The 115,343-nt window shown below is 61.2% G+C and carries 101 protein-coding genes and 1 riboswitch (1 of these 102 running past the window's edge); of the genes, 46 read left to right on the top strand and 55 right to left on the bottom strand.

From position 1 onward, the window contains the following. From C0V73_RS20290 to C0V73_RS20260, 7 genes are all read left to right on the top strand, one after another. Positions 1–995, top strand: partial view of a LacI family DNA-binding transcriptional regulator gene (locus C0V73_RS20290; protein ID WP_102021836.1) — the 3' portion only. Its footprint begins 76 nt before the window's first position; 995 of the gene's 1,071 nt are visible here — the last part of the coding sequence; the start codon falls outside the window, past its left edge; it ends in the stop codon at positions 993–995. Positions 996–1,150: 155 nt separating this feature from the next. Beyond that, a complete protein-coding gene (locus C0V73_RS20285) occupies positions 1,151–2,419 on the top strand; it encodes an extracellular solute-binding protein (RefSeq protein ID WP_102021835.1) in 1,269 nt (422 codons plus the stop codon). A gap of 130 nt (positions 2,420–2,549) precedes the next feature. Beyond that, on the top strand, positions 2,550–3,446 hold the full coding sequence (locus C0V73_RS20280) for a sugar ABC transporter permease (protein WP_102021834.1): 897 nt from the start codon (positions 2,550–2,552) through the stop codon (positions 3,444–3,446). Beyond that, complete coding sequence (locus C0V73_RS20275; protein ID WP_172450247.1) at positions 3,443–4,264, top strand: carbohydrate ABC transporter permease; 822 nt, start codon at positions 3,443–3,445, stop codon at positions 4,262–4,264. Before C0V73_RS20280 ends, C0V73_RS20275 begins: the two co-directional genes overlap by 4 nt. Before the next feature lie 9 nt (positions 4,265–4,273). Beyond that, on the top strand, positions 4,274–6,517 hold the full coding sequence (locus C0V73_RS20270) for a glycoside hydrolase family 2 TIM barrel-domain containing protein (protein ID WP_102021833.1): 2,244 nt from the start codon (positions 4,274–4,276) through the stop codon (positions 6,515–6,517). 11 nt (positions 6,518–6,528) lie between these two features. Further along, complete coding sequence (gene ugpC / locus C0V73_RS20265; RefSeq protein ID WP_102021832.1) at positions 6,529–7,620, top strand: sn-glycerol-3-phosphate ABC transporter ATP-binding protein UgpC; 1,092 nt, start codon at positions 6,529–6,531, stop codon at positions 7,618–7,620. An 89-nt stretch (positions 7,621–7,709) separates the two neighbouring features. Beyond that, positions 7,710–8,099 carry a RidA family protein gene (locus C0V73_RS20260; protein WP_102021831.1) on the top strand — a complete coding sequence of 130 codons (390 nt, stop codon included), beginning with the start codon at positions 7,710–7,712 and terminating at the stop codon, positions 8,097–8,099. A gap of 15 nt (positions 8,100–8,114) precedes the next feature. Here the strand turns inward: C0V73_RS20260 and C0V73_RS20255 are convergent, their stop codons facing one another. The 6 genes from C0V73_RS20255 to C0V73_RS20230 form a co-directional block, all read right to left on the bottom strand. Continuing rightward, entirely contained in the window at positions 8,115–8,696 is a 582-nt protein-coding gene (locus tag C0V73_RS20255) for an NAD(P)H-dependent oxidoreductase (protein ID WP_102021988.1), read from the bottom strand. 239 nt (positions 8,697–8,935) lie between these two features. Next, on the bottom strand, positions 8,936–10,345 hold the full coding sequence (locus C0V73_RS20250; RefSeq protein WP_102021830.1) for an FAD-binding oxidoreductase: 1,410 nt from the start codon (positions 10,343–10,345) through the stop codon (positions 8,936–8,938). Between the two features lie 2 nt (positions 10,346–10,347). Beyond that, positions 10,348–11,661 (bottom strand): cytosine deaminase, encoded by a 1,314-nt coding sequence (locus C0V73_RS20245; protein ID WP_102021829.1) that lies wholly within the window; start codon positions 11,659–11,661, stop codon positions 10,348–10,350. Then, the gene (locus tag C0V73_RS20240) at positions 11,661–12,455 is read right to left on the bottom strand and encodes an ABC transporter permease (protein ID WP_102021828.1); all 795 of its coding nucleotides are present in this window, start codon (positions 12,453–12,455) and stop codon (positions 11,661–11,663) included. The genes C0V73_RS20245 and C0V73_RS20240 overlap by 1 nt, the downstream gene beginning before the upstream one ends. Then, a complete protein-coding gene (locus tag C0V73_RS20235) occupies positions 12,455–13,285 on the bottom strand; it encodes an ABC transporter ATP-binding protein (RefSeq protein WP_102021827.1) in 831 nt (276 codons plus the stop codon). Before C0V73_RS20235 ends, C0V73_RS20240 begins: the two co-directional genes overlap by 1 nt. A 252-nt stretch (positions 13,286–13,537) precedes the next feature. Beyond that, positions 13,538–14,554, bottom strand: a complete 1,017-nt coding sequence (locus tag C0V73_RS20230; RefSeq protein ID WP_102021826.1) for an ABC transporter substrate-binding protein — start codon at positions 14,552–14,554, stop codon at positions 13,538–13,540. A 179-nt stretch (positions 14,555–14,733) separates the two neighbouring features. On the opposite strand from C0V73_RS20230, the gene C0V73_RS20225 reads away from it, so the two are divergent. Beyond that, positions 14,734–15,687, top strand: a complete 954-nt coding sequence (locus C0V73_RS20225) for a LysR family transcriptional regulator (protein ID WP_102021825.1) — start codon at positions 14,734–14,736, stop codon at positions 15,685–15,687. Between the two features lie 7 nt (positions 15,688–15,694). On the opposite strand, the gene C0V73_RS20220 is transcribed toward C0V73_RS20225, so the two are convergent. After that, the gene (locus C0V73_RS20220) at positions 15,695–16,495 is read right to left on the bottom strand and encodes a creatininase family protein (protein WP_102021824.1); all 801 of its coding nucleotides are present in this window, start codon (positions 16,493–16,495) and stop codon (positions 15,695–15,697) included. 249 nt (positions 16,496–16,744) lie between these two features. Between C0V73_RS20220 and C0V73_RS20215 the strand changes: the two genes are divergently transcribed. The 10 genes from C0V73_RS20215 to C0V73_RS23145 all read left to right on the top strand — a co-directional run bounded on the left by C0V73_RS20215 (position 16,745) and on the right by C0V73_RS23145 (position 27,570). Further along, positions 16,745–17,092, top strand: coding sequence for a DUF393 domain-containing protein (locus C0V73_RS20215; RefSeq protein WP_102021823.1), 348 nt, complete (start codon positions 16,745–16,747; stop codon positions 17,090–17,092). A 408-nt stretch (positions 17,093–17,500) separates the two neighbouring features. Continuing rightward, complete coding sequence (locus C0V73_RS20210) at positions 17,501–17,761, top strand: DUF4212 domain-containing protein (RefSeq protein ID WP_102021822.1); 261 nt, start codon at positions 17,501–17,503, stop codon at positions 17,759–17,761. Between the two features lie 12 nt (positions 17,762–17,773). Beyond that, a complete protein-coding gene (locus tag C0V73_RS20205) occupies positions 17,774–19,540 on the top strand; it encodes a sodium:solute symporter family protein (protein ID WP_102021821.1) in 1,767 nt (588 codons plus the stop codon). Between the two features lie 86 nt (positions 19,541–19,626). Next, the gene (locus C0V73_RS20200) at positions 19,627–21,453 is read left to right on the top strand and encodes a DUF294 nucleotidyltransferase-like domain-containing protein (RefSeq protein WP_102021820.1); all 1,827 of its coding nucleotides are present in this window, start codon (positions 19,627–19,629) and stop codon (positions 21,451–21,453) included. A gap of 11 nt (positions 21,454–21,464) precedes the next feature. After that, a complete protein-coding gene (locus C0V73_RS20195) occupies positions 21,465–21,986 on the top strand; it encodes a hypothetical protein (protein WP_102021819.1) in 522 nt (173 codons plus the stop codon). Positions 21,987–21,990: 4 nt separating this feature from the next. After that, positions 21,991–24,066 carry an exonuclease domain-containing protein gene (locus C0V73_RS20190; RefSeq protein WP_102021818.1) on the top strand — a complete coding sequence of 692 codons (2,076 nt, stop codon included), beginning with the start codon at positions 21,991–21,993 and terminating at the stop codon, positions 24,064–24,066. A 234-nt stretch (positions 24,067–24,300) separates the two neighbouring features. Then, positions 24,301–25,245, top strand: coding sequence for a tripartite tricarboxylate transporter substrate binding protein (locus C0V73_RS20185; protein ID WP_102021817.1), 945 nt, complete (start codon positions 24,301–24,303; stop codon positions 25,243–25,245). After that, positions 25,242–25,736, top strand: a complete 495-nt coding sequence (locus tag C0V73_RS20180; protein ID WP_102021816.1) for a tripartite tricarboxylate transporter TctB family protein — start codon at positions 25,242–25,244, stop codon at positions 25,734–25,736. Before C0V73_RS20185 ends, C0V73_RS20180 begins: the two co-directional genes overlap by 4 nt. Positions 25,737–25,746: 10 nt before the next feature. Beyond that, the gene (locus C0V73_RS20175; RefSeq protein WP_102021815.1) at positions 25,747–27,264 is read left to right on the top strand and encodes a tripartite tricarboxylate transporter permease; all 1,518 of its coding nucleotides are present in this window, start codon (positions 25,747–25,749) and stop codon (positions 27,262–27,264) included. 141 nt (positions 27,265–27,405) lie between these two features. Continuing rightward, on the top strand, positions 27,406–27,570 hold the full coding sequence (locus C0V73_RS23145) for a hypothetical protein (protein WP_172450246.1): 165 nt from the start codon (positions 27,406–27,408) through the stop codon (positions 27,568–27,570). A gap of 143 nt (positions 27,571–27,713) precedes the next feature. Here the strand turns inward: C0V73_RS23145 and C0V73_RS20170 are convergent, their stop codons facing one another. After that, a complete protein-coding gene (locus C0V73_RS20170; RefSeq protein ID WP_245408046.1) occupies positions 27,714–29,588 on the bottom strand; it encodes a PAS domain S-box protein in 1,875 nt (624 codons plus the stop codon). Positions 29,589–29,799: 211 nt separating this feature from the next. Between C0V73_RS20170 and C0V73_RS20165 the strand changes: the two genes are divergently transcribed. Both C0V73_RS20165 and C0V73_RS20160 read left to right on the top strand, forming a co-directional pair. After that, positions 29,800–30,927 carry a PAS domain-containing protein gene (locus tag C0V73_RS20165; RefSeq protein WP_102021814.1) on the top strand — a complete coding sequence of 376 codons (1,128 nt, stop codon included), beginning with the start codon at positions 29,800–29,802 and terminating at the stop codon, positions 30,925–30,927. Continuing rightward, complete coding sequence (locus C0V73_RS20160; RefSeq protein WP_102021813.1) at positions 30,924–31,322, top strand: response regulator; 399 nt, start codon at positions 30,924–30,926, stop codon at positions 31,320–31,322. The genes C0V73_RS20165 and C0V73_RS20160 overlap by 4 nt, the downstream gene beginning before the upstream one ends. A gap of 11 nt (positions 31,323–31,333) precedes the next feature. Here the strand turns inward: C0V73_RS20160 and C0V73_RS20155 are convergent, their stop codons facing one another. The 4 genes from C0V73_RS20155 to denD form a co-directional block, all read right to left on the bottom strand. Next, complete coding sequence (locus C0V73_RS20155) at positions 31,334–32,008, bottom strand: BA14K family protein (RefSeq protein WP_172450245.1); 675 nt, start codon at positions 32,006–32,008, stop codon at positions 31,334–31,336. 129 nt (positions 32,009–32,137) lie between these two features. Further along, positions 32,138–33,922, bottom strand: coding sequence for an IlvD/Edd family dehydratase (locus tag C0V73_RS20150; RefSeq protein ID WP_102021811.1), 1,785 nt, complete (start codon positions 33,920–33,922; stop codon positions 32,138–32,140). Next, entirely contained in the window at positions 33,915–34,817 is a 903-nt protein-coding gene (locus C0V73_RS20145; RefSeq protein WP_172450244.1) for an NAD(P)-dependent oxidoreductase, read from the bottom strand. Before C0V73_RS20145 ends, C0V73_RS20150 begins: the two co-directional genes overlap by 8 nt. After that, complete coding sequence (denD, locus tag C0V73_RS20140; protein WP_102021810.1) at positions 34,814–35,797, bottom strand: D-erythronate dehydrogenase; 984 nt, start codon at positions 35,795–35,797, stop codon at positions 34,814–34,816. Before denD ends, C0V73_RS20145 begins: the two co-directional genes overlap by 4 nt. 216 nt (positions 35,798–36,013) lie before the next feature. Between denD and C0V73_RS20135 the strand changes: the two genes are divergently transcribed. From C0V73_RS20135 to C0V73_RS20110, 6 genes are all read left to right on the top strand, one after another. Beyond that, positions 36,014–37,417 carry an FAD-binding oxidoreductase gene (locus C0V73_RS20135; protein ID WP_245408044.1) on the top strand — a complete coding sequence of 468 codons (1,404 nt, stop codon included), beginning with the start codon at positions 36,014–36,016 and terminating at the stop codon, positions 37,415–37,417. 33 nt (positions 37,418–37,450) lie between these two features. Further along, positions 37,451–38,179, top strand: coding sequence for a FadR/GntR family transcriptional regulator (locus C0V73_RS20130; protein ID WP_102021808.1), 729 nt, complete (start codon positions 37,451–37,453; stop codon positions 38,177–38,179). Positions 38,180–38,337: 158 nt separating this feature from the next. Then, the gene (locus C0V73_RS20125; protein ID WP_102021807.1) at positions 38,338–39,507 is read left to right on the top strand and encodes a fumarylacetoacetate hydrolase family protein; all 1,170 of its coding nucleotides are present in this window, start codon (positions 38,338–38,340) and stop codon (positions 39,505–39,507) included. Positions 39,508–39,511: 4 nt separating this feature from the next. After that, complete coding sequence (locus C0V73_RS20120; RefSeq protein WP_102021806.1) at positions 39,512–40,045, top strand: TRAP transporter small permease; 534 nt, start codon at positions 39,512–39,514, stop codon at positions 40,043–40,045. Further along, the gene (locus C0V73_RS20115; RefSeq protein ID WP_102021805.1) at positions 40,045–41,322 is read left to right on the top strand and encodes a TRAP transporter large permease subunit; all 1,278 of its coding nucleotides are present in this window, start codon (positions 40,045–40,047) and stop codon (positions 41,320–41,322) included. The genes C0V73_RS20120 and C0V73_RS20115 overlap by 1 nt, the downstream gene beginning before the upstream one ends. A 46-nt stretch (positions 41,323–41,368) precedes the next feature. Then, on the top strand, positions 41,369–42,373 hold the full coding sequence (locus tag C0V73_RS20110; protein ID WP_102021804.1) for a TRAP transporter substrate-binding protein: 1,005 nt from the start codon (positions 41,369–41,371) through the stop codon (positions 42,371–42,373). A 73-nt stretch (positions 42,374–42,446) separates the two neighbouring features. On the opposite strand, the gene C0V73_RS20105 is transcribed toward C0V73_RS20110, so the two are convergent. After that, on the bottom strand, positions 42,447–43,322 hold the full coding sequence (locus C0V73_RS20105; protein WP_102021986.1) for a DMT family transporter: 876 nt from the start codon (positions 43,320–43,322) through the stop codon (positions 42,447–42,449). Positions 43,323–43,698: 376 nt separating this feature from the next. Between C0V73_RS20105 and C0V73_RS23415 the strand changes: the two genes are divergently transcribed. After that, positions 43,699–43,833 (top strand): hypothetical protein, encoded by a 135-nt coding sequence (locus C0V73_RS23415; RefSeq protein WP_280951016.1) that lies wholly within the window; start codon positions 43,699–43,701, stop codon positions 43,831–43,833. Positions 43,834–43,892: 59 nt separating this feature from the next. Here C0V73_RS23415 and C0V73_RS20100 read toward each other — a convergent pair whose 3' ends face one another. From C0V73_RS20100 to C0V73_RS20070, 7 genes are read right to left on the bottom strand one after another with little or no spacing between them, the layout of a single operon-like run. Further along, positions 43,893–45,266, bottom strand: coding sequence for an FGGY-family carbohydrate kinase (locus tag C0V73_RS20100; protein WP_102021803.1), 1,374 nt, complete (start codon positions 45,264–45,266; stop codon positions 43,893–43,895). Beyond that, positions 45,263–45,586 (bottom strand): L-rhamnose mutarotase, encoded by a 324-nt coding sequence (gene rhaM / locus C0V73_RS20095; RefSeq protein ID WP_102021802.1) that lies wholly within the window; start codon positions 45,584–45,586, stop codon positions 45,263–45,265. Before rhaM ends, C0V73_RS20100 begins: the two co-directional genes overlap by 4 nt. Then, entirely contained in the window at positions 45,586–46,599 is a 1,014-nt protein-coding gene (locus C0V73_RS20090) for an ABC transporter permease (RefSeq protein WP_102021801.1), read from the bottom strand. Before C0V73_RS20090 ends, rhaM begins: the two co-directional genes overlap by 1 nt. Next, positions 46,596–47,588, bottom strand: coding sequence for an ABC transporter permease (locus C0V73_RS20085; RefSeq protein ID WP_102021800.1), 993 nt, complete (start codon positions 47,586–47,588; stop codon positions 46,596–46,598). Before C0V73_RS20085 ends, C0V73_RS20090 begins: the two co-directional genes overlap by 4 nt. Positions 47,589–47,597: 9 nt before the next feature. Beyond that, positions 47,598–49,133, bottom strand: coding sequence for a sugar ABC transporter ATP-binding protein (locus C0V73_RS20080; RefSeq protein WP_102021799.1), 1,536 nt, complete (start codon positions 49,131–49,133; stop codon positions 47,598–47,600). Between the two features lie 59 nt (positions 49,134–49,192). Continuing rightward, positions 49,193–50,188 (bottom strand): rhamnose ABC transporter substrate-binding protein, encoded by a 996-nt coding sequence (gene rhaS / locus C0V73_RS20075; RefSeq protein WP_102021798.1) that lies wholly within the window; start codon positions 50,186–50,188, stop codon positions 49,193–49,195. Positions 50,189–50,240: 52 nt separating this feature from the next. Next, positions 50,241–51,053, bottom strand: a complete 813-nt coding sequence (locus tag C0V73_RS20070; RefSeq protein ID WP_102021797.1) for a DeoR/GlpR family DNA-binding transcription regulator — start codon at positions 51,051–51,053, stop codon at positions 50,241–50,243. Between the two features lie 200 nt (positions 51,054–51,253). On the opposite strand from C0V73_RS20070, the gene C0V73_RS20065 reads away from it, so the two are divergent. Next, on the top strand, positions 51,254–53,350 hold the full coding sequence (locus tag C0V73_RS20065; protein WP_102021796.1) for a bifunctional rhamnulose-1-phosphate aldolase/short-chain dehydrogenase: 2,097 nt from the start codon (positions 51,254–51,256) through the stop codon (positions 53,348–53,350). A 39-nt stretch (positions 53,351–53,389) separates the two neighbouring features. Here C0V73_RS20065 and C0V73_RS20060 read toward each other — a convergent pair whose 3' ends face one another. After that, positions 53,390–53,548 (bottom strand): YqaE/Pmp3 family membrane protein, encoded by a 159-nt coding sequence (locus tag C0V73_RS20060; protein ID WP_006728180.1) that lies wholly within the window; start codon positions 53,546–53,548, stop codon positions 53,390–53,392. 76 nt (positions 53,549–53,624) lie between these two features. Between C0V73_RS20060 and rhaI the strand changes: the two genes are divergently transcribed. Then, positions 53,625–54,917: an L-rhamnose catabolism isomerase gene (gene rhaI, locus C0V73_RS20055; protein ID WP_102021795.1), complete on the top strand. Its 1,293-nt coding sequence runs from the start codon at positions 53,625–53,627 to the stop codon at positions 54,915–54,917. 85 nt (positions 54,918–55,002) lie between these two features. On the opposite strand, the gene C0V73_RS20050 is transcribed toward rhaI, so the two are convergent. From C0V73_RS20050 to C0V73_RS20035, 4 genes are all read right to left on the bottom strand, one after another. Then, a complete protein-coding gene (locus tag C0V73_RS20050) occupies positions 55,003–55,722 on the bottom strand; it encodes a Bax inhibitor-1/YccA family protein (protein WP_102021794.1) in 720 nt (239 codons plus the stop codon). A 20-nt stretch (positions 55,723–55,742) separates the two neighbouring features. Beyond that, the gene (locus C0V73_RS20045; protein ID WP_102021793.1) at positions 55,743–56,516 is read right to left on the bottom strand and encodes an anti-sigma factor; all 774 of its coding nucleotides are present in this window, start codon (positions 56,514–56,516) and stop codon (positions 55,743–55,745) included. Beyond that, on the bottom strand, positions 56,503–57,048 hold the full coding sequence (locus C0V73_RS20040) for a sigma-70 family RNA polymerase sigma factor (RefSeq protein ID WP_102021792.1): 546 nt from the start codon (positions 57,046–57,048) through the stop codon (positions 56,503–56,505). Before C0V73_RS20040 ends, C0V73_RS20045 begins: the two co-directional genes overlap by 14 nt. Before the next feature lie 66 nt (positions 57,049–57,114). Continuing rightward, on the bottom strand, positions 57,115–57,753 hold the full coding sequence (locus C0V73_RS20035; RefSeq protein WP_102021791.1) for an exopolysaccharide biosynthesis protein: 639 nt from the start codon (positions 57,751–57,753) through the stop codon (positions 57,115–57,117). A gap of 192 nt (positions 57,754–57,945) precedes the next feature. Between C0V73_RS20035 and C0V73_RS20030 the strand changes: the two genes are divergently transcribed. Continuing rightward, positions 57,946–58,125: a hypothetical protein gene (locus C0V73_RS20030; protein WP_102021790.1), complete on the top strand. Its 180-nt coding sequence runs from the start codon at positions 57,946–57,948 to the stop codon at positions 58,123–58,125. A 71-nt stretch (positions 58,126–58,196) separates the two neighbouring features. On the opposite strand, the gene C0V73_RS20025 is transcribed toward C0V73_RS20030, so the two are convergent. From C0V73_RS20025 to C0V73_RS19995, 6 genes are all read right to left on the bottom strand, one after another. Beyond that, entirely contained in the window at positions 58,197–59,300 is a 1,104-nt protein-coding gene (locus C0V73_RS20025) for a DUF475 domain-containing protein (RefSeq protein ID WP_102021789.1), read from the bottom strand. 391 nt (positions 59,301–59,691) lie between these two features. Next, positions 59,692–60,108: an OsmC family protein gene (locus tag C0V73_RS20015; RefSeq protein ID WP_102021788.1), complete on the bottom strand. Its 417-nt coding sequence runs from the start codon at positions 60,106–60,108 to the stop codon at positions 59,692–59,694. 61 nt (positions 60,109–60,169) lie between these two features. Next, positions 60,170–60,571 (bottom strand): hypothetical protein, encoded by a 402-nt coding sequence (locus C0V73_RS20010; RefSeq protein WP_102021985.1) that lies wholly within the window; start codon positions 60,569–60,571, stop codon positions 60,170–60,172. Between the two features lie 87 nt (positions 60,572–60,658). Then, positions 60,659–62,746, bottom strand: a complete 2,088-nt coding sequence (pbpC, locus tag C0V73_RS20005) for a penicillin-binding protein 1C (RefSeq protein ID WP_102021787.1) — start codon at positions 62,744–62,746, stop codon at positions 60,659–60,661. Continuing rightward, positions 62,746–68,190, bottom strand: coding sequence for an alpha-2-macroglobulin family protein (locus C0V73_RS20000; protein ID WP_102021786.1), 5,445 nt, complete (start codon positions 68,188–68,190; stop codon positions 62,746–62,748). The genes pbpC and C0V73_RS20000 overlap by 1 nt, the downstream gene beginning before the upstream one ends. Before the next feature lie 106 nt (positions 68,191–68,296). After that, on the bottom strand, positions 68,297–69,217 hold the full coding sequence (locus C0V73_RS19995) for a LysR family transcriptional regulator (RefSeq protein WP_102021785.1): 921 nt from the start codon (positions 69,215–69,217) through the stop codon (positions 68,297–68,299). A 97-nt stretch (positions 69,218–69,314) separates the two neighbouring features. On the opposite strand from C0V73_RS19995, the gene C0V73_RS19990 reads away from it, so the two are divergent. Then, the gene (locus tag C0V73_RS19990) at positions 69,315–70,502 is read left to right on the top strand and encodes an acyl-CoA dehydrogenase (RefSeq protein WP_102021784.1); all 1,188 of its coding nucleotides are present in this window, start codon (positions 69,315–69,317) and stop codon (positions 70,500–70,502) included. A 242-nt stretch (positions 70,503–70,744) separates the two neighbouring features. Further along, a complete protein-coding gene (locus C0V73_RS19985; protein WP_102021783.1) occupies positions 70,745–71,743 on the top strand; it encodes a PAS domain-containing protein in 999 nt (332 codons plus the stop codon). Between the two features lie 18 nt (positions 71,744–71,761). On the opposite strand, the gene glgX is transcribed toward C0V73_RS19985, so the two are convergent. After that, a complete protein-coding gene (gene glgX / locus C0V73_RS19980) occupies positions 71,762–73,840 on the bottom strand; it encodes a glycogen debranching protein GlgX (protein WP_102021782.1) in 2,079 nt (692 codons plus the stop codon). 145 nt (positions 73,841–73,985) lie between these two features. Here glgX and C0V73_RS19975 point away from each other — a divergent pair, with 145 nt between their 5' ends. Next, positions 73,986–74,177 (top strand): DUF3008 family protein, encoded by a 192-nt coding sequence (locus tag C0V73_RS19975; RefSeq protein WP_102021781.1) that lies wholly within the window; start codon positions 73,986–73,988, stop codon positions 74,175–74,177. Beyond that, positions 74,174–74,962: an SDR family NAD(P)-dependent oxidoreductase gene (locus tag C0V73_RS19970; RefSeq protein WP_102021780.1), complete on the top strand. Its 789-nt coding sequence runs from the start codon at positions 74,174–74,176 to the stop codon at positions 74,960–74,962. Before C0V73_RS19975 ends, C0V73_RS19970 begins: the two co-directional genes overlap by 4 nt. Positions 74,963–75,205: 243 nt before the next feature. Here C0V73_RS19970 and C0V73_RS19965 read toward each other — a convergent pair whose 3' ends face one another. Continuing rightward, on the bottom strand, positions 75,206–75,592 hold the full coding sequence (locus C0V73_RS19965; protein ID WP_102021779.1) for a hypothetical protein: 387 nt from the start codon (positions 75,590–75,592) through the stop codon (positions 75,206–75,208). Positions 75,593–75,817: 225 nt separating this feature from the next. Here C0V73_RS19965 and C0V73_RS19960 point away from each other — a divergent pair, with 225 nt between their 5' ends. Further along, a complete protein-coding gene (locus C0V73_RS19960) occupies positions 75,818–76,210 on the top strand; it encodes a response regulator (protein WP_102021778.1) in 393 nt (130 codons plus the stop codon). Between the two features lie 13 nt (positions 76,211–76,223). Here C0V73_RS19960 and C0V73_RS19955 read toward each other — a convergent pair whose 3' ends face one another. Beyond that, on the bottom strand, positions 76,224–76,844 hold the full coding sequence (locus C0V73_RS19955; protein WP_102021777.1) for a riboflavin synthase subunit alpha: 621 nt from the start codon (positions 76,842–76,844) through the stop codon (positions 76,224–76,226). 236 nt (positions 76,845–77,080) lie between these two features. On the opposite strand from C0V73_RS19955, the gene C0V73_RS19950 reads away from it, so the two are divergent. The 4 genes from C0V73_RS19950 to C0V73_RS19935 all read left to right on the top strand — a co-directional run bounded on the left by C0V73_RS19950 (position 77,081) and on the right by C0V73_RS19935 (position 80,753). Further along, positions 77,081–78,010 (top strand): 1-phosphofructokinase family hexose kinase, encoded by a 930-nt coding sequence (locus C0V73_RS19950; protein WP_102021776.1) that lies wholly within the window; start codon positions 77,081–77,083, stop codon positions 78,008–78,010. 148 nt (positions 78,011–78,158) lie between these two features. Continuing rightward, on the top strand, positions 78,159–79,337 hold the full coding sequence (gene exbB / locus C0V73_RS19945; RefSeq protein ID WP_102021775.1) for a tonB-system energizer ExbB: 1,179 nt from the start codon (positions 78,159–78,161) through the stop codon (positions 79,335–79,337). A gap of 4 nt (positions 79,338–79,341) precedes the next feature. After that, positions 79,342–79,827, top strand: coding sequence for a TonB system transport protein ExbD (gene exbD / locus C0V73_RS19940; protein WP_102021774.1), 486 nt, complete (start codon positions 79,342–79,344; stop codon positions 79,825–79,827). Then, positions 79,824–80,753 carry an energy transducer TonB gene (locus C0V73_RS19935; RefSeq protein ID WP_102021773.1) on the top strand — a complete coding sequence of 310 codons (930 nt, stop codon included), beginning with the start codon at positions 79,824–79,826 and terminating at the stop codon, positions 80,751–80,753. Before exbD ends, C0V73_RS19935 begins: the two co-directional genes overlap by 4 nt. A 55-nt stretch (positions 80,754–80,808) precedes the next feature. Here C0V73_RS19935 and C0V73_RS19930 read toward each other — a convergent pair whose 3' ends face one another. Further along, on the bottom strand, positions 80,809–82,350 hold the full coding sequence (locus C0V73_RS19930; protein ID WP_102021772.1) for an aldehyde dehydrogenase family protein: 1,542 nt from the start codon (positions 82,348–82,350) through the stop codon (positions 80,809–80,811). Between the two features lie 38 nt (positions 82,351–82,388). Continuing rightward, positions 82,389–83,672 (bottom strand): FAD-binding oxidoreductase, encoded by a 1,284-nt coding sequence (locus C0V73_RS19925; protein ID WP_102021771.1) that lies wholly within the window; start codon positions 83,670–83,672, stop codon positions 82,389–82,391. 159 nt (positions 83,673–83,831) lie between these two features. Between C0V73_RS19925 and C0V73_RS19920 the strand changes: the two genes are divergently transcribed. Next, entirely contained in the window at positions 83,832–84,725 is an 894-nt protein-coding gene (locus C0V73_RS19920; protein WP_102021770.1) for a LysR family transcriptional regulator, read from the top strand. A 10-nt stretch (positions 84,726–84,735) separates the two neighbouring features. Here C0V73_RS19920 and C0V73_RS19915 read toward each other — a convergent pair whose 3' ends face one another. The 3 genes from C0V73_RS19915 to purU all read right to left on the bottom strand — a co-directional run bounded on the left by C0V73_RS19915 (position 84,736) and on the right by purU (position 89,232). Next, positions 84,736–85,143 carry a DUF3307 domain-containing protein gene (locus C0V73_RS19915; RefSeq protein ID WP_102021769.1) on the bottom strand — a complete coding sequence of 136 codons (408 nt, stop codon included), beginning with the start codon at positions 85,141–85,143 and terminating at the stop codon, positions 84,736–84,738. Positions 85,144–85,303: 160 nt separating this feature from the next. Continuing rightward, entirely contained in the window at positions 85,304–88,231 is a 2,928-nt protein-coding gene (locus C0V73_RS19910) for an aminotransferase (RefSeq protein ID WP_102021768.1), read from the bottom strand. Between the two features lie 116 nt (positions 88,232–88,347). Continuing rightward, positions 88,348–89,232, bottom strand: a complete 885-nt coding sequence (purU, locus tag C0V73_RS19905) for a formyltetrahydrofolate deformylase (protein WP_102021767.1) — start codon at positions 89,230–89,232, stop codon at positions 88,348–88,350. Positions 89,233–89,577: 345 nt separating this feature from the next. Between purU and C0V73_RS19900 the strand changes: the two genes are divergently transcribed. Then, positions 89,578–90,762, top strand: coding sequence for a glycosyltransferase family 4 protein (locus tag C0V73_RS19900; protein ID WP_102021766.1), 1,185 nt, complete (start codon positions 89,578–89,580; stop codon positions 90,760–90,762). Then, complete coding sequence (locus C0V73_RS19895) at positions 90,762–91,883, top strand: hypothetical protein (RefSeq protein ID WP_102021765.1); 1,122 nt, start codon at positions 90,762–90,764, stop codon at positions 91,881–91,883. Before C0V73_RS19900 ends, C0V73_RS19895 begins: the two co-directional genes overlap by 1 nt. 33 nt (positions 91,884–91,916) lie before the next feature. Here the strand turns inward: C0V73_RS19895 and C0V73_RS19890 are convergent, their stop codons facing one another. The 7 genes from C0V73_RS19890 to epmA form a co-directional block, all read right to left on the bottom strand. Beyond that, on the bottom strand, positions 91,917–94,385 hold the full coding sequence (locus C0V73_RS19890; RefSeq protein WP_102021764.1) for a glycoside hydrolase family 2 protein: 2,469 nt from the start codon (positions 94,383–94,385) through the stop codon (positions 91,917–91,919). Between the two features lie 10 nt (positions 94,386–94,395). Beyond that, a complete protein-coding gene (locus C0V73_RS19885; protein ID WP_102021763.1) occupies positions 94,396–95,361 on the bottom strand; it encodes a DUF1839 family protein in 966 nt (321 codons plus the stop codon). Between the two features lie 7 nt (positions 95,362–95,368). After that, positions 95,369–96,277, bottom strand: a complete 909-nt coding sequence (locus tag C0V73_RS19880; protein ID WP_102021762.1) for an amino acid--[acyl-carrier-protein] ligase — start codon at positions 96,275–96,277, stop codon at positions 95,369–95,371. Between the two features lie 4 nt (positions 96,278–96,281). Then, on the bottom strand, positions 96,282–97,463 hold the full coding sequence (locus tag C0V73_RS19875) for an acyl-CoA dehydrogenase family protein (protein WP_102021761.1): 1,182 nt from the start codon (positions 97,461–97,463) through the stop codon (positions 96,282–96,284). Beyond that, positions 97,463–97,714 carry an acyl carrier protein gene (locus tag C0V73_RS19870; protein WP_102021760.1) on the bottom strand — a complete coding sequence of 84 codons (252 nt, stop codon included), beginning with the start codon at positions 97,712–97,714 and terminating at the stop codon, positions 97,463–97,465. Before C0V73_RS19870 ends, C0V73_RS19875 begins: the two co-directional genes overlap by 1 nt. Before the next feature lie 160 nt (positions 97,715–97,874). Continuing rightward, the gene (locus tag C0V73_RS19865; RefSeq protein WP_102021759.1) at positions 97,875–98,921 is read right to left on the bottom strand and encodes a lysine-2,3-aminomutase-like protein; all 1,047 of its coding nucleotides are present in this window, start codon (positions 98,919–98,921) and stop codon (positions 97,875–97,877) included. Further along, positions 98,914–99,981: an EF-P lysine aminoacylase EpmA gene (gene epmA / locus C0V73_RS19860; RefSeq protein WP_102021984.1), complete on the bottom strand. Its 1,068-nt coding sequence runs from the start codon at positions 99,979–99,981 to the stop codon at positions 98,914–98,916. Before epmA ends, C0V73_RS19865 begins: the two co-directional genes overlap by 8 nt. Before the next feature lie 137 nt (positions 99,982–100,118). On the opposite strand from epmA, the gene efp reads away from it, so the two are divergent. Then, positions 100,119–100,688 (top strand): elongation factor P, encoded by a 570-nt coding sequence (efp, locus tag C0V73_RS19855; RefSeq protein WP_054148625.1) that lies wholly within the window; start codon positions 100,119–100,121, stop codon positions 100,686–100,688. 152 nt (positions 100,689–100,840) lie between these two features. On the opposite strand, the gene C0V73_RS19850 is transcribed toward efp, so the two are convergent. After that, positions 100,841–101,071, bottom strand: a complete 231-nt coding sequence (locus tag C0V73_RS19850) for a YdcH family protein (RefSeq protein ID WP_102021758.1) — start codon at positions 101,069–101,071, stop codon at positions 100,841–100,843. Positions 101,072–101,172: 101 nt separating this feature from the next. On the opposite strand from C0V73_RS19850, the gene C0V73_RS19845 reads away from it, so the two are divergent. Then, positions 101,173–102,099 (top strand): hydrogen peroxide-inducible genes activator, encoded by a 927-nt coding sequence (locus C0V73_RS19845; RefSeq protein WP_102021757.1) that lies wholly within the window; start codon positions 101,173–101,175, stop codon positions 102,097–102,099. 36 nt (positions 102,100–102,135) lie between these two features. On the opposite strand, the gene C0V73_RS19840 is transcribed toward C0V73_RS19845, so the two are convergent. Next, positions 102,136–103,620: an NAD-dependent succinate-semialdehyde dehydrogenase gene (locus C0V73_RS19840; RefSeq protein ID WP_102021756.1), complete on the bottom strand. Its 1,485-nt coding sequence runs from the start codon at positions 103,618–103,620 to the stop codon at positions 102,136–102,138. Between the two features lie 3 nt (positions 103,621–103,623). After that, positions 103,624–104,904, bottom strand: a complete 1,281-nt coding sequence (locus C0V73_RS19835) for a 4-aminobutyrate--2-oxoglutarate transaminase (RefSeq protein WP_102021755.1) — start codon at positions 104,902–104,904, stop codon at positions 103,624–103,626. 146 nt (positions 104,905–105,050) lie between these two features. On the opposite strand from C0V73_RS19835, the gene C0V73_RS19830 reads away from it, so the two are divergent. Further along, positions 105,051–105,869, top strand: coding sequence for a MerR family transcriptional regulator (locus C0V73_RS19830; protein WP_102021754.1), 819 nt, complete (start codon positions 105,051–105,053; stop codon positions 105,867–105,869). Between the two features lie 67 nt (positions 105,870–105,936). Here C0V73_RS19830 and C0V73_RS19825 read toward each other — a convergent pair whose 3' ends face one another. From C0V73_RS19825 to C0V73_RS19800, 6 genes are all read right to left on the bottom strand, one after another. Beyond that, the gene (locus C0V73_RS19825; protein WP_102021753.1) at positions 105,937–107,361 is read right to left on the bottom strand and encodes an efflux transporter outer membrane subunit; all 1,425 of its coding nucleotides are present in this window, start codon (positions 107,359–107,361) and stop codon (positions 105,937–105,939) included. A gap of 127 nt (positions 107,362–107,488) precedes the next feature. Next, on the bottom strand, positions 107,489–110,608 hold the full coding sequence (locus tag C0V73_RS19820) for an efflux RND transporter permease subunit (RefSeq protein WP_102021752.1): 3,120 nt from the start codon (positions 110,606–110,608) through the stop codon (positions 107,489–107,491). Positions 110,609–110,649: 41 nt separating this feature from the next. After that, complete coding sequence (locus C0V73_RS19815) at positions 110,650–111,861, bottom strand: efflux RND transporter periplasmic adaptor subunit (protein ID WP_102021751.1); 1,212 nt, start codon at positions 111,859–111,861, stop codon at positions 110,650–110,652. Between the two features lie 138 nt (positions 111,862–111,999). Next, the gene (locus C0V73_RS19810) at positions 112,000–112,662 is read right to left on the bottom strand and encodes a TetR family transcriptional regulator (RefSeq protein WP_102021750.1); all 663 of its coding nucleotides are present in this window, start codon (positions 112,660–112,662) and stop codon (positions 112,000–112,002) included. 17 nt (positions 112,663–112,679) lie between these two features. Further along, complete coding sequence (locus C0V73_RS19805; RefSeq protein ID WP_102021749.1) at positions 112,680–113,624, bottom strand: phosphoribosylaminoimidazolesuccinocarboxamide synthase; 945 nt, start codon at positions 113,622–113,624, stop codon at positions 112,680–112,682. A gap of 135 nt (positions 113,625–113,759) precedes the next feature. After that, positions 113,760–114,443, bottom strand: coding sequence for an energy-coupling factor ABC transporter permease (locus C0V73_RS19800; protein ID WP_102021748.1), 684 nt, complete (start codon positions 114,441–114,443; stop codon positions 113,760–113,762). A 49-nt stretch (positions 114,444–114,492) separates the two neighbouring features. Then, positions 114,493–114,708: riboswitch (cobalamin riboswitch) on the bottom strand. 153 nt (positions 114,709–114,861) lie between these two features. On the opposite strand from C0V73_RS19800, the gene C0V73_RS19795 reads away from it, so the two are divergent. After that, a complete protein-coding gene (locus tag C0V73_RS19795) occupies positions 114,862–115,074 on the top strand; it encodes a hypothetical protein (RefSeq protein ID WP_102021747.1) in 213 nt (70 codons plus the stop codon). Positions 115,075–115,343 lie beyond the last annotated feature (269 nt).

The raw sequence follows: 115,343 nt of genomic DNA, 5'->3' as shown, positions 1-115,343 counted from the left end.
AGACGCTGTCCATCTCCGAGATCAAGCGGCAGGCGATCATCGAGACAGCCGAAGCGCTGAACTATGCGACCCCGCGGGCGCGCAAGAATGCGCTTTCGCCGCCCTTTTCCATTCCCATGGGCATGCATTCGGAGGTTTCCGCCAATATTGCGGTCATCCATTTTCTGGCGCCCAATGAGGAACTCGTCGACCCCTATTATGTCGGCGTGCGGCTCGGGATCGAGGCACGCTGCCGCGCCTACAAGATCGAGATCGCGCGGGTGTTCAACCCCGATGTTCCCGTGGATCTTGCGATGTTGACCGGCATATCCGCAGCCATTGTGGTCGGGCATCATCCCAAGGCCGAGATCGAAGCGATGGCCAAGGTTTGCCCGCAGTTGGTCATGGCCGACTACAATCCGCGCATGCCGCAGTTCGATTGCGTGCGGGCGGATCTGGGCGAGGCAACGGTGACGATCCTCGACAGTCTCGATAGCGCGGGATACCAGCGGATCGGCTTTGTCGGCGGCTACGAGTTGATGGACAATGATGCGCTGATGCATGGCGAGCAGCGCTGCAAGGCCTTCATCGAATGGCACGAGGCGCGCGGGCGCTACCAGCCCGAGCTTCTGGCGCTCGGGCGGAGCGAGCGTTTCGGCCAGAATCTGAGGCTCGAGACGGGGTATCAGCAGGCAAAATCGCTGCTGGCGCTCGAGACCCGACCCGATGCGATCGTGGCCGCGAATGACAACATGGCCATCGGCACCTACCGCGCGATCCAGGAGGCGGGCCTGTCGATCCCCGATGATATCGCAGTTGTCGCGTTCAACGATATTCCGGTGGCGCAGTTTCTGACGCCGCCGCTTTCGACCATGCGCATTCCGGGCGAACTCATCGGTGAGGCGGCGGTCGATCTGCTCGTCGAGCGTTTGAATGGACGCGACTACTCCAAGCACGTGACGCTGCCGACCGAGATGGTGTGGCGGGGCAGTGCGAAGAAGCCATCGCTCAGCTGACTGTTTTCGAGGAAAGGTTGTGGAATCCACAGTACTTACCGCAGCGCACAAAATATTTAGTAAAAATTTTCTTGGCTGTCCTCCGATTTTCGGAAATAGTGGCGATGAGGCAGGGGATGAGGCTGCCGCGTTCAACGTCATAATGGGAGGAACACATGGTTTATTCTCGCGTGCTCAAGCGCTCCGTTTCGGCAGCGCTGACGGGTGCCGCACTTCTTTGCAGCACGGCCGCCTTTGCCGGCGAAGTCACCATCTGGTGCTGGGACCCGAACTTCAACGTCGCGATCATGAAGGAAGCCGCTGCGCGTTACACCGCGAAGCATCCTGACACGACCTTCAACATCGTCGATTTCGCCAAGGCCGATGTCGAGCAGAAGCTCCAGACAGGTCTTGCCTCCGGCATGACGGATACGCTGCCGGATATCGTATTGATCGAGGACTACGGCGCGCAGAAATACCTGCAGTCCTTCCCGGGCTCTTTCGCCGCGCTGACCGACAAGATCGATTATTCCGGCTTCGCCAAATACAAGGTCGACCTGATGACGCTGGAAGGCCAGGTCTATGGCGTTCCCTTCGATTCCGGCGTCACCGGCCTCTACTATCGCACTGACTATCTCGAGCAGGCTGGCTTCAAGCCTGAGGATATGCAGAACCTCACCTGGGACCGATTCATCGAAATCGGCAAGGAAGTGAAGGCCAAGACCGGTCACGAGATGATGGCGCTGGATAGCAATGACGGCGGTCTGATCCGCATCATGATGCAGTCCGGCGGTCAGTGGTATTTCAACGAAGACGGCAGCCTCAACATCACCGGTAATGCCGCGCTGAAGGCAGCGCTCGAAACCCAGGCGCGCATCGTCAACGAGGGAGTCGCCAAGCCAACCAGTGGCTGGAACGATGGTATCAGCGCGCTGACCTCGGGTGATGTCGCTTCCGTCCTGATGGGCGTGTGGATCACCGGCACTGTCAAGTCGCAGGCCGACCAGGCCGGCAAATGGGCACTGACCGCCATTCCGAAGCTGGGTATCGATGGCGCGACCGCAGCCTCCAACCTGGGCGGCTCCAGCTGGTATGTTCTCGAGGCTTCTGCGGAGAAGGACGAAGTGATCGACTTCCTCAATGAAGTCTATGCGAAGGATCTCGACTTCTATCAGAAGATCCTGACCGAGCGCGGCGCTGTCGGCTCGCTGCTCGCCGCCCGCACGGGTGAAGCCTATCAGAAGCCCGATGACTTCTTCGGTGGTCAGACCGTCTGGCAGAACTTCGCGGATTGGCTCGTCCAGGTGCCTGCCGTCAATTACGGCATCTTCACCAACGAGCTCGACACGGCTGTCACGGCGAACTTCCCGGCCCTGGTCAAGGGGACGCCAGTCGATGAGGTCCTGAAGGCGATCGAAGATCAGGCTGCCGGCCAGATCCAGTAAACCCATCCCACAGGGGCTTGGCCTTCGGGTCTGGCCCCTGTCCTCCCGGAGACGTGCGGCGGAAACGCCGCGCGGCTTCCCTTCCGCATACAAATGTTCAGTGACCACTGATCGGGTTCGGGGACACCGCATGGCCACCACATCCAGATCCAGCTTGAAGCGCTATTACGACGTCAACGGATGGCTGTTCGTGGCGCCCGCGATCGCGCTGATTTCCGTCTTCATGCTCTACCCGATCCTGCGGTCGCTCGTCCTGTCGCTCTATACCGGTCGCGGCATGATGCTGAAGTTTTCCGGCACGGGAAACCTCGTGCGTCTGTGGAACGACCCGGTCTTCTGGCAGGCGTTGCAGAATACCGTCATCTTCTTCGTCGTGCAGGTGCCGATCATGATCACCATGGCGCTGATCCTGGCGGCCATGCTGAACAATCCGAAGCTGCGCTATTCCGGCCTCTTCCGGACGATGATCTTCCTGCCATGCGTTTCCTCGCTGGTCGCCTATTCCATCCTGTTCAAGAGCATGTTCTCGCTCGACGGGGTGGTGAACAATACGCTGCTGGCGATCGGCATCATCGGCGAGCCGATCGGCTGGCTGACCGATCCCTTCTGGGCCAAAGTCCTGATCATCATCGCCATTACTTGGCGCTGGACCGGCTACAACATGATCTTCTATCTGGCCGCACTCCAGAACATCGATCGCTCGATTTACGAAGCGGCGAAGATCGACGGCGTGCCGTCCTGGGGGCGCTTCGCCTTCCTGACCATTCCGATGCTGAAACCGGTGATCCTGTTCACCACCATCACCTCGACGATCGGCACTCTGCAGCTGTTCGACGAAGTCTATAACTTCACTGAGGGTACGGGCGGCCCAGCCAACTCGACGCTGACGCTGTCGCTGTACATCTACAACCTGACCTTCCGCTTCATGCCGAGCTTTGGTTATGCGGCGACGGTCTCCTATGTGATTGTGCTGATGGTGGCGGTTCTCTCCTTCCTGCAATTCTATGCCGCGAGGGAACGCAAATGATGACTACGCTTCGTCGCCGCCTGCCTGACATCGTGCAGTATAGCGTGTTGTCGCTTGCCGCCTTTCTCTCGATCTTCCCCTTCATCTGGATGGTGATCGGGGCGACCAATTCGACGAGCCAGATCATCCGCGGAAAGGTCACTTTCGGTACGGCACTCTTCGACAACATCGCGTCCTTCTTCGCGCAGGTGGATGTGCCGCTGGTGTTCTGGAACTCCGTCAAGATCGCGCTGGTCGGCACAGCGCTGACGCTGCTCGTCTCTTCGCTTGCTGGCTACGGTTTCGAGATGTTCCGCTCGAAGCTGCGGGAGCGGGTCTATACGGTCATCCTGCTCACGCTGATGGTGCCGTTTGCGGCCTTGATGATCCCGCTCTTCATGCTGATGGGGCAGGCGGGGCTGCTGAATACGCATATCGCGATCATGCTGCCGATGATCGCATCCGCCTTCATCATCTTCTATTTCCGCCAGGCCTCGAAGGCCTTCCCGACCGAGCTTCGCGATGCGGCCAAGGTGGACGGGCTGAAGGAGTGGCAGATCTTCTTCTACATCTACGTGCCGGTGATGCGCTCCACCTATGCGGCGGCCTTCGTCATCGTCTTCATGCTGAACTGGAACAACTATCTCTGGCCGCTGATTGTGCTGCAGTCGAACGACACGAAGACGATCACGCTGGTCGTCTCCTCGCTCGCGTCTGCCTATTCGCCTGAATACGGCACCGTGATGATCGGTACGATCCTCGCCACCCTTCCCACTCTTCTCGTCTTCTTCGCCATGCAACGGCAATTCGTGCAGGGCATGCTCGGCTCCGTGAAATAGGACTTTGAAATGCGCATTATCGAGAATTTCAACCGAGACTGGACTTTTCGCGCCGGATTCGAACCGGCTTTCGCCTCGGCTTCGCAGCCCGGCGAGACGGTTCAGCTCCCCCATACGGCGGTCGAGCTGCCTTACAACTATTTCGACGAAAAGAGCTATCAGAAGGCCTTTACCTACCAGAAGGTCATTGCCTGGGATCCGCGTTTCGAGGGTCGCGAAGTGTCGCTGGTGTTTGATGCCGCCATGGCCGACAGCGTGGTCTATCTGAATGGTGCTGAGATCACCGCACACAAGGATGGCTACACGCCGTTCGAAGCCCGGCTCACGCCGCATCTGAAAGCCGGCGACAACCTGCTGACAGTCAAGATCGACGGTTCGGAGAACCCCGAGATCCCGCCTTTCGGTGGCGTGATCGACTATCTCACCTATGCCGGCATCTATCGCGACGTCTGGCTCAAGATCACCGCGCCCGTCTCGATCAAGAACGTCAAGATCGAGACGCCTGATGTTCTGGCTAGCACCAAGCAGGTGACGGCGAAGGTCTGGATTTCCAATCCGACGGATCTGGCGCTGTCCGGCAATGTCACGGCTGTTCTGAAAGATGGCGCGGGTCAGGAGATCGCGCGGACCGAGGCGACCGTATCGGGCGCAGAGGTTTCGCTTAGCCTTTCCGGGCTTCAGGGCATCACGCTCTGGGATATCGACAATCCCGCCCTCTATCACCTTACGGTGGCGCTGGAGACTGCAGCCGGTGCCGACGCCGTGACCAGCCGTTTCGGCTTCCGCTCTGCCGAATACACGATCGAGGGCTTCAAGCTGAATGGACGCGTCGTCAAGCTGCGCGGCCTCAACCGCCATCAGGCCTGGCCGCATCTCGGCTATGCCATGGGAAGGCGCGGTCAGGAGAAGGATGCCGACATCCTGAAATACGATCTCGCCTGCAACATAGCTCGCACCTCGCATTATCCGCAGTCGAAATACTTCCTCGATCGTTGCGACGAGATCGGTCTGCTGGTCTTCGAAGAAATCCCTGGCTGGCAGCATATCGGCGGTGATGCCTGGAAGGCAGAGAGCGTTCAGAACGTGCGCCGGATGATCGAGCGCGACTGGAACCACCCGTCGATCATTATCTGGGGCGTGCGCATCAACGAGAGCCAAGATTCTCACGACTTCTATGTCGAGACGAATGCCATGGCCCGTTCGCTCGACACCACCCGCCAGACAGGCGGCGTGCGCTACATCACCGACAGCGAGTTGCTCGAAGACGTCTACACAATGAACGACTTTATCCTTGGGATGGACGAGCTGCCGGGCCATAATCGCGAGCGGCTGGTGCTGCGCGATCAGCGCGAGGTAACCGGGCTCGACCGTAAGGTGCCCTATATGATCACCGAATATGGCGGGCACATGTATCCGACCAAGCGCTTCGACCAGGAGCAGCGGCAGGCGGAGCATGTCGGCCGTCACCTGGCGATTCTGAATGCGGCCGCTGGCGACCCGTCGATCTCAGGCTCCACCGGCTGGTGCATGTTCGATTACAACACGCACAAGGATTTCGGCTCCGGCGACCGCATCTGCTATCACGGCGTGACCGACATGTATCGCGAGCCGAAATTCGCCGGTTACGCCTATGCCTCGCAGGGCGATCCGAAGGATGGGGTCGTGCTGCAGCCGGTCAGCTTCTGGGCGCGCGGCGAGCGCAATATCGGCGGCGTTCTGCCGCTGATCGTGCTCACCAATTGCGACTATGTCGAAATCCGCATGGGCCATATCGTCAAGCGGATCGAACCCGATACCAAGACCTATCCGCATCTGCCGCATCCGCCTTGCATCCTCGACCACAGCATGGTGACGCCGGAGGAATTCGGCGAATGGGGCATGACCTGGCGGGATGGCGAACTCGTCGGCTTTATCAATGGCGAGGAAGTGGTTCGCCGCCATCTGCCGGCCGATCCGCTGCCGACGACACTCGAGATTGCGGCCGATGATACAGAGCTCAGGGCTGGCGAGAAGGACACGGTTCGCGTGATCCTGCGTGCGCTCGATCAGGGCGGCAATGTCCTGAGCTTCTTTGATGATCCGGTCGAGGTCAGCTTGCAAGGCCCGGGCCGTATCGTCGGCCCCTCGCTTCTCTCCTTCAAGGGTGGCGCCGTCGGCGTCTATGTCGAAGCCGGAAACGAAGCCGGTCACTTGACGCTGACTGCGACTTGCCGTCCCTTCGGGACCCAGCGCATCACCTTTAACGTCACCTGAGCGAGGCTTAAATGGCAGAGGTCCGGCTCACCGATATCCGCAAGTCCTACGGCTCGCTCGAGGTCATCAAGGGGGTTAATCTCGAGGTTTCCTCAGGCGAGTTCGTCGTCTTCGTCGGTCCCTCCGGCTGCGGCAAGTCCACGTTGCTGCGGATGATCGCGGGGCTTGAGGATATCTCCTCCGGCGAGCTGACCATCGGCGGCACCTTGATGAACGATGTCGATCCGTCCAAGCGCGGGATTGCCATGGTGTTCCAGACCTATGCGCTCTATCCGCACATGACCGTGCGCGAGAACATGGGATTTGCCCTGCGCTTTGCCGGTATGGCGAAGGACGAGATCGAGCGGCGGGTCAATGCGGCCGCGAAGATCCTCGAACTCGACGCGCTGATGGATCGTAAGCCCAAGGCGCTCTCCGGCGGCCAGCGCCAGCGCGTCGCCATCGGCCGTGCCATCGTGCGTCAACCTGACGTCTTCCTGTTCGATGAACCGCTCTCCAACCTTGATGCGGAGCTGCGCGTGCATATGCGCGTCGAGATCGCCCGGCTGCACAAGGAGCTCAACGCCACGATCGTCTATGTCACGCATGACCAGGTGGAGGCGATGACGCTGGCCGACAAGATCGTCGTGATGCGCGGCGGCATTGTCGAGCAGGTTGGTGCGCCGCTTGCACTCTACGACGATCCCGACAACATGTTTGTTGCCGGCTTTATCGGCTCGCCGCGGATGAATTTTCTGCCAGCCACGGTCGTCGCTCAGGCGGAGGGTCGTCAGGTCACCGTTGCGCTCAAGGCGCGGCCGGATACGCAGCTGACGGTTGCCTGCGCGACCGCGCCAAAGGTCGGTGATGCCGTGACGGTCGGGGTGCGCCCCGAGCATTTCCTGCCCGCAGGCAGTGGCGATACGCAGCTGACGGCGCACGTTGATGTCGTCGAACATCTCGGCAATACCAGCTATGTTTACGCCCATACGGTGCCCGGCGAGCAGATCATCATCGAGCAGGAAGAGCGCCGCCATGCGGGGCGCTACGGCGACGAGATCGCGGTGGGGCTTGCTGCGAAGACCAGCTTTCTCTTCGATGCTTCGGGGCGACGTATTCGTTAGCCGACAGGCCCGGATTTGTAAGGTCAAAAGGGGTGCGGAAGCACCCTTTTCCCTTTCGCCCAGGTCCTCGCCGCGCTAGGCTCAAGGCCATGAAAAAGGTCTTCAATCCCCCCTCCGTCCGCCGTCCTTTCGGGCATTACAATCATGGTCTGATCGTGCCCCCGGGTGCGAGCCTGCTCGTTACGTCCGGCCAGCTCGGCATCCGCCCGGATGATACGATCCCGCCTGATGTGACCGGCCAGGCTGAGCTGTGCTTCGAGGCGATCAAGGCCATTCTTGAAGAGGCCGACATGACGTTCGCGGATGTGATCCGTGTCTCCGGCTTCGTGACGCGGCGGGAGGATTTTCCGGACTATATGGCGGTGCGCGATCGCTATACGCTCGATCCCAAACCGGTCTCGACGCTGCTCGTCGTAGGCGGCTTTACGCGGCCGGAATTCCTGGTCGAAGTCGAGGTGACGGCGGCCAAGGTCGTCTGACCGCCGGCTTACACTTCAGAAGTTTTCCATCTCGCGGCGCACCTTGGCCATGAAGGCAGCGCGGGTTTCTTCCGTGCAGTTGTTCATGTCGTAATGGGCGAGATATTTCACCGGTGCACCGATCTTGATCTGGGCGCGGAGTACCCGGTTGACGATCTTCTTTGGCGGGTTGCCAACAAGGAAGGCGCGCAACGGAGTAGCGCCATAGGTCATCACGGCTGCGAGCTTTTTGATGTGACGGAGCGTGGGCGTCAGCTTGCCGTCCACCAGATCGAAGGATACGCCGGGCAGCCAGACGCGGTCGAAATAGCCCTTCAGCATGGCCGGGAAGCCGAAGTTCCAGACGGGTGTGACGATGACAAGGCCTTCCGCCTTTTTCAGGCGGTCGACATAGGGTTGTACCAGCGAAAGATTGTCGGGAATGTCGTGATAGACGCGGCGGTCATGGGCCGAGAGCACCGGGTCGAAGCCCTCTTCGTAGAGATTGCAGCCATCGACTTCGTGGCCGGCCTTTTCCAGGCTCTCACAGGTGAGCTTGTAAAGCGCCCGGCCGAAGCTTTCATCAAGGGGGTGGGAGTGAAGGACGAGTACGCGCATGTCAAAAAGCTCCAAGTCGTTGCCCACCGCTTTCGCAGTCGGGGTCCAGTTGAAAACTTCCGCGCCGTTTGTCCCAGCATCCCCATCCTTCGCCGCCTGATGCCGAGGGATGGGGGGATGCCATGTCGTGGAGAGCATGGACCGGAGTGATCCGGCCGGGAGTACCTTCGGAATAAGTTCGTTCCGGCGGTTCTTCGTTGCGGCTCCGGAACGGGGAGCCGCAACGCATCTGATGGGCCTTATGAGGCTTCGGAAAACACCTCCAGGCCGGGGAAAAGGTAGTTCTTGCCGGCGGAGAAATCGAAGTCCGGGTTTTCCCAAGCGATCATCTTGCCGGGATTGAGCAGGCCCTTCGGATCGGTTTCCTTCTTGAAGGCAAGCTGCACCTGGTCGGTCTGCTTCATGCCGCCTTCTTCCAGCGTGTAGCGGTGCGGGTTGAAGATCGGGCAGCCATTTTCCTCGTGGATGCGGATGATCTCTTCCAGCCGCTCCTTGGTGGTGTAGCGCACCAGTGGCAGGCCGGCGCACTGGATCTGGCCGTCGAACTTGATGAATTCGAGATGGCCGATGACCTCGTCGGGGAAGAGCTCGGTCATGACGCGGACCTTCTCGACATGATCGGGGCCGGGATACTGGACCTGGAGATAGGTGATGTTGGTGTCGAGCTTCAGGGCGCGCAGCGTCGTGTGGTTCCAGGTCAGCTCATAGGCATGCGGGATGCCCTTCATGCTTTCGACCGTGTCGGAGCGGAAGCGCACATCGCCTTTCATCCGCTCGGCGAGCGCCAGGAAGGGTTCCATCGAATGCGGCGCCACCATCAGCACGACGACCGACTGGCCTTCCTTTAGCCAGGGCTTGTGGCGGGTGAAATAGTCGAATGGAATGGGGGCTGCGATCGGGGCGACTTCCTTCAGGAGGATGCCGTTTTTGTGGGAGAGCGCATCGGCGAATTTCACCGCGTCCATGAACTCGTCATAGCCGACGATGACATCGACCCAGTCGTAAGCCGGTGCCAGCGGCATCTCGACTTCGGTGATGATGCCGTTGGTGCCATAGGCATGGGAAACCTTCTGCAGGTCCCAGGCGGAAAGTTCGAGCACGCGGGGCTCGGCTTCCATGGTGACGACGCGCAGGCGCAAGATGTTGCCGAGGTCGCGCAGGCCGCCCCAGGTGATCGAGCCGACGCCGCCGGAGCCGCCGGCGATGAAACCTGCGATTGAGGCTGTCTGCTTGGTCGAGGGGTGGAAGCGCAGTTCCTGGCCGGAATGTTCCTTGGTCTGGCGGTCAAGCTCGGAGATGATGATGCCCGGCTCGCAGATGACGCGACCGGGCAGGATCTCCTTCACCTTGTTCATGTTGATGAGGTTCAACACGATGCCGCCCGAGAGCGGCATGGCCTGGCCGTAATTGCCCGTGCCGCCGCCACGCGGGGTGACCGGCACGCCATGCGCATAGGCCACTTTCAGCGTTCGGATGACCTCTTCTTCCGTCGTCGGGGAAACGACGAGGTCACCGACGACATTGTCGAGTTCCTCCTTCAGGATCGGCGAATACCAGTAGAAATCGCGGCTCTTCTGTTTGACCAGAGCCGGATTGTCCTCGACGGCGATGCCTTCCAGCTCTTCGATGATTTTGGCGTAGTCGGCCATGTCTAAACTCCAAGCAACGGGTCAAGTTCGCGGTAATCCGGCAGGCTGCGGTCGATGCCCATGCCATTCCGCATCACGATGCGGTCGGCCTGCGGACGGGAAAGGAATTCGCTCCAGCGGCGGGCGCTGAAGAGGACGAGATCCGCCTTGCCACCCACGGCGACGCGGCCATGGTCGGGGCGCTTCAGGATGTCGGCGGGCGTGCGGGTGACGACGCGGGCGGCGGTGTCCAGCGGATGGTCGAGATGGATGATACGCACGGCTTCGCGGAAGACCTCGACGGGATCGAGATCGCCATAGGCATAGAAGGGATCGCGCGTGTTGTCGGAAGAGACGGCGGTGGCGACGCCGGCGGCTGACAGTTCGTGGAAGAGAGTGACGCCGCGCTGGCGGGGCGTGCGGCCCGGATGACGGTCCTGCAGATACATGTTGCACATCGGCAGCGAGACGACCGAGAGGCCTGCCTCGGCCACCAGATCGATGGTGCGTTTTGCAAGATCATCGTCCTGACGGGCGAGCGAGCAGCAATGGCCGACGGTGACAGAGCCCTCGTATCCATTGCGGATCTTGGCTTCTGCAATGGTCTTGAGCGTCAGGGTTTCCTTGTCCTGCGTCTCGTCGACATGCAGGTCGATGTCGAGGCCGTTCTCGCTCGCCGTGCGGAAGAGGATGTCGAGCTTCTCATCGAGCTCCGGCATCAGATAGGTGACGCCGCCGAGCAGGCCTTTGTGGGCGACGATGACCTCGACCAGATCCTTGAAGAAGGTCAGTTCAGTGATCTGGTCGAAGGGGAAGAGGGCGGCGGCCTGCAGGTCGACCTTGCCCGCCCAGGCGTCACGGACTTCGGCAAAGACCTCGAACGAGATGCGGTGCTGGGGCGCCAGGCTGTCGAGATGGGTGCGGATAAGGCTGGTGCCATGGGCATAGGCCGTCTTCAGCGAGAATTCCATGCGGGCTTGGACATCTTCAGCCGACCAGCGGGCCTCGCGATCGGTTTTCACGGCTTCGAGCGCGCCCATGAAATCGCCTGAGGGGTTTGGGCGGCGGTCCCAGATATGGCCCTTGTCGAGATGGGTATGCATGTCGACGAAGGTCGGCCAGACCATGCCGTTGCGAAGATCCGTCGAGGGGAGACCTGATGGGGCGGTGCCAGGCTTCAGAATTGCCTCGACCTTGCCATCGGCGACGACGATGTCGGCGCTGATCAGGCCCTCGCAGGCGGGGGCCTCGATACCATCGACGCAGATCTCGGGGAGCGTCGCATTGGCGATGACAAAGCGCTTGGCAGCGGGGAGGTTGGCAATCGGGTTCGACATCAATTTTCTCGTTTCAGGCTGCTCTCATGCCAGCGATGCAGGGCCAGCCAGGAGATGAAGGAGGTGATCGCGAAGATCACCACACCGAGGCAAGAGAGCAGGAAGAGGGCAGCGAAGAGGCGCGGAATGTTCAGACGGAACTGGGCCTCAAGCAGGCGGAAGGCAAGGCCCGATCCGGCGCCGGCGGACCCAGCGGCAAATTCGGCAACGACGGCTGCAATCAGCGCGAGGCCGCCACCGATCCGAAGACCGGTCATGAAATACGGAAGCGAGGCCGGCAGTTTGAGATAGAGCAGGGTCTGCCAGCGCGAGGCGCCGTAGAGGTCGAAGAGGTTCAGCAGATTATGATCGACGCTCTTCAGGCCCTGGACCATGTTGGACAGGATCGGAAAGAAGGCGACGAGGAAGGCGCAGATCAGGAGCGCAACTTGCGTCGAGGGCGAATAGATCAGGATCAGTGGCGCAATGGCGACGATCGGGGTGACCTGCAGGATGACGGTGATCGGGTAGAAGGCGATCTCGATCCATTTGGACTGGACGAGAGCAACGGCGATCCCGACGCCGCCGAGAAGCGCCAAGCCCAGCGACATCAGCGTGATCTTGGTGGTGACCCAGAGGGCAGGCGATAGCGTGCCCCAGTCCTTGAACAGGGCGCCGGCGACCGCGATCGGGCCGGGCAGGATGTATTGCGGGACACCGGAAACCCAGACGCCGACCTGCCAGACAATGATCAATAGACAGACGACGAGGATAGGAACGAGGATTTTTGCAAGCGTTTCGGACGGTCCGGTCATCAGTGATGCTCCCCGCCCATGGCTTCGATCAGTGTCTTGGAGACGGTTTCACAGGCCTGCCGATACTCCTCGGACGTGCGGTATAGGGCGTCGCGGTCGAGGCTGGTCTGTAGCGGGAAATCGGCATGCACCCGGCCGGGGCGCGCCTTCATCACGACGATCCGGCTTGAGAGGTAGGCGCTTTCGAAGACGGAATGGGTGACGAAGATGACCGTGATGCCGGTCTCCTTCCAAAGGGCCAGTACATCGTCGTTCAGCTTCTGCCGGGTGATTTCGTCCAGCGCCGCGAAGGGTTCGTCCATCAACAGCAGCTTCGGCTTGGTGACCAGCGCGCGTGCGATCGAGACGCGCATCTTCATGCCGCCAGAGAGTTCGCGGGGATATGCGTCGGTGAAATCCTTGAGACCGACGCGGTCGAGGGCGGCGACGATATCGGCCCTGGCGGCCGACTTGGAGATGCCGCGCAGTTTCAAAGGCAGGTAGACATTGCCGAAGACGGTCGCCCAGGGCATCAGCGTCGGCTCCTGGAAGACGAAGGAGATGTCGCCTTCGGGCAGGCCCTTGGAATTAATCCGCGAGCTGGGCCAGTCGATGGTGCCGGTGGTGGTGTCGCCCAAGCCGGCGATGATGCGCAGCGCCGTCGACTTGCCGCAGCCGGAGGGGCCGAGGAGGGAAACGAACTCGCCGCCGTTGACGGTGAGCGACATGCCGGTCAGCGCCACCGTGCCGCTGGAGAAGACCTTGGATACGTCCTTCATTACCACAAGCGCCCGGCGCTGTTCGGGAGGGGGCGGGATGATGGGGTCTTCTGTGGCTGGCGAACTGGTCATTCTGTCTCGCGATACATCCGCGTTGCATTCTGGTGTTGCGGCAGGGGTGGCGTTGCGAGGAGGGGTACCCACCTCTGTCCTGCGGACATCTCCCCCTCAAGGGGGAGATCGGATCGTGGTGGGCGTCTTCCCTCCCCGTGAGTGGAAGGGTCGGCACGCAGTGCCGGGGTGGGGTGATTCCAGCGGAAGACGGCCGATCACCCCCACCGCAGCTTCGCTGCGACCTCGCCCCTCAAAGGGGGGAGGTGGAGATTACTTCTTCAGCGCCATGCCGACGCCCTTGCAGACGAACTGGGTGGTGTAGGCCTTCTTGTAATCGAGGTCGGCCGGCTGGACGCTGATCTGGACCATGGCGTCGAAGAAGGCCTTGTACTTTTCGTCGGTCATGCAGCCGATGCCCTTGTCCATCGCTTCGGCGGATTCGACGATGCCGTATTCCTTCATCTTGGCGATCGAGTATTCGATCTGGCCATCCGTCATTTCCGGATTGTCCTTCTTGATGAGGTCGTTGGCGGCCTTGTTGTCGCCGTAGAGGTAGTTGTACCAGCCCTCGATCGAAGCATCGACGAAGCGCTGCACGACATCAGGCTTGCTCTCGACCATGGTCGTCGTGGTCGTGATCATCGTCGAATAGGGATTGTAGCCGTTGTCGGCGAGAAGGAAGACTTTCGGTGCCCAGCCGGCCTGCTTCTCGATCTCATAGGGTTCCGAGGTCAGGTAGCCCTGCTGGGCTGACTTCGGATCGGCGATGAAGGGAGCCGGGTTGAAGGTGTAGGGCTTGTACTTCTCGTCGGTGAAGCCCTCGAAGTTCTTCTTCATCCACTCGTAATAGGTGACGTAGCCGTCCTTGCCCATGAAGATGCTGTCGAGCTTGGCGAGGTCGGCGAAGGTCTCGATGCCTTGGTCGGGATGGGCGAGCAGGACCTGCGGGTCCTTCTGGAAGATGGCGGCAACGTCGATCAGCGGGATGCCTTCCTTGACGGCGTCCATTTCGCCGAGCGGGCTGCCCATGTAGAAATCGACCTTGCCGGCGATCAGCAGCGCACGGTTGGCGGCCTGCGGGCCGCCCTGGATCACCGTGACCTTGAGGCCATATTTCTCATAGGTGCCGTCGGCCACGGCCTGGTAGAAGCCGCCATGTTCGGCCTGGGCCAGCCAGTTCGTGCCGTAGCTGACCTCATCGAGGGCGAGGGCAGCGGAGGTGGAAGCCAGCGAAGCTGCAAGGCCCATCAGGGCAAAGAGGCTGGTCTTGGTGAGCGTGTCGCGCATTGATCGTTCCCCTGTTCGTTCCAAGGGCCCGTTTTCGGGCTCCCCTTTCCAGCATTTGATCGGCTGGCATGCGTCTTGAAAAGCATCAAAATTCGTCCGCATCGATGCTTTTTTTGCACTGCTCTCAGGATTGATGCATAGTGATGCGGCATGACTAATTTTTGCGCAGCGGAGGCCTCGTGCTGCATTCCCGAAAGCTCGTCTATATCAACGAAATCGTTCGCTGCGGGTCGATCCGAAAAGCCGCGGCCCGGCTGAATGTTGCATCTTCCGCAGTGAACCGCCAGATCCTCGCGCTGGAGGAGGAGCTCGGCGCGCCGATTTTCGAGCGGCTGCCGAAAGGGCTTCGATTGACAGCGGCTGGTGAGCTCTGTGTTGAGCACATCCGCGATGTTCTGAAGAATTACGAGCGCCTGGAAGGCCGGATCCGTGGCCTGAAGACCCCGCAGGCCGGCAAAGTGTCGCTGGTCACCACGGTCGGTCTCGCCTCAGGCCCGCTGCCGGAAATCCTTGCAGGTTTCGTTGCCGCGCATCCCCGCGTGCAGATCAAACTGCGCAACGATGGCGGGTCCACCACCATCAACCCTGTGCTCACGGGTGAGGTGGATCTCGGCCTCGGATTCAACATCCCGGCGACACCCGGCATCCGAACGCTCGCAAATTTCGACGTACCCGTTGGCGTGGTGTTGCCGCCGGGGCATCGGCTGGCCGGTGAGGCGGGGCCGGTCGATCTGGTCGAGGTGGTGCAGGAGCCGCTGATCCTGGCGCAATCGGGCACCAGTCTGCGCAACATCATCGATCTCGCGCTTGCGCCTCTGCCCCTGTTGGTCGAGCCTGTCGTCGAGACCAATTCTTCCGAGCTGATGAAACAGCTGGTCAAGGCCGGCACGGGGCTCACCATGCTCAATCCGCTGGATGCTGTTGCCGAATGTCGGCGCGGCGAGCTGATCTTCCGGCCCCTGACCGAGGCGCATGTCCGTCATCAGCCGATGAAGCTGTTTGCCCGGGCGCGGGCGCCGCTCGATTCAGCGACGAGCCTCTTCGTCGAATACCTGATGCAGGAGATGTTGCTGCTGGTTCAGGATCTGAAGGCGCGTGGGCACATCCCCGAGACCATACGCGGCCAGGCGTGAGCCGCTGTCAGCCGGGTGTGTAGAGGTTCGACAGCGGGTAGGCCGCAACGTCACGCAGCAGCTCGATGAAGCCGGCGACCTGATGCCGGCAGATCTCAGCACCCTTTTCCGCGGTGCCCTTCGACGCATCGCCGACCACGCCATGTGGGTTGAGGTCGTGGGCGATCCAGGCGAGGGAATGCGGCGGGAGCGGCGTCAGGAACTTCGAATTCGACCGCATCTCTTCCGCCCTCGAGACGAAATTCTGAGCCTTGTCCATCCGGACCAGCTCGGGCCGGAAATGCAGCATCAGCGAGGTCTCAACTTCGCCGCCATGGATGCCATAACGGCTTTCGTTTTCCGAAATCATCCCGTCCGGATTGCCGAAGCGGCCCCATTGGGTGGAGACGACAACCATCTGGTGGCGGACGCGCAGTTCCCGTGCGACGATGCTCATGACATCGACATTGCCGCCGTGTGAATTGACGATGACGAGCTTGCGGATGCCGGCTTCGGCGACCTTGGTGCCGATTGCGGTCCATGCGGGAATCAGGATCTCCGGGCCGAAGGAGAGGCTGCCGGGGCCATAGACATGCTCGTTGGCCTTGCCGATTTCCTGGGTAGGCAGAACGAGAAAGTCGAGATCGTCGGGGCGCTGGACCTTCAGTTCTGCCAGCATGCCGTTTGCGATGGCGACATCGGTTGCGATCGGCAGATGGGGGCCGTGCTGTTCCGTGGACGCGATCGGCAGGATGGCGATCGTATTGTCTGGCGACAGGCCGGCAAAATCCGTTGTCGTCAACTCGTTCCAGAAGAATGGTCTGGTCATCACCGCACGTCCCGATTTTTTGTCTATTCCCGTTCGATAAGACAAAAGTGCAGGACCCGAAAAGCACCATATTGCGCTCGCGGCGATGCCAAATTGCGCTCGCCCGTGTCTGAGAAGTCCGCTCGGTCCAGGATCGGATGCGGCACGACTGATTTGCCAGCACTTTTGGCCAGCGGCGTCCGGACGCATTGCCGGAATGCATGTCGAGGCCCAAATTGATCGGACGACGTCCTTTGGTAAAGTGGTCCCATGTCTCCGCAAGTCACCGTTTGGTTTGATAGCAGTTGTCCGCTCTGCCTGCGGGAGATTGCGCTGATGCGCCGTCTCGATCGACGCGGGGCAATCCACTTTGTCGATGCCTGCGATCCGAGCGGCTCCTGCCCCATCGATCGCGCCGAGCTGCTTTCGCGGTTTCATGCCGAAGAAGGCGGGACGCTGCTTTCGGGCGCTCAGGCCTTTGCCGCCATGTGGCGGGCCATTCCGCTGCTGCGTCCTCTCGGCCTTCTTGCCGGCTGGGCGCCGGCGACCCCGATCTTTGAGGCCGCCTATCGTCGTTTCCTGCGCATCCGGCCACGCCTGCAGCGACTGTTTCGCTGAAGGGCCTGTGGCCCCGCGAGGCGCAGCTTGGGTATTTGCTCATTATAGGCGCGAACATCGGAATGGCACGTCCTGTACGCAGCCGCGCTAAGTCGCTGGAATGACTTGGTGGGCTGACATGCCTAGTCATCATATCGCTTTGGCGGACGCGGACATTTCCAAACTTCGCAAACCAACATGGTTGCTCAACGGTTAATCTTCCCTGCTCCGGATCAGTCTCAATCGGCCACGGCGCCACCCAATCCTGCGATCGGTCCGTCCTGCGACTAACGGAGAATGTACGTTCTCCAGCGGATTCGTTACTCCTAGACAATTGTCTATTCCGCCTTGGGACAAGGATTGGCGGAATTGACGTGGAGGCAAGGGGCGTCCCGGGGGACGTCTCATCGAGGAAAGGGAGGAGTACTCGTGACGGATAAATCTTCGTCTAACGCTTACTGGTCTGCAAACGTTCGCGTCATCTACATCTGCCTGGCGATCTGGGCCGTCGTATCCTACGGATTCGGCATCCTGCTTCGCCCCGCTCTGTCGGGTATTGCCGTCGGTGGAAGTGATCTTGGCTTCTGGTTCGCCCAGCAAGGCTCGATCGTGGTCTTCATCATCCTGATTTTCGGCTACTCGGTTTACATGAACAAGATCGACCGTGAATTCGGCGTCGACGAGCAGTAAGGCGGACCCACAATGGATCAGTATACACTCAATCTGATTATCGTAGGCGCGTCCTTCGCGCTCTACATCGGCATCGCCATCTGGGCGCGTGCTGGAACCACGGCCGAGTTCTACGCCGCCAACCGTGGCGTTAACCCGGTCATGAACGGCATGGCGACCGCAGCCGACTGGATGTCTGCGGCTTCCTTCATCTCGATGGCCGGCCTGATTGCCACTGTCGGCTACGGCAACTCCACCTACCTCATGGGCTGGACCGGCGGCTACGTGCTGCTCGCGCTCCTGCTTGCTCCCTACCTGCGCAAGTTCGGCAAATACACCGTCCCGCAGTTCATCGGTGACCGCTTCTACAGCCAGGGTGCTCGCCTGACGGCTGTCGTCTGCCTGATCATCATCTCGGTGACTTACGTCATCGGCCAGATGACCGGTGCCGGCGTCGCCTTCTCGCGCTTCCTCGAAGTCGAGGTCTCGACCGGTCTCTGGATCGCTGCTGCCGTCGTCTTCTGCTACGCGGTTCTCGGCGGTATGAAGGGGATCACCTACACGCAGGTCGCCCAGTACATCGTTCTGATTATCGCCTACACCATCCCGGCGATCTTCATCTCGCTGCAGCTGACCGGCAACCCGATCCCGTGGTTCGGCCTCTTTGGCACGCACACGGAATCTGCACTGCCGCTCCTGCAGAAGCTTGACCAGGTTGTCACCGACCTTGGCTTCAATGCCTACACCGCTCAGGGCTCCATGCTGAATATGACCCTGTTCACGTTGTCGCTGATGATCGGTACGGCAGGTCTGCCGCACGTTATCATTCGCTTCTTCACCGTTCCCAAGGTCGCGGATGCTCGTTGGTCGGCTGGTTGGGCGCTGATTTTCATCGCGTTGCTCTATCTGACGGCTCCGGCTGTTGGCGCCATGGCACGCCTGAACATCATCGACACCATCTATCCCAATGGCTCGCAGCAGGAAGCGGTTCTCTACGAAGAGCGTCCTGACTGGATGCGCAACTGGGAAGTCACAGGCCTTCTGAAGTTCGAAGACAAGAATGGCGATGGCCGCATTCAGTATTACAACGATGCTGCCGCAGGCTTCACCGAAACCGCCACGCAGCGCGGCTGGACGGGCAACGAGCTGACGATCAACAACGACATCCTCGTTCTCGCCAATCCGGAAATCGCACAGCTTCCGGGCTGGGTAATCGGCCTCATCGCTGCCGGTGGTCTCGCAGCCGCTCTGTCGACTGCAGCTGGTCTGTTGCTTGCGATCTCGTCTGCAATCAGCCACGATCTGATCAAGGACTTCCTGAAGCCGGACATCTCTGAAAAGGGCGAGCTCATGGCCGCTCGTATCTCGATGGCAGGCGCGATCCTGGTCGCAACGCTCTTGGGGATCAACCCTCCGGGCTTCGCCGCTCAGACCGTCGCACTCGCTTTCGGTCTTGCCGCTGCAACGATCTTCCCGGCTCTGATGATGGGCATCTTCTCGAAGCGCATCAACTCGGTCGGTGCCACGCTCGGCATGATCGTCGGCCTCGTCGTTACCTGCTTGTACCTGTTCACCTATCTGGGCTGGTTCTTCATCGCAGGTACCAACATGGTCGAAAACGTTCCGGCCAACTACATCTTCGGCATCCCGCCGACGGCGTTCGGCCCGATCGGTGCAGTACTCAACTTCGCCACGGCCTATATCGTGTCGATGATGACCCAGGCTCCGCCGAAGCATGTCCAGGATCTCGTCGAATCCATCCGCGTTCCGCGCGGTGCGGGTCAGGCGACCGGTCACTGATAGAGACAATCGGGAGGGGCGGCCGTGTCGCCCCTCCTGTCCCTCAGTCATTCGCGGCTCGATAGCGCCAAATGAGGGCAAACAGGATGTCACAGGCACAATCCGACGTGCTGATGTTTCTCGAGACCGTCCATCCGTATGACAGTCTTCCGAGAGACGAAATCGAGCGGGTATCCACCCGGTTCGCACCCCTTACCTTTTCCGCAGGATCCGAAATCTATCATCGCGGCAACGTATTGCCGGGCATCTATCTCATCATGGATGGTGCCGTAGAGATCCTCGATGCCGCCAGCACGGTGGTCTCCGAACTTGCCGCTCGAAACTCCTTCGGCGAACGCGGCCTGTTGTCCGACGGTTTTGCAGCGACCACTGCAATTGCCCGCTCCGACTGCACTCTGCTCATGTTGCCGAAGGACGAGTTCCATCGGTTGATGCAGGAGCAGGCGGTCTTTTCCCGCTTCTTCACCCGCGGGCGTTTTGCCGATACCCGGCGCGGCGATATGGCGATCCAGAAGGTCAGCGAACTCATGTCGCGACCTCCGATCGTTTGTGCCCCATCCGATACGGTCCGTTCTGCCGCCACCCTTATGCGTGAACGGCACGTCTCCAGTCTCGGTGTCGTCGACGCCGGGCGCTTTCTCGGTATCCTCACGACCCGCGACCTGACAGGGCGCGTGCTTGCGGAGGGCTTGAACCCCGATACGACCCCGGTTTCTGCGGTGATGACGCCGGATCCGGTCGGGCTGCCAGGCGAGGCTCTGGGCTCTGACATCCTGCATCTGATGCTGGAACGCCGTGTCGGTCATCTTCCGGTCGTTGAAGGCGACAGGCTGGTAGGGATGATCACCCAGACGGATCTCATTCGCTTCCACGCAATCAGCTCGGCGCAGTTGATCCGTGACATCGCCTCGGCCGAACGGGCGGAGGATATGCGCGCGATCACGGCGCGCATACCGCAATTGCTCGTGCAGCTCGTCGGTAGCAACAATGCCCATGAGGTCGTCACCCGCCTCATCACCGACATCGCCGACAGCGTGACCCGCCGCTTGATCATGCTCGCCGAGCGTGAGCTTGGGCCGCCGCCGGTGCCCTATGTCTGGCTTGCCTGCGGCAGCCAGGGACGGCAGGAGCAGAGCAGCGTCAGCGATCAGGATAACTGCATCTTCATCGAAGATGGGGTGGAGCCGGAGGAGATGCCCTGGTTCCAGCAGCTCGCCGCGAAGGTGAGCCGGGGCCTCGACATCTGCGGCTATTTCTACTGCCCGGGCGACATGATGGCGACCAATCCGCGCTGGTGCCAGCCGGTTTCCGTCTGGCGCAGCTATTTCCGGGACTGGATCTACAAGGCGGATCCGACGGCGCAGATGCTGGCCAGCGTGATGTTCGACCTCAGGCCGATCTGCGGTGCCTCTTCGCTCTATCAGGATCTCCAGGCCGAGATCCTTGAAGAGGCGAGCCGCAACTCGATCTTCACGGCTCATATGATCAGCAATTCGCTGAAGCATGCTCCGCCTCTGGGGCTTCTTCGCGGCTTTGCCACCATCCGCAGTGGCGAGCATCGCAACCAGATCGACATGAAGCACAACGGCGTGGTTCCCGTGGTCGACCTCGGGCGGGTCTATGCCCTGATGGGACGGCTTTCACCGGTCAACACGCGCGCGCGGCTGCTGGCTGCCGAGGAGGCGGGCATCATTTCCGGCGCCGGTGCACGCGATCTGATCGCGGCTTACGACCTGATCGCCGATATGCGGCTGCGTAATCAGGTGAGGCAGGTGCGGGACGGTCGAAAGCCGGATAACTTCCTCGCACCGTATGATTTCGGAGACTTCGAACGGTCCCATTTGCGCGACGCCTTTGTCGTCGTGCGCACCATGCAATCGGCGCTCGCCAATGGCGGTCGGGCGCCCGTCTGAAGGAATGAAGAATGCTGTTTGAGTTGATCGCTGCGGTCGTCGCCGGTGTTGCTCTGGCCGGTGTCGCGATGTTGCTGCGCTGGTTGAGCCGTGGGTTGCTGCCGAAATGGATCGTCCCAACGATGGCTGGTCTCGGAATGCTGGGGTACTCGATCTGGAGCGAATACAGCTGGTTCGACCGGATGAATCTTGCGCTGCCGGGTATCGAGGTGTCCTGGAAGAATTCGCAGACGGCCTTCTGGCGTCCATGGTCGTATATCGAGCCCGTCACCACCCGCTTCAGCGCGGTCGACATGAAGACCGCGAGACGTCATCCGAACCAGCCGGGTCTCGTCATGGTCGATATCCTGCTCCTGGCGCGCTGGCAGCCGGTCAAGCCGGTGAAGGTGGTCTACGACTGCCCGAACATGCAGCGGGCGGATCTGGTCGATACCAATGTCAGCATCGCCGACGACGGAAGTCTGGTTGGCGCCGACTGGGTCAAGCTCGATGCTGAGGACGCGGCGATGAAGATCGCGTGTACGACAAGGTGAGGATATGCTGATCAAGATCGGGCTGCGCGCACGCATCCTTCTGTTCTTCGTAGCACTGGCTGCCGGCGCTGTTGCGGCGCTCGCGGTTGGGCTGTGGTTCGGTTACCACCGCGAAGGCAGCCCCGATATGTTTGACGCCTTCATGCAAGGGGCGATCGCTGCCGGTTTCCTGATCCTGGCACTCATCACCTGGATCTGGTTTCTCTTCGATACGCATGTCGCCCGCCCCATAGACAAGGTTGCATCTGCCATGCGTGCCCGGGCGCATGCAGATGTCGCTCACGAGCTCCCGACAGATGACGCGCGCTATCTCGGGGATCTCGCAGCCGCAGCCTCGGCAACAGCCGCGACGCTTGCCCAGACCCGCGGTGCCCTTGCAGAGTCCGTCCAGCGCGAGACATCGCGCCTTGCCGCGGACAAGAACAAGCTCGAGCAGTTGCTTGCCGATGTGCCGCCCGCGGTTCTGCTCTGCACCGGTCGCCATCACCTGGTGTTCTACAACGGCGTGGCGAAACAGTTCCTTGCCGGTTCGCAGCGACCCGTCTGTCTCGACCGCAACGTCTTCGACTATCTGAGCGAAGGCCCGATCCGGGATGCACATCACAGACTCATGGAGAGTGCGGATCCCGATGCCGTCGTGGAGTTCATCTGTCTCAGCCCTTGTGGCGAGCGCCGACTTGCTGGCCGCATGCGGCTTGCGAGTGACAATGGCGGCGATGGCGGGGCCTATGTGATGACCTTGCGCGATGTCACCACCGAGGTCGCTGCCTACGGGAGGCGGGATGTGCTTCTGGGGGACGTCTTCCTGCAAATTCGCCCGGCCGTCTCGGAGCTCCGGCGACGTGCTGCGGAGCAGTCAGGTGGGCCGCGCCAAGATGGTGATATCCGCCCGCAGATCGAGGCGCTCGACACGATGCTGGATGCGCTCGAAGGTCGCTTCGAGAGCTGTCGTTCCGATGGCTGGCCGATGGCACCCACCGATGCGCGCGAGCTTGGCAGCCAGTTGCGGCGCGAGTTGGAGGGGCTCGGATTGTCGCTCGAGATTGACGCAGACGAGGTTGCCGTCCGCTGCAATGCCTTCGACATCGTGAGCCTTCTGGGACATATTGCATCGCGGGTAAACGGCACGACGTCCGCTGGGCAATTCCGGTTGGCGATCTCGGCCGTCGGTGATGCGGCTGAGCTCGCCGTCTCGTGGTCCGGCGGATCGATCACGCAGGAGGCGCTGCAGGGCTGGCTCGGGGAACCTGTCTTTGAGGGCGGCGTGACATGCGAGACGATCCTTCGTGCGCATGGCAACACACTTTTGGTCGGTTTTGCCGGTGACCGTCCGGCTATCCTGACGCGGTTGCGCCCGATCGAGCGCCTTCGGCCCGTGGGAGCGGACCTGTCTCGCCACGTTGTCTATGATTTCGACCTTCTGTCCCGGATGCATTACGACAAGATCTCCGACGCCCGTCTCGATGCGCTGACCTATGTCGTCTTCGATACCGAGACCACGGGGCTTCTGCCCGAGCAAGGCGACGAGATCGTGCAGATCGCGGCTGTGCGGATCGTCAACGGCAAGCGGGTGAAGAGCGAGGTTTTCAACCTGCTGGTCAATCCGGGACGTCCGATCCCGGCCTCTGCCACGGCAATCCACGGTGTCAGCGATGCGATGGTCGCCGATGCCGTGAGCGTCCAGGAGGCCGTGCGCCAATTCCATCGTTTCGCCGAGGGCGCAGTGCTCGTGGCGCACAATGCGCCCTTCGACATGGAGTTTCTGTATCGGCGCGAGAAGGAGGTGGGGCTGCGGTTCCTGCATCCCATTCTCGATACGGTGCTTGTCTCGGCGACTGCCTTCGGGAGAGCAGAAACTCATACGCTCGATGCGCTTGCGACGCGGTTGGGCGTGCATATCGAGGAGGCGGACAGGCACACCGCATTGGGTGATGCGATCGCCACGGCTGACGTCTTCATCAAGCTCAAGGACATGCTCGCAGGCCAGGGCCTCGTGCGGTTCGGCGAGGTGCTCTCCAGCGTGCGCACGCATCAGCGGCTCGTTCGTGATCTGAACGACCATCAGGTGCAGGCCTCTTGAGCTCTCGCTTTACTCTATCGCCGGGTTCTCCAGCATGTCTGTCACGGCGGTGACAGGTGCGTGACAGGTTATGCTGTTAGGCCTATGGTCACATCGTCCCGTGGAGGCGGGGCAGATGGGACATGGGAGGAGCAGGCATTGCCTGGAACGGTTCGCGCCGTATGGCGGGCACCCGCATTCTCCCCACAGATCAGTTGAAAGCGGCAAGAGCCGCGTTGATGGTGGAGGACTATCTTGAAGCACTTTTTCCTGGCATCTTTTCTCGCAGGCGCCCTGGCCCTTCCGGCCGTTGCTGCCGACTACACGATCATGGCTCCGGCAGCGCCTGGCGGCGGCTGGGACCAGACGGCCCGCTCGCTGCAGGCCGTGATGCAGTCTGAAGGCATTTCCGGCAATGTTCAGGTCGTGAACGTACCGGGCGCCGGTGGCACCATCGGTCTCGCCCAGTTCGCCAGCCAGCAGAAGGGCAATCCGAACGCCCTGATCGTCGGCGGCTACGTCATGGTTGGCGCTATCCTCACCAACCAGTCGCCGGTGACCCTGGCTGACGTCACGCCAATCGCACGCCTGACCGGTGAATACGAAGCCATCGTCGTTCCTGCCAATTCCGAGATCCAGAACATCGGCCAGCTCGTCGAAAAGCTGAAGGCTGATCCGGGTTCTGTTTCCTGGGCTGGTGGCTCGGCAGGCGGCACCGACCATATCGGCGCTGGTCTAATCGCCAAGGCTGCTGGCGTTGATCCGACCAAGATCAATTACATCGCCTATTCTGGTGGTGGTGAAGCACTTGCAGCCATCCTCGGTGGCCAGGTCACTGTCGGCATCTCCAGCTATGGCGAATTCCAGGCACAGGTTGCTGCCGGCACGCTGCGTCTGCTCGCCGTCTCCAGCGCCGAACGCATCGCCGGTGCAGATGCCCCGACGCTGAAGGAAAGCGGTCTTGACGTTGTGCTGCAGAACTGGCGCATGGTTGCTGCTGCTCCAGGCCTGACCGACGAACAGAAGGCTGCTGTTACGGCTGACGTCGAAAAGCTCGCGAAGTCTGCCGGCTGGCAGGAAACGCTGAAGACCAAGAACTGGCAGGACACCTATCTCGTCGGTGCGGCCTTCGAAGAGCAGCTCGCCAAGGATATCGCTGCCACCGAAGCCATCCTCAAAGACATCGGTCTCGTGAAATGAGCATGGAAGAGCATTCTTCCGGACAACGCACGCGCCGCCCTGATTGGGCGGCGCTGGCCATCGCGGTGGTGATGTTCGCGATTGCCGGCCTGATCTTCTACGATGTCGCACGTCTGCAAGGCGGAAACCTCTATTCCGGTATTGGTCCCGCAACCGTGCCGAAAGGCATCGCCATCGGTCTGATCGGACTGGGCATCTGGACGGTCTTCGCTGCGCTGCGCCGCGATTTTCCTGAGCGGGAGCACCAGGAGCTTTCCCCCGTTTTGTTCATCGTCGCGGGACTTGCCGCGCAGATGCTGCTTTTGAAGACTGCCGGTTTCTCGATTGCCACCGGTATTCTGTTTGCCATGACCGCTGCCGGATTCGGCAAGAGAAAGTTCTGGATTTCGCTGCCTGCGGGCATCGCACTCTCCTTCGTCGTGTGGATCATTTTCGCGCGCTTCCTGCAACTGTCCTTGCCGGCGGGTCCACTCGAGCGGCTGTTCTTCTGAGGGGAACCCCGTGAATACGTTTGATTTCCTTCTCCAGGGGCTGGCGATCGCCGCTCAGCCGGTCAACCTGTTCTACGCGCTGATCGGCGTGACGCTCGGCACGCTCGTCGGCGTCCTGCCGGGTATCGGTCCGGCGCTTACCGTGGCGCTGCTGTTGCCGGTTACCTACCAACTCGATCCTGCCGGCTCGCTGATCATGTTCGCCGGCATCTATTATGGCGGCATGTATGGCGGCTCTACGACGTCGATCCTGCTGAATACACCCGGTGAAAGCGCCTCGATCGTCACGGCGCTCGAGGGCAACAAGATGGCCCGGGCCGGACGTGGTGGACCAGCACTTGCCACGGCCGCCATCGGCTCGTTCGTCGCGGGTCTGCTGGCGACGATCTCGCTTGCCTTCATTGCTCCGTTTGTCGTCAAATTCGCGCTGTCTTTCGGGCCGCGTGAGTATTTCGCGCTCATGGTGCTCGCGTTCGTGACTGTCTCGGCCGCTTTTGGCGATTCTACGTTGCGCGGTCTCACTGCCCTCTTCATCGGCCTTGCGTTTTCGATCGTCGGCATCGATCAGCTCACCGGTCAGACCCGTCTGAGCTTCGGCGTGCCGGATCTGTTGGACGGCCTTGAAGTGACCACGCTCGCGGTTGCTATGTTCGCCATCGGTGAGACGCTTTATGTGGCCGCACAAGGCTCACGTGCTCCGGAAAAGGTCGAGGCGGTCCGCGGTTCGCTCTGGATGAACAAATCCGACTGGAAGCGTTCGTGGAAACCATGGCTGCGCGGCACGGCGATCGGGTTCCCGATCGGGGCCATGCCGGCCGGCGGCGCTGATGTCTCAAGCTTCCTGTCCTATTCGGCAGAGAAGAATTTCTCGAAGCATCCCGAGGAATTCGGTCACGGTGCCATCGAAGGTGTTGCCGGTCCGGAAGCCGCAAACAATGCCTCGGCTGCCGGCACGTTGGTACCGCTGCTGACGCTCGGTCTGCCGACTACGGCCACTGCCGCGATCATGCTTGCCGGCTTCCAGCAGTTCGGCTTGCAGCCGGGACCGCTTCTGTTTGCGACCAATCCACAGCTGGTCTGGGGTCTGATTGCTTCGCTTCTGATCGCCAACTTCATGCTGCTGGTGTTGAACCTGCCGCTTATCGGTCTGTGGGTCCGTCTGCTGACAATCCCGAAGCCCTGGCTCTATTCCGGCATCCTGGTCTTCGCGACACTGGGCACGATCGGCGCCAATCCGTCGGTGTTCGAACTTGGCCTTCTGCTGACCTTCGGCGTACTGGGTTATATCATGCGTGTCTTCGGCTATCCGATCGCGCCTGTGATCGTCGGCCTGATCCTCGGGCCCATGGCCGAGCAGCAGTTGCGTCGTGCCCTGTCTATCAGCCAGGGGGATGCAACCGTGCTCGTCACATCGCCGATTGCTGCCATTCTGCTTGCGCTTGCAGCCATTGCGCTCTTCGTTCCGATGTTCCTTCGGGCGCGGGGCAAGGGGCAGGTGCTGGCCCAGGTTGCGGGTAGCGAAGACTAAAGCCTAAATTACCATGTGCCGATGCAGGATCTGATTAACTCGGCCTGCATCGGCTGCATGGCTGGCGTGACTTTCCGTCCATTGTAATCTGACCGTCGGAGTATCATCTTCTGCTTGCAAACGAAGAAAGCGAGCAAAGAAATGTCTAGCCTCCGCAAGTCCATCCAGCAGGGTTTCCTCGGTCGTGCGATCGCCGTTATCGGCGCAGCAAGCTCCGCAGCGGCCGCTGTCGAGGGACATCGTCGTCCGAAGGATCATCACCTGAAGACGCTCGGTATCAACCCGGCCGATTTCCCGCGCTACTGATCCCGATAGAAATGATGACGTGCACTCATCGAGTGCCCGGATAGCTGGTCTCAAGGCCGGTCCTATAAGACAACACGAGCGCTCACTTCGGGCGCTCTTTTTGTTTCAGCCAGACAGGCGATCATCTCGCCCCACGCTGAGCTTTACTTGCTCAGTCGATCCGTCGCTGCCGTCAGGGCGATGTTGACTCCGCCTGGAAGCCATTCGAAGTCGATGCTGCCGCCGAGCTGATGGGTCGCGCTGGTGCGCGCCAGCTTGCTGCCGAAGCCTTCCTGCTTCGGTGCCCTGATTTCCGAACGTGACACCGTTTCCCGCCATTCCAGGCTAAGCGACGAACCCTGCATCTGCCAGCGCACGTCGAGGCGGCCGACGGGTTCGCGGAACGGGCCGTATTTTGCGGCATTCGTCGCAAGCTCGTGAAAGATCAAAGCGAAGCTGGTCGAAGCATTCGGTCCCAGCCTGAGCTCAGGCCCAGTCAGTGATACCTGGCTCTGTCTATCGGACAGATGTGGCGAGAGGATTTCTTCCAGAAGCGCATGAAATGCCACGGACTCCGTGCCATGTAGTCCGTGGGTGATGGCTGGCTGGATCAGATGATGCGCCTTCGCCAGCGCCTGAAGGCGTCCGTGTAGTGCTTCCGCCATTGCGCCGACAGAGGCCGAGGAGCGGGCTGTCATGTTGATCATGCCGGCGGTGATGGCAAAGAGGTTCTTGACCCGGTGGTTGAGCTCGCTCAACAGAAGCTGGCGGGCCTCTTCGGCCACCTTGAGATCGTGGATGTCAGTGCAGGTGCCATACCAGCGAATGATCTCGCCGCTCTCGTCACGCACGCACTGGGCGCGACCAATGACCCATCGATAGTTGCCTGATCGATGTCGGAGCCGATACTCCACATGGTAAGGCTCGCCCGTAGCGAGGCTTTTTTGCCAAAGTGCCCAAGCTTCTGCCCGGTCGTCAGGGTGAAAGACCCTCTCCCAATCCGTACCGTCGGTGACGCCTTCCGGGACGCCTGTGTATTCGTACCAACGCTGGTTGAAGTAGTCGTGATACCCATCAGGTCGTGTCGACCAGATCATCTGGTCGATGGAATTGACGATCGCCTCGAAACGCTGCTCGCTCTCCAGCAGTGCGGCCATGGCAGTTGTTGCCTCGGTCACATCCGAAGCCTGAATGAATATGCCGGCGCTCTGTCCAGCTTGGTCCGTAATGGGCTGGAAAACGAAGTCCACATAGCGCAGTTGCCGCTCGCCATTTGGAGTTATGAACTCGACAGCCACTGCGGTGCCTTTGTAGGGCTCGTTGGATAGATAGACCGTGTCCAGAAGCCGCACAAATCCCTGATCTTCTACCTCAGGCAGGGCCTCCGCCACTGGCTTACCAACCAGATCAGAGCGCTGAACCAGTGCCTCATAGGCGGGGTTCACCAGCTTGAAGACGTGCGAAGGGCCTTCCGTAATGGCGATTGCTGCGGGTGCTTGCGCGAAGAGGCGCCCGAGTCGGTTGATCTCTTCCTGTGCCTGCCGGCGTGCCAGCACTGCAGCCGTTGTCTCGTTGCCCTGATTGTAGACGCCGACGATATTGCCATGCTCGTCGCGGATGCTCGAGAGGCTGTAGTTCCAGTAGCCTTCCGTCGGAATGCCGTTGCGGTCCATTACCAACAGCTGGTCGTAGGTGGTCACACCCTCGCCAGTGGCCATCACCTGATGAAACTGCGGTCCGACGACGTCCCAGATGTCCGACCATACTTCAGCTGCTGGTCGCCCGAGTGCCCAAGGGTGGCGTTCGCCCGGAATATGAGACCAGCTGTCATTGTACAGCAAGCGAAGCTCAGGTCCCCAGTAAATGGCGGTCGGGAAGCTTGAATTCAGGCAAATGGAAAGAGCCGAGCGGAGTGCCGCCGGCCAAGTCTCAATGGGGCCGAGGCCATCTGACCAGTCCCGCTCAAGGATAAGGTCGGCCATGAAGCCGCCATTCTTCAGGAAACCGGGCCTTGCGTTCTGGTGCTCGTCGATCGACATCAATGCTGCTGCCTTGAGCTGCGCGTTTTAGGCTCTTACTAGTCAGATAGGCTAAACGCCTTTGCATGTCTATTGTCTCGCTTCGCCCCGATTTGGGGGAGGGGCGCTTGGAGGTCAAATTTTTGACCCCTCCAAAATTTTGTTCTGGCAGCGGAACTTTTCCCAGAATGCACCATTGTGTTGAGCAGCCTGCTTCAGGACGATGGTGTGAATGTCTGATCAAAATTCCTCGCGGCGCGACGCACGGGACGCCGGCGACCGTCTCTTAGCTTCCCATCCCTCGGAAGATCCCTTTGCCGCGGCCTTCAAGGCGACGCGCATGCCGATGCTGATCACGGATCCGCAGCAACATGACAACCCAATTATCTTTTGCAATCAGGCCTTTGCTACACTGACAGGTTACAGCGTTGACGAACTCGTCGGACGCAACTGCCGACTCCTGCAAGGGCCAGAAACCGATCGTCAAGCGATCGCCGAGTTGCGTGACGCTATTGCGGCTGAACGCGATATCTCCATCGACATTCTCAATTATCGCAAGGATGGTAGCTCCTTCTGGAACGCGCTTTTTGTCAGCCCGGTCCGCGATGCTGCGGGTGACGTCATCTACTTCTTTGCCTCTCAGCTCGATTTCACGACGATCAAGAGCAAGGAGCAGGAACTTGCCGAGGCGCGCAAGTCAGCGGAGCGCGAGGTTGCACGCCGCACGAGCGACCTGTCGGATGCACTCAAGGCGCAGACGCTTCTTGTCCATGAAGTCGATCACCGCGTTAAGAACAATCTCCTGACGATCGCTTCGATCGTGAAGCTTCAGGCGCGTATGTCGGAAACCGACCTTGTGAAGCGGACACTGTTTTCCGTGCTCAACCGCGTTGAGGCTCTGAGCACCGTACAACGGAAGCTCTTTACGAGTGCCGATCTCGGGCGCTTCGACGTTTCGGATTTCGCCAAGGATCTGATCGAGGATCTCGTAGGGGCCCTGAAACGGGACGATATCCGCGTGATCGTCGATATCTCTCCCGTTTTCGTTCCGGCGGTAAAGGCGTCCGCGCTCGCCCTGATCATCAACGAGCTGGTGCTGGATGCCGTCCGTCGCGGGTTGAGTGACGGCGGCGGCGATATTCATTTGCAGGTCAAACGGACCAATGGACATTTCCTGATCCGGGTCACCGATACGACCACGCCGGTCTCCGTCAATCCCGAAGAGGAGGCTTTCGGCAAACTGATGCTTGAGACCTGTGCGAAGCAGCTCGGCGCCAAGATCAAGCGCGAAATTGATGGCCACCGGACTGACGTTTTGGTCACGATGCTGGTTGAAGAAACGAAGGATGCGGACGATTGAAGATCATGATTGTCGAGGATGAGGCGCTGCTTGCCCTCGAACTGGAGTTTGAGGTCGAGGCTGCCGGTCACGTCGTTGTCGGGACTGCGGCTTCGCGGAAGGCCGCCTTTGACATTCTCGAACAGAGCAAGCCCGATTTCGCCTTTGTGGATGTGCATCTGAGCGATGGTCCCACAGGCATCGATATCGGTCGGAGACTGGCCGAAAAGGACGTTCCCTTCGTCTTCGTCACCGGAAATATCAAGCGGATCCCCGAGGATTTTGTCGGGGCGATCGGCGCGATCGAGAAGCCTTATACGATGAATGGGCTGCAGAACGCCCTGACCTATATCTCGGCAGCCGTTGCGGGAGGCGACAGTGTCACCCCGCCACCGGGTCTTATCCTCGCAAGCTGATTTTACTGGCCTCAGAACGAGGCCAGTTCACACGGCTGCCGCGGGCCACCGCCATAGGGCTGGTAGGTGTTGTCGGAAGCGCGGTAGGAACGATAGCGTTCCATACAGCTTACAACATGATCATCCTGCAGCGAGTAACCGTCGGAAGATGAAGACTCGCTGCTCACGGTCATTACCTCGGCATCACCTTCCCCATACTCTGCCGGCGCTTCAATCTCATACGGTGACACGCAATCGCGCAATTCGCCGTTGAAGGTACGATAGGTGTTATCGAGCGAATCATAGGAACGGTACCGCTGTGAGCACCACCCGATGTGTTGTGGTGACAGGGTATCCAGGGATGCCTCCGAGGACTCAGCGTAAACCGCGCCGGTCGACGCCAGATCGATCTGTGCGATTCTTGAGCCGAGATCCTCCTGAGCCGAATTTGCCGCGGTTTCCTGGACCTTAGGTGCCGGTTCACTCATGACCACGTGGCTGGCATAACGGGGCGGCAGTCGTTCCAGGTTTTGTGCCGCACGATCGATGCGCACGGGTTTGGCCGTCCAGAGGTCCCGGATATCAAGGCCTGTGAATTGGTGTGTTTCTTCTTCAGGCGAAAGGGCAGCGGAGGCGATGACCACGCCGCCGATCACCATGCCTGCCGACAGGGCGGATGCGGCGAGCAGTTGCAGGACGGTTTTCATCGGGATCTCCATTTTCGTCAGGTGACAGAAGAATGAAGTTGTCCGAAGACGGTTCCCGATGAAGTTGTTTTATCCCCTGATTTTGCAGTGGTATTTCGAAAGGCGAAGCATACCTGCCACGCCTTCCGGTCAGTGGTTGTGACGGGGCGGCGTTTTCGAGATCTGACGGAAGTCTTCCGCGTCGCGAATGGTGGCGCCATCGGCGAGCTGGGTAACCGTCTGGCGATAAAGACGCTGCCACGGGGTCGCATCCCTCGGTACCGCAGGTATGCCGTCCGCCTGGCGTTTCGCAATCTCGCTTTCGTCGACCAGCATGTCGCAGCGCCCTTGGTTGAGGTCGATCCGGATCGTGTCGCCGGTCCGCACCCAGGCAAGGCCACCACCTGCTGCACTTTCCGGCGAAGCGTTCAGGATCGACGGGCTGTCGGCAGTGCCGGACTGCCGTCCATCGCCGATCGTCGGCAGGCTGAGGATGCCCTGCTTGATCAGATGATCCGGTGGCTGCATGTTGACCACTTCCGCTGAGCCCGGCCAGCCAAGGGGGCCGGCACCTCGAATCACCAAGACGCAATTCTCATCAATCTCAAGGGCTGGATCGTTGATCCGCCGGTGATAGTCCTCGGACCCGTCGAACACGATGGCTCGACCCTCGAAGATCCCTTCGCGTCCCTTTTCCTGAAGATAACGCTGGCGGAAGCCCTCTGAAATCACGCTTGTCTTCATGATCGCGAAGTCGAAGAGATTGCCTTTCAACACGATGAAGCCGGCGCGCTCCCGCATCGGCTCATCGTAAGGCTTGATCACCTCGCGATCCGTCGCCTCCCTGCCTTGCAGGTTGTCGGCCATGGTGCGTCCGGTGACGGTGCGACAGGTTCCGTCGATCTTGCCGGCCTGCATCAGCTCCCACATGATGGCGGGCACGCCACCGGCGCGGTGAAAGCGTTCGCCGAGATAGGCGCCGGCGGGCTGGACATTGGCAAGAAGCGGGATGTCGTAGCCGTGAACCTGCCAGTCTTCGGGCAGAAGTTCGACGCCGGCATGCTTGGCCATGGCCATCAGATGCGGCTGTGCATTGGTCGATCCGCCGATTGCGGAGTTGACGCGGATGGCATTGAGGAAGGCGTCGCGTGTCAGGATGTCTGACGGGCGAATGTCCTCAAGCACTAGTTCGACGGCCCGCTTTCCCGTGCGATAAGCCATCTGGCCACGCTCGCGATAGGCGGCGGGAATGGCAGCGCAGCCTGTGAGTGACATGCCGAGCGTTTCTGCAATGGCGTTCATGGTCGAGGCCGTGCCCATGGTGTTGCAGTGACCAACGGAGGGGGCAGAATCGAGTGCCCGCTCGAGGAATTCCTCCTTGGTGATTTCGCCTGCCGCATATTTGCGCCGGGAACGCCAGATGACCGTGCCGGAACCCACCAGTTCGCCATCATGCCAGCCGTCGAGCATCGGGCCGCCTGAGAAAACGATGGCCGGGATGTCGACCGTGGACGCCGCCATCAGGGCCGAGGGTGTGGTCTTGTCGCAGCCTGTCGTCAGCACCACGCCATCGAAGGGGTAGCCGTAGAGCAGTTCGACAAGGCCGAGATAGGCGAGGTTGCGGTCGAGGGCTGCCGTCGGGCGCTTGCAGTTTTCGAAGAGCGGATGCGACGGGAATTCGATGGGGATGCCGCCGGCATCGCGGATGCCGTCGCGTACGCGTTTGGCGAGGTCGAGGTGATGGCGGTTGCAGGGGTTGATGTCCGAGCCCGACTGGGCAATGCCGATGATCGGCTTGCCGGAACGCAGCTCTTCCGGGGTAGTGCCGTAGTTCATGAAGCGCTCCAGATAGAGCGCGGTCATGTCGAGATGGTCGGGGTTGTCGAACCAGTCCTGCGAACGAAGGCGGCGTTTCGGCTTTTCAGTTTCAGTCATCGGCTGCACCTTTGCGGTGATTGTGCTTTTCCAGGTGAAGGAGAAGGGCGCTGTGATCGAGGTCGCCGTTTCCGTCTGCCACGAAGCCGTCGAAGGCCTGGCGAATGTCTGCCGTCAGCGGGAGTGTCAGGCCGTAGGTTTCAGCCATGGCGGCCACGGCATTCAAATCCTTCAATTGCAGGCGGGATGGGCCGCCGGGCTCGAAACGCCGGTCCACCATGCGCTGGCCGTGCAGGTCCAGGATCCGGCTTTCGGCGAAGCCGCCGCGGATTGCCTCGCGAAACTTCTGACGCGATGCACCGCCCGCTTCCACCAACATCATGGCTTCTGCCACGGCGCCGATGGTGATTGCGACGATCTGCTGGTTGGCGAGCTTGCAGATCTGGCCAGCGCCTGACGGGCCGACATGGGTGACGCGGCCGAGCGGGGCGAAGACCTCCGCGAGGCTTTCGACAATGTACGCGTCGCCGCCGGCCATGATCGCCAGCGTTCCCGCTTCAGCGCCCACGACGCCACCCGAGACAGGTGCGTCGATGTGGGCGATGCCGACTTGGGCAAGCCTTGCCGCGTGGTCTCTCGCGATCGGTGGCGCGATCGAGGAGGTGTCGATGACGACGGCGCCCTTCTTCAGAGCGTCTGCTGCGCCTTTGGCGAAGAGAACATCCTCGACAGCGGGCCCGTCCGACAACATGGTCAAGACCACGTCGGCATCTTCTGCGGCCTCTGCTGGACTGTTCGCCAGCCGCGCCCCGGCTGCTGCCAGTGGTTCGGCCTTGCTCACATCGCGGTTCCAAACCGTCACGGCAAAGCCTGCGGCGAGCAGACGGCGCGTCATTGGAGCGCCCATTAGCCCAGTTCCTAAAAAGGCGAGCTGCCTCGTGGCTTTTTCCGTCACAGTTTCCCTCCCAGTTCGTCCTCGATATGCACCCGGATGATTTCGTCAAAGGTGCTTTCCGCCGTGAAGCCAAGCGCGCGGGCGCGTGTTGCCTCGAAACCGGGTGCCCATCCGGCGCAGATGCGCATGATCATCTCGTCGGGTTCATGACGGATCAGCTTGACGGCCTTTTCGCCCGCCGTACGGCGCAGTGCTTCGATCTGTTCTCCGACGGTCGCGCTAAGGCCTGGCATCGAAAGGTTGCGCCGTGGGCCGACGGTTTCCAGATCGATCGTAGCGCCGTGAATCAGGAAGCCGACGGCGGAGCGGGGCGAGGCGTGCCAATGGCGGACGTCCTCACTCACGGGCAGAACTGCTTCCTGGCCGACCAGCGGTTCCCGCAAGATGTTGGAGAAGAAGCCGGAGGCGGCCTTGTTCGGCTTGCCCGGGCGAATGCAGATGGTCGGAAGGCGAATGCCGATGCCGTCGAGATAGCCCTTGCGGGAATAGTCCGACAGCAGCAGCTCGCAGATTGCCTTCTGTGTGCCATAGCTGGTGAGCGGCGTCGTGTGGAAATCGTCCGGGATCGGATAGGGGAGCGGCGCTCCGACGACCGCAATCGACGATGTGAAGACGACCCGCGGTCGGTATTCATCGGCCATATGGGCAAGGCGGATCGCTTCAAAGAGATAGCGGGTTCCGTCCATATTGATCTGGTAGCCCTTCTCAAAATCGAGCTCTGCTTCCCCGGAGACGATTGCGGCGAGGTGGAAGATCACATCCGGACGGGCGGCGATCAGGCGTTCTGCTGCTGCGGGTTCTGAGAGGTCGACGGTCTCGATCGTCACTTTCCCACCGAAGCCTGAAGGCGCCTCGGCTGCGATGACATCGGCGAGAGTCATCGCCGTGATCTGTCGTCCCTGCAGCTCGCCGTCGCGCGTTAGTCTCAGCGCGAGCTTGCGGCCGACCATGCCGGCTGCACCAATGATCAGAATATGCATGAAATCGTTTCCTCCCGTGTCATTGTTCGACCCAGCGCCTCTCGACACAAGGGCCATTTGCAAAAACAATTTGTAAGGTTGTCTGATAACCTTATATCATCCGGTTGAAAACCGAATTCTTGGCTCACAGGTCGTGAGCCGTCTGGGGGACTGCAGATGGCCGTGGAAAGCCCGATACAACGAGACGAATTCAGCTCGAACACTGAGGATGCCGCTTTGGCACTGGTTCGTCTGCTTGGCACCGATCTGGTGTTGTGCGGCCCGGAGGTCGAGCGCTACTGCCGTGACTGGCATGGGGATGTCACGACGGGTGCGGTTGCGGTTGTTCGTCCGCGCAGCACATTGGAAGTTTCCGAAGCCGTGCGCGCCATCAGGTCGCTTGGCCTCCAGATTGTGCCGCAGGGTGGCAATACCGGTCTTGTTCTTGGGGGCACGCCGGACCAGCCGGCCAGCCAGGTGGTTGTCAGCCTGGAGCGCATGACGGCGATCCGGCGCATCGATGCGGATGATTTCTCGGCGGTGGTCGAGGCGGGTGTCATCCTGTCCGAATTCAAGGACAGGGTAGAGGAGGCCGGCCTTTACTTCCCTCTCGCCCTCGGCGCGCAGGGGTCGTGCCGGATTGGCGGCAATGTCTCGACCAATGCCGGGGGGATCAATGTGCTCCGCTACGGCATGACGCGGGAACTCGTGCTTGGCCTGGAAGTGGTTCTTCCCGATGGTTCGATCTTCGAGGGATTGTCGACCCTTCGGAAGGACAATCGCGGGATCGATCTGAAGCAGTTGTTCATCGGGGCCGAAGGCACACTCGGCATCATCACGGCTGTTGCATTCAAGCTGGCGCCACCGGCTGAAAAGGTAGCGACGGCTCTGCTGGGGCTCGGGGCTCTATCGGATGCGATCACGCTTTATCGAAGGGCGAGACGCGACTGCTGCGATCTCATGTCCGCCTTCGAATTCATGCCGCCGGTCGCCTTTACCCTTGCCCAGGAAGCCATGCCGGATCTGAGCCTGCCGATGAGCGGTGACTATCCGGCCTATGTGCTGATGGAAATCTCCGGCTCGGGTCTCGTCGATATCGATGACCTGATGCAGCGTTTCCTTGAGGGTGTTATGGAGGACGGTCTGGTGCTGGATGGCGTGATTGCGTCCTCGCGCAGTCAGGCCAAGGGCCTCTGGCTGTTCCGGGAAGGCATGAATGAGGGGCAGGCCAAGCGTGGCGCGCATCTGCGAACGGATGTCTCTGTGCCGTTGTCGCGTCTTCCTGAATTCGTCGAGAAGGCGGAGGCTGAAATCGCAGCGCGGCTGCCCGATTGCCTCTGCGTGTCCTATGGTCATGTGGGTGACGGCAATGTCCATCTCAACGTGCTCCCGCCGGGCGGGCTGACACGCGAAGACGTCGCGCAGCGGATTTACACGGCCAAAGGGATCGTCAATGCGGTACTCGACGGGTTCGGCGGCTCGATCAGCGCCGAGCATGGGATTGGTCGTTTGAAGAAGCCGGACTTTCTGGCGCGCGTGCCGCCCACGCAATTGCAACTGCTGACAGCGATCAAGCAGGCGATTGATCCCGCGGGGATCATGAACCCCGGTTGCCAATTGAATTCTGGTGCGGATTCATGAAATACCGGAGCGGTGGCAAGGAGACCAGCAGGCATGTCGATCGACCTCGGGCAGATCAGTTTTGGACAAATCAGGCGCAGTGAACACTTGCCTGCCCGGATCGCCGTGCAACTGGCCGAGGAGATCAGCCAGGGGCGATTAAAGCCCGGCGAGCGTTTGCCGACGGAGCATGTGCTTGCCAAGACCCTCGGGGTCAGCCGTTCTGTCGTGCGCGAGGCCATCGCACAGTTGCGCAATGAAGGCCTTGTGGAAACGCGGCAGGGCGTGGGCGCCTTCGTCAGCGAGCCCTCGGCACGGCCGATCCGCATCAAGGACGGCGAGCTTTCCACACCGCAGAGTTTTCGCGCCCTGTTCCAGTTGCGCGTTCCGCTGGAGATCGAGGCTGCGGGCTTGGCGGCGGTCCATCACACGCCTGACGATCTTGCGAAGATCGACGACGCCCTGTCGCGGATGACCGGTGCCGAAAAGTGGACGGAGCAGGGGATCGTCGCCGATCTCGCCTTTCACCGTGCGGTGGCCGAGGCGACCCATAATGAGTATTTTGCACTTTTCATCGGTTTCATTGCCGAGCGCATCAGTCTTGCCATCGATGCCGCTCGCTCGCGTGCCGTTCTGGAGGAGATCGTCGAGGTGACGATCGCAGAACATGTGCGGCTCAGAGATGCCATTGCCAAGCGCGACCCTGTCGCTGCTCGTGAGGCGATGCGTGGCCATTTGCATGGGGCTGCCAGCCGCATCGATCTTAGCCTTGAGCAATTCTGATACGGGACGACCGTTGGCCGGTTGTCCACAAGGATGCCTTTCGGGCTAGACAGCCGGAATTTCTGACCATATGAATGCAGGTCAACAGTTGTCAGACATCCTGACAATATGGCAGGGCGATAGGAGCGCCGTGCCGTAGGACATGGAGGAGGTCCATCTTGCTGCGTCGAGAACGTCTGGAGTCCGTCTATATTTTGCCCTCGGATGCGTCCGATGCGGTGCTGGTCGGGCGTGTCTGGTCCAATGCGGCCGGCGGGCCATGCCCGGTGCTGATCCGCGACGGAAAGGTCCTCGACCTCACGGCGCTTTCGCCGACCGTTTCAGGCCTCTTCGAAATTGAAGATCTTGCCGAGCGCCTGGCGACCCAGGACGGCCTGACGGATCTTGGCGCGCTGGACCAGTATCTCTCCGGCGACGCAGGTCATCTGCTCGCGCCGATCGACCTTCAGGCCGTCAAGGCTGCGGGCGTCACCTTTGCCGACAGCATGCTCGAGCGAGTGATCGAAGAGCTGGCGAAGGGTGATGCGGGCCGGGCGCAGGCGATCCGGGAAAAGCTGGCACCTGTGTTGGGCGACAGTCTGCGTGGCCTCGTTGCAGGCTCCGAGCAGGCCGCCAAAGTGAAGGCCCTGCTGCAGGATATGGGGCTGTGGTCTCAGTATCTCGAAGTCGGCATCGGTCCGGACGCCGAGATCTTCACCAAGGCGCAGCCGATGTCTTCGGTCACGTGTGGTGACGCGGTCGGTATCCATCCGATCTCGCAGTGGAACAATCCGGAGCCTGAAATCGTTCTTGCCGTTCGTTCCGACGGCAAGGTCATCGGTGCGACGCTCGGCAACGACGTCAACCTACGGGATGTCGAAGGTCGGTCGGCGCTGCTGCTCGGCAAGGCAAAGGACAACAATGCGTCCTGCTCGATTGGGCCCTTCGTCAGGCTCTTCCATGGTGGCTTCACGATGGATGTTCTGCGGACGGTTCGCGTTTCCCTGCTCGTGCGGGGGGAGGACGGTTTCGAGATGACGGGGGAAAGTCCGATGGAAGCGATCAGCCGCACGCCGGAAAACCTGGCCTCGCAATTGCGGAACCGCAATCATCAATATCCCGACGGCGCAGTCCTCTTTCTCGGCACCATGTTTGCTCCGGTCAAGGATAGGCGTGGTGCAGGCCTCGGCTTCACCCACGAAGTTGGCGACCGGGTCGAAATTGCAACGCCGAAGCTCGGCCGCCTGGTGAATTGGGTCGATCGGACCGATGCCTGCCCGGAATGGACTTTCGGTACGCGGGCTCTCTTCGAGAACCTTGCCCGTCGCGGCCTGCTGCAAGGGAGCTGAGGGCATGTCCAAGGCGGTCAACCTGTTTTACCGATTTCTCGAATTGCTGCTGATCCTGCTGCTGAGCGGCATGGCGATCATGGTCTTCGTCAATGTCGTATTGCGCTATGCGTTCAACTCAGGCCTCACGGTCTCGGATGAAATGGCGCGCTATTTCTTCGTCTGGCTGACCTTCATCGGCGCCGTCGTCGGGTTTCGCGAGCATGGCCATCTCGGGGTGGAATCCCTCGTTGCGATGTTCGGGAAACGCGGCCGGGTCATCTGCATGATCCTGAGCAATATCCTTATCTTCGGCGTTTCATTGCTGTTCTTCTGGGGCACATGGAAGCAGTTGCCGATCAATGCCAGCATGAGTGCGCCGGTTACGGGGCTTTCCATGGGCTGGGTCTATGGCATCGGTTTCTTCACCGGCGCAGGCTGCGCTCTGATCGCACTCGAGCGTCTCTTCCGCCTGTTCACGGGGCGGGTCACCGACAGTGAAATCGCAGCTTTCGCCGGCGAACACCAAGGTGTCGAGAAGCTGGTGGAGCGCGCCTGATGACCCTTATCGTCTTTATCGTCTCGCTGCTCGGTTCCATGGCCATTGGCGTACCGGTGGCATTTTCGCTGATGTTCTGTGGCGTTGCCCTCATGTTTTACATGGGCATGTTCAACAGCCAGATCATCGCCCAGAACATGATCGCGGGCGCTGACACATTTACCTTGCTGGCGATCCCCTTCTTCGTTCTGGCCGGCGAGTTGATGAATTCCGGCGGCCTTTCCAAGCGCATCATCGAGTTCGCGATTGCCTGTGTCGGCCATATCAGGGGCGGCCTCGGCATTGTCGCCATCATGGCAGCCGTCATCATGGCCAGCATCTCCGGATCAGCCGCTGCCGATACGGCAGCGCTTGCCGCGATCCTCATTCCGATGATGGCAAAGGCGGGTTACAACGTGCCGCGATCCGCCGGGCTTATCGCCTCCGGGGGCATTATCGCCCCGGTCATCCCACCCTCCATGGCATTCATCGTCTTCGGCGTTGCTGCGAATGTCTCGATTACCCAGCTCTTCATGGCAGGGATCGTGCCTGGCATCTTGATGGGTCTCGCGCTTGTCGTGGCCTGGCAGATCGTGGTCCGCAAAGACAACGTCCAGCCTCTGCCCAAAGCCCCTGCCAAGGAGCGGCTGCGGGTTACTGGACGTGCTGCCTGGGCGCTTGGCATGCCCGTCATCATCCTCGGCGGCATCAAGGCTGGCGTGGTCACGCCCACGGAGGCCGCCGTCATTGCCGCTGCCTATGCCATGTTTGTGGGCATGGTGATCTATCGCGAACTGAAACCTAAGGATTTGCCGAAGGTCATCCTTCAAGCGGCCAAGACAACCTCGATCATCATGTTCCTGGTCTGCGCTGCTCTTGTCTCCGCCTGGCTGATTACCGCTGCCAACATTCCCGGCGAAATCACGGGTTACATCGAGCCCCTCATCGATCGCCCCATCTTGCTGATGTTCGTCATCATGCTGCTGGTGCTCGTCGTTGGAACAGCGCTGGACCTCACGCCAACCATCCTGATCCTGACCCCCGTCCTGATGCCGATCATCAAGCAGGCGGGCATCGATCCGGTGTATTTCGGCGTCATGTTCATCATGAACTGCTGCATCGGCTTGATCACCCCGCCGGTCGGCGTCGTGCTCAACGTCGTCAGTGGCGTCGGGCGTGTGCCGCTCGGGAAGGTGATTACGGGCGTCACGCCGTTCCTGTTGGCGCAGGTGCTAGTGCTCCTACTGCTCGTCTTGTTTCCCGACATCGTCATCGTGCCGGCCCAGTGGCTGCGGTGAAGACTGCGACTAAACCAACTCATTTCAATCCAAGGGAGGATACATCATGAGGAAAATACTACTCGCGACGACAGCAATGGCATTCGCCATCTCCGGAGCAGCTCCGGCATTTGCTGAATTCAACGAACGGACCATCCGCGTTTCGAACGGCATCAATGCTGACCATCCGGTCGGCAACGGCATCGAGGCCATGCAGAAGTGCCTGGACGACAAGTCCGGCGGCAAGCTGAAACTTCAGGCCTTCTGGGGCGGCGCGCTCGGCGGCGACCTTCAGGCCACGCAGGCCCTGCGCTCCGGCGTCCAGGAAGCCGTCGTCACGTCGTCCTCGCCGCTCGTCGGCATTGAGCCGGCACTCGGCGTCTTCGACCTTCCGTTCCTGTTCGGCTCGGCTGACGAAGCCTACAAGGTTCTCGACGGCAAGTTCGGCGAGATGATGAACGAGAAGCTCGCAGCCGTTGGCCTCGTCAATCTCGGCTATTGGGAGAACGGTTTCCGCAACCTCTCGAACTCGGTACGTCCGGTCACGAAGTGGGAGGACTTCGAGGGGATGAAGGTTCGCGTCATGCAGAACAACATCTTCCTCGACACCTTCCAGAACCTCGGCGCCAACGCAACGCCGATGGCTTTCGGTGAGGTGTTCTCGGCTCTCGAAACGAAGACGATCGACGCCCAGGAAAACCCCTATGTGACGATCGACACCTCGAAGTTCTTCGAAGTTCAGAAGTACGTCACCGAGACCAACCACGCCTATACGCCGTTCCTCTTCCTGTTCTCGAAGGCAATCTTCGATACCTACACACCGGAAGAGCAGGCAGCTCTGCGCGAATGCGCGACCGTCGGTCGTGATGTCGAGCGTTCGGTCATTGCCGATCTCAACAAGCAGTCGCTGGAGAAGATCAAGGCTGCCGGCCTGGAAGTGAACGTGCTGTCGCCGGAAGAGCAGCAGCGCATTCGTGAGAAGTCTGCCGTGGTCTATGAGAAGCACAAGGGCACCATCGGTGCCGACGTCGTAGACGCAATCATGGCGGAGCTCGCCGAACTCCGCAAATAACCTCCCTGGTCGTGGCCCTCAGGGGCCGCACCAGAAGAAGCCCGCAGCGGGAGACCGCTGCGGGCTTTTTGCATTACTCGGGAACGGATGGCAGGACCTTGTCCTGCTTTTTCAACTGCTGCTCGCGGAAGAAGATGAAAAGGCCCGAGCCGACGATCAGCGTTGCGCCGATGATCATCGGCATTCTCGGCACTTCATCGAAGAAGAAGTAACCGAAGACGACAGCCCAGAGGAGCAAGGTGTATTGCAGCGGCGCCACCGTCGCGGCGTCGGAGATCTTCAGGGCGCGGTTGACCAGCATATGGGCGCTCATGGCCACGATGCCGAGCAGTCCAAGTAGAAGGACCTCTGAAACGGAAGTGAGCGGCGTCCAGCCGAAGGGAGCTGCAACCAGGCCGACAACGGCGGCGCCACCGGTCTGGAACAGCACCAGCGTCTTGTCGGGCGTGCCTCTCAAGCTGCGTCCGGAAAGCATCATGAAGGCGAAGGCAGCGGTGCCGACGATCGAGATGAGTGCGGGAGCCGTAAACATCGCGCTTGAGGGCTCAAGCGTGATGATCACCCCGATGAAGCCCACGCCAATTGCGGTCCAGCGTCTCCAGCCAACCTTTTCTCCGAGCAGAAAGGGCGCGGCAGCTGCGACGTAGATAGGTGCGGCGAGCCAATAGGTCATGACATCCGCCAGCGGCAGGTACATTACTGCATAGTAGAAACAGAAGAGCTCGAGCGTCGACAAAACCACGCGTGTAAACTGCAACCACGGTCGTTCGGCCTCGACGATCGGCTTCAGGCCGGCGGCCCACAGGAAAGGGGCGAGGATCAGAAGTGCGGCAATGCTGCGGATCAGGATCACCTGGCCAAGGCCGTAATTCGCTACAAGCCATTTGCCCATGGCGTCGTTCATTGCAAAGAGCAGCATTCCGAGAAGCATGACCGCTGGTCCAGCCATGCCTGCGATGCCGGGCAATCTGCTGGAGGTGTTATCCGTTGCCTGCGTTGTCATGGTTCCTCCTCAAAAGACCATAGGATCGAATCTGCTCTGTCATGTTGTCTGACAATTCCGTATTCCTCATGTCCGATGGGGACCGTATTGGCAAGCCTTGTAAGGCCTCACCACGGGGCGGACAATCTAATGGGATATCGTGTCCAGGTGCCATGCGGATGGTGTCACTCGACATGGCCGTCTGAAATAGAGAGTCATTTTTCGAACCTCCCTATCTTTAGAATACCAATCTAGTCGTGATTATTGACCCGGGGCTGATTATGACGAAAATATGTCAATATCAGCCGGGGCCAATGAGTGGCTCCGTTCGTAGGAGACTGCCATGTCACATGCGATCGCGAAGCTTTTTGGTGAACCCAGGTCTTGGCGCTCGGCCGAGGCCTGCAGACAGCGGGTTGCTACGGCTGCCGCCATGCTGTCGATCGCTTTCCTCGCGGTGTTGATTGTCACGCTCTAAGCGTCACCGACGTGCTCTCGGCCTGAGAGAACAGGCGGCTGGCTAGCCAGCTGTAAGCCTCAATTCCTGCCCGATATCGCGTGCCATTCTCCGGCATATTCATCAAGGCCTTTTATGCAGCGCGTGATGCGCTGCATGGGTACATCGAGCTTGATCCCGCTGAGCAGAGCTGCGCCAATGGCTGTGCCGGTCGTTGCCTCGGAGGCGTAGACCGGGCGCTTCATCAGGGTGTGAAGGGCTTCGAGATAAAGCCGGTTTGCGGCGAAGGGGCCTTCGACCACGATTGGACCTTCAGAGGCGATCAGATCAAGGCATGTCTGCGTCATCATGGCTTCGTAGAGGCTGGCACTTGCCCGGCGCTCCGCAGCGAGGTGCGGTTCGGCCTGCCAGCGGGACCGTGAATCCGGGAAGGGGCCGGTGCCCATCACCACGCTGGGCAGGATCATCGCGCGAGCCTTGATCACCGCAGAGGCTGCGTCGAGTTCCTCTTGTTCGGCAACGGGTGCGAGATCGCGGGTGAGGAGGTCCCATTCCCGACCGCCCATGAACCGGGCTGAGGGAACGGCGGCACCATTCGCATCGACATTGACCAGCGTGTCGCGGGAGGGATCGAGCCGTTGCGGCTTTGCGCCGACGGCGAAACTGATGACCCAGGTGCCGGTGGAGACGACTGTGCAGGGGCTGCCGAAACCGACGAGGTGTGGCAGCAGCGAAGCGTTGGAATCGTGGATGCCGCAATAGACCGGGACAGGGGACAATAGGCCTATCTCAGCAGCGATTTCTGGTCTGATGGGGCCGAGTGCATCGAAGGCGGATCGCAAAGGCGCCATCTGCTCGCGGATTTCCAGAGAGTCGACCAGATCCGAATATCGCTCCTCGAAGGGGAGCCAAAGATCCGTGTGGCAGCCGAGCGATGTGCGCTCGTTGGCGGCTATCCCGGTCAGCCGGTGCGCCCAGTATTGCGGATAGGTGAGGATGGTCGCGACCTTGCTGAAGAGCTCGGGGAAGGCCGTCTTCTGATAATGCAGTTGCGCGCCGAGGTTCAGTCCACCTGTGAGGCAGGGTGAGAAGGTCTGCGAGAAGTCCGGTCTCAGCCTCTGATAGGCGTCGACTATGGCGTCGGGATAAAGATGCTCGTAGTCGAGGACCGGCATCGCCAGATGACCCTGGTTATCGAGCAGCGCGGCCGACGCGCCATGGGTGGTGATCGACAGGGCATCAAAGCCGGGGCCGGCTGCGAAGTGCTTCAAGGTTGCCAGCAGGAAGCGCCAGAGGGCCTCGACGTCGAAATGTGGGTAGGGTGGGCCCTGCAGAACGCTGTTTGCGGTCTTGCGAACCGCAATCTCCGCGCCAGTTTTTGCGTCGACAAGAACCACCTTGGCGTTGGTCTTGCCAATGTCGATCACGGCTATGCGTTGGAAGGATCCTGTCATGGCATGTGGAAGACGGGCTTCAGATCGACGGCCCAGGGGGAGTTGTCAGGATTCGTTGCCATGATGTCGGCCATATGCGCCCACCACCGTTTCATGACGGGGCGAGAGGGCAGGTCCGCCATACCATGGATCTTGGTGCGGGTGAGCACCCCAATCAGCAGGTTGGTCTCCGCATCGAGATGGATCGTATAGTCGCTGACGCCGGCTTCGTGAAGCAGGTCAACGAGTTCCGGCCAGATCTCGTCATGGCGCTTGCGGTATTCCGCTTCCATGCCCGGATTGAGCTTCATCTTGAAGACGTGGCGTTCGGTCTCGCTCATCAGGCGTTCCTCGCATGCTTGATGCGCCGCGCGACGATTGGGAGCGCGATGGTGATGATCAGGAGCAGGCCAATGAAGATCGACATGACGATGCCGGGCACGTTGAGGAGGCCCAGGCCGAATGTGACGAGGCCCATGACAAAGGCTGCGATGACGACGCCGGCAATCGTGCCGGAACCGCCGAGGATGGAGACACCGCCAAGCACGACCATGGTGACGACTTCGAGTTCCCACCCTTGAGCGATCGAGGGGCGGGTCGAGCCGAGGCGGGAGGTGAGGCAGACCGCTGCGATGCCGCTCATCAAGCCGGTCAGCAGGAAGAGGATGAATTTCACGCGTTCGACCGGGATGCCGGAGAAGCGGGCCGCCAGCGGATTGTTGCCGATGACATAGACATGGCGGCCGAAATTGGTCCGGTGCAGGAGGATGGCGAAGAGCAGTGCCATGACCAGGAAGAGCACGAATTCGAAGGAGATCACCCAGAAGACGTAGCCCTGGCCGAAGAAAGCGAAGTCCGCGGGATATTTGCCGAAAGCCTGGTCACCTAGGACGAGATAGGAGATGCCGCGGAAGAGGCTCATCGTGCCGATGGTCACGACGATCGAGGGCAGCTTCAGGCCGGCGACCAGTAGGCCGTTGAAGGCGCCACAGGCAAGGCCGGTCGAGATGCCGATTGCCACGAGACCAGGGGCGCCTATGCCGTACTGCGCGGCATAACCCATGGCGGTCGAGGCGAGTGCGATGATGGCGGCCACGGAGAGGTCGATCTCGCCAGCGATGATCAGGAGCGCCATGGCAAAGGCGATCAAAGCCTTTTCCGTGAAGTTGAAGGTGGCGTCCGACAGGTTCCAGGCATTCAGGAAGTAGGGCGAGGCCAGCGAGTTCGCGATGAAGATCAGAACCGCGACGGCAAAGAGGAGAACCTCCCAGCTACCGAGCAGGCGTCGGAAGGGTGTCTGCAGGCGGTCGGGAATCACGCGGGGGCTGTTCATCTGTTCGTTTGCGGTGTTCATGCCGTCGCCTCCTTTCCTGCTGCGCGATCGCGCAGGATGATACGGCCCTTCTTGCGCTCGGCGCGGGCGTTGAAGACAACCGCGAGCACGATGACGATGCCGGAGATTGCCATCTGGGCAAAGGGCGAGATGCCGATGACCGGGAGCGCGTTCTTGATGACGCCGAGGAAGAGGGCACCGAGGACCGTTCCGATCACCGTGCCGATGCCGCCCGCAATCGAGATGCCGCCGATGACGCAGGCAGCGACGCTGTCGAGTTCGAAGCCAGCTGCGATGTCCACATAGGCGACGGCGTAGCGCGAGACCCAGAGATAGCCCGCGAGGCCGGCAAGCGCGCCCGAGAGCACGAAGGCGAGGAAACGAGCGCGACCGACATCAATGCCGGCATAGATGGCGGCGACCGGATTGCCACCGGCAGCGTAGGCCGAGCGACCGAAGGGGGTACGGGCGAGGATGAAGCCGATCAGCAGGATGACTGCGATCGCGACCCAGGAGAGGATCGGCAAACCCAGCACCGGCAGGCGCGGCACGCCCAGAAAGTCCGGCTGCATCTGATGCGCATTCACCCAGGCGCCGCCCGAGAGCACGAAGCTCATGCCGCGATAGATGGTGAGCGTGCCGAGTGTCACGACGATCGGCGGGATCTGCAGGGCCCAGACGAGGAAACCGTTGATCGCGCCGAGTGCTGCGCCGATGCCGATTGCAACAAGCACGAGGAGGGCGAGTGGCAGGCCCGGATAGGCGCTGTCGAGAATTGCGACCGCCATGCCGGTAAACGCGAGATTGGCGGCGACCGACAGGTCGATCGACTTGGTCAGGATCACGACCATCTGGCCGAGTGCCAGGATGATCAGGATCGAGGTGTCGTTGAAGATGTTCGCCAGGTTTTCAGGCGAGGCGAAATTGGGTGCGCGCGTGGTGAAGCTCAGGATCATGCCGATGATGATCAGGCCCAGCAGCATTTCCCGGTTCTTGAAGAGGTTCTGCATTGTCATTCCTCACGCATTGCCGGTTGCGGCGCGCACGAGCGTCTCGGCCGTCAGGCCTTCGCGCTCGAAGATGCCGGCCTGCAGGCCCTCGCGCATGACCATGACACGGTCCGACATGCCGAGGATTTCGGCCAGTTCCGACGAGATCATGATGATCGAGAGGCCTTCGGAGGCAAGCTCGGAGATGAAGCCGTGGACGGCGGCCTTGGAGCCGATGTCGATGCCTTTGGTCGGTTCATCGAGAATGATGACCTTGGGCGAGGTGGCGAGCCACTTGCCGATCACGACCTTCTGCTGGTTGCCGCCGGACAGCGTGCCGACCGGAACCGACAGAGCGGCTGCCCGCAGGTCGAGCCGTTCGGCGAAGCGGCGCGCCAGCTTCAATTCGTTGGCCGCCTTCAGGAAACCTGAGACGGAGGTCCGGATCAGGGACGGCAGGGACATGTTCTGGTAGATCGGCAGTTCGAGCGCCAAACCATGGCGGCCACGTTCCTCTGGCACGTAGACGATGCCGGCGGTGATCGCGTCCGCGGTGTCTCGGATGGTTATGTCCTTGCCATCAAGCTGGAGTGCACCGGATTTCGGGCGGGTGATGCCGAAGATCGATTGGCAGAGTTCGGAGCGGCCGGCACCGATCAGGCCGTAGACGCCGAGGATCTCGCCTTTGCGCAGATCGAAACTGATGTCGCGGAATTCGGTTTCGTGGCTGTAGCCTCGGACGCTCAGGACCGGCGCGCCGATGACGGCTTCGACCTTCGGGAAGACATCGTGCACGTCGCGGCCGACCATCTGCCGTACGATCTCGTCCTGAGGCGTGTCCTTGAGAACGCCGGAGCCGACCATGCGGCCATCGCGGAAGACGGCATAGTTGTCGGCGATCTCGTAGAGTTCGTCGAACTTGTGGCTGATGAAGAGGATCGCTTTGCCCTGACGCTTCAGGCCCTCGACGATGCGGAAGAGATCGTCGATCTCCTTGCGGGAAAGGGCGGCTGTGGGCTCGTCCATGATGACGATGCGCGCGTCGACCGATAACGCCCTGGCAATGGCCACGAGGTGGCGCTGAGCGATCGAAAAGTCCTTGAGTTTCGTCGTCGGATCGATGTCGCTTTCCAGCGCCTCCATGAGGTCGCGGGAGCGTTCGTTGATGGTGCGCCAGTCGATCAGGCCGAAGCGCGTGCGAGGTGCGTGGCCTAGAAAGATGTTCTCACCGACGGTCAACTCATCGAAAAGCACTGTCTCCTGATGGATGGCTGTCACACCTGCGTCGATCGCCTCTTGGGCGTTGGAGAAGGTGGTCGGCTTGCCGTCGATCAGGATCTCGCCCTCGTTCGGGCGATAGATGCCGGTGAGGATCTTGACCAGTGTCGACTTGCCGGCACCGTTCTCGCCGATCAGCGCGGTGACTTTACCCGGATAGAGGGCGATATCGACCCGATCCAGGGCCTTTACGCCCGGGAAGATCTGGGAAATGCCCCGCATTTCGAGAATGGGCTCGCCAGCCGGGATCGCGCCCGCCGCGAGCTTGGCAGATTGAACGGTCATCATGTGCTTACCGAATGAGTGAAATCCCGGCGGCTTGAGCCGCCGGGTCTGGTCCGCCGAGATCAGAAGATCTTGGAGAATTCCTCGATGTTCGAGGCGTCGTAGACGAAGGGATCGGCCATGGCGGCTTCGCCACCGTCACCAACCTTGATCTTGCCCATGCGGCCGGCTTCGATTTCCGAACCCGGAGCCGCATCGGTTTCGCCCTTGGCGAGACGATAGGCGATCTGGGTGGCGGAGTAGCCGAGGTCGATCGGGTTCCAGATGGCGAATTCCTTCGTGGCGCCCGACTGGATGGCGCCCGCCATTTCGGAGGGGAGGCCGAGGCCGGTAACATAGACGTCGCCGATCTTGCCGGCATCCTTGACGGCTTGCGAGGCGGCGAGAACGCCAACGGTGGTCGGAGCAACGATGACCTTGACGTTGGTCTGTGAGGTCAGGAGGCCGTTTGCTTCGCGGTAGCTCTTGTCGGCGAGGTCGTCACCGTAAACGGTAGTCACGAGGTTCAGGCCAGGGAAGTCCTTCAGCTGTGCCTTCATTTCCTCGATCCAGATGTTCTGATTCGTGGAGGTGGTGGTCGCCGAGAGGATTGCAAAGTCACCCTTGCCATCAGGCAGGTGGTTGGCGGCGAGCTGCAGGCACATCTTGCCAATCAGCGCGTTGGACGACGGGTTCAAGTGCATGATGCGGCCTTCAGGCGCTACGCCGGAATCCCACGAGATGACCTTGATGCCGCGGTCCATAGCCTTCTTGAGGGCCGGGACGACTGCGTCCGGGTCGTTTGCCGAGATCGCGATGGCATCGACGCCCTGGGCGATCAGCGAGTTGATGACTTCGATCTGGCCTTCAGCCGTCGTCGATGTCGGGCCGGTGTAGATCACTTCAACGCCACCCAGTTCCTTGGCTGCTTCCTGTGCACCCTTGTTGGCGGCTTCAAAGAAGCCGATGCCGAGCGACTTGACCACAAGTGCGATCTTCATGTCGGCTGCCTGTGCGGCAGAGCCCATGGTGGCGAGTGCAATGGCTGCACCGGCCAGCAAGATTTTCGTCAGTTTCATGTTTTCCTCCCAGGTTGATGAACTGCTTACCCCTTCCTCCCGGCCGCTTCCTCTAGGCGACCGATGAGGTATCCTCCCTTGCCGATGAAGCCATGGGCTTCACGGTCATGAGCCTTACGCCGGCGTCGGTGACCATGGCGGCCGCCTCGTCGGAAATTCCATCGTCGGTGATGATCGTCGAGACCGTGTCGAGCGAGCATAGGATCAGGCTCGAGCGCTTGGCGAACTTGCTGGAGTCGACCATGACGATCAGCTCTTCGGCCTGTCGAACCAGCTTCTGTTCGCTCTGGATGACCAGTGCATCCGATTCCATCACGCCGAGTGCATTGATGCCCTGCGCGCCAATGAAGATGCGGCGGGCATAGAAGTTGCGGATCGCATCATTCTCGAAAGGCGAGAGGATCAGGCTCTGGTCGCGATAGATCGCGCCGCCCGGAACCGAGACCGTGCATTTCGAATGCTTCACCAGATGTTCCGCGATCGCGAAAGAGTTGGTCATCACCTGCAGGCGGCGGGCCGACATGAAATGCACCATCTGGAAGGTGGTGGTGCCACCGTTAATGATGATCGAATCACCTTCTTCGCAGAGATCGACGGCTGCGCGCGCAATTGCGCGTTTCTTGTCGATATTGACCGATTCGGAAACGCGGAACGGGCGTGCTGCGAGATTTCCAAGCTGCGGCGGGTGCACGGCTTCTGCGCCGCCACGGACGCGTCTCAGCTTTCCCTGCACATGAAGAGACGCGATATCCCGGCGGATCGTGGCTTCTGAAGCCTCGGTCAGCTCGGCAATGTCCTGCACCGTGATCACAGGCTTCTCCTGGATCGCGCTCAGAATAATGCGATGGCGTTCGCGTTCGTGCATGGGGTCCTCCTGACGGTGATTTATTCGCAATGTTTTTATGCTGTCAATCAGAAACGATCAAAAATAATAATACCGCAGCGCACAATGAAAAGAAATGATCGAAACTGATTGACAATCGGTCGAGGGCTGCGCGATATCTGCGAACAAGATGGAGATGAACCGGCATTGCCGGCTCATGAGATAATTGCAGGGAGGATGTCATGACGGGCCAAACCCGCCTTCTCGAAAATCGTTGGGATGATGCTTATGCCGCCACGCTCGATGAGCCCGGCAAGCTTCTGTATCGATCCAACCTGCTGGGTGCCGACAAGCGCATCACCAATTACGGGGGCGGCAACACCTCTGCCAAGGTGATGGAAATCGATCCGCTGACGGGGCAAACGGTCAAGGTTCTCTGGGTCAAGGGATCCGGCGGCGACGTCGGCACGATCAAGCTCGATGGTTTCGCGACGCTTTACCAGGACAAGCTGGAAGCGTTGAAGGGCATCTACAAGGGGGTGCACGACGAAGACCGGATGGTCGGTTTCCTGCCGCATTGCACTTTCAACCTCAATCCACGCGCAGCATCCATCGATACGCCGCTGCATGGTTTCGTGCCGTTCACGCATGTCGATCACATGCATCCGGACGCGATCATCGCGATTGCAGCCTCGAAGAATTCGAAGGAATTGACGCAGAAGGTCTTTGGCTCGGAGATCGGCTGGCTGCCCTGGCGCCGTCCGGGTTTCCAGCTCGGCCTCGACCTTGAAGCCTTCGTAAAGGCCAACCCGACCGCCAAGGGCGTCGTTCTTGAAAGCCATGGCCTGTTCACCTGGGCCGATGATGCCAAGGATTGCTACCTGCTGACGCTTGAGATCATCAACAAGGCGATCGAGTGGTTTGCCAAGGAAACCGAGGGCAAGACGATCTTCGGCGGTGCAGTGTCGAAGAGCCTGCCGGCAGAGGAACGCCGCGCGATTGCCGCGCGCCTGATGCCGGAGATCCGCGGCCGTATCGGCAAGGGCGAGCGCAAGCTCGGCCATTTCGACGATCAGGATGCCGTGCTTGAATTTGTCAATTCCAGCCATCTGCAGCCGCTCGGCGCGCTGGGCACATCCTGCCCTGACCATTTCCTGCGCACCAAGATCCGACCGCTGATCGTCGATTTCGATCCGGCAAAGCCGGATGTCGATGCAGTTCTTGCAGGTCTAGACAAGGCGCTCGAAGCGTATCGCGCCGACTACACCCGCTATTACGAGACCTGCAAACACGACAATTCGCCTGCGATCCGCGATCCGAACCCGGTCATCTTCCTGGTTCCCGGTGTTGGCATGCTGTCCTTTGCCAAGGACAAGGCGACGGCCCGCATTGCTGGTGAGTTCTATGTGAATGCGATCAACGTGATGCGTGGTGCCTCGACGGTCTCTGAGTATCAGGGGCTGCCTGAGCAGGAAGCCTTCGACATCGAATACTGGCTGCTCGAAGAAGCAAAGCTGCAGCGCATGCCGAAGCCGAAGAGCCTCGCGGGCCGTGTTGCCTTCGTCACCGGTGGTGCCGGTGGTATTGGCCGGGCAACGGCAGACCGTCTGATGGCGGAGGGCGCCTGCGTGGTTCTGGCCGATATCGATGCGGCAGCACTCGACCAGACAGTCGCGGATTTCTCCAAGCGGCATGGTGCGGATGTTGTGCGCTCGGCACAGCTCGACGTGACCCGCGAGGACGCGGTTATCCGGGCCTTTGCAGAGGCCTGTGTGGAATTCGGCGGTGTCGACATTCTCGTGTCGAATGCCGGGATCGCCTCGTCGGCGCCGGTCGAAGACACGACGCTTGCGATGTGGGACAAGAACATCAGCATCCTGGCCACCGGGTATTTCCTCGTGTCGCGCGAAGCCTTCCGTCTGTTCCGGCGTCAGAACCTCGGTGGCAACGTTGTCTTCGTTGCCTCGAAGAATGGTCTTGCCTCATCGCCGAACGCTTCCGCCTATTGCACCGCAAAGGCAGCCGAGATCCATCTCGCCCGCTGCTTGGCGCTTGAAGGCGCAGATGCCGGCATCCGGGTGAACACGGTCAATCCGGATGCGGTTCTGCGCGGGTCGAAGATCTGGAATGGCGAATGGCGCGAGCAGCGTGCGGCCTCCTCGAAGATCGAAGTTACCGATCTTGAGGAGCACTACCGTAACCGCTCGATGCTGAAGCTGAATGTCTTCCCGGAAGACATTGCGGAGGCGATCTACTTCCTCGCCTCCGATCTCTCGGCGAAATCCACCGGCAACATCATCAATGTCGATGCCGGCAATGCGCAGAGCTTCCCGCGCTGATCTCCCAAGCCGTCGCGGCGCATGCGCCGCGGCGGGATCCTACTTGCGGATGATCACCCAGATGGCATGGATGATGCCCGGGATATAGCCGAAGAGCGTGAGCAGGATGTTCAGCCAGAAATGCAGGCCAATGCCGACCTGGAGGAAAACGCCGAGTGGCGGCAGGAGGATGGCAAGCAGAATGCGAAGAACGTCCATGATGGCTCCGATTTTCATTTGAGACTGCAGATAAACGCGCTTCGATGACAATCGTTCGCGCGAGGTGGAGGAAAGAATGAGCGAAATCCGAATTCCCGTCGATATCGTCGCGGCGGAAAACGAGCGGCGCGAGGCGGCTCACCGCAGCGACTTTCAGGCGCTGGGCGAGAAACTCGCGCGCAACTCCATCGATATCGAGAGCGTGACCGCGAAGGTCGCGGATTTCTTTGTCGCCGTACCCTCCTGGGGCGTCGGTACCGGCGGCACGCGTTTTGCCCGCTTTCCGGGACAGGGAGAACCGCGGCACATCTTCGACAAGCTCGATGATTGCGGCGTCATCCAGCAGTTGACGCGGGCGACGCCGACCGTCTCGCTGCATATCCCCTGGGACAAGGCGGATCCGAAGGAGCTGAAGGCCAAGGCGAATGCTTTGGGACTGGGCTTTGATGCGATGAATTCGAACACCTTCTCCGACAGCCCTGACCAGCCGCATTCCTACAAATATGGTTCCCTCAGCCACGTTGACGCTGCGACCCGCCGTCAGGCCGTCGAGCACAACATCGAATGCATCGAACTGGGTGCCGCACTCGGCTCCAAGGCGCTGACGGTCTGGATCGGTGATGGATCCAACTTCCCCGGGCAGAGCAACTTCACCCGCCAGTTCGAGCGTTATCTCGACGCGATGCGCGACATCTACAAGGCACTTCCGGACGACTGGCGATTGTTCTCCGAACACAAGATGTACGAGCCGGCCTTCTATTCGACCGTGGTGCAGGACTGGGGCACGAACTATCTTATCGCGCAGACGCTGGGAGAGAAGGCCCATTGCCTGGTCGACCTCGGGCATCATGCGCCAAACACCAATATCGAGATGATCGTTGCGCGGCTTATCCAGTTCGGCAAGCTCGGTGGCTTCCACTTCAACGACTCGAAGTATGGCGATGACGATCTGGATGCCGGGTCGGTCGAACCCTACCGTCTGTTCCTCGTCTTCAACGAGTTGGTCGATGCGGAGCATCGGGGTGTGAAGGGTTTCCACCCAGCGCATATGATCGACCAAAGCCACAACGTGACAGACCCGATCGAGAGCCTGATTTCCAGCGCCAACGAGATCCGCCGTGCCTATGCGCAGGCGCTTCTGGTCGATCGCGCAGCGCTTGAGGGCTACCAGACCGATAACGACGCGCTGATGGCATCCGAAACACTGAAGCGGGCTTATCGCACCGATGTCGAGCCAATCCTCGCCGAGGCAAGACGGAGGTCCGGCGGGGCGATCGATCCGGTCGCGACCTACCGGGCCAGCGGCTACCGGGGCCGTGTTGCGGCCGAGCGTCCGGCGGTCAAGGGCGGCTCCGGCGGTATCGTCTGAACTGGATCTCATTCTCATCTCGTGAAAACGCCCGGGCAAAACCCGGGCGTTTCTTGTTGAAGCGTTCTCCCGACGCGTTTTTATCTTATTCTTCGCGCTGGCCAGTGAGGCTCAGCAGCAGCTGAAACAGGTTGACGAAGTTGAGGTAGAGCGACAGGGCGCCGAAGACGGCGAGCTTCTGCTGGCTCTCCTGGTCGTAGTTTTCGGCATACTGTTCCTTGATGTTCTGCGTGTCCCAGGCGGTCAGGCCGACGAAGACGACAACGCCGATGACCGAGATCGCGAACTGCAGGGCGCTCGAGCCGAGGAAGATGTTGACGATCGAGGCGATGACGACACCGATCAGACCCATCATCAGGAACGAGCCGAACTTCGACAGGTCACGCTTGGTCGTGTAGCCGTAGAGGCTCATCGCACCGAACATGGTCGCGGTGATGAAGAAGGTACGTGCGATCGAGGTTCCGGTGAAGACCAGGAAGACCGAGGCCAGCGACAGACCCATCACGGCTGCGAAGGCCCAGAAGGCCATTTGCGCGGTTGCGGCCGACATCGCGTGGATGCGGAACGAGAAGAAGAAGACGAAGGCGAGTGGTGCCAGCATCACGACCCACTTCAGCGGGGTGGAGAAGATCGGCACGTAGAGCGCCGGCGTCTGGCTAACCACGAAGGCGACGATGCCGGTGATGACCAGACCGAGGCCCATGTAGTTGTAGACGCGCAGCATATGCTTGCGCAGACCTTCGTCGAAGATTGCTGCGGACTGGGCCTGAGCGCCGTAGCCGAAGCGGTTCTGGATAGGATCCATAGTCAGTTACCTCCTTGGGATCAGTAAAGGGTACGGGCAAGCTTGCGGGCCTGTTCGGCCAGCTCGTCCGCATTTTCGGATTCGGAGATCAGCGCGTAGGCAACCTCGCCGATCTGCCAGTAGGCGGCGTTGGTCTGGCCTTCCTGCTTCAGCAGCACCTGCTGAACAGAGAAATTGCCAGGCCGGACGGCGAAGAGGGACAGCCTCTCGCCGGATTGGGGCTCCACTTCGAGCTCGACGCTCGGGCCGTAGGTGGAGGGGAAAACCTGTGCGTCGCGCACGGACCATTCTGCCGGCATCGTGGGCAGCACGATCGCTGTCGCCGAACGGATCTCAGCCGGGTCAAAACGGCTCACTTCCGTCTGGGACGACATCTGCTCGCGCAGCTCTGCCGTCTGATGGGCGCGCATGGCTTCCTCGACGAATTGCGGCGGCGGCACGGAGGCCACCACTTCGCCGATGCTGCCGGGCGCGATCCAGGCATGGGCAATCCAGCCGGCGCCGATTAACAGCGCAACCGACGCTGCGCGCCGCATCACGTCGAAGGTGCGAGGGCGGTTCAAGGCGCTTTCCAGGACCCGTGCTGCCTCGCGTGTCTCCTGACGGACGCCTGTCGGCATGCCGGCCAGCGCCAGCCGCAACTCATCGCGCACCCGCAGATCCGCCATCACCTTGGCGGCAATCGTCGGGTTCTCCGACAGATAGGCCTCAACCTCGATACGGCGGCCGACATCCAGCTGGTCGTCGACATAGGCGTGCAAGTCAGCCTCGATCACGGGATCATTGCTGGTCATCGGGGTTTCCTCCAACGATTCTGAGGTGTGGCACAGCGCTCGTCTCTTCGCCGCCTTCCATCGCCCGAAGACGGGCGCGGGCGCGAGAGACGCGGGACATCAGTGTGCCTACGGGAATGTTCAGGACATCGGCGGCCTCCTGATAGGAGAGCTCCTCGATGGCCACGAGATGCAAGGCTTCGCGCTGGTCTTCCGGCAAGGACAGAAAGGCGTCCCGCACCTGGGCGAGCCTCACCGAATGTTCCTGTCCTGCCGGTGCTACCGTTTCGGACAGTTCCATGGCTGCGTTGTGACGGCGATTGGCCGCACGGTTGCGGCGGAGCCGGTCGATATGGGTGTTGTGCAGGATCGACATCAGCCAGTTGCGGATGCTGCCGCTGCTGCGAAACGTCGACTTGCGCTCCAGCGCGCGGACAAGAGCATCATGGACGAGGTCTTCGGCCTCGTCGGGATTCCTGACGAGCGAACGGGCGTAGCGTCGCAGGGCTGCGAGCTGGCCAATCACATTGAACGGGTTCGAGTTCGTCGTCATGCCCCAGTATACGGAGCTGAACGTGATCCTATTCCACCATCAGCCAAAAATATTTCGGATATGGTTTCAGGGGCCGATTGCCCACCCCAAGCCACGGGCTGCGGCATAGACCAGACCACCGGATGCGCCGAGTGCGATTACGCCCATGGCAACACCGAGGATCGCGACAAGTCCGTCACGCTCCATGAGGCCAAGTGCGATCATGACCAATGCCGCCACGGGCAGGAAATTGCCAAAGGGGATAGGCAGAGCCACCGCGATGGCGAGGAGCAACACGGGCACACCGAGGAAGGCCTGTGCGCGAGGACCCGCGAGATGGCGCATGCGGTTCTTGCGCAGCAGCGTTTCCACGCGGGCGACCAAAGGGGCGGTGTATCGGACCATCACGTCGATCACGCCGCTGGAGACCTGACGGCGGCCGAGGAATTTTGGCAACCAGATGCGGCGAAAGCCGGCAATGATCTGGATCGAGACAATGGCCAGACAGCTGCCGAAGACCATACCGAAGGGGCCGGGGATCGGGGTGAGGGCCGGCAGAGACAGGATGAGGATTGCAAATGCAATGCTGCTGCGGCCCATGGCCGACATCAGCTCGTCCAGGCTCACCGATCCCGCTTCTGCCGCATGGGCCTGAAGGCGGGCAAGCCTTCTGGATGCCACCCCGCCCTCGGGAGCCGCGCTGTCTGGTGGCTCTGAACTGTTCATCGTCTTATGTATCTCCTGGCGTTTGAGGAGATGTAGGAGAGCTTTGTCGCGACACAAGGCCGGTCTGGATTGCTGCGCCATATCTCCGAGCATCCGCAACGGTCTCTACGGATTTCCAGAGCTCACGTCGGATTGTCTGGAACCTCGCTGGGTCGCCGGCTGTTTCTTGTGCCCATACACAGGAGACTTGCGATGACCGATCACGCTGATACAGCCGACAAGCAACAGACCGAAAAGGGCAAAACAACTGCAGACGAGATGCCTGCGGCGGGGCCGCACGACAAGCCGGAATTGCAGGATCCGATGAAGACGCCGGGAACGGGCTCTCTGCCGAAGGTCGGATCTCAAGGATCGGATGTCGGGCCGGACTGAGCATCCGGTCTCTAAAATGGCAAAGGCCGGCGAAAACGCCGGCCTTTTCTCATTGTTCGCGAAGCATTCGCTCAGATGTTCTCGGCCACGGCTTCGTGGGCGAGGCGTTCCTCTTCCGCCCGTTCTTCGCGGTTGTACTTGATGGACGACCAAAGCGAGATACCGATCAGGGCTGCGCCACCGAGACCGGTGATCACTTCCGGGATATGGAACAGCGTCTGCACATACATGATCACCGAGAGGATCAGGATGGCGTAGAAGGCGCCGTGTTCCAGATAACGATATTCCGCCAGCGTGCCCTTCTCGACCAGCATGATGGTCATCGAGCGGACATACATGGCGCCGATGCCAAGACCGATGGCGATGATGAAGAGGTTCTGCGTGAGCGCGAAGGCGCCGATAACGCCGTCGAAGGAGAAGCTGGCGTCGAGCACTTCGAGATAGATGAAGGCGCCGAGGCCGCCCTTGGCCGCTTCGCTCATGGTCTTCTGCGAGGCATCCAGCAATCCACCCAGCACTTCGACGGCCAGGAAGGTGACTAGGCCGTAGATGGCAGAATAAACGAAGGTCGTCGATTCCTCGCCTTCGAGCAGGTTCGAGAACAGCAGGATCAGCAGCAAGACGAGCGCGATCTCGATGCCCTTGATGGAGGCCGAGCGCGCCATGTGCTTCTCGAGCCACACGATCCAGTGCACGTCCTTCTCATTGTTGAAGAAGTAGGTGAGGCCGACCATCATCAGGAAGGTGCCGCCGAACGCCGCGATCGGAAGATGCGCGTCGTTCATGATGCGGGCATATTCTGCCGGCTCGCGCGCTGCCAGGATGATCGCTTCGATTGGCCCGATCTGGGCGGCGATGACCACGATGAGAAGCGGGAACACGATGCGCATGCCGAAGACGGCGATGATGATGCCCCAGGTCAGGAAGCGCTGCTGCCAGACGGGGGTCATGTCCTTCAGCTTGTTGGCGTTGACGATCGCGTTGTCGAAGGACAGCGAGATTTCAAGGACCGCCAGAACTGCGCAGATGAAAAAGACGGTTGCCATGCCGGCGATCGTGCCGGTCGACTGCCAGCCGAGAACGCCGCCGAGGATGAGGCCGATCGCCGTGACGATGAAGGCCCAGCGGAAATAGCCGAGGGTGGAGCTTCCACCGGTTGCTGCTGCCGTGCTCACGTGCGTTCCTCCTGGCTGGAGGACAGAGACAGAGTGGAGATGCGAAGCGCCCTGCACGCCTTCGCATGAAGCATGATCGAATTGTTCATTTTTATAGAATCCGCCGGCTCAAATTGCTGGCGGTACCGACATCACGAGAGCGCCGTAAACTCTCGCCAGAGGGGCCCGGCACCAGGTTCAGACGCGGTGATGCTGAAATCACGGCGCCTCACGTTCTTGTTAACGAACATTGCTCAAACGTCAAGATTTAAGGCAGGCGGGGCGCCATAGTTGATCGTATTGCGAAAAGGCGGTGCATCCGAAAATGGCGCCGTCGCAATCGTGTCCGAAGGGAAACGAATACCGCGGCGATATCTCATGACGCCTCAAGATTGCGGGTTCGTGGTTGCTGCTAGGCTTTGCCGATCACCAAGGTCGGACGCACGGCAAGACTGTTGCTGACGGTGCAGATTTCTTCTGCGCGGTGGGCGATCGCCTGTTGCTGCTCCAGATCGAGTGCGCCTTGGAAGACGAATTCTACCGTGAAGCCGATAAAGCGGGATGGCTCGTTGGCGGCCTTTTCACCGCTGACCGCCACGACCACGCCTTGGAAGCTGTGCGCAAGGCCGATTTCGCGGGCGGCGATGCGGGCGCTCATGCTCATGCAGGCGGCGAGCGAGGCTAGGAGCAAGTCGAGCGGATTGAAGCCCGGCTGAGTGGGCCCCGTGACGATTTCCAGTTCGCCGCCGGTCATCGAGCGAATGGCCGGATAGCCGGTTTTGCCGAGACTGGCGGTCGCGCCGATCGGTCGGTCCTTCAAGTCTGCCATCTGGGTCCCCAATCTCCAATTCGGACAGAATAGGGATCCGTAGCATGAGCGGCAAGCAGTGTCAGATGCTGCTGCCGATGCGGGCCGTGCCGGTTTCGCCGTTGTCGCGGATCCACTTCAGGCGCTTGTCACCGGTGCGGATCAGCTCGAAGCACATCGGTGCACCCTTGTACCAGCTGGTGAACTGCTGGCACAGGCGGTCGCCCTTGATCCACCATTTGCCCTTGTCGTTCGGCTTGGCAAAACGGCCGAGGCCGAGGGCTTCACCTGATCCGTCGACCTGGCCATCAAGGCGGTAATTGAGCGGGAATTCACCGCCGAAGGGAACGGCGAGGTAAATGCGTTTGCCGATGATCTCGCCCTTGATGTCATTGGCTGTGAAGCGCTCGTTGGCCATTGCCGAGGGAATGGCGAAGGCGAGCGTCAGGAGCGTGATCAATCCGGCGCGCAAGCTGCTGGTCATAATGAAGATCTCCCGTTCGAATTGGTTGACGGAGATTTCTACGGCGCGGGAGCACGACTGGATCACGGGCGTGATGCTCGAGGCCCATCAGTTCCGGATGAAGACGTTTACAGAGGCTGCTCTTCCTTCGGCGTCAATGACCGTCAGCGTCGATTGCCCTGAGCCCTCCGGGTGCCACTCGCCGGTTCGTCGACGGGTGTTGTCGCTCATCGGCTTGCCGTCGACCAGCCAGCGGAATGGCGCCCGACCGGCCTGCATTTTCATGACGACGGGCAAGGCTTCTCCGTCCGGCCCTTTGCCGAGCTCCAGCACCGAACCTTCGAGCGGATAGACGATCTGCGGCGGGCGCTCACGGGCCGAGACGGAGATGAGGCCGTTCGGGTCAACGGAGAAACGGCGCAGGGACTGCGGCAGCTCGGAAGCGGCGATGCGGATGGCGCCTGTCGGCGCACGGGGCAGGGCCGTGCCCGCAAGCCCCGACTTGGCGAAGGCCTCGAAGAGGATCGGCGCGGCGGTCTGATAGCCCGAGATGCCGGGGACGGCAGCGTTGTCCGGGCGGCCGATCCAGACGCCGAGGACATAGCGACCGTCATAGCCGACCGACCAGGCGTCACGGTAGCCGTAGCTCGTGCCGGTCTTGTAGGCGATGCCGGCGGGCGGGCTGCCGGTTGGCGGCAGGACGTCGCCGAGCACGTCGGCCACCGTCCAGGCGGCTGAGGGTTCGAAGAGGGGCTGTTCGTCGATCAGTTCGGCCTTGTCGCGGATGCCGTCTCCGAGCCGCACCGGCTGCTCGCGATTGGCGAGCCCTGCATAAAGCTGAACAAGATCCTTTAGCGTGATGCCCGCACCGCCAAGCGCAATCGCCAGCCCTGGAGCCTCGTTCGGCGGGAGTTTCAGCGTTACACCAGCGCGGCGCAGGCGCACCGTCAGGCGTGAGGGGCCGACGGCATCGAGCAGGCGAACGGCTGGCACATTGAGCGACAGCTGCAGCGCCTGGCGAATGCTGACATCGCCCTGGTAGTGCATGTCGAAATTCTTCGGGCGGTAGCCAAAGAAGTCGGCCGGACGATCTTCGACAATCGTTTCCTGTGCCACCAGCCCCTGCTCGAAGGCAAGCCCGTAGATGAACGGCTTCAGCGCCGAGCCGGGCGAGCGCTCGGCACGCGTCATGTCGATCCAGCCGGAGCGGGATGCGTCGAAATAATCGGCGGCGCCGACTTCGGCGACGATTTCGCCGGTCGTGGCATCGGCCATCAGCAAGGCAAGCGAGACCTTGGGGTCGAGCTTGCGGACCGCTTCGAGCGCCACCTTTTCCAGGGTCTCCTGTACCGGTCGCAGGATGGTGGTCTGGTGGGTGCTGGCCTCGGGTGCCTTGCGGCGTGCGGCTTCGGCGAGATGTGGCGCTAGCGCCGGTAATTGACGCCGCACGGTCGGGAGCGACGCGTTCAGCGCCAGCTCGACCTCCGTCTCATCAACGACTTCGGCCTCTCGCGCTCGTTCCAGAACCCGTTTGCGGGCTTCGAACGCATTGTCGCGGTAGCGGTCCGGGCGACGCTTTTCCGGCAGCTGGGGCAGCGCGACGAGGAGAGCTGCCTCCGCTGTCGACAGGCGTTTGGGTTCCTTGCCGAACCAGGCGAGGCTTGCCGCGCGCACACCTTCGAGATTGCCGCCATAGGGGGCGTGGGTGAGATAGAGGTTGAGGATTTCCGTCTTCGACAGGCGTCGCTCGATCTGGATCGCGCGGGCGATCTGGATGAGCTTTGCCGTCAGCGAGCGTTCCCGGCGCGGCTCGATCAGGCGTGCGACCTGCATGGAAAGCGTCGAGGCGCCGGAGACAATGCGGCCGTTGGCGGCAAGCTGCCAGGCGGCGCGACCAAGCGCCAGAACATCGACGCCGGAATGGTTTTCGTAACGCCGATCCTCATAGGCGACCAGTATGCGAAGCAGGGCCGGGTCCACGTCATCGACAGTGGTTTCGAGCCGCCAGAGACCCTCCCGGGTCGCGAAGGCGCGCAACAGTTGGCCATCGCGATCGAGGATTTCGGTCGACACCTCCCGCGCCGCGTCCAGCGGGGGAGGGTAGTTTCTGTCTGCCCAATCGAGCCCAGCGAGCGAAGCGGTGGCCGCGATGGCGACCGCCCCGATGCTGATCCCGATGCGCCTCGCCCGACCCATCAGGGTGCGGTCGAGACCGTCATCGCACCCGCTGCCGTGCGCGCCGACAGCTGCGGGCGATACATGTCTTCGACGCTCGCTGCCGGCAGGTCATATGTGCCCGGCGTGACCGCGCGGACGACATAGGCCAGAGTGATCGTGCCGTTCTCGCCTTCGCCGCGATTGATCGCTGCCACGAAACGGTCGCTGCGGAACTCAAGATGGGCGGTTTCGGTCTGGCCGATCCAGTCGAAGTTCGCCAAGGCGGCGCTGTCGACCAGGCCCGGATTGTCGATTTCGAACCCCGCCGGAAGCAGATCGGTCACCAGCAGCTGCGCCGGCCACTCGTCTTCCTCGGTCACTTCCAGCACCACAACATAACGTTCGTTCTGGATCGCTTCGGTGACGTTGGCCTCCTCGCCGTCGAGACCGTAATAGGTCTTGGTGATCTCGAAGCCTTCGCCACCGGCTGCGGGCGGTTCGACCGGGGCTGCTACCGTCGTGATCGCCGCACTGACCGGATCAAGCCCGGTATTGGTGAGCGTCATCGGCGCCTGCAGCAGGGCGTCGCCTGGGATGGTGGCTGCATAGGCGCCGGTCTTTTCGGCGCCGTTCACATCGAGCTTCAGACCGTTGTCGTCCTGCTGGAGCGCGCGGGCGGCGAGCAGCATCCAGGTCTGTTCCTGAGTGCTGAGCGTCTGCTTCGCCTTCCATTCGTCGGCCACGACCTTTGCCAGGATCGGCACGACAGGCGGAACCGGTCGGCTTTCGGCGGCAAGGGCCAGGACACCGGCTGCATCACGCAATGCCGAGCCATAGTCGGAGCGGGAGAAGCTGACCGGCGTCAGGCGGGCCTGCTCACTCATGCCGGCTGCATCGAGGAAGACGCCGTTTGCCCGTTCGCTGTCGCCATAGAGCGACAATGCCGCTGCCAGATGCGCCTTGGAGAGGGGTGTGGGGAAATCACCCAGCATCGTATCGGCGTAGTAGCGCAGATCGCTCAGCGAAGCCTTGCGGCTGCGGGCGAGCACGTAGAGGGCATAGGCAATCTCGTTGCCGCGCGTGCGGATGTCGTTGTCATAGGCGATGCGGTTCTGCAGGTTCTGCAGCGCCTGGACCAAGGCTTCCTCCGGCACGTCGTACTTCTGTTCGCGGGCACGGGTCAGGAAGTCGGTGACATAGGCGTCGAGCCAGAGGCTTTCAGAACCCGGTGCCCAGAGGCCGAAGGAGCCGCTTGACGACTGATAGGCGAGTACACGCAGGATGCCATCCTGAACGCGCTTGTTGATCGCCTCGTCTTCCGGCAGGCCGGAGAGCTTGGCCAGTTCATCGAAGTAGAGAAGCGGCAGCGCGCGGCTGGTGGTCTGTTCGGCGCAGCCATAGGGGTAGCGGTCGAGCGCCATCAACAGGCCGGGAACGTCGAGCCCGTCTGCGCGGGCAACATTGAGGCTGACCGAGGCACCCTGCAGCAGGCTGTCGGCGAGCAGGTCGCCGTCGACAGTCAGGCTCTTGCCCGGTGCGAGCGCAATGACCTGCCGCTCGGTGATCGGCAGGGTTGCCGGGCGCACGGGGAGATCGAGAGACTGACCGACGGCGATGCCATCGGCGCCGGACAGGGCAATGTCGATTGCGCCATCGCCGGGTGTGTTGGCGGTGAGCGGCAGTGTGACGGTGGTGGTCTCACCTGCGGTCAGCGCAACTTCCTGGCTTTCCGCGCCGCCGACACTGACCGAACCGTTGCCGGTGACGGCGAGCGTGTAGGTTCCTGATGGCGCGTCTGTCGCCGCGATATCAAGGCGCAGGGTGCTCTGGTCTTCTGGGGCGAGGAACTTCGGCAGGCTTGCCGTCACGACGACCGGATCGCGGATGATCACGTCCGTCTCGCCATGGCCGACGCCGGTCTTCGACCAGGCCCATGCCATGACACGCGCGGTGCCATTGAACTGCGGGATATCGAAGGAGACGGTTGCCTTGCCATCTGCATCGAGCTTCACGGGTCCGGAGAAGAAGGCCACGAGCTTTTCGCGCGGCGGATTGCCCTGCAGCGCAACCTGGCCGCCGTCACCACCGGTGCGCAGACGTCCGGTTGCGCCCAGCGAGCCATCGATCAGGCGGCCATAGAGGTCGCGCAATTCAAGACCCAGGCGGCGCTGGCCGAAGTAGTAGCCTTCCGGATCGGGTGTCTCGTACCGGGTGAGGTTGAGGATGCCGACGTCGACGGCGGCGACCATCACATAGGCTTCCTCGCCGATGCCAGCCCCGGTGACTTCCACCGGGATTTCGAGCGGCTGGCGGGGCAGCGTCTTTTCCGGCGGTGAAAGCTTGATCGCAAGCTTGTCGGCGCCCGGATCGACGGCGAGCCAGGCAATGCCGATCGCACGCGCCGGCATGCGGCTTTCCTCGGCATCACCCGGACGGAAAAGTGTCGCGGTCACATAGGCGCCGGCGCCGAAATCCGCAGTCACGGGTATCTCGATTTCCGCGCCTGTGGCCGGCACATCGGCAACCTGGGTGGAAATCAGAGCATCCGTGCCGGAGGTTACGATCACCTGGCCGGCAAAGCGCGGTGAGATCTTCAGCTTTGCGGTGTCGCCGACCTGATAGGAGGGCTTGTCGAGGCCGATTTCCAAGGCATCCGGCGTCTCGGTGGAGCTTGCGGTGACGAACCAGCCGGCATCGAAATCGACGCTGGTGACCGCGCCGCCCTGTTCGACCTCCAGACGGTGGCTGCCCCATGTGACGGGTACCGAGAGCGGCGTGCCATCGGCAGCAATGTCTGTGGTGCCATCGGCCACCAGCTTGGTCGTGGTGATCGGTTCGTAACGCCAGGACGAGCCGTCGCGGTACCACTGGTAGTTCCGCTCCAGCTTGATCAGCTTCCAGCGTGCAGCCGGCAGCGCCTGGCGCTCACCCTCGGGGCCAAGGGCGATCAGGTTGAAGCCGGCATTGGTGTTTTCGGCGAGATCGCCCTCGAATTCCGGCTTGATGCCAATCATAGGGCCTTCCGGCGTGACCGGCAGGCTCAGTTTGCGCTCAACAGCGCGGCCACCGCCTTCGCGCAGACGCAGCACCACGTCGGCATTCAGGAGCCGCGTTGTCGAAGGCAGGTCGGTCAGGGAGACGTCGATGCTGGCGAGACCGTCGCCATCCAGTGCTTCAAGGCCTTCGAGCGGGACACGCATATCCTCGATGCCTTCTTCGTCCGCCAGGCCGAAGCTGTAGCGATCAAAGTCAGGATGGCTTGTTGTCGGGCGAATGACGACTTCGCCTTCGAGCGTAAGGCCTGCTGCCGGTGCGCCGTAAAGGTAACGACCATCGGCGGACACCGTCACGGGTGCCTCAGGCGAGATCGCCTTTGCTTCGCTGGACAGTTTGAGATCGAGTCGATCCGGTACGAAGTCATCGACGAGGAAGGTCGACTGGGCGATCGCCGGCTTCTTGGGGTCGGTGTGGATTGCGACTGTCCAGGTGCCGCGCATGGCATTGGCCAGGACGGGCAGATCGACGGCATAACCACCGAGTGTCTCGCTTGATACCGCCATGCGGCGGAACTCGACACCATCCGGTCGCGAGAAGAGGAAAGTCAGCGGCAGGCCGGAAATGGCATCGGCATTGGTGTCGCGGGTCAGAGCTGCCGCATGCACGGTTTCGCCAGGGCGGTAAATGCCACGCTCGGTCCAGGCGAGGATATCGACCGGGCCCGGTGCCGGGCGACCGGTGACGCCACGGTCGGAGAGGTCAAAGCCAGCGCGGGTCATGTCGAGGAAGACGTTGTCGTCGGCACCGCTGCGGGCTGCGATGACGGCCGGTGCCAATGCCGCGCCGCCGCGGACGAGACCGGCATCGAAGCGGGCGCGGCCGTCTGCGTCAGTCGTGGCGGTTGCCAGGATCTCGTTGTTTTTGGCAATCAGCTGCAGCTCGATATCGGCAAGCGGGCTAGCCGATGCGAGCGAACGGGCAAAGACATGCAGCCCGTCGCTGCCGGCAAAGGTCGAGAGGCCGATGTCGGAGACGACGAACCATTGCGTTGCGCGGCTGTCCCAGTTCTCGTTCACGGAAGTCGGCGAGACGGCGGTCATCACATAGATGCCGGGCTTGCGGGTGGGCAGCGCTTCCTGCAGCGGAATGCTGGTGACGACTTCCTTGTTCTGTTCGTTGGCGATCTCGACCGAGCCCTGCCAGACAAGTTCGCCGATCTCGTCCTTGACGCGCCCGGCAGTGTAGCCGTCCATCTGGGTCAGGAACTGCGAGGCGGCCAGAAGCGGAGCGATGTTGCGGTCGCCTATCCGGTAGAGTTCGAGATTGGCGCTTTCGCTGTTGATCGAGACCAGCGGAATGCCCTGGCGCGCGGAGGAGGGAAGAACGAAGGCGTCGCCGGTGAAGCGCACCGTAGAACTGCGATCGCGGACGTAAAGCTCAAGCTCGGCCGGGGCTTCCAGATTTTCGTCAACCGACGAGGGCAGGCCGGCGCGCAGTGCGAGGCGGTAGCGACCGCCATGCTCCAGGCCTTCGACGCAGATCTGGTTGTTCTTCGCTTCGAGCGCCTTCGGCGTCTTGCCGTCGAGGGTGACAAAGGACGAGTAGTCGACGCCGCGCTTGACCAGCGGTTCGGAGAATTCGACGCAGGCGCGCGGCGAGGCGCTGTCGGAATCGACCGTGTTGTTGACGACGCGGAAGCCCTGGCGGGAGCGAAGGTCTTCGAAGGCGGCGCGCACTTCGGCGTTCGACGCGAGTTCGAGGCTTGCCTTGTAGGCACTCAGGGCCGGACGCCAGTTCTCGCTGTTTTCCAGTGACTTGGCGAGCGTGGCCAAGGCGTCGGCGCGGGTCGTGGCGCCACGGGTCAGCAGATAGCCGTTGATCGAGGCCATCGCCCCTTCATTGGCCATGGAATAATTGCCGGTCACGGTGTTTGCCATGCGGGCCAGTTCAAGCCACAAGGCCTGATCATCGGGATCGGCCGACAGGGCGCCTTTCATCGAGGCGATGGCGTAGTCGATATTACCGCCAGTGAACGCCGCGCGACCGGTTTCGATGAGGGCGTCGCGTCCGAGCCCCTCCTGGTCTGGCACGACCGCGAGATTGTCGCGTTGGTTGCGAGCTTCAGTCTTCAGGTATTCCGAAACAAAAGGCAGTGCCGGCGGGGCGCCGATGTCTTCCTCGGCGGTCTGGACGACGATGCGGCCCGCGATCGCGCCTGGAAAACTGTTCAGCTGGTCATAATCGGACTTGAGGAAGCACCAGTTGACCTTCGGATTGTAAGTGAAGGCCCGGCAGGACGCGTCGCCGATGCAGCTTGCCTCGCATTCATCGATGGAGACATTCTTTTCCGTCCTGAGATCGAAGCCGAAATAGTCGGCATCATCGATGCGCTCGATGGTGCGCATATCCTGTGCGGAAGCTGGAAGGGATATCGGGACAAGAGCCAGCGCGAGTGCGAGAAATCCCGAAAAACGGTGTGTGAACATGGTCCCCTCCGAGCCTGATCATGGCTTTCGAAGGGTAGTCTTTGCTCATGACAATAGGTTGTCAATCGGCACAGGACACAGGTCGAGAGTCATTTCTGGGTGCTCTTCAACCGCTTGTCGGGCGTCGCTCGCTGAAGGCTTTCGCTTGCTCCAGGATCCAGGCTGCGAAGGTGCTGGCCGGCCCATAGGCCATCTTCGACAAGGGGCGAACGAGGTAGTAGGCGCTCGCACTTTTGACCTCGTGATCCCAGGCGCGGACGAGCTGGCCACTCGCCAGTTCCGGCTCGATCAGGAAGGTCGGGACCAGCGCAATGCCAAGGCCAGCATGGCAGGCTTGGACGACGTTGGAGAACTGCTCGAAGCGCATGCCGCCGCCTCGGCCTTCGCCGATGTCGAGGCTCGCGAACCACTGTTCCCAGGCGCGTGGACGCGAGGCCATATCGAACAGGGGCTTTGTCAGCAGGTCTTCAGGCCGCTTCACGGGGTTTTCCGCGAGGAAAGTAGGACTGCAGACGGGGGCCACCATTTCATGCATCAGAAACTGGCAATCCGTGCCGGGCCAGTTCGGTTCGCCGATATGGATGGCTGCATCGAGACCCGACCCCTCGAAATCGAACTGGCCGATGCGGGTTGCGAAGTCCATGATGATCGCCGGATTCTTCGAGAGAAAATCCGGCATGCGCGGCATCAGCCAGCGGGTGCCGAAGGTCGGCAGGATGGCGAGCCGCAGATGGGTGTCATCACGGGTGGCCATGGCTTCGAGCGAGAGTGTGCGGATCGTGGCCAGTGCGTCGCCGATACCCTTGGCATAAGTGCGGCCGATCGAGGTCAGCTCCACGCCCCTGTTGGTGCGCTCGAAGAGCCGGACGCCCAGCTGGTCCTCCAGCAAGCCAATCTGGCGGCTGATGGCACCTTGCGTCAGTGCCAGTTCATTGGCCGCAGCCGAAAAGCTGCCGAGCTTCGCGACGGAATCGAAGGCGGCAAGCGCGCTGGTGGAGGGCAGGAAACGGCGTTGGTGTGTGAGCATGCGATATGAATAGACCTAATAGCAACATGAGTAAACATGGCTTGAATTCTACTCAGTCATGAGGAATCTGGGATAACGAAACAAATGGATGAGACCGATGAGCGAGATGCAGCCCTTTTCCTGGAGTGATCCTTTCCTGATGTCCGAGGTCCTGAACGAGGACGAACGGATGATCCAGGATGCAGCGGCAGCCTTTGCGCAGGCCGAGCTCGCGCCGCGGGTCTCCGACGCTTATCTCGGTGAAACGGTCGAGCCGGAGCTTTTCCGACTGATGGGGCAGGCCGGGCTTCTCGGTGTCACGCTGCCGGAGAAATATGGTGCCGCCGGCGCTAACTACGTTTCCTACGGCCTCGTCGCACGTGAGATCGAGCGTATCGATTCCGGCTATCGCTCGATGATGAGCGTCCAGTCGTCGTTGGTCATCTATCCGATCTATGCCTATGGCTCCGAGGAGCAGAAGGACAAGTATCTGCCGGGCCTCGTCTCCGGCGAACTCATCGGCTGCTTCGGCCTGACCGAACCGGATGCTGGCTCGGATCCGGGTGGCATGAAGACTCGCGCCGAAAAGATCGAGGGCGGTTACCGGTTGCGCGGCGCCAAGATGTGGATCTCGAATTCCCCGATCGCCGATGTCTTCGTCGTCTGGGCGAAGTCGGAGGCGCATGGCGGCGAGATCCGTGGCTTCATCCTCGAAAAGGGCATGAAGGGTCTGTCGGCGCCGAAGATCGGCGGCAAGCTTTCGCTGCGCGCTTCGGTCACCGGCGAGATCGTCATGGATGGCGTTGAAGTCGGTGAAGGTGCGCTTCTGCCAAACGTATCCGGCCTCAAGGGGCCCTTCGGCTGCCTGAACCGCGCCCGCTATGGTATCTCCTGGGGTGTTCTTGGTGCGGCCGAAGATTGCTGGCACCGCGCCCGCCAGTATGGCCTTGACCGCAAACAGTTCGGCAAGCCGCTGGCCGGCACGCAGCTCTTCCAGAAGAAGCTCGCCGACATGCAGACGGAGATCGCACTTGGTCTACTCGGTTCGCTGCGCGTCGGTCGGCTGATGGACGAACACCAGTTCGCGCCGGAGATGATCTCGATCGTCAAGCGCAACAACTGCGGCAAGGCGCTCGACATCGCCCGCATGGCCCGCGACATGCATGGCGGCAACGGCATCCAGATCGAATACCATGTCATGCGCCATGCGCAGAACCTGGAAACCGTGAACACCTATGAGGGCACGCATGACGTGCATGCGCTCATTCTTGGTCGTGCCCAGACCGGTATTCAGGCGTTCTTCTGATCTCCCAATCGAGCCAAGCAGGCCGGTGCCCCCCACCCATTGATGGGTATGGGCGCCGGCCTGTCGCATTCTTGCGACACTGTCGGAACTCCAGGATTCCAGCTTAAACATTCATACACTTGTCGGGGCCTAGAAACACGTTCAGAAGCCCGTATGTTTGCTTTATGCTGACGTCAGGCGATTCCTGCTTGAGGAGGCAGGATGAGGTGGTTTGCACCACGGCCGGTTGTGGAGGAAGCGTCATGTATGCCCTAACAGTGCTCGACCACTCAGCGCTCGAGGCGTTTCGCAACGAGCACCCCTGGCTTGAATTTCCCGAGCATGTCTCAGAGGTTTGCGTCTATTTCGACGACAATGGCGGACCGAGCCGTATCACCGCACTCGAGGTTGGTCCGGACGGCAGTGTCGTCTCATCCGACGTGAACCAGTTCGGTGTCGATACAATCCTCAGTCTCATCCGCTACGCCCCGCTTGGAACCGCCAAGCAGGAGGAGTGTCCCGAGGAGCGCAACATCTGGGCCTTGCTCGAAGACCTGCCGGTTGCAGATGGCTCGCGCCCTGTGGACGAGGTCGAGGCTGAGCGGTCTGTAAAGCTGCAAGATGCCTATGCGATCCTCTACGATATTGCACTCGGCAAGTTGAAAAGCCTGCTGGCAGGCGCGCGCAATGACCGCGAGATGCAGCGTCTGTCGGATGCCATCGACAAACTGCCGGCTCGGCTCGAGCATCTGGACGATAGCCACAAGCCGCAGTTTCTCGAGATCGATCTTTGGCGTTTCGTGGCCATCCTGCGTGACGAACTGGCCATGCCAGCCGACTACGAGATTGGGTCCAGCGGCGACGACAAGGTCCTTTCCCGCGAGATCATCGAACAGGCTGAGACAAACGCACTCTCCGGGCCTGTCATCCAGGCGCTGTTCGAACTTTCCCCGGTCGCCTTCTCGATCTCGAGCATCGGCCAGAAGAGCTCGCGCTACGTCCGGGTCAATCAGGCCTATCTCGATCTCGTTGGCAAAAGCTGGGACGAGATCCGGGGCAGCGAGATGGTTGCCTCCGGTGTCGTCTCCGGCAGCGAGGCCCGGGTCGAGCGTCTGATGCTGCTCGACCGCGATGGTGGTTATGTCGGAATGCGGGGAGAGATCCGGGATGCGGCGGGCAATGTTGTGCCCGTGGTCATCTCTGCCCGGCGTATTTCAGTTGCCGGGCAGCTTTACGATTTCGAGTTGCTTCAACGCGCCTGACAGGCCCAATCGAGCAGATCAGGCACGCCGGAAGAGCGCGAGAGATCTGGCCTCAAGGCGGAAAGGCTTGCCCTCCTCGGCGATATCGCCGTGCCGCTCGACGTCGAACGTGCTCAGCTCAAGCAGCCAGTTGCCGCCGCCGGTATCGGGAAGGCTGAAATCAATGTCCTCCCCAACCGGGTTGAACAGCATCAAGACTTCCGGCCAGGCACCGTCTTCCGCTTCAAGATCCTGACGCTGGAGTTTCAGCGCCAGTGGGTTGCCATCGAGCCAGTGCTCCGCCTCCTGATGGCCGCCTCCGACATTGTACCAGTCGATGATGGTGCCGTCGCGCCAGCTCTCACGACGCAGCAGCGGCTGGGTCTTGCGGAGCGCAATCACACGGCTGCTGAATTCCCTCAGGTCTTCGCAGGACTCTGGCAGATCTTCCCAGTGCAGCCAGCTGATTTCGCTGTCCTGGCAATAGCCGTTGTTGTTGCCCATCTGCGAGCGACCGAACTCGTCTCCGGCGAGCAACATCGGAGTGCCGTGCGAGAAGAACAACGTCGCCAGGAAGTTGCGCTTCTGGCGCTCGCGGATCGCGTTGATCTCTGCGTCGTCGGTCGGTCCTTCATGGCCGTAGTTATGGCTGCGATTGTGGTCGTGGCCGTCCTTGTTGTCCTCGCCATTGGCGTCATTGTGCTTCTGGTCGTAGGAGACCAGATCGTTCAATGTGAAGCCGTCATGGGCGGTGATGAAGTTGACGCTTGCCCAGGGGCGGCGGCCGCGCAAATCGTAGATGTCGCCGGAGCCCAGGAGGCGGGCAGCGAAATCCTGGGAAGTGTTGTCGGCATTTAGCCAATACTCGCGGGACGAGTCCCGGTATTTGTCATTCCACTCGGCCCAGCCTGGTGGGAAGCCGCCGACCTGATAGCCGCCGGGACCGATGTCCCAGGGCTCACCGATCAGCTTGACTTTCGACAGGACCGGATCCTGCGTTACGGAGTCGAAGAAGCCGCCGCGCTGGTCGAAACCATCGGGTTCGCGACCAAGGATCGTACCGAGGTCGAAGCGGAAGCCGTCGACATGCATTTCCTCGGCCCAGTAGCGCAGGCTGTCCATCACCATCTGGAGAACCCGGGGATGGGAGGTGTTGACCGTGTTTCCGGTGCCGGTGTCGTTGATGTAGTAGCGGTGCTGGTCCGGTAGGGTGCGGTAGTAGGAGAAGTTGTCGATGCCCTTGAAGGAGAGCGTCGGCCCCAGCTCATTGCCTTCGGCGGTGTGGTTGTAGACGACGTCGAGAATGACCTCGATGCCGGCATCATGGAAGGCGCGCACCATGTCGCGGAAGCCGATGAGACCCTTTGGTCCGTAGTAGCGGCTGGCGGGGGAGAAGAAGCCGATGGTGTTGTAGCCCCAGTAGTTCTGCAGGCCCTTGTCCATCAAGTGGCTATCATCGGGGAAGGCGTGCACAGGCAGAAGCTCGATCGACGTGATGCCGAGGCTCTTCACATAGTCGACGGCTGCCTTGTGGCCGAGGCCTTCAAATGTACCTCTGAGGTTTTCCGGTATCGCCGGATGCAATTTGGTGAAGCCCTTGACGTGGGTTTCGTAAACGATGGTCTCTGCCCATGGAATGCGCGTGAAGCTGTTTGAAATCCGGCTCTCGTCGGGATCAACAACACGACATTTCGGGGAGCAGGACGCGCTGTCCAACGTGTTGAAGGACAGGTCCTTCTCTTCCGCATCCAGGTCGTAACCGAAATGCGCATTCGACCAGGCGTAGTCGCCGACGATTTCGCGCGCGTAAGGGTCGAGCAGCAGTTTATTCGGGTTGAAGCGGTGACCATTCTCAGGATCGTAGGGGCCATGCACCCGGTAACCGTAAAGCTGTCCCGGTTTTACGCCCGGCAGATAGCCGTGCCAGATTTCGTTGGTGTATTCCGGAAGCTCGATGCGGGCGATCTCGACGCTGCCGCTTTCGTCGAACAGGCAGAGTTCGACACGCTCGGCGTGAGCGGAAAAGAGAGCGAAGTTGGTACCCTCTCCATCGAAGCACGCGCCGAGTTGGTGCCACTGGCCCGGCGTGACATGAAAATGCGTGCTCTTGGCGTCCATCTGATCCTCTGATGTCTGGAGTTGCGCAGCTTAATTCGCAACCGCCCGCCTTTGTTCCGGTGCTCCGAGCCGTCAGGAACTTTCCCCTCATTCACCGGTTTTCATGCCGCATCCCATGAAATTTGCGAGACGAGCGGAGAAGCGAATGCCAGCGAAGTCGAAAGCACAACAGAAGGCTGCGGGCGCTGCACTGGCAGCCAAGCGTGGCGACGCCAAGGTCTCCGATCTGAAGGGGGCATCCCGCAGCATGGAAAAGAGCATGACGGAAAAAGAGCTCGAAGAACTCGCTTCCACCAAGCGTGGGGACAAGCCTGAACATGTGGGGAAGCAGAAATGAGCCTTGCTGAATACGAGGGCCAAACGGCACTGGTGACGGGGGCCGGGTCTGGCATCGGAAAGGGTGCGGCGCTCACGCTGGCGCGGGGCGGTGCCTATGTCGGCCTGTTGGGCAGGACGGAGGACGAGCTAGAGGAGACACTCGCCGAAATCCGTGCGGCTGGCGGCGAGGGAATGGTGCTGCTTGCCGATGTGAGCCAGGAAGACGAGATGGCCAAAGCCATCGACCGCTTAATCAGCGAACGCAAAGCCCTCAACATCGTCGTCGCCAATGCAGGTATCAATGGAACCTGGGCGCCCATCGACGATCTCAAACCCGATGAATTCGACAAGACGATTGCGGTCAATTTGCGCGGGACATACCTCACTCTACATCACACCGTTCGCCACATGAAGAAGAGTGGCGGATCGATCATCGTCATTTCCTCGATCAACGGGACGCGCACGTTCACCAGCCCTGGTGCCACCGCCTATTCTGCCACCAAGGCGGCGCAGTTCGCGATGGTGCAGCAGCTCGCCCTCGAACTTGGGCAGCACGGCATCCGCATCAATGCCATCTGCCCGGGTGCCATCGGGACCGAGATCGACGACAATACGAGCATGCGGAAGAAGGCGCAGACGGAGGTTCCGGTCGAGTTTCCGGAGGGCGACATTCCACTCACGGGCGGTGAGGCTGGCACGGTCGAAGACGTCGCCGAAGTCATTGCGTTTCTTGCCTCGAAGGCGTCGAGACATGTGACGGGCACGCCGATCTGGGTGGATGGAGGGCAAAGTCTGTTGCGGTGATAGGTAGCAGTCACCGCCTTCAAGCCGATGTCAGTCGGTGTCGCGCGGCGTAGCGAACAGGCCAATTTGCCAGAAGCACAGTTCGCAGATGAGGAAAATGGAGCCGGCGAACAAGAGGCCCGGAAGGACGGTCAGCAGCCGCACGATGATGGGGGAGAGTTCGAGGGTGGTCGGCGCCCGAACCTCGTCAGTTCTGATGGCATTTGATGATCGGCGGGCACCTGTTGGTACCCGCCGTTTTGTTCAGTGCTTGTTTTCGGTGGCGCCTGCGGTCGAGGTATAGGTCGCCGAGACCGGATCACTTGCCGGATAGGTGTCTTCAAGGCCTTCCTGCAGGGCGCTGCCACCGCGTTCACGGCTTTCCTGCTCCTGACGCAGGCTTTCAACGGCGTCACTCGGCTCGGACGCGTCAGACGAGGCGTCGTCTCCGGCATCTTCCGACAGGCCAAAACGGCTGGCCTGCAGCAGAACCACCTGGGCCTTGGCCAAAGCGTTGTCTCGGCTCAGGCCACCGCTCTCCGACTGTGCGAGACGGACGGAAACGCTTTCACCGCCGTCGCCCAGGAATTCGACGAGGAAGCCATCGGTGGAGCCGTTCGCTTCTGTGACTTCGGTGCTGATTATCTGCATGACACTTCTCCAGATTTGAGTTGGCGGAGTAACGCCGGACTATTCTGGATGTTCCATAGGCGCTTGTAGCTGCACAGATGTGGGAACCATGCGCGACGGTCATGAGTTTGTCAGTCTGAAACGAAGTAAACGGCTTAACGCATTGTTTACCATGTTGTTTGGCAGTTTAAGAAAATCTGAACAAACCCCGGTTGAGGGCGTTGAGGTCGCAAAGGGAGTGCGAACATGAGACCAGGACAGGCTCTAGCGATCGATACTATCCTCATCGTCGAGGACGACGTCTTCATTTCCATGGATGCAGCCGACGCTGTTGCGCGGGCCGGCGTCAACGTCATCACGACGGAAACCGTTCGGGATGCGCTGGAGATACTCGAAACGGAACACATCTCCGGTGCGATCCTTGACTTCAAGGTTCGTGACGGTGACGTTACACCCATCGTGCAGCGGCTGCGCCGCAGCGGTATTCCGTTCCGGATCGTCTCAGGCTCAGCGATCCGGGAGATTGAAGAGAATGGTATCCCGCAGGCGCTTTGCGCGCCGAAGCCCGCAGATTACCGCCAGGTGTTGGTTGCCCTGATGAAAGACGTGCCGCAGCTCGGGTCACATAGCCGCCATTGAGCGGAAGCCTAGACTAGCTGCGCTTTGACATCAGCCGCTCGAGCGTACGCTCGACAACATCCACCATGACCATGGTTTGATGGTCGACTTCGATATTGAGGGCGTCACCGGCCTTGTAACGGGGGAAAGTTGTCTGGCGGAGTGTCTCGGGGATGAGGTTGATGGTGAAAGTATCATCTTCAGCCTCTGCGACCGTCAGGCTCGCGCCGTTTACGGCGAGATAGCCGCGCTTGAAGACATATTTCGCCCATTCTTCCGGCACTCGAAAGCGAATGAATGCGCCAGGCATCTCCATCTTCGCTGCCACGAGTTCGGCTGTTGTCGCGATGTGACCGGCAATATTGTGCCCGCCGTTTTCATCGGTCGGCTTGGCCGAACGTTCGATATTGACGGCATCTCCCGTTTTGATCGTCCCGAGATTGGTGCGCTCCAGTGTCGCGTCCATGGCGTCGAACGTGACCGTGTTGTCGGTCATCGAGGTGACAGACAGGCATACGCCTTCGACCGAAACGCTGGCGCCGATTTGCAAATCCACCATCAGCCGTTCGGGAAGCTCTATGAAGAACGTGGTATAGCCGTCGTGGCGAACGACGGATTTGATCGGGGCGACGGTCTGCACGATGCCGGTATACATGGCTGCTTATTTCTTTCCTCGGTGGACGCGCAGCGAAGGTAATGTCTCGGGAGCCAAAGACAATCCCCGGACTGCGATCTCAGTGTTCAGCTTTTCGCACATGCGGTGAAAGCGCGCCCGTCCTGATCGAGAACGTGCGCCTAACGACCGGGTTGCGGCTGCATGCCTGCACGTCCTAGATCTGTCGCATCGATATTGCAGTATTCAAATCTCCTCTTCAGCGACTGGTTCATGCGATGACAAAAATCCTCTGCCTCGCGCTCAATCCTGCAATCGATATCTCCAGCGATGCAGAGGTGGTGCGCCATACGCACAAGACCCGGACACACAACCAGCAACAGTTCCCTGGCGGCGGTGGCATCAATGTTGCCCGCGTCATCGCCACGCTGGGCGGGACATGCGAGCTGATGTTCCTTTCGGGTGGCGCGACGGGGGAGCTTCTGGAGGCGATGTTGAAGCCTCTGCCGATCGTGGAACGGACATTCAAGATTCACGATCCCGTTCGCGTCGCCTACGCGGTTCACGAGACCTCGACCAATCTCGAATATCGCTTCGTGCCGGAAGGCCCCTTGGTGACCGAGGCGGAACTTGCTCCTGTGTTCGAGGCGATTGCGGCGAGCGATGCGGACTATGTCGTCGCAAGCGGCAGCCTGCCGCGCGGCGCCCCCGATGACACCTATGTGCGATTGGCGGATATCGTGACGCAGAAGGGCGCGCGCTTCGTTCTCGACACATCCGGCCCCCCGCTTGCAGAGGCTTTGTCTCGATCGAAGATGTTTCTCGTTAAGCCGAGCCTCGGAGAGTTCGAGGCCTTCCTCGGGCGCAAGCTGTCGCACGAAGAAGTGGGGGCGGCCGCCCAGGCCCATGTTCGGACGGGCGCTGCGCAGTATATCGCGGTCACGCTTGGCGGCGATGGTGCCGTGCTTGCGTCGGCCGACCGGATCATCCGCCTGCCTGCCATCGACGTGCCGGTCAATTCGGCCACCGGTGCCGGAGACAGTTTCGTGGCCGGCATGGTCTGGTCGCTCGCCGAGGGGGTCGAGATCGAGGAGGCCTTCCGCTTCGGCCAGGCTGCCGGTGCGGCAGCGGTCATGACGCCGGGGACCGAGCTTTGCCGACGTCAGGACGTGACCGAACTCTACGAGCGGGAACGACAGCGCGGTTGATGCTCGCTGCTCGATAACGGTTGCGGGAAAACCGCGCGCTGGTTGTTTTTATTACTTGTCACGATTAATCAAGTTTTATATGGGGAAGGCAGCGTGCTGGTGCGGCTACGGCGCCAGGTTTTCATCATCAGTTTACAAGGAGCTCCCAATGTCGCTCACTCATTCGGGACCTTCGCTCAAGCGATTTGGCGTTCTGCTTCCCCTTCTTCTCGGGGCTTCCCTTGCTTTTGCCCAGCAGTCGGCGCCGACTGCGACGGAGCCTCGTGTTGTTCCTGCCCAGCCTGCTCCGGCGGTTGCGCCTTCGCAATCTGCCTCTCCCGTTCAGGCGCCTGCCGTTGCTTCACAGCCGACCACATCGACGGCTCCGGTTGCAACCTCCCCGGCATCGCCTGCGACTTCCGCTGCGCCCGCTGATCCGGTTGTGAACCAGCCGGCAGCCGTCGAGGCTCAGGCCGCACCTGCCAGCACGCAGGCCCCTGCCGCGCCGAGCACGCCTGCTGTGGCTCCGGCTGCGGCGACCCCGGTTGAACCTGTCAATGATGCCGCCCCGGTCGAGCCGGTGTCGCCTCTCGCTCAGGAAGCGCCCGAAGCTGCAGACAAAGTCATGCCGCATGATCTTTCGCCGGAAGGCATGTTCATGGCCGCCGACTGGGTGGTCAAATCCGTCATGATCATGCTGGCGCTCGCCTCGGTCCTGACCTGGACCGTGTGGCTTGCCAAGTCCCTGCAGCTTTTCGGCGCACGAGCCCGTGCCAAGCGCGGGCTGAAGGCCGTCACCCAGGCGCGCCAGTTGCGCGATGCTCTGCAATCGCTTGAAAACCGTGGTGGCGTCGTGGCGACCATGGTGCGCGCCGCCCAGCACGAGATGAGCCTGTCGGATGCCGCGATCGATCAGGTCGGTGGCGACGGCGTGAAGGAGCGTGTGGCTTCGGCGCTTGCCCGTATCGAGGCAAGGGCGGGTCGCCAGATGTCGAACGGCACCGGTGTGCTCGCCAGCATTGGCTCGACGGCGCCCTTCGTCGGCTTGTTCGGCACCGTCTGGGGCATCATGAACTCCTTTATCGGCATCGCTGAGACACAGACGACCAATCTCGCCGTCGTTGCCCCCGGCATTGCCGAGGCGCTACTAGCCACCGCTGTGGGCCTCGTGGCCGCCATTCCTGCTGTGATCATCTACAACGTGTTCGCCCGCTCGGTGACCGGATACCGCCAGCTGCTGGCCGATGCCGGTGCTGGCATCGAACGACTGGTGAGCCGCGATCTCGACTTCCGCAAGAGTGCCCGGGTCGCCCAGGCGACCAAGGCTATGTCGATGGCGGCGGAGTGAGCAGATGGCCGGCGGTATCAGGGAAAACGGTTCGGGCGACGATCTCGTCGAGAACCACGAGATTAACGTAACGCCATTCATCGACGTGATGCTGGTGCTGCTGATCATCTTCATGGTCGCTGCCCCGCTCTCGACGGTCGATGTGAATGTCGATCTGCCGGCGTCTACGGCAAAGCCCGCCGAGCGTCCGGACGAGCCGGTCTACGTGACGCTGAAGGAGGACATGAGCCTCTCTCTCGGCAATGACACCGTGCCCCGCGAGGCGCTCGGTATGTCACTCGACCGGATGACCGAAGGCAACAAGGACGCGCGCATCTTCCTGCGTGCGGACAAGACCGTCGACTATGGCAAGTTCATGGAGGTCATGAACCTGCTGCGGGACGCCGGCTATCTGAAAATCGCTCTCGTCGGGCTGGAGACCGTGCCTGCGGCATCGTCACCGGCAGACGCGGCTGCCGCGCCGGCGGCTGGCGTGGAGACCGCGCCATGATCGAGCCCCGCTCCACGAGGCGTGTCGTCGGCGAGGGGCTATTGTGGACCACGGCCGGCCTCCTGATTGCGACCGCGCATGCGGGAGCCGTGGCGGTTCTCCTTCGCGAACCGGAGATGGTGATCGCCGACAGCGGGCCGCCACCGGCGATCATGATCGAGCTTGCGCCAGAGCCCGAAGCCGCGATCACCGAAGAGAACGAGATCTCCACGGAGCAGGTCGACTCCGAAGAGGTGAAGACTGCAACCAGCGAGCCGTTGCCGGAGCCGATTCCGGAGCCGGTCGAGCAGCCCTTGCCTGAACCTCCGCCACCGGAGCCCGAGCCGGAGCCTGAGGTGGCAGAAGCCCTTCCGGAGCCGCCGCCGCTGATCGAACCGGAGCCTCTTCCGGAACCCGTGCCGGAAATCGATCCGATCGAGCAGATGGTGTTGGCCGAACTTGAAAACGTCGAGGTTCCGATCCCGATGATGCGTCCGCCGGTGCCCAAGCCGGAGGTCGAGAAGAAGAAAGAACCCGCGCCCAAGAAGGTGGTGAAGAAGCAGGTCCAGCCGCCAGCAACGCAGGCGGCTCGGACTGCCAAGGCGGAGGTTGCCCAGTCGAACCGCAATGCGGCGGCTGCAGCGGCCAATGGGTCCGGACGCAGTGTCTCGCCTGCAAAATGGCAGTCGCGTTTGATGTCACATCTGGAGCGCCGCAAGCGCTATCCGAGTGCGGCGCGCAGCAATCGGGAAGAGGGGACCGTCTATGTGCGGTTCCGGATCGATGATTCCGGCAATGTGCTGTCGGTATCGCTGTCGCGGTCCTCGGGCTATCCAACGCTCGACAGCGCCGTGCTCGACATGGTGCGGGCAGCTTCCCCGGTTCCGGCGCCGCCGGAGGGTGTCAACAAGACGATTACTGCCCCGGTGCGGTTCAACCTTCGCTGAGTGGCAGCCATAGAATTAGAAAAGGCCGGCGGGATGACCGCCGGCCTTTGTGTTTTTAGTCGATGTCGAACTTGACGCCCTGGGCGAGCGGCAGGGTGCGACCGTAGTTCACGGTGTTGGTCTGGCGGCGCATATAAGCCTTCCAGCTGTCCGAGCCGGATTCACGGCCACCGCCGGTTTCCTTCTCGCCACCGAAGGCGCCACCAATTTCCGCACCCGACGGGCCGATATTGACGTTGGCGATGCCGCAATCCGAACCACGGTCTGAGACGAAGGCTTCGGCTTCGCGGATGTCGTTGGTGAAGATCGACGAGGAGAGGCCCTGTGGAACGTCGTTGTTCAACGCCAGTGCATCGTCGAAGTTTGCATACTTGATGACGTAGAGGATCGGCGCGAAGGTTTCCTCGACGACCGGACCGCACTGTTCCGGCATCTCGACGAGAGCCGGACGGACGTAATAGGCCTCAGCGGACTCATCGGTGCGAACGCGGTCGCCACCGTGCACCTTGCCGCCATTGGCCTTGGCCGCCTCAAGCGCGTGCTGCATGCGCTCGTAGGAGCCCTTGTCGATCAGTGGTCCGATCAGATTGCCGGCTTCGAGCGGGTTGCCGATGGTGACAGAGCCATAGGCCTTAACGAGGCGCGGCACCAGCGTGTCGTAAACGCTCTCGTGGACGAAGAGGCGACGCAGCGTCGTGCAGCGCTGGCCGGCAGTGCCCATGGCCGAGAAGGCGACGCCGCGCAGTGTCAGGTCGAGATCGGCGGTCGGACCGACGATGGCGGCATTGTTGCCGCCAAGCTCGAGGATAGAGCGGCCGAAGCGCGAGGCGACACGCGGGCCGACCGCGCGACCCATGGCGGTCGAGCCGGTCGCCGAGATCAGCGGGACCTTTGGGTGATCGACGAGGATCTCGCCGATGTCACGGCCGCCGATCAGCAGCGTCGCGAGATTGGCCGGGGCCTTGCCGCCTTGCGCGTTGTAACGCTTCACGGCCTTTTCGAAGATCGCATGGGTGGCGATGGCGGTGAGCGGGGTCTTCTCCGACGGCTTCCAGATCGTCGAGTTGCCGCAGACAAGTGCCAGCGCCGCATTCCAGGACCAGACGGCGACGGGGAAGTTGAAGGCCGAGATGATGCCGGTGACGCCGAGCGGGTGCCAGGTTTCCATCATGCGGTGTTCGGCGCGCTCAGTGGCGATCGTCAGGCCGTAAAGCTGGCGCGACAGGCCGACGGCGAAATCGCAGATGTCGATCATTTCCTGGACTTCGCCAAGGCCTTCCGAGGTGATCTTGCCGACTTCGATGGAGACGAGGCGGCCGAGCTCGGTCTTGGCTGCACGCAGCTCTTCGCCGAGCAGACGGATCAGTTCGCCACGCTGCGGGGCCGGTACGAGGCGCCATTCGAGGAAGGCCTTGTGGGCCTCGTCGATCGCCTTGCGGGTGTCGTCAGCAGAGATTTCGGCGACGGCTGCGATGGTTTCGCCGTTGATTGGCGACCGTACCGAAAGCGTGCCGCCGGTCAGCGCCTTGGCGTCGACACCGAAGCTTGCCATCAGCGATGCCGTTTCGGCGGAGAATTTGAGAGTGGCGAGGGTCATGGTGGTCCTTCCGTCAGGTCTACCTGGTTCTTGTTCGTTCAAAATCGTGCGCCGGCCAGATGCGCCACCTGGGCGCCGGCCTCGTACCATGCTTCCTTCAGGGTGCGGAAGGCCGGTGCGTGGGGATCGGTGAGGGGCAGGGGCAGTTCTTCCTCTGTCATCTGGCCGAGGATGTGGCTCGCGATCGTCTTGCCGAAGACAGTGCCCGGAGAGATGCCGCGGCCGTTATAGCCGGAGAAGCCGATGACGCCGGGCGCAAACTTGTGAAAGCGCGGGAGCGCATTCGTCGTCATGCCGATCTGGCCGTACCACTCGCTTTCGAAGGCGATGTCGCCGATCTGCGGGAAGATCGCTTTCAGTGCGCGTTGGGCCCAGGCGCGATGGATCCCAAGGCCTGCGCCGCGCAGGGCGCCGACGCTGCCAAAGACCATTCGGCCGGCCTTGTCCATGCGGAAGGAGGAGAGAATCTCCTTCGTATCCCAGCAGCCCTGACGCTCCGTCAGTATCGACTTACGCAGGTTGTCGCTGAGGGGTGTGGTCGCAAAATTGAAGTAGGGGAGATGGACCTGCTCTTCGCGCACGGCAGCAAAGGGGCCATGGCTATAGGCATCGGTTGCGACGACGATCCATTGGGCATCCACGGTGCCGTTCGCAGTGGTGACCCGCCAGCCTTCTGCTGTCTTGTCATAGGCTTCGACCGGGCTTGCCGTATGTAGCACCGCTCCGGCCTTCTGTGCTGCATGCGCAAGGCCACGGGCATAGGCGAGCGGCTGCAGCGTGCCGGCACGGCGGTCGAGAAGTGCGCCTTGGTAGGCGCGCGTGGAAATCTTGTGCTCGGTCTCCGCCTCGTCGAGCAGTTCGACCGGCGCGCCGCGACGCTGCCACTGTTCGGCGCGTGCCTCGATTTCCTTGCGGCCTGCCGTGCCCACAGCGCAATGGAGCGTGCCGGAGCGTTCGAGTTCGCATTCGATCCCGTGCCGGTCGATCAGATCCATGACCGTGCGTGGCCCGTTGCCGAGCAGATCGAGCAGGCGCTCGCCATAGACCGGGCCGAGTTCACCGGGAAGATCGTCGGGCATCACCCACATGCCGGCATTGATCAGGCCGACATTGCGGCCCGCGCCGCCGAAGCCGATCTCCTTGGCTTCCAACAGAATGACGCTGGTGCCCGCTTCCGCCAGATGGAGTGCTGCGGAAAGCCCGGTGTAGCCGCCACCGACAATCACGACATCTGCCTTTGCCGCACCCTGCAGAGGTGTTGTCTGCGGGGCAGCAGGGGCCGTCTTTTCCCAAAGTCCGTGGGAGCGAGGATCGTTCAGCATGGTGGGGCCCCGGGCTCTCAATGGTTCCAAGGCCGGCAGTCCGGACATGGGTCCTGTCCGATATCATTCCGCCTCGTACTGTCTTGTGATTTCTAGAGGACCGTTCTACCCCATTCCAGCGATAAATTCTCAAGAGATCATTCCGAAAAGGCATGACTAATGCTACCGGCGCGTCGCTTTCTTCCGTCGCTTTCCCTGCTGACCGCCTTCGAGGCCGCAGCCCGGACGGGCAGCATCACGGCTGCTGCCCGTGAGCTTGACCTCACCCAGAGTGCTGTCAGTCGCCAGATCAAGGCGCTTGAGAACCAACTCGGGGTCGAACTCTTCCTGCGCGAGAGGCAGACCATACGGTTGACGGTCGCTGGCGACAGCTATGCACGCGAGATCCGGGAGGCGCTCCGGCGCATTTCGAGCGCATCGCTCAATCTGCGGGCCAATCCGCATGGTGGAACGTTGAACCTCGCAATCCTGCCGACCTTCGGTGCGCGCTGGCTTGCGCCGCGCCTGGGGCAGTTTCTTGCAGCCAATCCCGGGATCACGATCAACCTCGTGACGCGGCTGTCTCCCTTCGACTTTCGCCTGGATTCGATCGATGCCGCGATCCATTTCGGTGATGCCGTCTGGCCGGGTGCGGAGCTGACACTGCTGATGCAGGAGGAAACGGTTCCCGCCTGCAGTCCGGAGTTCAAGCGCGCGCATGGGATCGAGGTGCCGTCAGACCTGCTTCATGTGCCGCTTCTGCATCTAACGACACGTCCCGACGCCTGGGAGCGATGGTTCACAGAGACTGGGGTCGCGTTCGAAAGCGTGCATGGCATGCTGTTCGACCAGTTCGCCACGGCCTCACAGGCGGCGATCGGCGGCCTGGGTGTCGCGCTCCTGCCGACGTTTCTCATCCAGGAGGAGCTCAAACGCGGCGAGCTCGTTCCGGCAGTGAACAAGCCCATGCCGAGTGCTCAGCGCTACTATCTTGCTTTCCCGCGTGAACGGGCGGCCTATCCGCCGCTTGTTGCGTTTCGCGAATGGATCGTCCGCGAGTTGTCGCGGACGTGAAACCTCTCGATCAAGCGCCGCTTGCTGCCGCGGCAATCCAGACTGCGAAGGCCAGATGGGTCAGGTGATGGAGGGTCTGGTCTACCCCGAGGAGCCACCAATAGGCAGCCTGCTCGACCTTGAAGCGGAAGCGATGCTGGATCTGCGTCTTGCTCTTGTCGATCAGGCCGTGGACGATCAGGTCGACCAGAGCCAGCCACGCCATCTGCGGCGCGAGGAGCAATGCGATCAGAAGCGTGCCGACGGCATGCACCGCGATGTGGGCGAGAAGGGGCGCAAACCAGCCCTCGACGCGCTCCTTGCCCTTTGCCATCCAGCCGGTCTGCAGAAGAAAGTCAGCCGCCAGGTGCTTGATGATGAACAGAGCTACGGCCCAGATCAACAGCTGGGTGGAGATTTGCTCCGGCAGGATGGGCATGGGTATTCCTTCGGCTTACTTTTGTCCGAAGATAGACCACTCTTGAAAACCCTGTGAAGCCGCCATTTAGTCTACCCAGATTTGGGCTTTGCGTTTCCTTTACGTGATGGCGCGTTTTCGCGACCATCTGTTAGGCAGATGGTAGTGCCTGGAAAGCTCATCACCAGCCGTCGGAAAGTACCTTTTCCAGCATTTCCGCGAAGAAGTCCGCGCTTTCCGGCGTCAGGCACAGCGGCGGCTTTATTTTCAAAACGTTAAGATGATCGCCTGTCGGTTGCATGATGACGCCGAGATCAAGCAGCCGGTCGCAGATCGCGGCCGTTTCCTCGGTTGCTGGCTCCAGCGTTTCTCGGTCGCGGACGAATTCCAGGCCAAGATAAAGGCCCATGCCGTGGACGGCTCCGACAATCGGAAAGCGTTGACCGAGCGCTTCGAGGCGGGCCTTGAGGTAATCGCCAACATCCCGGGCATTCGCTTGCAGGTTTTCGTCGCGCATGATGTCGAGGACCGTCATGCCGACGACACAGCTGACGGGGCTGCCGCCGGAGGATGAGAAGAAATAGCCCTCCTTCTCCAGGCTGTCGGCGATCTCACGGCGGGTGATCACGGCGCCCAGCGGCTGGCCGTTGCCCATGCCTTTGGCGACCGTGATGATGTCGGGAACGACTCCCTGCTGTTCGAAGCCCCAGAAATGGTGACCGAGGCGCCCATAGCCGACCTGCACCTCATCTGCGATGCAAAGGCCGCCGCGTTCGCGCACCAGGGCGTAGACCTCTTGAAGGTAGCCAGGAGGCAGGGGAATGCCGCCGGCATTGCCGTAGACGCTTTCGGCGATGAAGCCGCCGAGATGCAGGCCACGTGCCTCCATCTCCGCGATCTTCTCGGCAACCGCCTGAACATAGCCTTCGGTCGCGCCGTCACCGCGATACTGGCCGCGATAGGTGTTCGGCGAGAGCACCGGGTGAACCCAATCGGGGCGCGTCTCCAGCGCGCGTGGATTGTCTGCGAGCGACGTGGAGACCGCGTCGCTTGCGACCGTCCAGCCGTGATAGGCTTCCAGGAGGCTCAGGATATTGCGGTGGCCGCTATGGGCCCAGGCGAGACGCAGAGCCAGGTCCACGGCTTCCGAGCCTGAATTTACCAGAAACACCGTGTCCAGGCCTTCCGGTGCCAGAGAGGCGAGCCGGTCGGAGAACTCGGCGACCGCTGCGTAATGGAAACGCGAATTGGTGTTGAGCATGCCCCATTGGCGCCCGACTGCTTCCGCGAGGCGCGGATTGCCATGACCGAGGATCGTGACGTTGTTGACCATGTCCAGATAGGCGCGGCCCTTGACGTCGAAGAGGTGTTCCTTCCAGCCGCGCTCGATCTGCGGCGGATCGGCGTAGTAGTTTTTTTGGGGCTTGGCGAAGCTCTTGTGGCGACGTGCCAGAAGGCTTTCGCTCTCCGGTGCTGGGGCATCGATGCCGACGCCGAGCAGGCGGGAAGGCGACGGGCAGATCCGTCGCCAGATGGCGCTTTGCTGCGGTTTGGCAAAGAGCGGGGGAACCAGATCCGGATCGCGGCAAAGCTGGATGCGCAGGCCTCCGACGCCGCCAGCGGCCCCGGCAACGGCGCCAATCGCATCGCCGGCGTTGATGCTCGCTCCGTCCTCCAGGCTGCAGTCTATGCCATCGAGATGCAGGCAGAGATCAGGCGTGGAGAGGATCAGGTGATGGCCGTCGAGCATGATGGTTGCATCGAAGGGTGCGAATGCCTCCGTGCCTCCCGGCAGGCAGACGTCGATGTGAAGCGCGAAGGTTGCAGGCGGCGTCTGCGACAGAGGCTTGGTATAGGACAATCGATGCTCGCCGTAGCGGGTCGAAGCAATGCCGGTCTCCATCGCGGCGCGGGCGAGAAGTTTCCAGTCGATCTCCTGATCGGCCCAGCTGTCGCGCGGCAGATCCGGACTTGTCACCGTGAGGTCGGTCAGCCGGAAGTCCGCCGGGTTCAACGATGGCAGAAGAGCATACGAGACCGTGACGTCCGGTACTTCGGGAAGTGCGCCCGCAGCCTCGAGAATAGCGGCTTCCATCAGCGGGTAGGGCACCGACGTCGCGACCTCGAAGATCATTCGCTCGTGGTCGATATTGCCCAGAACATAGTCGTTGTCCGGATCGATCGAGAGCTGCTGCTCGCTGCTGGCGACGAGAACGCCGGCCCTTGCGACAATCAGGGGCCAGAGTGCCTTCAGCTCCGCCTGGTTCAACGGGTAGCGTGCGTGGAATGCCTTGACGGCGGGCAGGATGAAGAAGGGGTCGCCATCGGCATGATGGAGCAGGGCGGCACAGGTGACAGCGAGGTCTGCCACCAGCCAGCCATAGAGGACATCGCCAAAGTCGATGACGCCATCCGGCATGAGGCGCCGCGAGGCATTGGGCGTCGCCACAACATTGTCGTCGGTGATGTCGTGGTGGATCGCCTGCATGCGAAGTTCGGACGCAAGCGGCTGGAGGCGCTTTACAGCCATGATCATGGCCTTGGCGATCCGGTCGCGCTGCTTCTGGTCCGTCACGGATTTGAGGAGATGCAGGGCGACGGGGCCAGCGCGGCGCAGATCCCATTGTAGATCGCGTTCCAGGCCTGCGTGACGGAAGTCCTTCAGTCCGGTTGCGACGCGCGCAACAATGTCGCCGAATGCGGCGACGACGTCCGGCGCGAGATATTTCTGACGCGTGAGCGGCTGGCCGTCGAGGTAGGAGAGCAGCCGGATCCAGTAGTATTCCTCGCCGAGCTCGATCTGCGGAATGTATTCACCCGTGAGGGCGGGGATCGGTTCGGGAATGCGCAAGCCGATATCGAGATTGCGCAGATGGTCCATCGCGCGGTTCTGCGCATCCAGTTCGTGCTGCGGATAGTCGGCGCGCGTTACCTTCAGGACGAGGCGCTCGTTGCCGGTATCGATGAGGAAATTGCGATCCTGCTGGCTGCCGAGTTCCCGGATCTCGCCGGTAAAGCCATAGAAGTCGTTGAAGATGATCTTGGCATCTGCCAGCGAGACGTTCGGGCGCGGCAGTTCTGTGCGCTGGAGCAGAGCCGAGTCGGCCATACATTTCCTCCCAGGGGAATCATGACGGGAGATTAGCAGAGCGCTGCTTGGCGTCTATCCCGCAGAACCGTTGGAGGAAAAGACAAAGGGCGCCGTTTCCGACGCCCCTGCGATCCTTAGCCCATGCGCTCGGAGGCGTAGGAGCCCGGGCTTGCCGGGAAGACGACCGTACGGTTGCCGTTGATGAATGTTCGATGGTGGATATGGGCGTGGATGGCCCGCGCCAGCACCTGGCTCTCCACGTCGCGGCCAATCGAGACGTAATCGTCTGCCGACTGCGCATGGGTGATGCGGGCGACGTCCTGCTCGATGATCGGGCCTTCGTCGAGATCGGCGGTGACGTAATGGGCCGTCGCACCGATCAGCTTTACGCCGCGCTCGAAGGCCTGCTTGTAGGGGTTCGCGCCCTTGAAAGAGGGCAGGAACGAGTGGTGGATGTTGATGATCTTGCCGGACATCTTCTGGCACATCTGATCGGACAGGATCTGCATGTAGCGGGCAAGCACGATCAGCTCGGTGCCGGTCTGCTCGACTAGGTCCATGATCCGAGCTTCGGCTTCAATCTTGTTCGCCTTGGTGACCGGGATGTGGTGGAAAGGAATGTCGTGGTTCACGACGACCTTCTGATAGTCGAAGTGGTTGGAGACGACACCGACGATCTCGATCGGCAGCGCGCCGATCTTCCAGCGGTAGAGCAGATCGTTCAGGCAGTGGCCGAAGCGCGAGACCATCAACAGCACCTTCATGCGCTTGGCGGCGTCATGCAGGTTCCAGTTCATGCCGAACTTCTCGGCGACGGGCAGGAAACCCTTCTCAAGCTTGGCTTCATTGGCGCCTTCCTCCGAGATGAAGGAGACGCGCATGAAGAACTGGCCGGTGTGGAGGTCGTCGAACTGGGAGCTATCGACGATGTTGCAGCCCTGCTCGGCAAGATAACCCGAGATCGCAGCGACGATGCCGCGGGTCGACTGGCAGGATACGGTCAATACATAGCTCGTCATCGGTTCTCTCATCTCCTCGGCGTGGCGCGGGCGCCGTGTCTCTAGCGCATGTCCGGCACGATCGGAAGCGTGCAGCATCGCTGATTGTTATCGTCCTCCAAAGGCGAACGGCTTTCGTCGGTGCGAGCCCCTTCCTTTGCGATGGCCAGAGATTAGGGCAGGAAAAGCAAAACCTCGTTCCCATTGCGTCTTTCGAAGGCGCATCTTCGCCGTCGCCATGTGGCCGGTGCAGAAAACTTCAGGCGTGTCCTCAGGCCAGAACGGGTGTGAAAACGTGACCTTAACGGTTTTCCGTTAGGCAGAGCGCATGAAATCGACCGTTGCTACCCAGAATGAAGGTGCGGCATGGAAAGCATGAACGCGTCACGGCCGAGGAGCGTCCCAGGGTTCGGCAGGGGAACGCGGATCGTGCAGATCGTGCGTCAATACACGCCGAGCCGGGGTGGGCTGGAAGACGTCGTGTCCAATCTGAGCCGATCACTGGTCGATCGCGGTTTCGCGGTGCGGGTGGTAACGCTCGACCGGTTGTTTCAGGCGCCTGAAGTCGCCTTGCCTACGTCCGAGATCATCGACGGTGTGGAGGTGGTGCGTATTCCCTGGCGTGGCAGCAGCCGGTATCCGGTTGCGCCCGAGGTGTTTCGCCACATTGCCGATGCGGATCTCGTGCATGTGCATGGGATCGACTTCTTCTACGATGCCCTCGCCTGGTCGCGTCCGTTTCACCGCAAGCCGCTTGTCGCCACCACGCATGGCGGCTTTTTTCATACGAAGAATTACGCTGCGATCAAGAAGCTCTGGTTCGGCACGGCAACGCGTGCCTCGGGATGGGGATACGACGCGCTCGTATGTTGCAGCCAGTCTGATCTGCGGATGTTCGAGCCGATTGCCGGAGCTAAAGTGCGCCTGATCGAAAACGGCGTGGATATCGGGAAATTTGCAGGGCTCGCCAGCGAAGCGCCGATGCGCCGGATGGTGACGATCGGTCGGTTCTCCGTGAACAAACGGCTCGACCGGCTGATCGAGACCATGGCTGCTCTCAGAGACTTGGCGCCTGGCTGGCAGCTCGACATTGTCGGCTCTCCTTCCGATCAGACGGAAGCAGATCTTCGGGGGGCGATTGCGGCACGGGGGCTTGAAAACGTCATCCGTCTGCATGTCGGCATTAGCAATAATGACGTGCGCAAAGTCCTGGCACAGTCGTCTCTTTTCGTCTCGGCCTCGGAGTACGAGGGGTTCGGCCTCGTCGCCGTCGAAGCGATGAGTGCCGGGCTGGTGCCTGTGCTTCACGGCAACGAAGCCTATCAAGCACTCGCTGCCCGACATCAGGGCCTCGTTGTCACCGATTTCTCCCGACCCGACCTTGCTGCTTCTGCTATCGAAGCGGCGTTCCAGCGCCTCTCAAGCTCTGCTGCGCTTCGATCGCAGATGATTTCGGGAGCGTCCCAGCACGGGTGGGACGGGGTCTGTGATCAGCATGTTGCTCTTTATCGCGAGGTTCTCGGACCGCGGCTGCAGGAGGCGTTTGCGTGATGAAATCCTCGTCCAAGCGGATACTGGTCGTTTCCGGCCATCACTTCGCTGATGCGCCTCGCCGCGTCGACCTTCATTTCATGTCGGATCAGTTGCGCGCGGAAGGTGCCGCCGTCGATTTCCTGATCTGCCGTCTCAGCCCGATCAGCCGCTTCATTCGTGATGGCCGCTACAAGCATGCCCTGACGCGCCCCATCAACACCTGGTTTCGCCTTGACGAGCGGCTCGAGGAGTTCGTCTGGTTTGCGCCGTTTCACCCGGTCAACCTGCGCTTCGGCTGGCTCAACGCGGTGGTCTCGCCGATCTACAGGCGATACGGGCATTTTCTGCCGAAGGCAGTCATCGATCGCCTGTCAGACTATTCCCACATCGTCATCGAAAGCGGGCCTTCACCGCTGCTGACGCGGTATCTTCGCCAGCATGCGCCAAAAGCCAAGTTCATCTACCATGCCGCGGATCGGCTGGAGACGATCCGGGTGCATCCCTGCGTGATCGAAGAGCTGAACAGGACGCTACCGCTCTATGACCGGATCCGGATCATGGCGGAGGCCATGCGTGGCGATTTCGCCTCCCAGGATCGTGTCGTCTTCGTGCCCCACGGGATCAGCAAGACGCTGTTCGATGAGGCTGCCGTCAGTCCCTATCAGGGTGATCGTCACGCCATCAGCGTCGGTGACATGATGTTCGACGCCGGGCTCATCGAGACTCTGGCTGTCGCCAATCCGGACTGGACCTTCCATCTCTTCGGGAAAAAGGCGCAGCCGCTGCAGCCCCGGGGCAATATCGTGGTGCATGGAGAAGTTTCATTCGGGACGATCGTCCCCTTCATCAAGTTCGCCGATGTCGGGATTGCGCCTTATCGGCCGGGCGCCGGCGCGGACTATCTCAGTCAGTCCAGCCTGAAGATGATACAGTACAGCTACTGCCATTTGCCGATCGTGGCGCCGCGTTTTGCAGCCGCCGGTCGCGATAATGTGTGTGCCTACGAACCCGATGATCCGACCTCAATGCGGGAAGCCTTCGAACGCGCGAAGGTTATGGACCACTTCTCTATCGATACGTCCGACATTCTGACGTGGGAAGAAGTGGTCGCACAGCTTTTCCACGCTACCGACACTTGATTACACCCAAATCACCGAGGCTGCACCGCTCGCTCAAGACAAGGTCTGGATCGAGCGGCTGCCGAGATGGCGGAGTGTGCCTTCAGGCCGTCGGGACTGATCGGCACCCTCGCGCGGGTAGAGCCTGATCCGTTTCGTGCGTCCGGTCGCCAGGTGGAACCAGTCGTCCTCGGGGCGGAAATGCTCGAAATCGAGGTGCACGGATTGGGCAAACTGGTTCGTCGTCAGGCCAATCCACCAAACGCCATCGATCCTGTGGAGTTCGTGTTCGATGCGGGCGGCATGCTTCGCCGCAGGGCGGCCCAGCGGAAAATGGAATGCTTCCGATACGACCGATCCTTCGCTGTCGATCAATCTTGCCACCGTCACGTCGTGTGATGGTGGGCCAAAGCGATAGGCATAGGTCGTGTCGAAAAATGCACTGAACAGGTCGGTGGCTGGGATGAGATGGGCAGATCGGCCGTCCAGTGACATCGCCCGGCTTGCCGATATCACCGGCTGAGCGCCGTCGCGCAGGCAGGCAATTTCGAGCGTCACGCTTCGACTTGCTGCGGTCTCGTTGATGACGTGGATATCAAGCCCATTCGTTCCTTCATCCGTCAGGAGCACCTGGATCGGGCGGAAGGCCCGCTTCAAGGCATACCAGACGGATTTCGGCTCTCGCGTTGCATCGATCACGCCCCAGCCGGGGCCGGCCTGAAGGTCCTGGAAAGTCCAGGTGATCGCGCCGCGGCAGGATGATCCAGTCCTGCGCCATTCGGCATAGGTCTCGGTGACGACCTCCGCCGTCGTGGCACGGGCGTGGTCGAGATAGGCGGCCGGATCTTCTCGGCGCAGTCGCGCGGGTTCGACGGCATAGAGTTCGCCGAGATAGTGGTCTCGCACATCCTCGAAGTCCCAGGACGCGCCGCGATCACGGGGAACCCGCGCCTTCCATCTGGGATCATGCACCGGGGATACCGGCAGGTGAGCGTCGAGAGTGCGCTGCTGCGGAACATGCGCAAAGGCAAGGCACTCGGCGGCAAAGCGGACATTGGCGCGTCGGGCGTCTTCGAGGGGGCGTTGGTAGGCGCCGACGCCGTAGTAGTGGGTGACACCCTCATTCGGAGCGAATGGCATGCTGCCGCCATAGGGTGAGTTCGGGACGTAGGCCACGTCCGGGCGGTAGTCCTTGACGAGCTGAGCCAACGTCTCGGTGAAGAACGCGCCTTTCCAGATGCGGTCCGGAAGCCCCAGCATGGCACCCTGCTGGAAGACTTCGCTGCCTCCAGCGACAACGACCAGCGAGGGGTGGCCCTGAAGCTCGCCGAGGAGGCTTGCCACTTCGGTCTTTGCGCGCGTGGCGAAGAACTCGTCGGCGAAGGGATAATCGAAATTCGCAAACATCAGGTCCTGCCAGACCATGATGCCCAGTTGGTCGCAAAGACGGAAGAAGTCGGCGCTCTCATAGGTCATGGTTCCGCCGACGCGGATCATGTTCATGTTGGCTTCGGCGGCCAAAGCGAGCCAAGGCGCATAGGCTTCGGCGGAGCCCGACAGTGGCAGAAGGTCGGCGCTGGTCCAGACGGAGCCGCGGCAGAAGACCGGCACGCCGTTGACCTTCAGCCCGAAACCCTTGCCGTCTTCGTCGTGGTCCACCTCGATCCGTCGAAAGCCGACAAGTTTGAGGGGGTGGATGCGTCCATCTATCGCCAGCGTCACATCGTGGAGTGTCGGCTCGCCATGGGTTCTTGGCCACCAAGCGGCCACGGCAGGCAGTTCAAGTCGCGCCGTCATGCGCCCGTCTGGCTTCCGCTCGAGCTGGGCCGTGCGGCCGCAGCAGAGGATCGCCATCTCAGCGCCCGTCAGTTCCTGCAGTTCAACCGTCAGGTGTCCGGTGCCGAAATCGTCGAGATCGGCTTTAATGCGCAGACCGGAGACCGCGTCGCGCGACGGACGAATGAGAGAAATCGGCCGGTAGGGGCCAACGGGATGGATCTCGGGACACCAGCCCGGCATGCGGCCGAGCAGGGTGGTGCGCACGAGACGCAGTCCCTGATGATCCATCATCTGTGGGCGCCAGCGTGCCCTTGGGCCCTTCTGGTCAAGATGGGGCTGTAACGCGCGAAAACAGATCGCCAATTCGTCTTCGCCTGAGAGCTCGAGCGCGAGATCGAGGGGTTCGAACATGCTGACGCTTGCGTGCCGCAATGCGCCGTTGACGAAGACGTCTGCGATGGTCGCCAGACCTTGGAAGCGCAGGATTGCAGAGCCGGGCGTCTCCCCTGCCAGAGAGCGAAGATACCAGACATCCTTGTCATGCAGGGGGCTTGGATTGGCGGGATCGTAAAGGCTCGCATCGGTCAGTGCACCGGCTGCCGTTCCGGGCACGGAAGCGCGAATGTGGAATGCAGTGCGGGGAAGATCTGATGGGACAGCGTAACGCCCCGCCTCCGTCACCATGAGGGTCCAGCCGTGCTCCAGAGGACGTGTATCCGCCCCCAGATAGATTGTCCCCGTCATGTGTCAGTCCTCACGTCAGCCTCTGGCCCAGATCATCCATCAGCCGCTCCCAGGCCGCAATGGCCGGATCAAGGGCCGTTGCCAGCGGATCGAATTTCTTGCGGGTCACCGCGCGGGCAAGCTGAAACTGAACCGTCTTGGCGCATTCGCTGATCTTAAGCGCTTCGGCAATGGCGTTCCCATGCGCTTTCTCGTCCAGCCAGGCAAGGTGGCTTGCCAGCAGTTCGAAATTGGCGCCGAACTGGCGCAGCGTGTTGAAGGCGTATTTGTGGAAATAGCCAAAGGGGCGTTCGGCGACCGCCTCGACCTGTTTCGGGAATACGGAAGCGAATTCGGCGATCGGATTGTCGTCGGGTCGGCGCGTGAAATGTCGGCGCAGAAGAGCGGTCGCCGTTGTCCGTTGGTGAGCGCTCGAGGACTGTGTCTTCGGGAATTTGGCGAATTCGGTGTAGGGGAGAAAGGGCAGGGTGCCTTCAGGAAGATTGCGCTGGAAGACGCCGTCGAAATCCTCTCCCTCAAGGCGGAAGAAGCCGCCGTTGTGGAAATAATCCATGACGCGGTTCGCGATGTCGAGCCGATTGATGCCGACGGTCGTCTTGCCGTGCTCCTGCCGGTAGCCGACACCTTGCGTATCGGGCATGAAGTGGCTGTCCATCTCGACGAGGCAGAGGCGGCCACGAGCAATCTGCGCGGAGACGTGGCTCTCGACCGTGTCGAAGATGGCAAGCTCGGTCACCCTGATGTCGTAGAGCTCTTCGAGATCCTCTAGCGGCACCTTGAAGAAGGTGAACTGGTCACCTTCGAAATCCTGGGTCAGCGTGAAGCCGAGCATGGCTTCCGGGGTAAAGCCTGCTGCGGCCAGTACCTCGATCCAGAGATCCACATAGCAATTGGTTTCCGGCCACATGCGCTCCTGATTGTGGAGCGCATGGGAAGCGTAGGTTTCCGGATCGAGGCCGGGGAAGACCGATGTCATTGCGGGTTCAGCCCCAGAGCGTCTTGCGCACGGCTTCCGGCCAGGCTGCAACATCCAGACCATGCTGTGCGAAAAGCGCCAGCGCGATGCGCTCCAGGCCGAAGCCGACGCAGGCTGTGTGCGCCACGGAGCCGTCGGCGAGCGAGAGGCCCCATTTCTGGCCGAAGGCGTCCTGGTGGTAGTTGAAGCTCATGCAGGCGGTCTTGTTGGTCTGCGAGGTGACCGGGATGAGCAGCTCGAACTTCAGGTTCTGGTCGCGCTGGTTGTTGGCAAGCAGCTTTCCGGCGCGGCCGAAGAAGGGGTCGTTGGCGACGTCGATCTCGACGTCGAGGCCGATCGACTTCATCATCTCCACGCCGCGATCCATCCAAGTCTGGCGGAAGGTCGTGACGTGGGCTTCGGTGCCCATGCAGACATATTCGCGCATCCGGAACAGTTGCTGACGGGCCGGATCCTTGGACGGCTCGTGGCGGAAGCAATAGGACTGGAGGTCGAAGAGTCCGCCATCCATGGAGATCGGGCCGCGCTTGGCGACGGTCGGATAGAGCGGGTAGCAGGCGGCTGGGGTCAGCGCGATATCGGTCGCCTTCTGCTCCTTCGTCCAATCCTTGCCCTCTTCCATGCACTGGAGCAGGCTCATGTGGTCATGGTCGTTGCCGCAGAAGGAATGGACGGTGCCGGCGAGCTGCGGGAAGCTCTTCATGTAGCCGCTCTTTTCGAAATAGGCGCGGTTCATGCCGGGCGGGAAGCGTATCGCTTCTGCGCCATCGGCGCCGCCGATCTTGTCGATCAGGCGCTCAAAGGCGGCGATGACGTCTTCGAACTGACCGCTGCGGCCATAGAGGCCATCGACGCCCGTGTCGATGAGAAGGCCGCTCTCGAAGAGGCGGTCCAGAAAGCTCACCTGCATATCCATTTGGTTACCCCAACAATCCGGTTTCTTGCTTGTGCACGAGCAGCATGGTCGACGTGTTGCCGAGAATGCGGTCGTTGGAAATCATCAGTTCGGCGGAATGCGCATCCCGCAGATGGCGGCCGAGGCTGTAGGGCGTGCCGTTCTTGTAGCCCATGATGCCGCAGATCCTGAGCGCCTGATGGATGACCGGCAGGACCATCTCGGAGGAGGCGATCTTGACGTTGTTCATCGCCACCGCAAAGCCCATGGAGGATAGACGGTCGGGATCTTTCAGGGCCTGCTCGTAGGAGGTGAGACCCGACTGGATGTTGGAGCGGATCACCTGAAGCTGGCTCGACATCTCGGCTAGCTGAATAAGGCCTGGAGGCTGGGTGCCCGGCGCCTTGCGGGCGGCAGCGCGGATGAAAGTCTGGGCCTTGGTGAAGGCATCCACGGCGATGCCATACCAGAGCGCGCTCCAGAGCAGATGGGAACTCGCCAGCATGGACTGGGCGGCAATCTCGGCGAAGGGCTTGGGCAGGATCTGTTCTGCAGGCGCCTCGCCCTTGAACAGGAAGCCATCGGAGCAGGTGCCTCGCATGCCGAGCGTATCCCAGACATGGGTCTGTTCGAGCGTGTACTGATCTTTCAGGAAAACCGTCATCACCTGATCGGTCGGCGGGGCGTCCTTGTGGGCGCGTGATGTGATCAGGATGGCGTCGGCGTGTTTGCCGTAGGAAATGACGGTCGCGTCCTTCTCCAGCTGGCAGTGATTGCCTTGAACTTCGATGGCGCAGATCGAATTGCGCAGGTTTCCGCCGATGCCGCCTTCGGTGGTGGCTGATCCCAGCAGGAATTGGTCCGCGCAGATCCGGTGCATGAAGTCGCGGTGCCAGGACGCCTCAGTGCCATGGGAGACGAGGCTCGAGACCTTGATCTGGTGCATGGCGAAGATCATCGCGCTTGCAGCGCAGCCCTGGGCCATGATGGTGCAGAGTTCGGCGATCTCCGAGGTGGAGCGACCTTCGCCGCCGCAATCGACGGGGATCTGGATCCCCATCAGTCGCTCAGCCTTCATGGCATCCACGGCTTCTTTCGGAAAGCGCCCAGCCTTGTCGACGTCGTCTGCATGCATCGCGGCGATTGCCGCGACGCGTGAGGCGCGCGCCTTCAGCCTCTTGTCCATCGATGTGGAGGAGAGGTCCATCAGGCGACCTTTCTGTCCCCGACGATGGTCGCGACCGTCGCCTCGATGGCGGCAATGCTGGCAAAGGACTTGCGGTTCAGGAGGTGGTCCGGAAACTCCATATCGAAGGCTTCTTCGAGGCCCAGCATCAGCTGGACAGAGGCGAAGGACGACAGGCCGGCTGCATAAAGATCAGCTTCGTCTGCAAGCGTCTCGACGGCGACGGGGAGGCCACCAAGTTTGGCCAGCAACGTGCGAATGGTTTCGTTCATCGTTTTCCCTCCGATCGGACGTTCGAAATCTATTGAGCGATTTCTTACAGAGGAAAGACAAAGTTTCCGCTAAGCGTTTCGGTAAAATCAGAATGAACGGGCTGCATGAGCCGGCGCAAAGGAGCCGGTTTTCGCCGTTTCGGCTGCAATCGGGGTCGAGTTAGCCCTCGTAGACGTGTTCTTTGCCGTGGCGGTCGAGCACGATGTATCGATTTGGTTCAACTTGGCGCAGGCTATCCGTACCGATCTCAACCTTGCCATGGCCGCCCGGCAGGTCGAGGATGTAGTGCGGAATGCAGAGGCCGGAGAGCTTGGTGCGCAGGTCTCGCATTATGGCCTGGCCCTCGGCGATGGTGAGCCGGAAATGCCCGGTGCCGGGCGCCATGTCGGGATGGTGGAGATAGTAGGGCTTTACGCCGATCTCGACAAAGCCCCGCATGAGATCCGCAAGCGTATCAGCATTGTCGTTGACACCTTTCAGCAGAACGCTCTGACTGACCAGGTGCACGCCAGCTGCGACCAGACGGGTGCATGCCTCACGAACCTCTGGCGTGAGTTCGCGCGCATGGTTCACATGCAGTGCGAGATAGAGCGTCTTGCCGCCGGTCTGCAGGGCCTCGGTCAAGGCTTCGGAGATGCGCGCCGGATCGACGGCCGGAACTCGCGTGTGGATGCGAACGATCCGGACATGGGCGATCGTCGCCAGCTCCTGCATGACCGCGCGCAGGCGTCGTGGCGAGAGGATCAGCGGATCGCCGCCTGTGAAGATCACTTCCCAGATCCGCTCGTCGGCGCGGATGTAATCGAGTGCCGCCTTCAAGGCATCGGAAGATAGGTTGCCGTCGCCCTGCGGCCCGACCATTTCGCGGCGGAAGCAGAAACGACAATAGACCGGACAGGTATGCACGAGCTTGAGCAGGACGCGGTCGGGATAGCGGTGCACGATGCCCTCGACCGGAGAATGCGGATGGTCGCCGATGGGGTCTGCTCGTTCGTCGGGATGTTCGACAAGTTCGGCGGCCGTCGGCACATATTGGGCGGCGATCGGATCGTGAGGATCGGTGGGATCAATCAAAGCCTGAACGGTCGGCGTCAATGCAATGGCGTAACGCTCGGCGACTGCATCAAGCTGCATTGCCTCAGCCGCCGTAACAAGGCCTTTGGACAGGAGGCCGCTGACACTGCGCAGGGTGGTCGCCTCAGCCAAGATGCGTCTCCGCGACCGGCGCCCAGATCACCTGGTCGATCCTCAATGCGCCGGTTGCCAGCATCACGAGGCGGTCAAAGCCAAGCGCGATCCCTGATGCTTCCGGCATGGCTTGCAAGGCTTCGAGGAAATCCTCGTCGAGCGGATAGGTTTCGCCGTAAACACGCTGCTTCTCCGCCATTTCTGCATCGAAGCGGCGGCGCTGTTCGGCCGGGTCCGTCAGTTCGCCGAAGGCATTGGCGAGCTCGACACCGCAGGCATAAACCTCGAAGCGTTCTGCCACGCGCGGATCGTCGGCGCAGGGGCGTGCAAGGGCGGCCTCTGCGACCGGGTATCGGTCGAGAATGGTGACGCGGCCGTTGCCGAGGTTCGGTTCGACCTTCTCCACAATGACGCGGCTGAAGAGATCCGCCCATGTATCGTCATCGGCTACTCGGATGCCGGCAGCCTGCACCTGCTTCAGCAGTGCATTTCGGTCCGTGCTGCCATCTGCGCCAATGGTGGCCAACAGGTCGATGCCGGCGTGGCGGGCGAAGGCATCGGCCACCGAGATGCGTTCCGGTTCCGCGAATGGGTCAACGGTCTTGCCGCCAAAGGCAAATTGCTGCGTGCCCGCAGTCCGCGCAGCGAGCGCGATCAGATCGGCGCAGTCCTGCATCAGCCGTTCATAGCTCGCGCCGACGCGATACCATTCCAGCATGGTGAATTCTGGATGGTGCAAGGGGCCGCGTTCCCGATTGCGATAGACATGGGCGAAACACGTGATTTTGGTCTCACCGGCAGCCAGCAGTTTCTTGCAGGCGAATTCCGGCGATGTGTGCAGGTAAAGAGGCACCGCTGATCCATCGTGGCCGATCGCTTCGGTTTGGAAGGCATGCAGATGGGCTTCATTGCCAGGTGAAACCTGCAGGGTCGCAGTGTCGACCTCCACGAAGTCGTCACCGGCGAAATGCGCCCGGAAAGCGGCCTGGATCCGATTGCGGCCGATCAGGAAAGGGCGACGGTCCGCATGCACGGAAGCGCGCCACCACGGAGGGGATGATCGGCGGCTGTCAATCATGCCGGAATCTCGGTCCATTTCTCAACACGGGCTGGCTATTTTACCGGATTTGGGTTAGTTGCGCCCGAGAAATTCATAGAGGTCCGTCGGGACCGCCGTCCTTTACGACGGGTCTTACGCAGATACAAGGAATTCCAATGGTCAAGATTATCGCCTCGTCCGTGCGCAAGGGCAATGTCATCGACGTGGACGGCAAGCTCTACGTCGTGCTGACTGCCGAAAACTTCCACCCGGGCAAGGGCACGCCGGTCACCCAGGTCAACATGCGCCGCATCGTCGATGGCGTGAAGGTTTCGGAACGCTGGCGCACGACCGAGCAGGTCGAGCGGGCCTTCGTTGAAGACGTGAACCACCAGTTCCTCTACGAGGACGGCGAAGGCTTCCACTTCATGAACCCTGAGAACTACGACCAGGTCGTCGTCGATGTCGAAACCATGGGCGACCAGAAGGCCTATCTGCAGGAAGGCATGGTCTGCATCCTGTCCATGCACGAAGGCGTCGCACTTGCCATCCAGCTGCCGCGTCACGTGACGCTCGAGATCGTCGAGACCGAGCCGGTCGTCAAGGGCCAGACGGCATCGTCGTCTTACAAGCCGGCGATCCTGTCGAACGGTATCCGCACCATGGTGCCGCCGCATGTCGACGCCGGCATCCGCGTCGTCATCGCGACCGAAGACAATTCCTACGTCGAGCGCGCCAAGAACTAAGAGCTGTAGCTTGACCGATACCAAAAGCCCGGCGTGGATCACGCCGGGCTTTTTTGTTTGCTCGTCATTTCCCCTAATGCCGGCGGGGCGCAGGGTGCCCCGCCGGCCGTTCTCGCCGGTCACGCTTGCGCCATCACGGAGCGCTTACGTGATCAGCGTCCGGCGAGAATGGGACTGCCGAAGTTCGATGCCTTGGGCCGGGCGGCAGTTGTCTTCATGGCATCGCCCCGCTCGAGCAACATGATCTGCTCCTTCAAGTGCAGCTTGATCTTCTTCAAGGCGCGGACCCTGATACCATCAGGCTGCGGACGGCGCTGTTCCTCGTCAATCTTGGCGGCGACGATCGAATGGCGGGCTCTCAGGGCTTTGAGCAGTTGCTTCATGGCGATCTCCTTTCGTGCCTCACCTATATGACCCGCCTTGATTGATTGTTCCAATTCATTGATTATATAAAACTGATAGTTTTTCTCTATGAGGTTCGGCGATGCCTTTTCGACCCAGTCATCGGCAGTTGGAGTATCTCGTCACGCTGGGCGAGACAGGGCACTTCGGAGAGGCCGCAAAGCGTTGCAATGTCTCGCAGCCGACGCTCTCAGTGCAGGTGGCGCTGCTTGAGAAGCAGCTCGGGGTGACGTTGATCGATCGCATGCCCGGACAGGTCGTGCCTACGCCTGTCGGCGCCGAGGTGATCACGGCCGCAAAGGTCATCCTCAATGGTCTCGATGAAATCCGTGCGGTTGCGACAGGGTCGAAAGCCAATCTCGGCGGTGCCATCCGGCTGGGGGTCGCACCCTCGTTTGGACCCTACTTCCTGCCCTATCTCCTGCCGCCGCTGCACAAGCGCTATCCTGAGCTCAAGATCTACATCCGCGAGGATCGGCCGCGTCAGTTGGAGAAGGCAGTGCTGCAGGGGGAGACGGATTGTGGATTGGGACCTCTGCCATCTTCCGAAGACGGTTTCGTCTCGCTCCAGATCTGCCGGGAGCGGATCCTCCTCGGCGTGCCCAAGGCGCACCGGCTGGCTACGTTCGACACGATTTCGCCGGATGAGCTGAAGGGCGAGCGGTTGCTCACGCTCGGTCCGGGGCATCGCTTGATGGATGAGGTGAGGCGCCTCGCCGACATGTCGGGTGCCACGCTCGCCGAGGAGTATGAAGGGTCGAGCCTCGACGCGATCCGCCAGATGGTCTCGATCGAGATGGGGCTTTCGCTCTTCCCGGAACTCTATGTGCGATCGGAATTTGCCAAGGAGGACGGGATCAAACTCCTGACGATCGAGCATTGGCAGGGGGTGCGGGATATCGGCTTCTTTTGGCGGCAGGCCTCTGCTCGGCAAAGCCACTTCGAGGCACTGGCCGAACTTGGCTACTCGGTGGCGGATCGGATCTTTTCACCGAGTGAGCCGAAATGAAAATCCCCGGCGTAGGGCCGGGGATCTCGCATGCGATCAGGCGATGCCGCCGAGGCAGATGTACTTGATCTCGGTATAGTCATCGATGCCGTATCTCGACCCTTCGCGGCCGAGACCCGACTGCTTGATGCCACCGAAGGGTGCGACTTCCGTCGAGATGAGGCCGGTGTTGACGCCGACCATGCCGTATTCAAGGGCTTCCGCGACGCGGAAGATCTTGGCGATGTCCTTCGAGTAGAAATAGGAGGCAAGGCCGAACTCTGTCGCGTTGGCGAGCTCAACCACTTCCTCTTCGGTGTCGAACTTGAAGAGCGGGGCGACCGGGCCAAATGTCTCTTCGGTCGCGACCTTCATATCGGTGGTGACACCGGTGAGGATGGTCGGTTCGAAGAAGAGTTCGCCAGCCGAGGACGGCTTGCCGCCGAGGGCGACCTTCGCGCCCTTGGAGACGGCGTCGGCGACGTGCTCCTTGACCTTGTCGACCGCCTTGGCGTCGATCAGCGGGCCGGTCGTCACACCTTCGGCAAAGCCATTGCCGACCTTCAGCTGGCCGACTTTTTCCGCGAGCTTCTTGGCAAACGCGTCATAGATGCCGGATTGGACATAAAGGCGGTTGGCGCAGACGCAGGTCTGACCGGCGTTGCGGTACTTCGAGATCATCGCGCCTTCTACGGCTGCATCGAGGTCGGCATCGTCGAAGACGATGAAGGGCGCATTGCCGCCGAGTTCCAGGCCGAGCTTCATGATCTGGTCGGCACCCTGGCGCATCAGGATGCGGCCGACATTGGTGGAGCCGGTGAAGGTCAGCTTGCGCACCTTGTCATTGGCGCAGAATTCCTGGCCAACCATGGCTGCGTCCGTCGAGGTCAGTACCGAGAACAGACCGGCAGGCAGGCCAGCGCGCTCGGCGAGGATCGCAAGGGCGAGTGCCGAAAGCGGGGTCTGGGCGGCAGGCTTCGACACCATCGCACAACCGACGGCGAGAGCCGGGGCGACCTTCCGGGCGAGCATGGCGTTCGGGAAGTTCCACGGCGTGATCGCGCCGACGACACCCACCGGCTGCTTGATGACCATGATCCGCTTGTCAGCCTGATGGCCGGGGATCGTGTCGCCGTAGACGCGCTTGGCTTCCTCGGCGAACCATTCGACGTAGGATGCACCGTAGAGGATTTCGCCGCGGGCCTCAGTCCAGGGCTTGCCCATTTCCATCGTGAGGATTGTTGCGAGATCGTCAGCATTGGCGACCATCAGGTCATTCCACTTGCGGAGCACCGCGGCGCGCTCCTTGCCGGTCTTCTTCGCCCAGGCCTTCTGTGCGGCATGTGCCGCATCGATGGCCTTGGTGACCTCCGCCTTGCTCACATCAGGGAGAACCGCGATGACTTCGCCCGTTGCCGGGTTGGTGACCTCGAAGGTCTTGCCCGACTGGCTTGCGGCCAGCCAGTCATTGCCGACCAGCGACTTGTCCGTCGCCAGTGTCGGGTCCTTCAGTTTGTCGGTCAGAACGTTCGAAATGGTCATGCCTCAGGCTCCTGCTGCAACTTCACGGATCGAGGCTTCGATCAGTTCGAGCGCCTCGTTGAAGACCTCGTCCTGAATGGTGATCGGGGCGAGGAAGCGGATGACGTTGCTGTAGACGCCGCACGTGAGCAGGATCAGGCCCTTCTCCAGCGCCTTCAGACGCACCGCATTGGTGAAATCCGCATTCGGCTTGTCGGTTCCCGGCACCTTGAATTCGACGGCATTCATGAAGCCGAGACCACGGATATCCATGATGTGTGGTACATCGGCGCGGATCGCTTCGAGGCGCTGCTTCAGGCGGTTACCAAGCTGGTTGGCGCGGTCGCAGAGCTGCTCTTCCTCGATGACGTCGAGAACGGCATGGGCGGCTGCGATCGCCAGCGGGTTGCCGGCATAGGTGCCGCCGAGGCCGCCGGGGCCGGGGGCATCCATCAGTTCGGCGCGGCCGGTGACGGCCGAGAGCGGGAAGCCGCCGGCGAGGCTCTTCGCCATCGTCGTCAGGTCCGGAACCACGTCGTAATGGTCCATGGCAAACAGCTTGCCGGTGCGGGCAAAGCCGGTCTGCACTTCGTCGGCCACAAGCAGGATACCGTGTTCGTCGCAGAGTTCGCGCAGTGCCTTCATGAGGGCGCGCGGAACATCATAGAAGCCACCTTCGCCCTGGACCGGTTCCAGGATGATGGCTGCAACGCGCTTCGGGTCGACATCTGCCTTAAACAGCTTGTCGAGCACGTCGAGAGAGGTCTCGACGTCGATGCCGTGCATTTCGAGCGGGAAGGGCACGTGGAAGACGTCGCCCATCATCGGGCCGAAGCCAACCTTGTAAGGAACGACCTTGCCGGTCAGCGCCATGCCGAGGAAGGTACGACCATGGAAGCCGCCGGTAAACGCGATCACGGCTGAGCGGCCGGTGGCGCAACGGGCGATCTTGATGGCGTTTTCGACGGCTTCGGCGCCGGTCGTTGCGAAGATCGTCTTCTTCTCGAAGTTGCCGGGTACGATCTTGTTGAGACGCTCGGCAAGCGCGACGTAGTTTTCGTAAGGGACGACCTGGTGGCAGGTGTGGGTGAAGCGGTCGAGCTGGTTCTTGACGGCTTCGACGACCTTCGGATGACGATGGCCGGTGTTGAGTACGGCAATGCCGCCGGCGAAGTCGATGTAGCGACGGCCTTCGACATCCCAGATCTCCGAGTTCTCAGCCTTGTCGGCATAGATCTGCGTGGTCATGCCAACGCCGCGGGAAATGGCGTCATTCTTGCGGGCTGAGATTTCGGCGTTCTTCATCGTTTTCGTCCTGTGCGAAGGGTTGCCAGCGGCGTCGCATCCGACTGCGATCACGCGGTCTCATATTTCCTACATTTTTTCTGTAGACTTGCAATATGCTTTATCGGCATTATCACCCGTGACTGCGACATTTCCTTGGGGGCAGCGTGGACGACATCCGGTTCAAGATTGCAGAAGCCGCCAGAATGGCGGGCGTCTCGCCCTCCACGCTGCGGCTGTGGGAAACGCAGGATCTGATCCAGCCAATCCGAACGGCCACGGGGCAGCGGCTTTATGACCGCGCACTGGTGGATCGCCTGAAGCATATTGCCTGGTTGAGGAGTGAAAGAGGCCTGAACCCGGCAGCAATCCGTGAGAGCCTGCGTGAGGTTGCCTCGGAGACCGATGAGGACGTGGCAGATGGTGAGGACGACGCCTCCGATATCCGTTCTGGCACCCGGATCCGTCGCTTGCGGCGCGAGGCTGGCAAGACGCTGGAGAGTGTAGCGCAAGCGACGGGCGTTGCGGTCTCACAGCTGTCGACGTTTGAGCGCACCTCCCAGGGCCTGTCCTTCACGGCCCTGCATGAGGTGGCGCGCCACCTCGGCACGACACTGGCCTCGCTGAGCGGCCAGGAAGAGGGGAGGGGCGGAGAGTCCCTGATCCGCGACGGCAAATGGGCTTCATGGCCCACCACCTCGTCCGGCGTTGCGGTGCAAGTGCTGGCCGAGGGCCGGAACGCGATGGAATGCAACCGTTTCCAGTTGGCGCCCGGTGCATCGAGTGAAGGCGCCTATCAGCACGAGGGCGAGGAGTTTCTCTACATGCTCTCAGGCAGCCTGGAGATCATTCTCGATGGCGACAAGTTCTTCGAGCTGAATGCCGGGGACAGCTTCTATTTCGAGAGCCGCAGACCGCATTCGTGGCGGAACATTTCAAGCGGCGAAACCGTGCTTATCTGGATCAACACGCCGGCTACTTTCTAATTCAGGCAAAGAAAAACCCGGCGACCGTTTCCGGTGCCGGGCTCTCATATCGTTTGGCTGCAGGCGCTTACTTGCTGGCGACCACGGTCTTTGCGCCATCCCAGGCATAGCCGCCACCGATGGCGACGTTGAGGGACACATAGCCATTCGCCAGCTGCTGCACAGCCTGGGCAAGGTTTGCCTGGGCGCTTGCGACGTTGCGCTGGGCATCCAGGACGTCGAGCAGCGAGGAAGCTCCGTCACGGTAGCTCGCGGTGGCGAGCGACAGGGCTTCTTCGTAGGAGCGCACGGTCGCGGTCAGGGCCGATACCGTCTGGCGCGTGCGGCTTACGGCAACGAGTGCGTTCTCGACTTCGGAAACAGCGTTCAGCACGGTCTGTTTCCAGGCGAGATAGGCTTCGCGAGCTGCGGCTTCATTCGCCTTGATTCTGGCGAGGCGAGCCCCTGCGTCGAAGATCGGCAGGTCGAGGCTTGGACCGAAGCCCCAGGACGTTGCCTTGCCGCTGGCAGCCGATGTTGCAACCAGCGTCGGCGAGATCGAGCCGCTGAGCGAGATCGACGGATAAAGGGCTGCTTCGGCAACACCGATTTCGGCAGTTGCGGCTGCGAGATTGCGTTCGGCCGCGCGGATGTCCGGACGGTTGCGGATGAGGTCGGCAGGAACGCCGGCGCTGACGCCGCGGCGTGCATAAGGCTGAGCCGCGCCCTTCTGAAGGTCGGCGAGCAAGCTGGTTGCGGGCAGGCCGAGCAGCAGCGAGATGCGGTGGACCGACTGACGGAACGAGATTTCGAGGGCCGGAATTTCAGCGAGCGTGGAGTTCACCAGACCTTCGGACTGGACGACATCCAGACGCGAGGCGGCACCTGCTTCGAGCTGAAGGCGGGTCAGTTCAAGCGTTTCGCGGCGCGATGTCAGGTTCTTGCGCGCAATCGCGATGCGTTCCTGATAGTAGCGCGCATCGACATAGGCCGATACGACACTCGACAGGAAGGTCAGACGCGCCACGTCAGCGCTTGCATAGGCTGCGTCCAGCGAAGCCTTTGCGCTTTCCTTCGACCGGCGATACTGGCCGAACAGATCGATCAGCCACGATACGCTGGCGGTGCCAGTCGATGTGTTGGTCGTGTCGCTGTCACGGGTCGATAGCGCGCCGCTTGCATTCGTCTTCGACACCTGATGGTCCGCACTCACGTTGAGCTGCGGGAAGGCTGCCGAGTCGGCTGATTCGAAATTGGCTTCCGCCGAGGTGATGCGTTCGATTGCCTGGAGGACGTCGAGGTTCTGGGAGAGGCCCGTTTCGACCAAGCCGTTCAACCGACGGTCGTTGAAGGCGGTCCACCAGGGTGCCAATGTCACGTCCGCTGCAGCACGCGTGCTGCCTTCGGAAAACTTGACGGGGAGAGCCGTTTGCGGCGCCTCGTGATCGGGTCCGACGACACAACCGGAGAGAAGGAGCATTGCGAGAGGTGCGGCAGCGCGAATTTTCAGCATCACGTGTTCCTGTATTGGTCCCCCGGTCGAGCCGCGAAGGTTCTATTAATACCTTGGCCAGCGACCGCTTTACTCACGCAGGCTACCGCAGCAGCCTACGCAATAATTCCTTAACGTAGTTTGTCAATCACCCCTTAGACAGCTCTTCTTTCGGTTTTGCACCGCCGAAGAGTTGCCGAATGATCACGAAAAACGACGGCACGAAGAAGATTCCGAGCGCTGTAGCGGTGAACATGCCGCCAAGAACGCCAATACCGATCGAATTCTGCGCTGCAGAGCCTGCGCCCGTTGCAATTGCAAGCGGCACAACGCCCAGGATGAATGCGAGAGACGTCATGATAATCGGACGCAGTCGGAGCTTTGCAGCTTCGAGTGTTGCATCAATGACACTCAATCCGGCAGCCTGACGGTCCTTGGCGAACTCCACGATGAGAATCGCATTCTTCGCTGCCAGGCCGATGGTGGTCAGCAATCCGACCTTGAAATAGACGTCGTTCGACTGGCCGAAGAAGTATGCCGCCGCCACCGCACCAAGCACACCGACGGGAACCGCCATGATGACCGAGAACGGAATCGACCAGCTTTCGTAGAGTGCGGCGAGGCAGAGGAAGACGATGAGAACCGACAGCGCGTAAAGAAGCGGTGCCTGCGACCCGGACAGTCTCTCCTGATAGGAAATCCCCTGCCACGCGACCGTGTAGCCGCCGCTCATGTTCGCGGTGAGCTGCTCCATCGTATCCATGGCCGTGCCCGAGCTTACGCCGGCACCTGCCGCACCTTCCATCGAGATCGCGCCGACGCCGTTATATCGGCTAAGCGTCGGGGCACCACTGATCCACTCCGTCTTGACGAAGGAGGAGAAGGGGACCATCTCGCCGGTCGAATTGCGGGCGTGCCAGTCGTTGATTGCGGTCTCCTGCATACGGTAGGGCGCATCGCCCTGCACGTAGACCGGCTTCAATTCGCCGTTCAGCGTAAAGTCGTTCACGTCGCGGCCGGCGAAGATGATCGACAGCATGCTGTTCACGGTCGCTACGTCGAGACCCATTGCGCCCATCTTTTCCTGGTCGAGCAGCAGCTTGAGCTGTGTTTCGGCCGGTGGGTTGTTGGTACGCAGCGAGCTGACATTGGCGTTGGCGCTGCCGGCCTGCATCAATTGCTGGGCCGCTGCCGTCAGAGCTTCAGTGCCGTTCTTACCACTGTCGACGAGATACATCGAGAAACCGCTCGATGTGCCAAGACCTGGGATCGCCGGCGGTTGCAGCGGGAATACCTGTGCGTCGCGCAGGGTGAAGAAGTAGCCCATGGCGCGCTGGACGACTGCCGAAGCGGCAAGCTGAGGCTCCTCGCGCAGTTCGAAATCCTTGAGCTTGGCGAAGACGAGGGCGTAGTTCTGGCCCGAACCGGTGAAGGAGAAGCCAGAGACGGAGAAGACGTCCTGGATCGCGTCCTTTTCCTTGTCGAGATAGAAGTCCTCGATCTTCTTGATGATCTCTTCCGTGCGCGTAACCGTGGCGCCGTTCGGCAGCTGCACGATGGTCATCAGCACGCCCTGATCTTCTTCCGGGAGGAAGGAGGAGGGAAGGCGCAGGAAAAGCCAGCTCATGCCGCCAATGACGATCGCGAACATCAGCATGACCCGCAGCGGGCGCTTCAGCAGATAGCCGATCGTGGAGACATAGCCGCCGGTCGCACTGTCGAAATTGCGGTTGAACCACGCGCCGAGGCCGCGCTTCTCCTTATGATGGTCGATCGGCTTGAGCATCGTTGCGCACAAGGCCGGCGTCAGCACGATGGCCACGAGGGCCGAGAGTAGCATGGCCGAGACGATCGTCACGGAGAACTGGCGATAGATGATGCCCGTGGAACCGCCGAAAAAGGCCATCGGGATGAAGACGGCGGTCAGAACGAGGGCGATGCCCACGATCGCGCCCGTGATTTCGCCCATCGACTTCTCTGTCGCCTCAAGCGGCGAGAGGCCTTCCTCCGACATGATGCGTTCGACGTTTTCCACGACGACGATCGCGTCGTCGACGAGAAGGCCGATCGCAAGCACCATGGCAAACATGGTGAGCGTGTTGATCGAATATCCCGTCAGCGCAAGGATGCCGAATGTTCCGAGAAGCACCACGGGCACTGCGATCATCGGGATGATCGTTGCGCGCAGGTTCTGGAGGAAGACGAGCAGGACCACGAAGACCAGAACGATAGCTTCGATCAGCGTATGAACGACCTTCTCGATCGACAACTGTACGAAGGGCGTCGTGTCATAGGGATAGGTAATGACGACGTTTTCCGGCAGCGAAGGCGCGATCGTCTCAAGCTGCGACTTAACGCGGGCGGCGGTATCCAGTGCATTGGCGCCGGTCGCAAGGTTGACGGCGAAGCCGGTTGCCGGGTTCCGGTTGGATCGGGTCTTCGTGCCGTAGCTCTCCTGGCCGATCTCAATACGGGCGACGTCGCTTAGGCGCACCGTCGCACCGTCTGTTTCCGTCTTCAGAATGATGGATTCGAAGTCAGAGACAGACTGCAACTGGCTCTGTGCCGTCACCGTCACGGTCAACTGCTGGCCTGCCGGCGCCGGCTGGCTGCCGAGGGCGCCGACGGAAACCTGGGTGTTCTGGGCCTGGATCGCCGTGGTGACGTCCGTGGGCGTCAGCTGGAATTTGTTCAGCTGAAACGGGTCAAGCCAGACGCGCATGGCATAGCCAGTGCCGAAGACCTCGATGCTGCCGACGCCTTCCAGACGCTTGATCTGGTCCTCGATCTGCGAGGAGAAGATATCGCCGAGTTCGACGTTGCTGCGTGCACCGTCAGTCGAAACCAGGGCGCCGACGAGCAGGATGCTGGACGTCGAACGCGTGACCGAGATGCCGGCCGTCTGGACGATATCGGGCAACTGCGACTGCACGAGCTGCAGCTTGTTCTGCACCTGAACCTGGGCGATTTCCGGATCGATGGAGTTGCCGAAGGTCAGGGTTACGCTCGCAGAGCCGGTGCTCGACGACGAGGTCATGTAAGTGAGATCGTCGAGGCCGGTCATGCCGTCCTCGATGATCGACGTTACAGACTTCTCGACGGTCTCGGCGCTGGCGCCGTTATAGCTTGCCGAGATCTGCACCGTCGTCGGCGCGATTTCCGGGTACTGAGCGATCGAGAGCGTCGAGATCGCTAAAGCGCCCCCGAGCATTATGATGATCGCGATCACCCAAGCGAAGATCGGGCGACGGATGAAATACTGGGCCATGGGTTATCCTTTACGCCTCGGTTGCCTTGCCTGTCGCACAATTACGGTTGTGCAGCAGGGGCGGCAGCCGGAGCCGCGGTCTCTTCGACGATACCGTCCGCGTTGATCTTCGCTTCGACTGGCTGGACAGGTGCCCCATCGCCGATCCACTGGAACCCGTCGACAATCAGCTTGTCACCGTCGGAGATGCCGGAGGCGACGAGCCAGTTGCTGCCCGAAACCTGTGCGTCATCGAAGATGCGTGTCTCGACCTTGTTGTCAGCGGTGACGAACTTTGCCGAAAGCTCCCCGTTGGCGCTGCGGGTCGCGGCGCGCTGGGGGATCAGGAAGCCTTCTTCGGTGCCAACGCTCACGGTTGCCCGGACATACATGCCCGGCAGGATGAGGCCATCCGGGTTGTCGAAGACTGCGCGGATCGAGAAGGTACCGGTCGTCTGGCTCACGGCCATTTCCGACATGTCGAGCTTGCCGACCACAGGATATTCATGGCCATCTTCAAGGGTCAACCGGATGTCGGTCGCGCCATTTTCCGCGCGGTTGATGCGACCTGCAGCGATCGCTTCGCGCAGACGCAGGAGATTGACGCTCGATTCCGTCAGGTCGATATAGATCGGATCCAGACGGCGCAGCGTCATCAGCGTGTCGGTCTGGTTTGCCGTCACCACATTGCCGATCGAGTAGCGCGATGCCGTCGTCACGCCTTCGAAGGGCGCACGGATCTCGGTCAGGGCCAGTTCGATCTCTGAGGAGCGCAAGGCTGCTTTGGCCTGGGCGACATCAGCCTCCGCCTGAAGAAGCGTCACGCGGGCGTTTTCGAGCTCAACCTGGGTCGCGCCGCTGCCGACGAGGCGTTCCTGGCGTGCCAGGTTGGACTGCGCGGTCGGCACACCGGCCTCTGCTTTTTGCAGGCTCGCCTGGGCCTGCGCCTGGGCTGCGCGGTAGGTGTCGTCCTCGATCTTGTAAAGCAGATCGCCTTCCTTGACCTCGTTGCCTTCCTTGAAGGCGATTTCCTTGATCACGCCGCTGACGCGCGGACGGATTTCCGCCATCTGAAAGGCGGCGGCGCGTCCCGGGAGTGTCGTGGTCAGCGTCTGCGGTGCCTTCTTCATCAGCACCACGCTGACGGCTGTGGGTGGTCGCTCGCCTCCGGGCGCTCCGCCGCCGGCGTTCTGGGCCGTTTCCTGATCGCTGCAACTCGCGAGTGCGGCGGTGCAGGCAAGAAGAACAGTGGCGAACTTGAGGCTTCGGCGCATGGAAAATCCCAAAATATGGCGGTCATTGAAGGTGAGGGCCGCTTGCGCCAGGAGGTTAAATCTCCTCGACGCAGAACAATGCCCCAACCGTCTGACGCGATGGCAGGTCTCGATGAAAGTGACGTAATCCAGGTATCGTCACTTAACAAGTGGCAAGCGCATGGCTGCGTCGATCAACGCGACAACATCCTTGCATCGTGTTGCCATAATGTCAGCCTTTTCCAATCCTGTCATGACAGGATGGATCACGCAGGACAGTGCATCGAAGGCCGCATTGGCGAAACGCGGAATGTCGGTCACGTGGTAGCAGCCCTCGCGGATGCCGGCTTCGATGATGTCGGCGATCATTTCGACGACCATCTTCCGGAAACGGTCACCACAATCGAGCTCTTCGGTGATGGTCACGAGGATCATCTCGAAGACAAAGGGCGCATCCAGGCGGCCGGAGACATGTTCCTGCATCAAGTGGTGGGCCAGTGCACACAGGCGTTCGGGTGCCGGACGGTCCTGTGGCAATTCTCGCAGGGACGCCACGGTCTCTTCGATGGCGCGTGTCGCGATCGCATCAACGAGACTGGTCTTCGTTCGGAAATGTTTGAAGACATTCGCGGGCGACATGGAGAGTGCTGCCGCAATGTCGGCGATCGCGACACTGGCATAACCATGCGTGCGGAATAGGCTTTCGGCCGTGTTCAGGATCTCTTCGCGGGTTTCCTCGGCGGATTTGCGCGGGCGGCGAACGACCTTGGCTTTCTCAGCCCCTGTACAGCTGCCTGGTGGGGCGCGATAACCGTGATCCATGACGTGTCGGCCTCCTCCTAGCCGATGTAGCGTACCAGATTGTCGTGGACCCGAACCGAGGGGCTTTCACCACTGTCATCAGGCACGAAGGTCTCACCGGTGATCGCTTCATAAGCCTTTATATAGACCTTGGAGGTCTCTTCGACCAGCGATTGCGGGATTTCCGGGATTTGGTCGACATAGGGGTCGCAGCGCTCAGCGACCCAGGCCCGGACGAAATCCTTGTCAAAGCTCTGCGGGCGCTCGCCCTTTTCGAAGCTCGACGGGTAGCTCTCGGCGATCCAGTAGCGGCTGCTGTCGGGTGTGTGAATTTCGTCTGCCAGGATGATCGTGCCGTTCTCATCCGTGCCGAACTCATATTTGGTGTCGACGAGGATCAGGCCGCGTTCCGCGGCGAGCTGCTGCCCGCGTGCAAAGAGCGCAAAGGCGTAGCGTGACAGGGTTTCCCACTGCTGGGCGGTCAGGAGCTTCTTCTCCACGATTTCGGCCGGTGTCAGCGGCTCGTCATGGCCACCGTCGAACTCCTTGCTCGTCGGCGTGATGATCGGGGTCGGAAGCTTTTCATTGTCGCGCATGCCGTCGGGAAGGGTGATCCCGTACATCTGGCGCTCACCCTTCTTATAGAGAGTGAGGATCGAGGTGCCCGTCGTGCCGGCGAGATAGCCGCGGACAACAATCTCGACGGGAAGGATATCGAGGCGTTTGCCGACAACGACATTCGGGTCCGGATAGGCGATCACATGGTTCGGGCAGATGTCGCTGGTCTTGTCGAACCAGTAGCGCGCGGTCTGCGTCAGAACCTGGCCCTTATAAGGTATGCAAGTCAGAATTCGGTCGAAGGCGCTCAGGCGATCGGTTGAGATGATGATGCGGCTTCCGTCCGGCAGGTCGTAGTTCTCACGCACCTTGCCACGATAGTAGTTCGGCAGTTCCGGGTAATGGGCTTCGGACAGGACGCGCATTGTTATCCTCGAGGTCTTCGCGATCGGAGCACGCTGTAAAGGTGCGGTTTCTGCCTCGCGGTACCCGAAAGCGGGGGCTGTTTCAAAGAAAAAGCGCATGGCATGGGCCATGCGCTCTCTTAACGTCGTCTTATATCAGGTCGCTGCGTGGTGCAGGCGGTCGTTGAAGAGCCCATTGTCGGTTGCCTTGCGCAGTGTCTTGGCGGCGGCAAGCACGCCGAGATCGACGAACGGTTCGACGAGGATCACCGTCATATAGGCGGCACCGAAGGTGGCGATGCTGGTCAGACTCTCCGTCGTGAAGCCATGACCATATAGGGCCCAGAACGCGACCCAGGCGACAATGCCGCCTTGATAGGTGGTCGAAAGAGCGAGCGCATCGCGGTAGCCCACGTCAACGTAAGCCTTCTTCTCCGGAATAATGCGCCGAGCGATATGGCTGATGGCAAACAAGGGTACGATCAGCGTCGTGACGTTCATGCCGTATTGCGGCAGATCGAAGGGTGCAAAGAACAGCCCCTGCAGCAGGAGACCAAGTGCCAGACCGATCGAGGCAGCACCGGCGCCGAAGATCAGGAACAGCGTGGAGCCAAGGATCAAGTGCACCTCGGATACGCCGACCGGATGGTGTGGCAGAACTTCGAAGAAAGAGAAGACCAGAGCCGTCGTCAGGAGTGTCCTGCCGGCAAGGCCTGATGATGATGTCTTGGCCTGCAGGTCGTCCTTTGCCATCTTGGCCATCAGGCCAAAGGACAGCGCTGCGGTGGCATAGCTGAGTGCGAGTTTGGCGCCGTCGACGACGCCGGGTTCAATATGCATAACAATGTCCTTTCGTCCGCGCCCACCGCGCGGGAAGAGTAATGCCGCGTTCACGGCGCCAAGTGATGGCAGGTCTCCTGGCTCACGGGTCAGGGCTTCAGTCCGCCTTATCAGCACGAGGCCAATGGCATGTCGGACGTCGCTCACCGTTCACAGTTGCGGGGGCAGCCACGGTTTCGGCCCCTGATGGGTAGTCCTCACCGTATTCCCTCTTCGTCCGCCCGTCGGGTCTTGTCCGGGCGAAACCATCACACGAGAAACTTAGGCCTCTGATCTGATCGATGTCCAGCGGTTTGCGACACCATCAGCAGCAATTGCTGGAGGGGATTGGCAAATGGCAATTTGCCACATTGCCGGTTCCCGTGGGCTAACCTTACCTGGGGGGGGCCGATACGGCGTGAGTGAGAAAGAGAGAGCGATGGGTGTATTGATCTACAGAGTGCCGCTGTTTGGCTGGATGCTGAAGGAGGCGGTCCAGGGGCCGACCACGGCCAAGGTGCTCTTCGTGGCGAACCTGCTGATGGTCTGGCTTCTTGCCATTCTGGCGTTTGGCTATCCCGCGATCATTATTCCGGCACTTGCAGCCGTGCCGGCGATGTTCGTGGTGCTGCTGCTGATCACCAAAGGGTAAAGCCAAAAGCAGGCCTTTCAACCTGATATGCCGGTCCCCATATAGGAGTGAGAGATCTGAAGCCGGTGGGTGATGGCACTTCTGAGAGAGCGAGCTGGCACTTGAAAGTCAGCCCTACAATTTCAGTAGTAAAATCAATCTCTTGAAAAAAACGACAGTTTTTTGACAAAAGGCTGTTGACGGTTTGCGGGAGTGGCCGTATAAGCCGCTTCACCGAACGAGAGGGCGGCGCCGCAGGGCCCGCCGGACTGGTTCAGACAAGATCTCGA

Source organism: Rhizobium sp. TH135 (assembly GCF_002855515.1).
Lineage (GTDB): Bacteria > Pseudomonadota > Alphaproteobacteria > Rhizobiales > Rhizobiaceae > Allorhizobium.
This window is presented reverse-complemented; position numbering and strand designations above follow the sequence as displayed.

Coding starts and splice junctions, on each gene's coding strand:
- C0V73_RS19960 (WP_102021778.1), top strand. CDS start 75,818: ATGAGACCAGGACAGGCTCTAGCGATCGATACTATCCTCATCGTCGAG.
- C0V73_RS19950 (WP_102021776.1), top strand. CDS start 77,081: ATGACAAAAATCCTCTGCCTCGCGCTCAATCCTGCAATCGATATCTCC.
- purU (WP_102021767.1), bottom strand. CDS start 89,232: ATGACGAGCTATGTATTGACCGTATCCTGCCAGTCGACCCGCGGCATC.
- C0V73_RS19825 (WP_102021753.1), bottom strand. CDS start 107,361: ATGCTGAAAATTCGCGCTGCCGCACCTCTCGCAATGCTCCTTCTCTCC.
- C0V73_RS20280 (WP_102021834.1), top strand. CDS start 2,550: ATGGCCACCACATCCAGATCCAGCTTGAAGCGCTATTACGACGTCAAC.
- C0V73_RS20030 (WP_102021790.1), top strand. CDS start 57,946: ATGACCGATCACGCTGATACAGCCGACAAGCAACAGACCGAAAAGGGC.
- efp (WP_054148625.1), top strand. CDS start 100,119: ATGGTCAAGATTATCGCCTCGTCCGTGCGCAAGGGCAATGTCATCGAC.
- C0V73_RS20040 (WP_102021792.1), bottom strand. CDS start 57,048: ATGACGACGAACTCGAACCCGTTCAATGTGATTGGCCAGCTCGCAGCC.
- C0V73_RS20285 (WP_102021835.1), top strand. CDS start 1,151: ATGGTTTATTCTCGCGTGCTCAAGCGCTCCGTTTCGGCAGCGCTGACG.
- C0V73_RS19895 (WP_102021765.1), top strand. CDS start 90,762: ATGAAATCCTCGTCCAAGCGGATACTGGTCGTTTCCGGCCATCACTTC.
- C0V73_RS19925 (WP_102021771.1), bottom strand. CDS start 83,672: ATGCTGAACGATCCTCGCTCCCACGGACTTTGGGAAAAGACGGCCCCT.
- C0V73_RS19815 (WP_102021751.1), bottom strand. CDS start 111,861: ATGCGCCGAAGCCTCAAGTTCGCCACTGTTCTTCTTGCCTGCACCGCC.
- C0V73_RS19810 (WP_102021750.1), bottom strand. CDS start 112,662: ATGGATCACGGTTATCGCGCCCCACCAGGCAGCTGTACAGGGGCTGAG.
- rhaS (WP_102021798.1), bottom strand. CDS start 50,188: ATGAAACTGACGAAAATCTTGCTGGCCGGTGCAGCCATTGCACTCGCC.
- C0V73_RS20115 (WP_102021805.1), top strand. CDS start 40,045: ATGACCCTTATCGTCTTTATCGTCTCGCTGCTCGGTTCCATGGCCATT.
- C0V73_RS20240 (WP_102021828.1), bottom strand. CDS start 12,455: ATGACCGGACCGTCCGAAACGCTTGCAAAAATCCTCGTTCCTATCCTC.
- C0V73_RS20015 (WP_102021788.1), bottom strand. CDS start 60,108: ATGGCAGACTTGAAGGACCGACCGATCGGCGCGACCGCCAGTCTCGGC.
- C0V73_RS19930 (WP_102021772.1), bottom strand. CDS start 82,350: ATGACCCTCGCCACTCTCAAATTCTCCGCCGAAACGGCATCGCTGATG.
- C0V73_RS19820 (WP_102021752.1), bottom strand. CDS start 110,608: ATGGCCCAGTATTTCATCCGTCGCCCGATCTTCGCTTGGGTGATCGCG.
- C0V73_RS19985 (WP_102021783.1), top strand. CDS start 70,745: ATGTATGCCCTAACAGTGCTCGACCACTCAGCGCTCGAGGCGTTTCGC.
- rhaI (WP_102021795.1), top strand. CDS start 53,625: ATGAGCGAAATCCGAATTCCCGTCGATATCGTCGCGGCGGAAAACGAG.
- C0V73_RS20100 (WP_102021803.1), bottom strand. CDS start 45,266: ATGACAGGATCCTTCCAACGCATAGCCGTGATCGACATTGGCAAGACC.
- C0V73_RS20090 (WP_102021801.1), bottom strand. CDS start 46,599: ATGAACACCGCAAACGAACAGATGAACAGCCCCCGCGTGATTCCCGAC.
- C0V73_RS19885 (WP_102021763.1), bottom strand. CDS start 95,361: ATGACATCGGTCTTCCCCGGCCTCGATCCGGAAACCTACGCTTCCCAT.
- C0V73_RS20045 (WP_102021793.1), bottom strand. CDS start 56,516: ATGACCAGCAATGATCCCGTGATCGAGGCTGACTTGCACGCCTATGTC.
- C0V73_RS20255 (WP_102021988.1), bottom strand. CDS start 8,696: ATGCGCGTACTCGTCCTTCACTCCCACCCCCTTGATGAAAGCTTCGGC.
- C0V73_RS20250 (WP_102021830.1), bottom strand. CDS start 10,345: ATGGCCGACTACGCCAAAATCATCGAAGAGCTGGAAGGCATCGCCGTC.
- C0V73_RS20000 (WP_102021786.1), bottom strand. CDS start 68,190: ATGTTCACACACCGTTTTTCGGGATTTCTCGCACTCGCGCTGGCTCTT.
- C0V73_RS19990 (WP_102021784.1), top strand. CDS start 69,315: ATGAGCGAGATGCAGCCCTTTTCCTGGAGTGATCCTTTCCTGATGTCC.
- epmA (WP_102021984.1), bottom strand. CDS start 99,981: ATGATTGACAGCCGCCGATCATCCCCTCCGTGGTGGCGCGCTTCCGTG.
- ugpC (WP_102021832.1), top strand. CDS start 6,529: ATGGCAGAGGTCCGGCTCACCGATATCCGCAAGTCCTACGGCTCGCTC.
- C0V73_RS19995 (WP_102021785.1), bottom strand. CDS start 69,217: ATGCTCACACACCAACGCCGTTTCCTGCCCTCCACCAGCGCGCTTGCC.
- C0V73_RS19915 (WP_102021769.1), bottom strand. CDS start 85,143: ATGCCCATCCTGCCGGAGCAAATCTCCACCCAGCTGTTGATCTGGGCC.
- C0V73_RS20205 (WP_102021821.1), top strand. CDS start 17,774: ATGGATCAGTATACACTCAATCTGATTATCGTAGGCGCGTCCTTCGCG.
- C0V73_RS20080 (WP_102021799.1), bottom strand. CDS start 49,133: ATGATGACCGTTCAATCTGCCAAGCTCGCGGCGGGCGCGATCCCGGCT.
- C0V73_RS19965 (WP_102021779.1), bottom strand. CDS start 75,592: ATGCAGATAATCAGCACCGAAGTCACAGAAGCGAACGGCTCCACCGAT.
- C0V73_RS19850 (WP_102021758.1), bottom strand. CDS start 101,071: ATGAAGCAACTGCTCAAAGCCCTGAGAGCCCGCCATTCGATCGTCGCC.
- C0V73_RS20010 (WP_102021985.1), bottom strand. CDS start 60,571: ATGACCAGCAGCTTGCGCGCCGGATTGATCACGCTCCTGACGCTCGCC.
- C0V73_RS19840 (WP_102021756.1), bottom strand. CDS start 103,620: ATGACCATTTCGAACGTTCTGACCGACAAACTGAAGGACCCGACACTG.
- C0V73_RS20155 (WP_172450245.1), bottom strand. CDS start 32,008: ATGAAAACCGTCCTGCAACTGCTCGCCGCATCCGCCCTGTCGGCAGGC.
- C0V73_RS20050 (WP_102021794.1), bottom strand. CDS start 55,722: ATGGATCCTATCCAGAACCGCTTCGGCTACGGCGCTCAGGCCCAGTCC.
- C0V73_RS20150 (WP_102021811.1), bottom strand. CDS start 33,922: ATGACTGAAACTGAAAAGCCGAAACGCCGCCTTCGTTCGCAGGACTGG.
- C0V73_RS20120 (WP_102021806.1), top strand. CDS start 39,512: ATGTCCAAGGCGGTCAACCTGTTTTACCGATTTCTCGAATTGCTGCTG.
- C0V73_RS20070 (WP_102021797.1), bottom strand. CDS start 51,053: ATGCACGAACGCGAACGCCATCGCATTATTCTGAGCGCGATCCAGGAG.
- C0V73_RS20190 (WP_102021818.1), top strand. CDS start 21,991: ATGCTGATCAAGATCGGGCTGCGCGCACGCATCCTTCTGTTCTTCGTA.
- C0V73_RS20270 (WP_102021833.1), top strand. CDS start 4,274: ATGCGCATTATCGAGAATTTCAACCGAGACTGGACTTTTCGCGCCGGA.
- C0V73_RS20105 (WP_102021986.1), bottom strand. CDS start 43,322: ATGGCTGGACCAGCGGTCATGCTTCTCGGAATGCTGCTCTTTGCAATG.
- C0V73_RS20230 (WP_102021826.1), bottom strand. CDS start 14,554: ATGCGCGACACGCTCACCAAGACCAGCCTCTTTGCCCTGATGGGCCTT.
- C0V73_RS20165 (WP_102021814.1), top strand. CDS start 29,800: ATGTCTGATCAAAATTCCTCGCGGCGCGACGCACGGGACGCCGGCGAC.
- C0V73_RS19900 (WP_102021766.1), top strand. CDS start 89,578: ATGGAAAGCATGAACGCGTCACGGCCGAGGAGCGTCCCAGGGTTCGGC.
- C0V73_RS19880 (WP_102021762.1), bottom strand. CDS start 96,277: ATGGATATGCAGGTGAGCTTTCTGGACCGCCTCTTCGAGAGCGGCCTT.
- C0V73_RS20130 (WP_102021808.1), top strand. CDS start 37,451: ATGTCGATCGACCTCGGGCAGATCAGTTTTGGACAAATCAGGCGCAGT.
- exbD (WP_102021774.1), top strand. CDS start 79,342: ATGGCCGGCGGTATCAGGGAAAACGGTTCGGGCGACGATCTCGTCGAG.
- C0V73_RS19870 (WP_102021760.1), bottom strand. CDS start 97,714: ATGAACGAAACCATTCGCACGTTGCTGGCCAAACTTGGTGGCCTCCCC.
- C0V73_RS20180 (WP_102021816.1), top strand. CDS start 25,242: ATGAGCATGGAAGAGCATTCTTCCGGACAACGCACGCGCCGCCCTGAT.
- C0V73_RS20275 (WP_172450247.1), top strand. CDS start 3,443: ATGATGACTACGCTTCGTCGCCGCCTGCCTGACATCGTGCAGTATAGC.
- C0V73_RS19975 (WP_102021781.1), top strand. CDS start 73,986: ATGCCAGCGAAGTCGAAAGCACAACAGAAGGCTGCGGGCGCTGCACTG.
- C0V73_RS20060 (WP_006728180.1), bottom strand. CDS start 53,548: ATGGACGTTCTTCGCATTCTGCTTGCCATCCTCCTGCCGCCACTCGGC.
- C0V73_RS19795 (WP_102021747.1), top strand. CDS start 114,862: ATGGGTGTATTGATCTACAGAGTGCCGCTGTTTGGCTGGATGCTGAAG.
- C0V73_RS19875 (WP_102021761.1), bottom strand. CDS start 97,463: ATGGACCTCTCCTCCACATCGATGGACAAGAGGCTGAAGGCGCGCGCC.
- C0V73_RS19890 (WP_102021764.1), bottom strand. CDS start 94,385: ATGACGGGGACAATCTATCTGGGGGCGGATACACGTCCTCTGGAGCAC.
- C0V73_RS23145 (WP_172450246.1), top strand. CDS start 27,406: ATGTCTAGCCTCCGCAAGTCCATCCAGCAGGGTTTCCTCGGTCGTGCG.
- C0V73_RS19955 (WP_102021777.1), bottom strand. CDS start 76,844: ATGTATACCGGCATCGTGCAGACCGTCGCCCCGATCAAATCCGTCGTT.
- C0V73_RS20035 (WP_102021791.1), bottom strand. CDS start 57,753: ATGAACAGTTCAGAGCCACCAGACAGCGCGGCTCCCGAGGGCGGGGTG.
- C0V73_RS20085 (WP_102021800.1), bottom strand. CDS start 47,588: ATGCAGAACCTCTTCAAGAACCGGGAAATGCTGCTGGGCCTGATCATC.
- C0V73_RS20110 (WP_102021804.1), top strand. CDS start 41,369: ATGAGGAAAATACTACTCGCGACGACAGCAATGGCATTCGCCATCTCC.
- C0V73_RS19800 (WP_102021748.1), bottom strand. CDS start 114,443: ATGCATATTGAACCCGGCGTCGTCGACGGCGCCAAACTCGCACTCAGC.
- C0V73_RS19845 (WP_102021757.1), top strand. CDS start 101,173: ATGCCTTTTCGACCCAGTCATCGGCAGTTGGAGTATCTCGTCACGCTG.
- C0V73_RS19835 (WP_102021755.1), bottom strand. CDS start 104,904: ATGAAGAACGCCGAAATCTCAGCCCGCAAGAATGACGCCATTTCCCGC.
- C0V73_RS19920 (WP_102021770.1), top strand. CDS start 83,832: ATGCTACCGGCGCGTCGCTTTCTTCCGTCGCTTTCCCTGCTGACCGCC.
- C0V73_RS20170 (WP_245408046.1), bottom strand. CDS start 29,588: ATGTCGATCGACGAGCACCAGAACGCAAGGCCCGGTTTCCTGAAGAAT.
- glgX (WP_102021782.1), bottom strand. CDS start 73,840: ATGGACGCCAAGAGCACGCATTTTCATGTCACGCCGGGCCAGTGGCAC.
- C0V73_RS19805 (WP_102021749.1), bottom strand. CDS start 113,624: ATGCGCGTCCTGTCCGAAGCCCATTACCCGGAACTGCCGAACTACTAT.
- C0V73_RS20065 (WP_102021796.1), top strand. CDS start 51,254: ATGACGGGCCAAACCCGCCTTCTCGAAAATCGTTGGGATGATGCTTAT.
- C0V73_RS20200 (WP_102021820.1), top strand. CDS start 19,627: ATGTCACAGGCACAATCCGACGTGCTGATGTTTCTCGAGACCGTCCAT.
- exbB (WP_102021775.1), top strand. CDS start 78,159: ATGTCGCTCACTCATTCGGGACCTTCGCTCAAGCGATTTGGCGTTCTG.
- C0V73_RS19970 (WP_102021780.1), top strand. CDS start 74,174: ATGAGCCTTGCTGAATACGAGGGCCAAACGGCACTGGTGACGGGGGCC.
- pbpC (WP_102021787.1), bottom strand. CDS start 62,746: ATGGGTCGGGCGAGGCGCATCGGGATCAGCATCGGGGCGGTCGCCATC.
- C0V73_RS19910 (WP_102021768.1), bottom strand. CDS start 88,231: ATGGCCGACTCGGCTCTGCTCCAGCGCACAGAACTGCCGCGCCCGAAC.
- C0V73_RS20260 (WP_102021831.1), top strand. CDS start 7,710: ATGAAAAAGGTCTTCAATCCCCCCTCCGTCCGCCGTCCTTTCGGGCAT.
- C0V73_RS20235 (WP_102021827.1), bottom strand. CDS start 13,285: ATGACCAGTTCGCCAGCCACAGAAGACCCCATCATCCCGCCCCCTCCC.
- C0V73_RS20220 (WP_102021824.1), bottom strand. CDS start 16,495: ATGACCAGACCATTCTTCTGGAACGAGTTGACGACAACGGATTTTGCC.
- rhaM (WP_102021802.1), bottom strand. CDS start 45,586: ATGAGCGAGACCGAACGCCACGTCTTCAAGATGAAGCTCAATCCGGGC.
- C0V73_RS20245 (WP_102021829.1), bottom strand. CDS start 11,661: ATGTCGAACCCGATTGCCAACCTCCCCGCTGCCAAGCGCTTTGTCATC.
- C0V73_RS23415 (WP_280951016.1), top strand. CDS start 43,699: ATGTCACATGCGATCGCGAAGCTTTTTGGTGAACCCAGGTCTTGGCGC.
- C0V73_RS19935 (WP_102021773.1), top strand. CDS start 79,824: ATGATCGAGCCCCGCTCCACGAGGCGTGTCGTCGGCGAGGGGCTATTG.
- C0V73_RS20215 (WP_102021823.1), top strand. CDS start 16,745: ATGTCTCCGCAAGTCACCGTTTGGTTTGATAGCAGTTGTCCGCTCTGC.
- denD (WP_102021810.1), bottom strand. CDS start 35,797: ATGCATATTCTGATCATTGGTGCAGCCGGCATGGTCGGCCGCAAGCTC.
- C0V73_RS20195 (WP_102021819.1), top strand. CDS start 21,465: ATGCTGTTTGAGTTGATCGCTGCGGTCGTCGCCGGTGTTGCTCTGGCC.